The 115,343-nt window shown below is 47.0% G+C and carries 103 protein-coding genes, 1 tRNA gene, 4 pseudogenes and 1 riboswitch (2 of these 109 running past the window's edge); of the genes and pseudogenes, 85 read left to right on the forward strand and 23 right to left on the reverse strand.

The annotated features are described in order from the left end of the window. From NST20_RS03795 to NST20_RS03855, 13 genes are all read left to right on the forward strand, one after another. Positions 1–366, forward strand: the 3' portion of a protein-coding gene (locus NST20_RS03795) for an ABC transporter ATP-binding protein (protein WP_202622427.1). Its footprint begins 333 nt before the window's first position; only the last 366 of its 699 coding nucleotides appear in the window; its start codon lies beyond the left edge, outside the window; the stop codon is at positions 364–366. Positions 367–1,051: 685 nt separating this feature from the next. Next, positions 1,052–1,738 (forward strand): cell division ATP-binding protein FtsE, encoded by a 687-nt coding sequence (gene ftsE, locus NST20_RS03800; protein WP_013858633.1) that lies wholly within the window; start codon positions 1,052–1,054, stop codon positions 1,736–1,738. Next, a complete protein-coding gene (ftsX, locus tag NST20_RS03805; protein WP_013858634.1) occupies positions 1,728–2,612 on the forward strand; it encodes a permease-like cell division protein FtsX in 885 nt (294 codons plus the stop codon). Before ftsE ends, ftsX begins: the two co-directional genes overlap by 11 nt. A 144-nt stretch (positions 2,613–2,756) precedes the next feature. Further along, positions 2,757–4,100 (forward strand): peptidoglycan DD-metalloendopeptidase family protein, encoded by a 1,344-nt coding sequence (locus NST20_RS03810; protein ID WP_342400102.1) that lies wholly within the window; start codon positions 2,757–2,759, stop codon positions 4,098–4,100. A gap of 228 nt (positions 4,101–4,328) precedes the next feature. Further along, entirely contained in the window at positions 4,329–5,774 is a 1,446-nt protein-coding gene (gene cls, locus NST20_RS03815) for a cardiolipin synthase (protein ID WP_342400103.1), read from the forward strand. Between the two features lie 98 nt (positions 5,775–5,872). Further along, a riboswitch (SAM riboswitch) is annotated at positions 5,873–5,980 on the forward strand. 103 nt (positions 5,981–6,083) lie between these two features. Then, a complete protein-coding gene (locus NST20_RS03820) occupies positions 6,084–7,382 on the forward strand; it encodes an O-acetylhomoserine aminocarboxypropyltransferase/cysteine synthase family protein (RefSeq protein WP_029142515.1) in 1,299 nt (432 codons plus the stop codon). A 260-nt stretch (positions 7,383–7,642) separates the two neighbouring features. Next, the gene (locus NST20_RS03825; protein WP_340702388.1) at positions 7,643–8,626 is read left to right on the forward strand and encodes a homoserine dehydrogenase; all 984 of its coding nucleotides are present in this window, start codon (positions 7,643–7,645) and stop codon (positions 8,624–8,626) included. A 451-nt stretch (positions 8,627–9,077) separates the two neighbouring features. Continuing rightward, positions 9,078–10,514: a S41 family peptidase gene (locus NST20_RS03830; protein ID WP_061086702.1), complete on the forward strand. Its 1,437-nt coding sequence runs from the start codon at positions 9,078–9,080 to the stop codon at positions 10,512–10,514. A gap of 279 nt (positions 10,515–10,793) precedes the next feature. Then, the gene (locus NST20_RS03835; RefSeq protein ID WP_342400104.1) at positions 10,794–11,981 is read left to right on the forward strand and encodes a PDZ domain-containing protein; all 1,188 of its coding nucleotides are present in this window, start codon (positions 10,794–10,796) and stop codon (positions 11,979–11,981) included. Between the two features lie 259 nt (positions 11,982–12,240). Beyond that, positions 12,241–13,191, forward strand: a complete 951-nt coding sequence (locus tag NST20_RS03840; RefSeq protein ID WP_342400105.1) for an ABC transporter permease — start codon at positions 12,241–12,243, stop codon at positions 13,189–13,191. Then, entirely contained in the window at positions 13,184–14,134 is a 951-nt protein-coding gene (locus NST20_RS03845; RefSeq protein WP_195850625.1) for an iron chelate uptake ABC transporter family permease subunit, read from the forward strand. Before NST20_RS03840 ends, NST20_RS03845 begins: the two co-directional genes overlap by 8 nt. After that, positions 14,128–14,886 (forward strand): ATP-binding cassette domain-containing protein, encoded by a 759-nt coding sequence (locus NST20_RS03850; protein ID WP_017553920.1) that lies wholly within the window; start codon positions 14,128–14,130, stop codon positions 14,884–14,886. The genes NST20_RS03845 and NST20_RS03850 overlap by 7 nt, the downstream gene beginning before the upstream one ends. 14 nt (positions 14,887–14,900) lie before the next feature. After that, positions 14,901–15,839, forward strand: coding sequence for a siderophore ABC transporter substrate-binding protein (locus NST20_RS03855; RefSeq protein ID WP_342400106.1), 939 nt, complete (start codon positions 14,901–14,903; stop codon positions 15,837–15,839). Between the two features lie 56 nt (positions 15,840–15,895). Here the strand turns inward: NST20_RS03855 and NST20_RS03860 are convergent, their stop codons facing one another. Continuing rightward, positions 15,896–16,132, reverse strand: coding sequence for a 4Fe-4S binding protein (locus tag NST20_RS03860; RefSeq protein WP_026104642.1), 237 nt, complete (start codon positions 16,130–16,132; stop codon positions 15,896–15,898). A gap of 306 nt (positions 16,133–16,438) precedes the next feature. On the opposite strand from NST20_RS03860, the gene NST20_RS03865 reads away from it, so the two are divergent. The 3 genes from NST20_RS03865 to NST20_RS03875 all read left to right on the forward strand — a co-directional run bounded on the left by NST20_RS03865 (position 16,439) and on the right by NST20_RS03875 (position 19,348). After that, positions 16,439–16,777 carry a DUF5316 domain-containing protein gene (locus NST20_RS03865; RefSeq protein WP_328192586.1) on the forward strand — a complete coding sequence of 113 codons (339 nt, stop codon included), beginning with the start codon at positions 16,439–16,441 and terminating at the stop codon, positions 16,775–16,777. Positions 16,778–16,850: 73 nt separating this feature from the next. Then, the gene (locus tag NST20_RS03870; RefSeq protein WP_019721718.1) at positions 16,851–17,543 is read left to right on the forward strand and encodes a response regulator transcription factor; all 693 of its coding nucleotides are present in this window, start codon (positions 16,851–16,853) and stop codon (positions 17,541–17,543) included. Positions 17,544–17,560: 17 nt separating this feature from the next. After that, complete coding sequence (locus tag NST20_RS03875) at positions 17,561–19,348, forward strand: ATP-binding protein (RefSeq protein ID WP_342400107.1); 1,788 nt, start codon at positions 17,561–17,563, stop codon at positions 19,346–19,348. Between the two features lie 209 nt (positions 19,349–19,557). On the opposite strand, the gene hemG is transcribed toward NST20_RS03875, so the two are convergent. Beyond that, positions 19,558–20,970, reverse strand: coding sequence for a protoporphyrinogen oxidase (hemG, locus tag NST20_RS03880; protein ID WP_342400108.1), 1,413 nt, complete (start codon positions 20,968–20,970; stop codon positions 19,558–19,560). A gap of 220 nt (positions 20,971–21,190) precedes the next feature. On the opposite strand from hemG, the gene NST20_RS03885 reads away from it, so the two are divergent. From NST20_RS03885 to NST20_RS04005, 25 genes and pseudogenes are all read left to right on the forward strand, one after another. Then, positions 21,191–22,078, forward strand: coding sequence for a phosphate ABC transporter substrate-binding protein PstS family protein (locus tag NST20_RS03885; RefSeq protein WP_342400109.1), 888 nt, complete (start codon positions 21,191–21,193; stop codon positions 22,076–22,078). Between the two features lie 417 nt (positions 22,079–22,495). Then, on the forward strand, positions 22,496–23,350 hold the full coding sequence (gene pstC, locus NST20_RS03890; protein WP_342400406.1) for a phosphate ABC transporter permease subunit PstC: 855 nt from the start codon (positions 22,496–22,498) through the stop codon (positions 23,348–23,350). Beyond that, entirely contained in the window at positions 23,347–24,231 is an 885-nt protein-coding gene (gene pstA, locus NST20_RS03895; RefSeq protein ID WP_013858664.1) for a phosphate ABC transporter permease PstA, read from the forward strand. The genes pstC and pstA overlap by 4 nt, the downstream gene beginning before the upstream one ends. A gap of 281 nt (positions 24,232–24,512) precedes the next feature. Next, the gene (gene pstB / locus NST20_RS03900) at positions 24,513–25,346 is read left to right on the forward strand and encodes a phosphate ABC transporter ATP-binding protein PstB (RefSeq protein ID WP_342400110.1); all 834 of its coding nucleotides are present in this window, start codon (positions 24,513–24,515) and stop codon (positions 25,344–25,346) included. Between the two features lie 27 nt (positions 25,347–25,373). Continuing rightward, on the forward strand, positions 25,374–26,159 hold the full coding sequence (pstB, locus tag NST20_RS03905) for a phosphate ABC transporter ATP-binding protein PstB (RefSeq protein ID WP_342400111.1): 786 nt from the start codon (positions 25,374–25,376) through the stop codon (positions 26,157–26,159). 305 nt (positions 26,160–26,464) lie between these two features. Further along, entirely contained in the window at positions 26,465–27,412 is a 948-nt protein-coding gene (locus tag NST20_RS03910) for a glycosyltransferase family 2 protein (protein WP_017552696.1), read from the forward strand. After that, positions 27,400–29,214: a DUF6020 family protein gene (locus NST20_RS03915; RefSeq protein ID WP_342400112.1), complete on the forward strand. Its 1,815-nt coding sequence runs from the start codon at positions 27,400–27,402 to the stop codon at positions 29,212–29,214. Before NST20_RS03910 ends, NST20_RS03915 begins: the two co-directional genes overlap by 13 nt. Beyond that, positions 29,207–29,560: a DMT family transporter gene (locus tag NST20_RS03920; protein ID WP_041818818.1), complete on the forward strand. Its 354-nt coding sequence runs from the start codon at positions 29,207–29,209 to the stop codon at positions 29,558–29,560. The genes NST20_RS03915 and NST20_RS03920 overlap by 8 nt, the downstream gene beginning before the upstream one ends. A gap of 19 nt (positions 29,561–29,579) precedes the next feature. Continuing rightward, complete coding sequence (locus NST20_RS03925; RefSeq protein ID WP_230951724.1) at positions 29,580–29,879, forward strand: EamA family transporter; 300 nt, start codon at positions 29,580–29,582, stop codon at positions 29,877–29,879. A gap of 117 nt (positions 29,880–29,996) precedes the next feature. Next, entirely contained in the window at positions 29,997–30,641 is a 645-nt protein-coding gene (locus NST20_RS03930) for an HD domain-containing protein (protein WP_342400113.1), read from the forward strand. A gap of 86 nt (positions 30,642–30,727) precedes the next feature. Continuing rightward, positions 30,728–30,973, forward strand: a complete 246-nt coding sequence (locus NST20_RS03935; RefSeq protein WP_014095840.1) for a CsbA family protein — start codon at positions 30,728–30,730, stop codon at positions 30,971–30,973. A 14-nt stretch (positions 30,974–30,987) separates the two neighbouring features. Beyond that, positions 30,988–31,233, forward strand: a complete 246-nt coding sequence (locus NST20_RS03940; RefSeq protein WP_225620972.1) for a DUF2164 domain-containing protein — start codon at positions 30,988–30,990, stop codon at positions 31,231–31,233. Between the two features lie 182 nt (positions 31,234–31,415). Then, complete coding sequence (gene uvrB / locus NST20_RS03945; RefSeq protein ID WP_342400114.1) at positions 31,416–33,416, forward strand: excinuclease ABC subunit UvrB; 2,001 nt, start codon at positions 31,416–31,418, stop codon at positions 33,414–33,416. Continuing rightward, positions 33,403–36,267, forward strand: coding sequence for an excinuclease ABC subunit UvrA (gene uvrA / locus NST20_RS03950; protein ID WP_133535954.1), 2,865 nt, complete (start codon positions 33,403–33,405; stop codon positions 36,265–36,267). Before uvrB ends, uvrA begins: the two co-directional genes overlap by 14 nt. A 299-nt stretch (positions 36,268–36,566) precedes the next feature. Beyond that, positions 36,567–36,965 (forward strand): glycerol-3-phosphate cytidylyltransferase, encoded by a 399-nt coding sequence (gene tagD, locus NST20_RS03955; protein ID WP_013858674.1) that lies wholly within the window; start codon positions 36,567–36,569, stop codon positions 36,963–36,965. Continuing rightward, a complete protein-coding gene (locus tag NST20_RS03960) occupies positions 36,958–37,569 on the forward strand; it encodes a CDP-glycerol glycerophosphotransferase family protein (protein ID WP_342400115.1) in 612 nt (203 codons plus the stop codon). The genes tagD and NST20_RS03960 overlap by 8 nt, the downstream gene beginning before the upstream one ends. Positions 37,570–37,613: 44 nt before the next feature. Further along, positions 37,614–38,147 (forward strand): CDP-glycerol glycerophosphotransferase family protein, encoded by a 534-nt coding sequence (locus NST20_RS03965; protein ID WP_342400116.1) that lies wholly within the window; start codon positions 37,614–37,616, stop codon positions 38,145–38,147. 261 nt (positions 38,148–38,408) lie between these two features. Next, a complete protein-coding gene (locus NST20_RS03970) occupies positions 38,409–39,386 on the forward strand; it encodes a glycosyltransferase family 2 protein (RefSeq protein ID WP_133535952.1) in 978 nt (325 codons plus the stop codon). A 677-nt stretch (positions 39,387–40,063) separates the two neighbouring features. Continuing rightward, positions 40,064–41,617, forward strand: coding sequence for a hypothetical protein (locus NST20_RS03975; RefSeq protein WP_342400117.1), 1,554 nt, complete (start codon positions 40,064–40,066; stop codon positions 41,615–41,617). A 61-nt stretch (positions 41,618–41,678) separates the two neighbouring features. After that, positions 41,679–41,856, forward strand: a pseudogene (locus NST20_RS03980) (ISLre2 family transposase); the annotation flags it as partial. A gap of 572 nt (positions 41,857–42,428) precedes the next feature. Then, positions 42,429–42,569: pseudogene (locus tag NST20_RS03985) on the forward strand (adenylyltransferase/cytidyltransferase family protein); the annotation flags it as partial. A gap of 19 nt (positions 42,570–42,588) precedes the next feature. Next, positions 42,589–43,200 carry a CDP-glycerol glycerophosphotransferase family protein gene (locus tag NST20_RS03990; protein ID WP_342400115.1) on the forward strand — a complete coding sequence of 204 codons (612 nt, stop codon included), beginning with the start codon at positions 42,589–42,591 and terminating at the stop codon, positions 43,198–43,200. A gap of 44 nt (positions 43,201–43,244) precedes the next feature. Continuing rightward, positions 43,245–43,778, forward strand: a complete 534-nt coding sequence (locus NST20_RS03995) for a CDP-glycerol glycerophosphotransferase family protein (protein WP_342400118.1) — start codon at positions 43,245–43,247, stop codon at positions 43,776–43,778. A gap of 192 nt (positions 43,779–43,970) precedes the next feature. Further along, positions 43,971–45,104 (forward strand): annotated as a pseudogene (locus NST20_RS04000) (CDP-glycerol glycerophosphotransferase family protein); the annotation flags it as partial. Next, positions 45,101–45,907 (forward strand): ABC transporter permease, encoded by an 807-nt coding sequence (locus NST20_RS04005; RefSeq protein WP_013858677.1) that lies wholly within the window; start codon positions 45,101–45,103, stop codon positions 45,905–45,907. The pseudogene NST20_RS04000 and the gene NST20_RS04005, both read left to right, overlap by 4 nt. 110 nt (positions 45,908–46,017) lie before the next feature. Here the strand turns inward: NST20_RS04005 and NST20_RS04010 are convergent, their stop codons facing one another. Further along, entirely contained in the window at positions 46,018–49,614 is a 3,597-nt protein-coding gene (locus tag NST20_RS04010; protein ID WP_342400119.1) for a CDP-glycerol glycerophosphotransferase family protein, read from the reverse strand. A 296-nt stretch (positions 49,615–49,910) separates the two neighbouring features. Between NST20_RS04010 and NST20_RS04015 the strand changes: the two genes are divergently transcribed. The 14 genes from NST20_RS04015 to NST20_RS04080 all read left to right on the forward strand — a co-directional run bounded on the left by NST20_RS04015 (position 49,911) and on the right by NST20_RS04080 (position 64,030). Beyond that, positions 49,911–51,056 (forward strand): DUF4097 domain-containing protein, encoded by a 1,146-nt coding sequence (locus NST20_RS04015; protein WP_326242898.1) that lies wholly within the window; start codon positions 49,911–49,913, stop codon positions 51,054–51,056. Positions 51,057–51,217: 161 nt separating this feature from the next. Beyond that, positions 51,218–52,633 (forward strand): ISLre2 family transposase, encoded by a 1,416-nt coding sequence (locus NST20_RS04020; protein WP_342400120.1) that lies wholly within the window; start codon positions 51,218–51,220, stop codon positions 52,631–52,633. 376 nt (positions 52,634–53,009) lie between these two features. Continuing rightward, positions 53,010–53,354 carry a phage holin family protein gene (locus tag NST20_RS04025; protein ID WP_029141770.1) on the forward strand — a complete coding sequence of 115 codons (345 nt, stop codon included), beginning with the start codon at positions 53,010–53,012 and terminating at the stop codon, positions 53,352–53,354. A gap of 423 nt (positions 53,355–53,777) precedes the next feature. Next, positions 53,778–54,731, forward strand: a complete 954-nt coding sequence (hprK, locus tag NST20_RS04030; RefSeq protein ID WP_340702405.1) for an HPr(Ser) kinase/phosphatase — start codon at positions 53,778–53,780, stop codon at positions 54,729–54,731. 63 nt (positions 54,732–54,794) lie between these two features. Continuing rightward, positions 54,795–55,610 carry a prolipoprotein diacylglyceryl transferase gene (gene lgt / locus NST20_RS04035; protein ID WP_133535943.1) on the forward strand — a complete coding sequence of 272 codons (816 nt, stop codon included), beginning with the start codon at positions 54,795–54,797 and terminating at the stop codon, positions 55,608–55,610. A gap of 100 nt (positions 55,611–55,710) precedes the next feature. Next, positions 55,711–56,364 (forward strand): pyrophosphatase PpaX, encoded by a 654-nt coding sequence (gene ppaX / locus NST20_RS04040; protein ID WP_342400121.1) that lies wholly within the window; start codon positions 55,711–55,713, stop codon positions 56,362–56,364. Beyond that, the gene (locus tag NST20_RS04045) at positions 56,361–56,876 is read left to right on the forward strand and encodes an acyltransferase (protein ID WP_342400122.1); all 516 of its coding nucleotides are present in this window, start codon (positions 56,361–56,363) and stop codon (positions 56,874–56,876) included. Before ppaX ends, NST20_RS04045 begins: the two co-directional genes overlap by 4 nt. Positions 56,877–56,975: 99 nt before the next feature. Further along, complete coding sequence (locus tag NST20_RS04050) at positions 56,976–58,487, forward strand: tetratricopeptide repeat protein (RefSeq protein ID WP_342400123.1); 1,512 nt, start codon at positions 56,976–56,978, stop codon at positions 58,485–58,487. A 182-nt stretch (positions 58,488–58,669) separates the two neighbouring features. Beyond that, entirely contained in the window at positions 58,670–59,617 is a 948-nt protein-coding gene (trxB, locus tag NST20_RS04055) for a thioredoxin-disulfide reductase (RefSeq protein ID WP_013858686.1), read from the forward strand. A 636-nt stretch (positions 59,618–60,253) separates the two neighbouring features. Then, positions 60,254–60,712, forward strand: a complete 459-nt coding sequence (locus NST20_RS04060; protein ID WP_013858688.1) for an 8-oxo-dGTP diphosphatase — start codon at positions 60,254–60,256, stop codon at positions 60,710–60,712. Positions 60,713–60,748: 36 nt separating this feature from the next. Further along, positions 60,749–61,639 carry an RNase adapter RapZ gene (rapZ, locus tag NST20_RS04065; RefSeq protein WP_019721738.1) on the forward strand — a complete coding sequence of 297 codons (891 nt, stop codon included), beginning with the start codon at positions 60,749–60,751 and terminating at the stop codon, positions 61,637–61,639. After that, entirely contained in the window at positions 61,636–62,616 is a 981-nt protein-coding gene (locus NST20_RS04070) for a YvcK family protein (RefSeq protein WP_019721739.1), read from the forward strand. The genes rapZ and NST20_RS04070 overlap by 4 nt, the downstream gene beginning before the upstream one ends. A gap of 80 nt (positions 62,617–62,696) precedes the next feature. Further along, the gene (gene whiA / locus NST20_RS04075) at positions 62,697–63,650 is read left to right on the forward strand and encodes a DNA-binding protein WhiA (RefSeq protein ID WP_013858691.1); all 954 of its coding nucleotides are present in this window, start codon (positions 62,697–62,699) and stop codon (positions 63,648–63,650) included. 110 nt (positions 63,651–63,760) lie between these two features. Beyond that, complete coding sequence (locus NST20_RS04080; protein ID WP_014095819.1) at positions 63,761–64,030, forward strand: HPr family phosphocarrier protein; 270 nt, start codon at positions 63,761–63,763, stop codon at positions 64,028–64,030. Positions 64,031–64,111: 81 nt separating this feature from the next. Here the strand turns inward: NST20_RS04080 and clpP are convergent, their stop codons facing one another. Next, positions 64,112–64,702 (reverse strand): ATP-dependent Clp endopeptidase proteolytic subunit ClpP, encoded by a 591-nt coding sequence (gene clpP / locus NST20_RS04085; RefSeq protein WP_342400124.1) that lies wholly within the window; start codon positions 64,700–64,702, stop codon positions 64,112–64,114. Positions 64,703–64,942: 240 nt separating this feature from the next. On the opposite strand from clpP, the gene NST20_RS04090 reads away from it, so the two are divergent. The 3 genes from NST20_RS04090 (at position 64,943) to fumC (ending at position 68,091) form a co-directional block, all read left to right on the forward strand. Continuing rightward, positions 64,943–65,014: transfer RNA gene (locus NST20_RS04090), tRNA-Arg, on the forward strand. Positions 65,015–65,299: 285 nt separating this feature from the next. Next, positions 65,300–66,214, forward strand: a complete 915-nt coding sequence (locus NST20_RS04095) for a DUF4351 domain-containing protein (protein WP_342400125.1) — start codon at positions 65,300–65,302, stop codon at positions 66,212–66,214. 488 nt (positions 66,215–66,702) lie between these two features. Beyond that, the gene (fumC, locus tag NST20_RS04100) at positions 66,703–68,091 is read left to right on the forward strand and encodes a class II fumarate hydratase (protein WP_029141761.1); all 1,389 of its coding nucleotides are present in this window, start codon (positions 66,703–66,705) and stop codon (positions 68,089–68,091) included. Between the two features lie 54 nt (positions 68,092–68,145). Here fumC and NST20_RS04105 read toward each other — a convergent pair whose 3' ends face one another. The 7 genes from NST20_RS04105 to NST20_RS04135 all read right to left on the reverse strand — a co-directional run bounded on the left by NST20_RS04105 (position 68,146) and on the right by NST20_RS04135 (position 76,360). Further along, positions 68,146–68,352, reverse strand: a complete 207-nt coding sequence (locus NST20_RS04105) for an alpha/beta-type small acid-soluble spore protein (protein ID WP_014095815.1) — start codon at positions 68,350–68,352, stop codon at positions 68,146–68,148. A 348-nt stretch (positions 68,353–68,700) separates the two neighbouring features. After that, on the reverse strand, positions 68,701–69,795 hold the full coding sequence (gene ugpC / locus NST20_RS04110) for a sn-glycerol-3-phosphate ABC transporter ATP-binding protein UgpC (RefSeq protein WP_342400126.1): 1,095 nt from the start codon (positions 69,793–69,795) through the stop codon (positions 68,701–68,703). Positions 69,796–70,119: 324 nt separating this feature from the next. Further along, complete coding sequence (locus NST20_RS04115) at positions 70,120–71,019, reverse strand: helix-turn-helix domain-containing protein (protein ID WP_342400127.1); 900 nt, start codon at positions 71,017–71,019, stop codon at positions 70,120–70,122. A gap of 65 nt (positions 71,020–71,084) precedes the next feature. After that, the gene (locus NST20_RS04120) at positions 71,085–72,266 is read right to left on the reverse strand and encodes a YheC/YheD family protein (protein WP_013858702.1); all 1,182 of its coding nucleotides are present in this window, start codon (positions 72,264–72,266) and stop codon (positions 71,085–71,087) included. Then, positions 72,263–73,624 (reverse strand): YheC/YheD family protein, encoded by a 1,362-nt coding sequence (locus tag NST20_RS04125; RefSeq protein WP_342400128.1) that lies wholly within the window; start codon positions 73,622–73,624, stop codon positions 72,263–72,265. The genes NST20_RS04120 and NST20_RS04125 overlap by 4 nt, the downstream gene beginning before the upstream one ends. Positions 73,625–73,938: 314 nt before the next feature. Continuing rightward, the gene (locus NST20_RS04130) at positions 73,939–75,030 is read right to left on the reverse strand and encodes a YheC/YheD family protein (RefSeq protein ID WP_342400129.1); all 1,092 of its coding nucleotides are present in this window, start codon (positions 75,028–75,030) and stop codon (positions 73,939–73,941) included. Continuing rightward, positions 75,020–76,360, reverse strand: a complete 1,341-nt coding sequence (locus NST20_RS04135; RefSeq protein WP_342400130.1) for a YheC/YheD family protein — start codon at positions 76,358–76,360, stop codon at positions 75,020–75,022. Before NST20_RS04135 ends, NST20_RS04130 begins: the two co-directional genes overlap by 11 nt. Positions 76,361–76,643: 283 nt before the next feature. Here NST20_RS04135 and NST20_RS04140 point away from each other — a divergent pair, with 283 nt between their 5' ends. The 5 genes from NST20_RS04140 (at position 76,644) to NST20_RS04160 (ending at position 80,413) form a co-directional block, all read left to right on the forward strand. Next, on the forward strand, positions 76,644–77,777 hold the full coding sequence (locus tag NST20_RS04140; protein ID WP_061574188.1) for a DUF445 family protein: 1,134 nt from the start codon (positions 76,644–76,646) through the stop codon (positions 77,775–77,777). A 191-nt stretch (positions 77,778–77,968) separates the two neighbouring features. Beyond that, on the forward strand, positions 77,969–78,316 hold the full coding sequence (locus tag NST20_RS04145) for a YlbF family regulator (protein WP_265115540.1): 348 nt from the start codon (positions 77,969–77,971) through the stop codon (positions 78,314–78,316). A gap of 117 nt (positions 78,317–78,433) precedes the next feature. Next, complete coding sequence (locus tag NST20_RS04150; protein ID WP_013858709.1) at positions 78,434–79,300, forward strand: Cof-type HAD-IIB family hydrolase; 867 nt, start codon at positions 78,434–78,436, stop codon at positions 79,298–79,300. Positions 79,301–79,440: 140 nt separating this feature from the next. Beyond that, positions 79,441–80,223, forward strand: coding sequence for an enoyl-CoA hydratase (locus tag NST20_RS04155; RefSeq protein ID WP_342400131.1), 783 nt, complete (start codon positions 79,441–79,443; stop codon positions 80,221–80,223). Positions 80,224–80,227: 4 nt separating this feature from the next. Then, positions 80,228–80,413: a YhzD family protein gene (locus NST20_RS04160; protein ID WP_013858711.1), complete on the forward strand. Its 186-nt coding sequence runs from the start codon at positions 80,228–80,230 to the stop codon at positions 80,411–80,413. Between the two features lie 62 nt (positions 80,414–80,475). Here the strand turns inward: NST20_RS04160 and NST20_RS04165 are convergent, their stop codons facing one another. Beyond that, on the reverse strand, positions 80,476–81,243 hold the full coding sequence (locus tag NST20_RS04165) for a TerC family protein (protein WP_342400132.1): 768 nt from the start codon (positions 81,241–81,243) through the stop codon (positions 80,476–80,478). Positions 81,244–81,474: 231 nt separating this feature from the next. Here NST20_RS04165 and NST20_RS04170 point away from each other — a divergent pair, with 231 nt between their 5' ends. From NST20_RS04170 to NST20_RS04195, 6 genes are all read left to right on the forward strand, one after another. After that, on the forward strand, positions 81,475–82,365 hold the full coding sequence (locus NST20_RS04170) for a permease (RefSeq protein ID WP_174760510.1): 891 nt from the start codon (positions 81,475–81,477) through the stop codon (positions 82,363–82,365). 12 nt (positions 82,366–82,377) lie between these two features. After that, positions 82,378–83,232 carry a TIGR03943 family protein gene (locus NST20_RS04175; RefSeq protein WP_342400133.1) on the forward strand — a complete coding sequence of 285 codons (855 nt, stop codon included), beginning with the start codon at positions 82,378–82,380 and terminating at the stop codon, positions 83,230–83,232. Positions 83,233–83,354: 122 nt separating this feature from the next. Then, entirely contained in the window at positions 83,355–84,626 is a 1,272-nt protein-coding gene (locus tag NST20_RS04180; protein ID WP_342400134.1) for a DNA repair exonuclease, read from the forward strand. Next, positions 84,623–87,610 carry an AAA family ATPase gene (locus tag NST20_RS04185; protein WP_342400135.1) on the forward strand — a complete coding sequence of 996 codons (2,988 nt, stop codon included), beginning with the start codon at positions 84,623–84,625 and terminating at the stop codon, positions 87,608–87,610. The genes NST20_RS04180 and NST20_RS04185 overlap by 4 nt, the downstream gene beginning before the upstream one ends. 144 nt (positions 87,611–87,754) lie before the next feature. Further along, positions 87,755–88,699, forward strand: a complete 945-nt coding sequence (yhaM, locus tag NST20_RS04190) for a 3'-5' exoribonuclease YhaM (RefSeq protein WP_195850381.1) — start codon at positions 87,755–87,757, stop codon at positions 88,697–88,699. A 136-nt stretch (positions 88,700–88,835) separates the two neighbouring features. Next, positions 88,836–89,030, forward strand: coding sequence for a sporulation YhaL family protein (locus NST20_RS04195; RefSeq protein ID WP_013858718.1), 195 nt, complete (start codon positions 88,836–88,838; stop codon positions 89,028–89,030). Positions 89,031–89,079: 49 nt separating this feature from the next. Here NST20_RS04195 and NST20_RS04200 read toward each other — a convergent pair whose 3' ends face one another. Then, positions 89,080–89,952, reverse strand: coding sequence for a peptidylprolyl isomerase (locus NST20_RS04200; protein WP_207368274.1), 873 nt, complete (start codon positions 89,950–89,952; stop codon positions 89,080–89,082). Between the two features lie 299 nt (positions 89,953–90,251). Here NST20_RS04200 and NST20_RS04205 point away from each other — a divergent pair, with 299 nt between their 5' ends. The 3 genes from NST20_RS04205 (at position 90,252) to NST20_RS04215 (ending at position 93,042) form a co-directional block, all read left to right on the forward strand. After that, positions 90,252–90,344, forward strand: a complete 93-nt coding sequence (locus NST20_RS04205) for a YjcZ family sporulation protein (RefSeq protein WP_017550228.1) — start codon at positions 90,252–90,254, stop codon at positions 90,342–90,344. A 260-nt stretch (positions 90,345–90,604) separates the two neighbouring features. Then, positions 90,605–92,020, forward strand: a complete 1,416-nt coding sequence (locus NST20_RS04210) for an ISLre2 family transposase (protein WP_265115626.1) — start codon at positions 90,605–90,607, stop codon at positions 92,018–92,020. 692 nt (positions 92,021–92,712) lie between these two features. Continuing rightward, positions 92,713–93,042 carry a YhaI family protein gene (locus NST20_RS04215; RefSeq protein ID WP_013858722.1) on the forward strand — a complete coding sequence of 110 codons (330 nt, stop codon included), beginning with the start codon at positions 92,713–92,715 and terminating at the stop codon, positions 93,040–93,042. A gap of 14 nt (positions 93,043–93,056) precedes the next feature. On the opposite strand, the gene NST20_RS04220 is transcribed toward NST20_RS04215, so the two are convergent. Then, the gene (locus NST20_RS04220) at positions 93,057–93,623 is read right to left on the reverse strand and encodes an HTH-type transcriptional regulator Hpr (RefSeq protein ID WP_013858723.1); all 567 of its coding nucleotides are present in this window, start codon (positions 93,621–93,623) and stop codon (positions 93,057–93,059) included. 144 nt (positions 93,624–93,767) lie between these two features. Beyond that, complete coding sequence (locus NST20_RS04225; RefSeq protein ID WP_017552759.1) at positions 93,768–94,130, reverse strand: YtxH domain-containing protein; 363 nt, start codon at positions 94,128–94,130, stop codon at positions 93,768–93,770. Positions 94,131–94,391: 261 nt separating this feature from the next. Here NST20_RS04225 and NST20_RS04230 point away from each other — a divergent pair, with 261 nt between their 5' ends. Continuing rightward, complete coding sequence (locus tag NST20_RS04230; protein ID WP_013858725.1) at positions 94,392–94,580, forward strand: hypothetical protein; 189 nt, start codon at positions 94,392–94,394, stop codon at positions 94,578–94,580. Positions 94,581–94,623: 43 nt separating this feature from the next. On the opposite strand, the gene NST20_RS04235 is transcribed toward NST20_RS04230, so the two are convergent. Beyond that, complete coding sequence (locus NST20_RS04235; RefSeq protein ID WP_328014230.1) at positions 94,624–95,148, reverse strand: tryptophan transporter; 525 nt, start codon at positions 95,146–95,148, stop codon at positions 94,624–94,626. A 233-nt stretch (positions 95,149–95,381) separates the two neighbouring features. Beyond that, the gene (locus NST20_RS04240; RefSeq protein ID WP_013858727.1) at positions 95,382–95,795 is read right to left on the reverse strand and encodes an HIT family protein; all 414 of its coding nucleotides are present in this window, start codon (positions 95,793–95,795) and stop codon (positions 95,382–95,384) included. Positions 95,796–96,284: 489 nt separating this feature from the next. On the opposite strand from NST20_RS04240, the gene NST20_RS04245 reads away from it, so the two are divergent. Together NST20_RS04245 and NST20_RS04250 are read left to right on the forward strand one after the other, a co-directional pair. Further along, positions 96,285–97,031, forward strand: coding sequence for an ABC transporter ATP-binding protein (locus NST20_RS04245; protein ID WP_013858728.1), 747 nt, complete (start codon positions 96,285–96,287; stop codon positions 97,029–97,031). After that, a complete protein-coding gene (locus NST20_RS04250; RefSeq protein WP_342400136.1) occupies positions 97,018–98,232 on the forward strand; it encodes an ABC transporter permease in 1,215 nt (404 codons plus the stop codon). Before NST20_RS04245 ends, NST20_RS04250 begins: the two co-directional genes overlap by 14 nt. Before the next feature lie 343 nt (positions 98,233–98,575). Here NST20_RS04250 and NST20_RS04255 read toward each other — a convergent pair whose 3' ends face one another. The 3 genes from NST20_RS04255 to NST20_RS04265 form a co-directional block, all read right to left on the reverse strand. Continuing rightward, the gene (locus NST20_RS04255) at positions 98,576–99,757 is read right to left on the reverse strand and encodes a M20 family metallopeptidase (RefSeq protein WP_342400137.1); all 1,182 of its coding nucleotides are present in this window, start codon (positions 99,755–99,757) and stop codon (positions 98,576–98,578) included. A gap of 245 nt (positions 99,758–100,002) precedes the next feature. After that, the gene (locus NST20_RS04260) at positions 100,003–101,397 is read right to left on the reverse strand and encodes a hypothetical protein (protein ID WP_342400138.1); all 1,395 of its coding nucleotides are present in this window, start codon (positions 101,395–101,397) and stop codon (positions 100,003–100,005) included. A 395-nt stretch (positions 101,398–101,792) separates the two neighbouring features. Beyond that, the gene (locus tag NST20_RS04265) at positions 101,793–102,305 is read right to left on the reverse strand and encodes an antibiotic biosynthesis monooxygenase (protein ID WP_342400139.1); all 513 of its coding nucleotides are present in this window, start codon (positions 102,303–102,305) and stop codon (positions 101,793–101,795) included. A 411-nt stretch (positions 102,306–102,716) separates the two neighbouring features. Between NST20_RS04265 and hemE the strand changes: the two genes are divergently transcribed. The 6 genes from hemE to NST20_RS04295 all read left to right on the forward strand — a co-directional run bounded on the left by hemE (position 102,717) and on the right by NST20_RS04295 (position 110,369). Further along, positions 102,717–103,772 carry a uroporphyrinogen decarboxylase gene (hemE, locus tag NST20_RS04270; protein ID WP_118499056.1) on the forward strand — a complete coding sequence of 352 codons (1,056 nt, stop codon included), beginning with the start codon at positions 102,717–102,719 and terminating at the stop codon, positions 103,770–103,772. Continuing rightward, a complete protein-coding gene (gene hemH, locus NST20_RS04275) occupies positions 103,772–104,722 on the forward strand; it encodes a ferrochelatase (protein WP_019721777.1) in 951 nt (316 codons plus the stop codon). The genes hemE and hemH overlap by 1 nt, the downstream gene beginning before the upstream one ends. Before the next feature lie 68 nt (positions 104,723–104,790). Next, positions 104,791–106,221 carry a protoporphyrinogen oxidase gene (gene hemY, locus NST20_RS04280; RefSeq protein WP_342400140.1) on the forward strand — a complete coding sequence of 477 codons (1,431 nt, stop codon included), beginning with the start codon at positions 104,791–104,793 and terminating at the stop codon, positions 106,219–106,221. A gap of 335 nt (positions 106,222–106,556) precedes the next feature. After that, positions 106,557–107,129, forward strand: coding sequence for a TetR/AcrR family transcriptional regulator (locus tag NST20_RS04285; protein WP_118498070.1), 573 nt, complete (start codon positions 106,557–106,559; stop codon positions 107,127–107,129). A gap of 29 nt (positions 107,130–107,158) precedes the next feature. Further along, on the forward strand, positions 107,159–109,837 hold the full coding sequence (locus tag NST20_RS04290) for a YhgE/Pip domain-containing protein (protein WP_342400141.1): 2,679 nt from the start codon (positions 107,159–107,161) through the stop codon (positions 109,835–109,837). Between the two features lie 10 nt (positions 109,838–109,847). After that, on the forward strand, positions 109,848–110,369 hold the full coding sequence (locus tag NST20_RS04295; RefSeq protein ID WP_342400142.1) for an MFS transporter: 522 nt from the start codon (positions 109,848–109,850) through the stop codon (positions 110,367–110,369). Positions 110,370–110,421: 52 nt separating this feature from the next. Here NST20_RS04295 and NST20_RS04300 read toward each other — a convergent pair whose 3' ends face one another. Continuing rightward, entirely contained in the window at positions 110,422–111,390 is a 969-nt protein-coding gene (locus NST20_RS04300; protein WP_342400143.1) for a DMT family transporter, read from the reverse strand. 301 nt (positions 111,391–111,691) lie between these two features. Between NST20_RS04300 and NST20_RS04305 the strand changes: the two are divergent. Then, positions 111,692–112,059 (forward strand): annotated as a pseudogene (locus tag NST20_RS04305) (aldehyde dehydrogenase family protein); the annotation flags it as partial. A 33-nt stretch (positions 112,060–112,092) separates the two neighbouring features. Here NST20_RS04305 and NST20_RS04310 read toward each other — a convergent pair. Continuing rightward, positions 112,093–112,656, reverse strand: coding sequence for an SCO family protein (locus tag NST20_RS04310; RefSeq protein ID WP_342400144.1), 564 nt, complete (start codon positions 112,654–112,656; stop codon positions 112,093–112,095). A gap of 100 nt (positions 112,657–112,756) precedes the next feature. Between NST20_RS04310 and NST20_RS04315 the strand changes: the two genes are divergently transcribed. Continuing rightward, the gene (locus tag NST20_RS04315) at positions 112,757–113,164 is read left to right on the forward strand and encodes a FixH family protein (RefSeq protein WP_342400145.1); all 408 of its coding nucleotides are present in this window, start codon (positions 112,757–112,759) and stop codon (positions 113,162–113,164) included. A 34-nt stretch (positions 113,165–113,198) separates the two neighbouring features. Here the strand turns inward: NST20_RS04315 and yhfH are convergent, their stop codons facing one another. Beyond that, positions 113,199–113,336 carry a protein YhfH gene (gene yhfH, locus NST20_RS04320; protein WP_014095772.1) on the reverse strand — a complete coding sequence of 46 codons (138 nt, stop codon included), beginning with the start codon at positions 113,334–113,336 and terminating at the stop codon, positions 113,199–113,201. A 193-nt stretch (positions 113,337–113,529) separates the two neighbouring features. Here yhfH and NST20_RS04325 point away from each other — a divergent pair, with 193 nt between their 5' ends. Then, a complete protein-coding gene (locus tag NST20_RS04325; protein WP_118500427.1) occupies positions 113,530–114,516 on the forward strand; it encodes a lipoate--protein ligase in 987 nt (328 codons plus the stop codon). Between the two features lie 122 nt (positions 114,517–114,638). Continuing rightward, positions 114,639–115,343: the start of a fatty acid--CoA ligase family protein gene (locus NST20_RS04330; RefSeq protein WP_342400146.1), read on the forward strand. 843 nt of this gene lie beyond the right edge of the window; only the first 705 of its 1,548 coding nucleotides appear in the window; its start codon is at positions 114,639–114,641; the stop codon falls past the right edge of the window.

Genomic DNA, 115,343 nt, shown 5'->3' on the forward strand with positions numbered 1-115,343 from the left:
GAAAATCTTTCTCTTCCTTTTCTGTATCGTAAAGGAAAAAAAGTACAAAATGCTGAAGAAAAAATTCGTGCGGTTTTAGATGATTTTGGAATACTGGATAAAAAGGATGAGTTGGCTGCTAATTTATCCGGAGGCCAAAGACAGAGAGTCGCAATTGCCCGATCGATTATTAACGATCCGGAAATTATTCTGGCAGATGAACCGACAGCCGCATTAGACTCAAAAAATTCAGAGTATGTATTAAATGTTCTCGACGACTTAAAAGCTTCTGGAAAAACAATCATTTTGGTAACCCATGATATGAGTGTTGCGGGCAGGTGTGACCGTATAATAGAAATGGAAAACGGCGAATTGACCTATCTATGAAAGAAACATTCCACCTCTCATTCTAAACGAGCGTGCGGAAAATGATATAAATAGCTGTGTGATCATCTCCCTATGGAAAAATCCAGGGAGTTTTTTTATGGATATACTTGAAAAACGATAGATGAGCAAATTGCAGACAGCTCAGCTTCATTTTCAGGATCCAGTTTGTCATTACCCCTAAGAATAAATAGCCCCGCCTCTCCGCTTTCAAAGAAGAGACGTAGGGTTTCTGTAAATTTTATTTATCAAGCAGTTGAAATGCAACAGATACTCTGAGATAACCCTGCGACTAGTTGACGCTATATTCGGATGCTTGTCCCGGCCTATATGTTTCATTTCTTCATCTCAGAAACTAAAAAGTTCCAAAAACCCTGAGCTATCAAAAAAGTGTTCACCCCCATTAGGAAATTTGAAACAAAACTGTAATGTCGCTTAAGGCAAGGGATGCTATAATGGTTAATGTGCGAATTTCGAGCAATTATGCGGATTCTCGCGCGTTGAAAAGAGAAAAAAGTCAAATTTTATGCAGAAAGGCTTTTACGCAGCCTTTTCTTACAGCAAATCATCCTGTACGGCTCTTTTACAGGGACGGGTGTGCAGGTATTGCAAAAATTGGCGTTTTTTGCCGGTGCCGTTGACACATTTTTCATTTCGGCACGCTACATTGAAAAAGCCAGGTGAGGAAATGATAGAATTAAAGGACGTCTATAAAAAGTACCCGAACGGCGTCATGGCCGTGAGCGGGTTAAATATAAAAATCAACCAGGGCGAATTTGTTTATATCGTTGGCCCGAGCGGCGCAGGCAAATCCACGCTCGTCAAACTGATTTACCGCGAAGAAAAGCCGACAGCAGGGGATGTCATCGTGAACGGCGTCAATCTTTCAAAGCTCCGGGACAAACGGATTCCTTATTTCCGGCGGCAGATCGGTGTCGTATTCCAGGATTTTAAGTTGCTGCCGACATTGACTGTATATGAAAATATCGCGTTTGCCCTCGAAGTGATCGAGCAGGAACCTTCCTATATCCGGAGCCGCGTTATGGAAGTACTCGACCAGGTCGGGTTGAAAAATAAAGCAAGAATGCTGCCTTCTGAGTTGTCCGGCGGTGAACAGCAGCGGGTTTCCATCGCCCGTTCCATCGTCAACATGCCGAAAGTGGTTATTGCGGACGAGCCGACAGGAAACCTCGATCCGGAAACTTCATGGGACATTATGAAAATCCTCGAAGACATCAACGTAACCGGGACAACGATTGTCATGGCTACCCATAACCGTGATATTGTAAACACAAACAAGCACCGCGTCATCGCCATTGAAGGCGGGAAAGTGGTGCGCGATGAGCAGCTGGGAGGTTACGGTTATGAAGATTAATACGCTCAAACGGCACTTCCGGGAAAGTTTTAAAAGCCTTGGCCGGAATGGCTGGATGATGTTTGCATCGGCAAGTGCCGTAACGATTACCCTGCTTCTGGTCGGCGTATTTTTTGTGATCATCCTGAACATGAATAAATTTGCTTCCGATATTGAAAACGACGTGGAAATTCGCGTCCATATCGATTTAGCGGCAAAGGCTGCCGACAGGGAAAAATTGAAAAGCGAGATTGAGAGTCTGAACGCCGTCAATTCTGTCAAGTTTTCTTCTAAACAACAGGAATTAAAAGAATTGGTTAAAAGAATGGGTGATGATTTTAAACTGTTCCAGCAGGACAACCCATTGTATGATGTATTTATTGTCAAAACAAAGCAGCCGACAGACACGCCGAAAGTTGCAGCGCAAATTCAAAAAATGGACCATGTCGAATCCGTCATTTACGGTAAAGGAAAAGTGGAAAAGCTGTTCCATGTTTTAAGTATCTGCCGCAATGTCGGGGTTGTGTTAATCATTGCCCTGCTGCTTACGGCGATGTTCCTTATCTCGAATACGATTAAAATTACGATTTTTGCCAGAAGAAAAGAAATCGAGATTATGAAACTGGTAGGGGCGACAAACTGGTTTATCCGCTGGCCTTTTCTTCTCGAAGGGCTCTGGCTCGGGATCCTGGGGTCCATTCTGCCGATTGTGCTGATTTCCTTCGGCTATTACTCCGTTTATAAAATCGTGGAGCCGAAGCTTCAAAACAATATTATCCATATGCTTGATATCAGCCCGTTCATTTACGGCGTAGACGGCCTGCTGCTCGTGCTTGGCGTCTGCATCGGAATCTGGGGCAGTTCGATGTCGATCCGCCGTTATTTGAAAGTGTAACGGGAACGGCAGGGGTGTATTCCGGTCGCGTCCGCCTGATTTTTATGCTATACCCTTTTCCGTTCGTTTTAAAACATAGGAAAAACGGGGCGTTGCGTCCCCGGATACATAAAACAAAACCATATTGCTCTGAGGGGGAAAAAGATGAAGAAGCGTTCCATTCTGCCTGCTGCCGTTGTATGCACGCTCAGCTTGGGCGGCCTGTTCGGCTACCAGTCCAATGCGCGTGCGGCAGGAGATTTACAGCAGAAAAAAAGCGAGATTGAGAGTAAACTTTCCAATGTCCAATCCGAAATGGACAAAAAAGAAAACCAGATTTCCGACATTCAAGACAAGCAGGCTTCTCTCGGTGACCAGCTTGACGCCATTGAATCGAAAATTCAATTGGCGAACAAAAAAATCAGCGAGCAGAAACAGAATATCAGCACAACGAAAAGCCAGATTGCTGATCTGAAGAAAAATATCGCCGAAATCAAAAAGCGGATTGAAGACCGAAACGCCATTTTAGAAGACCGCGCCCGCGCAATGCAGAAAAACGGCGGCGGTTCGGTTAATTATTTGGATGTTTTTTTGGAAGCGAAAAGCGTCGGTGATTTTATTGACCGCTTTTCGGCAATGAAGACATTGGTTGAAGCAGACCGGCAAATTTTGGAAGAACAGAAAAAAGATGAACAGGATTTAAAAGACAAACAGGCATCAGTAGAGAAGAAACTGTCCGATTTGGAATCGATGCTGTCTGATTTACAATCATTAAAAGACAGTCTGAAACAGGATGAGAGCGAGAAATCGGCGTTAATCAAACAGCTGGACAAACAAAAAGATAGCCTCAAAGAAGAGAAAATGTCGCTGAGTGAACAAAAGAGCATCCTGGCTGACCAGAAAGCTTCCATTGAAAAAGCGATTGCGTTTGCGAAAAAGCAGGCTGAAGCAAGAAAAGAGGCGGCGGCAAAAGCAGATGCAGCAGCAAAGGCTCAAACGAATACGAATGCAGGATCAACAGGTTCGAAAGCAGGAACAACCAGCGCTGCATCATCGGCCAGCCCAAGTTCTGGGAGCCATTCCGGCGGGCCGCTTCCGGAAGTCTCTTCCGGGGCCTTTACACGTCCGGCATCCGGATATATTTCATCCGGATTCGGCGAGCGCTCCGGCGGGTTCCATCCGGGCGTTGACATTGCCAACAGCATCGGGACACCGGTTGTCGCTGCAGCCGACGGTGTCGTGTTCAGGGCGTACCGCTCTTCTTCATACGGGAATTGCGTCATGATCACCCACTATATTAACGGGAAGTTGTACACGACCGTTTATGCCCACTTGAGCTCGTACAGCGTCAGCACCGGGCAGCACGTTAGCAAAGGGCAGCAGATCGGCGCAATGGGAAATACCGGGGAATCAACAGGGCCCCATCTTCACTTTGAAATTTATAACGGCCGCTGGACACCGCCGCCACATGCCGGTGCCCAAAACCCGAGAAACTACGTTAACTTTTAATAAAGGCGTGAAAAAGAACCGTATCTATTGGTGCGGTTCTTTTTGCATGCAATGGCAGGGAAAGTGCTGTATGATAGGTAAGACGCAAATATTATGGTATGATACAATTGTTATTTTTGCTGCGCAAACATATCCTATATCAATTTCAAAACACTTCACCGTGTTCCCGGATACCGGCCGGGAACAAACCTACAACAGGAACAAAGGGTGTACGAAAAGGAGAACGCAATGATTGTAACGGTACTATTGGTTATCTTGTTTCTTTTGAATTTTATTCTGGCAGGAACCGTTATTTTCCTCGAACGGCGGGATGTCGGCGCAACCTGGGCCTGGCTTTTGGTGCTGCTATTCCTGCCGATTGCCGGCTTTATCCTGTATTTGGTATTCGGGCAAAATTTAAGCCGCCGGAAAATTTTTGACTGGAAGGTACAGGAGAAGATCGGCATTAAGGAAATTTCCCAGCAGCAGATTGAACTGCTGCGCGAAAACCGGTTTCCGTTTCATGATGAGCGGACAGCCCAGTATAAGGATCTCGTTTATATGCTGCTGATGAATGACGGGGCGATCCTTTCCCAGGACAATCACGTCGATATTTTCACAGACGGCAGGAAAAAATTCCAGGCTTTATTTGAAGACATCCGGAATGCAAAAGACAGTATTCATCTTGTATATTATATTTTCCGGAATGACCGTCTCGGCCATGAATTGATTGAACTGCTGTCCCAAAAAGCAAGAGAAGGCGTAAAGGTGCGGCTGCTTTATGATGATATGGGATCGCGGATGCTGTTCCGCCGCAAATTTTTCCGGCCGCTGATTGAAGCCGGAGGGGAAGTGGCGTCCTTTTTTCCTGCCCGTATCCCGCTCATTAATTTGCGCGTCAACTTCAGAAACCATCGGAAATTGGCGATTATCGACGGACGGGTCGGTTATATCGGCGGTTTTAACGTCGGGGATGAGTATCTTGGCCTGAATAAAAAATTTGGTTATTGGCGGGACACGCATTTACGGATTGCCGGGAGCGCTGTTTATGCCATGCAGACCCGCTTTATTTTGGACTGGAATCAGGCGTCACCGCACGATGTAAGAGATGAAGAACGTTATTTCCCGGTCATCCCGCCGCAGGGGGAAACCGATATCCAAATTGTCTCAAGCGGCCCCGATTCCGAATGGGAGCAGATTAAAAACAGCTATATTAAAATGATCAATTCCGCCAAAAAATATATTTATTTGCAAACACCGTATTTTATTCCGGATGACAGCCTCCTGAACGCGCTGACGCTTGCCGCTTTATCCGGAGTGGATGTCCGGATTATGATTCCAAATAAACCGGACCATATGTTTGTCTACTGGGCGACGCTTTCCAACATCGGCCAGCTGTTAAAAACGGGCGTCAAAGTGTACATTTATCAAAATGGGTTCATCCACGCGAAAATGATTGTCGTAGACGGGAAAATTGCTTCCGTCGGCACGGCCAATATTGATGTGCGCAGTTTCCGCCTCAATTTTGAAGTGAACGCCGTGCTGTACGACCGCGAGCTTTCCGGCACACTTGCCGGCATTTTCCGGGACGACATGGCCAAATCAACCGAATTAACGCTCCATGTTTACCAGAACCGGCCGCTTTATGTACGGTTTAAAGAGTCCATTTCCCGGCTGTTATCGCCAATTTTGTAGAAGAAAAAGAAAATTTTTCAAAAAAAGGTTGACGGTTTGCCATTGGTCTTCTATAATCTTAAACAATAAGTCATTCAAAATTGAATTATGAAAAGAAACTCTTATCGAGAGCGGCGGAGGGACTAGGCCCTGCGAAGCCCGGCAACCTTCAGGCATTTGCCTGAAAAGGTGCTAATTCCTACAGACATGCGTCTGAAAGATAAGGGAGGAACTTACATACATTGTAACCCTCTTCCCTTACGAAGAGGGTTTTTCATTTCCTCTTCCATCTTTCGCAGGAAAATTTTAAAAAACCAGGAGGATTTAAAAATGACACAATCATCATTACAACCGGAAACTTTATTGCTGCACGGGGGCCAGGAACCGGACCCGGCGACAGGCTCGCGCGCCGTGCCGGTATACCGGACGACTTCTTACGTTTTTCCGGATACAGAACATGCAGAGGGCGTCTTCAATTTATCAAAAGAAGGTTTCATTTATTCCCGCCTTGGCAATCCGACTGTGGATGTGTTTGAAAAACGCGTTGCCGCACTGGAAGGCGGAACGGCGGCTGTCGGTTTATCATCCGGCGCGGCGGCCATTGCCTTCTCCATTTTGAATATTGTGCGTGCGGGCGACGACATCGTATCCGCCAGCAATCTTTACGGCGGCACATATAATTTGTTTGCCGTGACATTGCCGAAATACGGCATTAACGTCAAGTTTGTGGACGGGTCTGACCCTGAAGCGTTCCGCCAGGCGATCACCCCGAAAACGAAAGCATTGTATGCGGAAATTATCGGCAACCCAAGCCTGCAGGTGCTCGACGTGGAAAAAGTGGCGGAAGTTGCCCATGAAAACGGCATTCCTTTGATTGTCGACAACACGTTTGCTTCTCCGTATGGCTCGAATCCGATCAAATGGGGAGCGGACGTGGTTGTCCATTCGGCGACAAAATGGATCGGCGGACACGGAACGGCGATCGGCGGTGTTGCCGTTGACGGCGGGCATTTTGACTGGAACACAGAGAAATTCCCGGACTTCAGCGAACCGGATCCGAGCTACCACGGCTTGCGCTACGGCGTCGACACGGCACAGGCTGCGTTCGCCACAAAACTTCGCGTTCAGCTTTTGCGCGACTTCGGGCCGGCTTTAAGCCCGGACAACGCCTTTTTATTCCTGCAAGGGCTTGAAACGCTGCATTTGCGCGTGGAAAGGCATAACGAAAATGCGTTGAAAGTCGCGGAATTTCTGAAAAACCATCCGGATGTTGCATGGGTCAATTATCCGGGCCTTGAAGACCATCCGTCCCATGAGCTGGCGCAAAAATATTTAAACGGCGGCTACGGCTCCATTGTTAACTTCGGTGTGAAAGGCGGCCGGGAAACAGGGAGGCGCGTGATCGACAATATCAAGCTGTGGTCGCATGTAGCGAATGTCGGCGACGCGAAATCGCTGATCATCCACCCAGCAACGACTACGCATTCGCAGCTGAGCGATGAAGAACTGGAAAAGTCAGGGGTCACGGGTGATTTGATCCGCTTGTCTGTCGGGCTCGAAGCCGTCGAAGATTTGACAGCCGACCTCGATCAAGCCATTACAAAAGCGACGGCCGTTACAGCCCGGTAAAAGCAGGTAACGGGCCAGGCAGGTTCGTGCGAAGGCCGCCACGGCGAATGCCAACAGGCGATCCGGAAAACTTGCACGGGATCCGTTCCGGGCTGATCCCACTATACAATTTTGTCGGCACGGACGGCCTGCACACCTGTTCCGGATCGGGAGCTTATGGGTGCCGGCTGCACCGGAGACCGCCGGGCCGCTTGATGTTTTAAATGAACAAAACGCTTCAGAGGCGAATAGCGCTATATTGCAGGGAGGTTTTTGGATAAATGAGGGTGATTAAAGCAGCGCTGCTCGGCTTCGGGACGGTCGGCCAGGGCGTGTATGAAGCCGTCCGGACCCACCGGGAGCAGCTGAAAGAAAAGCTGCATGCCGAGGTAGAGATTGCAGCGGTTCTGATCAAAAACCCCCGTAAAAAGCGGAACATTGACAGTTCTGTGCTCGTCACGACGGACTTCCGGGAAATTCTTGCCATTCCCGGCCTTGAAGTCGTGTTTGAAGCGATTGTCGGGGAAGAACCAGGCTTTTCTTACTGTTTACAAGCGATTGAAAAAGGCTGCCACGTCATTACTGCCAATAAAGTCATGTTTGCAAGATATGGGAATGTGCTGCTTGAAAAAGCGAAAGAAAAAGGCGTGTTTGTCGGTTATGAAGCGACAACCGCAGGCGGCATCCCTGTGATTCGGACGATTTCCCAGCAGCTTCAGGTCAATGACATCCAGCGTGTGCAGGCGATTTTAAACGGGACATCCAATTTTATTTTATCGGAAATGCGCGAAAAACATCTTCCGTTTGAAGAAGCGTTGGAAATCGCCAGGCAGCACGGCTATGCAGAAGCTGACCCGGGCAATGATGTGGAAGGGCAGGACGCTTTTTGCAAGCTGATGATCTTAAGCCGGCTCGTATTCGGAACCCAGCCGGACTGGGAGAAAGTAGAAGTTGAAGGTATAGGCGGGCTCTCGCTTGCGGATATTGAAAAAGCGGATCGGAAGGGGTTCCGTTATAAGCATATTGCGGACATATACCGTGACGGCGGCACGCTGAAAGCATCCGTTAAGCCTGTCCTTATTCCTTCCGAACATGCCCTTTATGCGGTGGAAGGCGTCAACAACGCCGTCACCATTTACGGCAGCCTGGTTGGAAAAATTACCCTTACCGGCCCAGGTGCCGGAAAATTTCCGACAGCCAGCGCCATGATTGAAGACTTTGCAGCAGGTTACCGGCCTGTTCCGCAATTGGATGCCGTTTCGTGAACCGGTTATCCGGGCGGATTTAAGTTCCTTTGTGATTCTAAGATAGCATTTCAGCGAGGGGAGAACCCCTCAACCTCTTTTCAGCTTCTTCCGTTTTCGCTTGCTCGGCTTGGCGGGAGAGGCTTCTTTTTTTTACCTGTTTTGAATCCAATTGGCGAGAAAGTGACGGTTTACCCCGTTTTGAATCTAATTGTTTATGGCCTCATCCGCCGTTCGTGCCGTTTCGTGGACAGCATGGCCATGGCCGGATGGCGTATCCCCTAAAGAAACCGGAGCCCGTTTGCAACACCCATTTTTTCGCTTCACGGCAGCCTGTTTTGCACCTTCTGCGGGACTTTCACCGGCTTTTTCCGCTGCCCGGCATATGCCCCCCGGCTTGTACATATATTGAATTATCGAGAGGAAGAGCCCCGCTTTTTGGCGGCGCTTCTTGTACAAGGAGGGCATCACCATGAAACGAAAATGGCTGGCGCTTGCGATTTCGGGATCGCTGCTTGCCGGTGCAGGCGGCGGCTATACGGCGGGCCAATGGTTTTCACAAAAGGACAAGGCAGCCCCCGCCCGCCAGGAAACAACCGGCGGGACAAGCAATATGCCGGATCTCACAAAAATTGCCCAGGCATACCAATTAATTAAAAGTTCCTATGTCCGGAAAGTTGACGAAAAAACACTCGTGGAAGGCGCAATCAAAGGCATGGTCAGTACATTGGACGATCCGTATTCCGTCTATATGGACAAAGAGACAGCTGCGCAATTCAACGACACGCTGGATTCCTCTTTTCAAGGCATCGGCGCTGAAATCACCAAAAAAAACGGAAAAATACTGATTGTTTCTCCTTATAGAAACTCCCCGGCCGAAAAAGCGGGGCTGCGCCCGGAAGATGTAATTACAACAATCAACGGAAAAAGTACGGCAGGCATGGACTTATATGAAGTGACAACACGAATTAGAGGGAAAAAAGGCTCCAATGTAAAGCTGGGCATTTCAAGGGCCGGTTCCGGCAAACAGATGACAGTGACGGTCAAACGTGATGAAATTCCGCTTGACACGGTCTACTCGAAAATGAAAAAGGCAAACGGGAAAAAAATCGGTTATATTGGCATTACCCAGTTTTCAACAGATACGGCAACAGATTTTGCGCAGCAGCTCGAAAAACTTGAAAACCGCGGCATGGAAGGGCTTGTCATTGATGTACGGGGAAATCCGGGCGGCCTTCTTTCCAGTGTTGAAGCGATTCTCAAGCAGTTTGTCACAAGGAACAAGCCGTATTTGCAAATTGAGGAACGGAGCGGGCACCGTGTCCAGTATGTGTCCAAACTGAAGAAAAAAAAGGCTTATCCGGTTGCGGTCCTCGTCGATAAAGGTAGCGCAAGCGCTTCTGAAATTATGGCGGCAGCGCTTCATGAAACGGAAAATTATCCATTAATCGGCGCCAGGACATTTGGCAAAGGGACGGTGCAGGAAGCGGTGCCGATGGAAGATGAGAGCATCATCAAACTGACCATGTTTAAATGGCTTACGCCCGACGGCCACTGGATCCATCATAAAGGCATTGCCCCGACGATTGAAGTGAAACAGCCGGATTATTTCGACGCCCAGGCTTTGCAAATCAGCCGCATGTTGAAAAAGGATATGAACAACGCCCAAATCAAAACCGCCCAGCAAATGCTAAAGAGCCTTGGCTTTTCGCCGGGCAGGGAAGACGGTTATTTCGATATCCAGACGGAAAATGCCGTTAAGGCGTTCCAGTTTGATAAAGGCCTTCCGGTAACCGGCAGCATCAATCAAAAAACGGCTGACGAATTGGAAAAATCGCTGTACAAAATGGCGCGCGCGGAAAAAAATGATTTGCAGCTGCAAGTGGCGTTAAAGGTTGTCAGCAAATAACGCCGCTTCAGCGGGCCGGGCTGCAAGCCAACATTCAGCAAATTTGCTTCTTCCTGCTCTCGCTCCTCATGTTTTTGCCAATTTCTGGCTTGTTTCAGCTTTTTGAATGGCGCGGTGCCGGCATGAGGAAGACTCCCGGAGCAGTTGCATAAGCGGTGATGCCGGTTTGGACAGAAAATCTGTGAGCCTGGAAAAAAACCCGGAATTTCGAAGCGCTTTTCGCCAAAATCTGCTAAAATAATACTACAAGTATGGTACGTGCAGGGGATGGTGTTTCGGTTGGAACAGATTTGGTTCACTGAAGTGTTGAAGGGCATCGGAAGATTTTTTCTCCATCCGGTATTCTATTATGCGCTGTTGCTCGCGCTCGTTTCTGGTGCGGCAAGAGTGAAGCGGGAAAGAAACGATTTTCATATCAGGATTTATAAAGGATCGCTTGAACTGCGGTCTTTATTTCCTGCCGGGCTCGTATGCGGGCTGATCCTTTCCGCTCTCTCAGTGGCGGCAGGGTTTCAAGTGTCATGGCCTGTTCTTGCTGCGGTGGCGGCTGCGACGATTTTATTTTCGCTCGTGGGCCAGTTCCGGTTTCTCTCACCGGCATTTACCGCGGGCATACCGGTACTCCTGTTTTTTGTTTTCACATGGCTGCCGGTTCAACTGCCGGATTGGATGAGCGGCATAACCGATGCGATGGTTGCCGGGCTTTCCATTTTAGCAGGCCTTCTTTTGTTAGCGGAAGGCGTGCTGTTGAGGACAAGCGGCACGAAGCATGTTTCCCCGAAACTGCGGAAAAGCCGGCGCGGTTTGAATGTCGGCGCATTTGTGGCCAAAAAACTCTGGCTTGTGCCGGTCGTTTGTTTTCTGCCCGCAGGCCCGCTTTCGGTCAACGCTTCATGGTGGCCTGTTGTGAACTGGGGTGGGCATACGTTTTCACTGGTGCTTGTCCCGTTTTTAATCGGTTTCCAGCACCAAATCCAGAGCACTTTACCGCAGTCTGCATTGAAGCGGATCGGAACCTGGGTTATTTGGGCGGGCATCATGACGACCGCAATCGGAGCAGCAGGGCTCTATTTTCCTTATTTTCCTGCAGTAGCAGCCGTTTTTGCCATTGTCGCGAGAGCATGGATCTCCATTCACCACCGGATGCGTGAAAACAACGCGCCGTATTATTTTACACAGCAGAACAACGGCATGATCATTTTAGGGATCATACCGGGATCAAAAGCGGAAAAAATGAGGCTTTCCATCGGTGAAGTGATTTCCAAATGCAACGGTGAGCCCGTTCGCAATATGGATGAATTTTACCGTGCCCTGCAAAAAAGCCCGGCTTATTGCAAACTGGAAGTCATCGATACGAACGGGGAGATGCGCTTTGCCCAGGGCGCGCTTTATGAAGGCGAACATCATGAACTCGGCATCCTGACCGTAGAAAACAACCTCAACGGGGAACCGAACCAGGTGGGATGAGAGGAAAATGAAAGCGGTGGAAACTTCCAAAAGGAGGTTCCGCCGTTTTTTTTATGAAAAAAATGGCGTACAGAAACTTTTTCAAGAGGCCGGGTGCATTTTCAATGGCCATGATGCCAACCATTCCGGATACGACGGAAAGCACAATAAAAATATTGGAAATATAATTGACAATGATTCTCACTATCAATATAATTATCATTGATAATGAAAATCAATTACAACGAGCTGACAAAAGGAACGGGGGAGTACGAATGGAATGAAAAAAAGATATTTAGTGCCCCTGCTTGCCGTCCTGTCCATCATTTCAATTTTCATCGGCGCAGAAAATATCAGACCGGCGGATATGCTCCATTTAAGCAAGGAGCAGACGGAAATTTTGCTGGCAAGCCGCCTGCCGCGCCTGATCAGCATTATCATTGCGGGCATGGGCATGAGCATCTGCGGCCTTGTGATGCAGCAGTTGACGAGAAATAAATTTGTCTCCCCGACGACAGCCGGCACGATGGACTGTGCCCGGCTCGGCATTTTGGTTGCGATCATCCTGTTTTCTGCGGCAAGCCCGCTGATCAAAATTGCGGTTGCTTTTTGCTTTGCGCTGGCCGGCACCTTGCTGTTCATGAAAATACTGGGCCGGATTAAATGGAACGATACGATTTTCATCCCGCTTGTCGGGCTGATGTTTGGCAATATCGTAAGCTCTGTATCGACTTTCTTTGCGTATAAATTCGATTTAATCCAGAGCCTTTCCTCATGGCTGCAAGGCGATTTTTCAGGCGTGCTGAAAGGAAAGTACGAGATGCTTTATTTAGCAGTTCCCGCCGTTTTGGTCGCGTATGCGTTCGCAAACCGGTTTACGGTCGCCGGCATGGGGGAAGATTTTGCCAAAAACCTTGGCCTGAATTACAAGCAGGTGGTCAACCTCGGCCTTGTCCTTGTCGCGCTGATTACTTCGGCAACGGTACTGACAGTCGGCACTATCCCGTTTCTGGGCTTAATTATTCCAAACATTGTGTCCATTTACCGTGGCGACCATATGAAAAAAAGCATTACGGTTACGGCGCTGCTTGGGGCGGTGTTCCTGCTGTTTTGCGATATTTTGGGGCGCATTGTCATTTATCCATATGAAGTGCCGATCAGTTTAACAGCCGGCATCATCGGGAGCGGCATTTTTGTATATTTGCTGCTGAGGAGGCACGCTTATGCATAGCCGTTCCAAACTGCTTATGCTTACCGTAATCGCAGCAGGCCTTATTGCAGCATATATTTGCATCGGATCTTACTGGGATTTCAACTATATTATCCCGTCAAGAATCCGGAAAATTTCCGCCATCATCCTGACTGGCTGTGCGATTGCTTTTTCGAGCCTTATTTTTCAGACGATTACGAACAACCGCATTTTAACGCCGAACGTGCTCGGGCTGGATTCCCTTTATCTCATGATCCAGACGGCGGTCGTTTTCGCAATGGGGACCAAAACGCTAACGATAATGCAGAGCCATATCAATTTTGTGGTTTCACTTGTGGCGATGGTGCTGTTTTCTGCCGTTTTGTTCCATTTGATTCTTCGCCGGGGCAGGCAAAATATATATTTTCTGCTTTTGATCGGGATGATTTTTGGCACTTTATTCGGCAGTTTCACCTCTTTTATGCAAATGCTGATTGATCCGAATGAGTTTCAGGTGCTGCAGGATAAAATGTTTGCCAGCTTCAACAATGTGAATGTCCATTTGCTGTGGGTTTCTTTTGTGCTTGTTGTATTGTGCGGGTTGTATTATTTGCGTTTTGCCAAGTTTATGGATGTGATGCTGCTCGGGCGGGATCAGGCGGTCAACCTTGGTGTCGATTATAACCGGGTAGTGCGGCATCTGCTTTTGATTGTCGTCGTCCTTGTCTCCGTCTCGACGGCGCTGGTCGGGCCGATCACATTCCTTGGCCTGCTCGTTGTCAACGTTGCTTATCAATTTTTTGATACATACCGGCATATCATTCTTATACCGGGTGCAATGCTGATCAGCGTTGTCTTCCTCGCAGGAGGGCAGCTGCTTGTGGAAAGAGTCTTCCAGTTCTCTGTTCCGCTCAGCGTCATCATCAATTTTGCCGGGGGCATCTATTTTATTTACTTACTTTTAAAGGAGAGTCGCGCATGGTAAATGTGATGAATGTCTTAAAAAGCTACGGGAGCAAGAAGGTCATTGACCATGTGTCTGTCAAAATTCCAAAGGGAAAAATCACTTCTTTTATCGGGCCGAATGGTGCCGGGAAAAGCACCCTGCTTTCGATCATCAGCCGGCTTGAATTTTCGGATGAAGGGGATGTGTACATAGACGGGGAGGCCGTCAGCCATACAAACAGCAAAAAGCTGGCGAAAAAAATATCCATCCTGAAGCAGTCCAACCATATGAACATCCGGCTGACAGTAAGGGAACTTGTCGCATTCGGGCGTTTCCCGCATTCAGAGGGGCGGCTCACGGATGCAGACCAAAAAATAATTGATAAAGCGATTTGTTATATGGAATTGGAAGAATACGAGAACCGGTACTTGGATGAACTGAGCGGCGGGCAGCGGCAGCGCGCTTACATCGCGATGGTGCTGGCCCAGAACACCGAGTATATTTTGCTTGATGAACCGTTAAATAATCTCGATATGAAACATTCGGTCCAGATTATGAAAGTGTTGCGCAAGCTTGCCGATGAGCTTGGGAAAACCGTTTTAATTGTCATTCACGACATTAATTTTGCATCGTTTTATTCGGATTACATTGTGGCGATGAAAGACGGGAAAATCGTGAAACAGGGAAAAACGGATGACATCATTCGCCCTTCTGTTTTAAAGGAAATTTACGATATGGATATTCAAATTCAGGATTACTGTCAAAATAAGTTTTGCTTATATTACGGATGAAAAGGGGATTCGCGATGAGAAAGCGCTATTTAGCTGGAGTCATGATTTTGTTGTTAGCAGTATTTGCTGCCGGGTGCGGAACGAAAGAAAGCGCCGGGGGCAGCAGTGCCTCATCAAAGAAAATAACGGTAAAGCATGAACTCGGAACCACAAAAGTTCCGGAAAATCCGAAGAAAGTCGTCGTGTTTGACTTCGGCGTGCTGGATTCAATGGATAAGTTGGGCATTAAAGTGACGGGCGTACCGCAGGACAATCTTCCGCCATATTTGAAAAAATACAAAAGCAGCAAGTATGAAAATGTCGGCGGCCTCATGGAACCGGATTTTGACAAGATCAGTGAAATCCATCCGGACCTGATCATCATTTCCGGCAGGCAGCGGGACAACTACAAGGAATTTAAGAAAATTGCCCCGACCGTTTATATGGGGCTGGATACAACGAAGTATATGGATTCCTTTAAACAGAATATGAAAACGCTCGGCAACATTTTCAATAAAGAAAATGCCGTGAAAAAGCAATTGGCCGATATTGATGATTCAATCAACAGCCTGCATGCAAAAGCGGAAAAAGTGAACGGCAAAGCGCTGATTGTCCTGACGACCGGCGGAAAGGTGAGCGCGTTCGGACCGGGTTCACGGTTTGGCCTCATCCACGACGTATTTGGTGTACCGGCTGCGGACAAAAACATTAAAGCATCCATTCACGGGCAGAATGTGTCATTTGAATATATCATGAAAACCAATCCCGACTATTTGTTTGTCATTGACCGCGATGCAGCCATTGGGCAGGGCGGAAACGCAAAGAGCGTCATCGAAAACGACCTTGTCAAGAAAACGAATGCTTACAAGAACAAACATATCGTTTATCTTGACCCGGGTTACTGGTACCTTTCCGGCGGCGGGCTCGTCTCCGTATCCGAAATGGTGAAAGAAGTCCGGAATGCGATTGATTAAGCCGTGCCAACGCCCGGTTTTAAAAATAACCCCCGCATATGGTGCGGGGGTTATTTTTACTCTGAATAAAATTTGCGGGCTTTTTCCAGGAAGGCCATATCCTCTTCTTCCAGTTCTTCTTCATGATAGATGGCTTCTACCGGACAAACTGCCTGGCAAGCGCCGCAATCGATGCAAATATCCGGGTCGATAAAGTACTGGTCTTCCCCCTCGGCAATACAATCCACGGGGCATACATCCACGCATTCGGCCGCTTTTTCGCCGATGCACGGTTGGGTAATTACAAATGCCATTTTCCAGATCACCTTTTTCCTATATGTTAATCATTATCCGTCTAGCGTTGCGTTTATATCCATCCATTTTGCCAGCCGGACATCCCCAGGCCGGCAGGGTGACAATACGCAATATTCGAAGCCGGGCGTCCATGCTTTATCTTTTAACGATCATTTTTAATATAACAAAATGGTAGGAATCTTTCAATCAAAACTCTCTGCGTGTGGGAAGGAGATTTAAAAAACACGCAACAAGAGACGTCTTAAAAGCAGGACATTTTATGACGGAGGCTGAATATAACAATAAAGAAAAGGAGGGGGCAAAAATTGAAGGCATATGCTGTTATAACCGGAATGATCATTGCTGCGGCTGGCATCATTGCAGGGCTGTTTACCAGGGATTTTTCAAAAACCTATTGGATCTGCGGGATAGCGGCAGCAATTGGGATTGTTTTCTCCGGCATCACGATGGGGGCGTTTGTGGGCGGCATGGAGACACGGGCTAACTATTTTTCTGAAACAAAAGAACATCACCAATCAAGATTCAGTCTGACGATGCTTTTTTCCTGTTCGGATTGCCGAATCTTATTGCCGTTCTGGCAGTATTTCTCATCCAAATGTACGCTTAACATTTACATATTTTCCGGTCGCGCGCGGAATGCTTGAAATCCGGCTTTACAATGGAAAAGCAGGCACGATACAATGAAGAAAAACAAGTCGGGGAGCGGGGCTATAACAGATGGCTAAAAAAATTTTGGTTGTGGATGATGAACCATCCATTGTGACCCTTTTAAAATTCAATCTCGAGCAAGCCGGTTTTGAAGTGCTGACTGCCAGTGACGGAAACGAGGGATATGATACAGCGAGGAGAGAAAAACTTGATGTCATTATTCTCGATCTGATGCTTCCGGGCATGGACGGCATGGACGTTTGCAAGCAGCTGCGGCTTGGGAAAATCAATACGCCCATTTTAATGCTGACAGCCAAAAGCGATGAACTGGATAAAATTCTCGGCCTTGAACTCGGGGCAGACGACTATATTACAAAACCGTTCAGCCCGCGGGAAGTGGTGGCCCGCGTGAAAGCGATCCTGCGGCGGGCAGAAACAAAAACAGAAGAAGAAACCGCTGATGCGATTAAAGTGGGCGATCTGCGCATTTTACCGGAACAATTCGAAGCCTATTTTAAAGAGAAAAAACTGGAGCTGACCCCGAAAGAATTTGAACTGCTATTGTATTTGGCAAATCACGCCGGGAAAGTGCTAAGCCGCGACCAGCTGCTGGCTGCCGTTTGGAATTTCGATTTTGCGGGCGATACAAGAATCGTCGACGTGCACATCAGCCACCTCCGCGAAAAAATGGAAGAAGATACGAAACAGCCGCAATATATTAAAACAGTCAGGGGTTTTGGCTATAAAATGGAAGTGATGTAGCGGGAAAGGGCTTTGCGATGAATAAATTATGGATCCGCATTTTTATTGCATTTTTATCGATTTTGGCTGCCGTATTGCTGGCCATCGGCTTTTTCGTTGCCGATATGATTCAACATACATATATGGACATGGTGCGCACGCAGCTTTCCCAGGATGCAGATCTGCTGATGAAAACGATCCGCCCGCAAACGTTAAAAGGCAAGCCGGATATACTGCAAAAAAAAGTTCGGCATTATTATTCCAACCACGAACCGCGTATTACCATAATCGATACAAACGGGAAAGTGCTCGCAGATTCGGACGATGATCCGGCAAATATGGAAAATCACGCAAACCGGCCGGAATTCAGGCAGGTGATAACGCAGCATAAAGCAAGCGGCGAGTCCATCCGCTCAAGCCATACGCTCGGGTACAATATGATGTATGTCGCAAAGCCGGTAAAAGAAAACGGGAAAGTCACCGCAGTGATCCGGACCTCGATTGCGCTTGACCGGATTGATGCCGTGCTTAAAGGACTGTGGTTTAGCCTCGGGCTTGCGATGGCAGTGGCCTTCCTCATTTCCGGCTGGATCAGCTATGTGCTGGCGCGGAAATTCACGCGCCCGATTGAAGCAAGCATTGAGGTCAGCAACCGCCTTATTGAAAAAGATTATGACAGCCGCGTCCATGTAAATGCAAGCGGGGAATTGCAGCAGCTGGCAAAAGCCATTAATAATCTTGCCTATAACTTAAAGCAGCAAATGGACGAGATTGATGAAAACGAGCAGCAGCTGACCGCCGTATTGGAAAATATGGACAGCGGGGTTATGCTTATTCAGACATCGGGGCGGATCATGCTTGTGAACCGGGCAATGGAGGAAATGACGGGTTTGTCGTCCGGCGAATTGATTGGAAAGCGCCATATTGAAGCGGGAAAAAGTTTCGGGCTCAGCCAGCTGATCGACCGTTCCTTAAAAACGGGTGAACGGTTTCGGGACGAGGTACATCTTTATTACCCGAAAGAGCGCATTCTCGATGCCCATATTGCGCCGTATGTCGGGGAGAGCGGAGAGCTGCGCGGCGTTGTCGCGGTCCTGCATGATGTAACAGAAACGAGGCGGCTTGAGCAAATCCGCAGCGAATTTGTTGCAAATGTCTCCCATGAATTGAAAACGCCCGTCACCTCTGTCAAAGGGTTTGCGGAAACGTTACTAGACGGTGCCATGTATGATGAAGCGACACTCAGGGAATTTTTAAAGATCATCTATGACGAGTCCGACCGGCTGCACCGGCTCATTTCCGACATTCTCGATTTGTCCAGGATCGAGCAGCACCGCATTCCGTTGAAAATGGAACAGCTCAATGTGGTCGATGTGATTACAGAGACCGCCCAAACGATGCGGAAGAGAATAGAAAAGAAACAGCTGGAACTTGTCCTGCCACAAAAGCGGCACGTCATGATGGAAGCAGACAAAGACCGTCTCCGCCAAATCCTGTTGAATTTGGTAACGAACGCGATTGCCTATACGCCGGATAAAGGCAGGATTGAAATCAGCCTGATCGAAAGGGAAAATGAACTGGACTTGATCGTAAGCGATACAGGCATTGGCATTTCTGAAAAGGATTTGCCGCGCATCTTTGAACGGTTTTACCGGGTCGATAAAGCCCGGTCAAGGCAGTCCGGCGGCACCGGGCTCGGCCTTGCAATCGTTAAGCATCTTGTTGAATCGTACCATGGCAAGATCCGAGTGGAAAGCGAGGAAGGAAAAGGCAGCACCTTTATAGTCACCCTGCCACGGACGCAAACCAGGCCGGACGCTGTTTAAAAGCGCCCGGCCTGTTGCTTTTTGCGGATATGGGAGGTGTTCATAAGCGGGATGAAAGACAAAAAAGCAAGAGCTGCGGTCCGAAATGTCCTTCATAAGCGGGATGAAAGACAAAAGGAGGCGAACTGCAGGCTGAAACGTCCTTCATAAGCGGGATGAAGGACAAAAGGGGGCGAACTGCAAATTTTGTCCATTCGGCAATACATGATTTACACATTTAAACTGCCCTGCTCCCTTAGTTTTTCCATTACCTTTCCCGCCGTTTCTTTTCCATTCACGATGCAATCGGCGATGCCGACGCCGTAGTAAGAGCAACCGGCGAGCACCACGTCCGGGTCGCTTGCTGATAGCTTTTTGGTTAGCGCTTCTACCCTCTGCCGGTGGTGCAAATCGTACTTCGGCATCTTGCCCAGCCATTTTGTCACTTCCGCTGCCACCGGCTGTGCACTGATCCCGAGCGCCTGCCGGACATCTTTAAGCGCCGTTTCAATCAGCCCCTCCTGATCCATCGCATTCAGCCGGTTAAACAGTGCGGCATCCGCGTCTTTATAAAACAAGCGCAACAGCAGGCGCCCGTTTTTCGACGTGTGCGGCCATTTCCGGCTTGTCCATGTGCAGGCATTGCAAGCGAGCCCGCTTCCGCCGGAAACAATAAAGCCCGTCCCGTCTTTCGGCAAGACTGCATCCGGCACGTCAAAACCAAGATAAACGGTGATCACCGAAGCGGCCTTAAATTGCCCCCATTCCTCATCCAACGCAGGGTCCGCAAGCAGTTTCTTCGCTGCAGCATGTGGTACGGCAAGCACCACCACATCTGCTTCAAGCCTGCGCCCGTCCGACAATACAACAGTATAGCCTTTTTCGTGCCGTTCAAGCACATCTGCTTTTACCCCTTTTATGATGTCAGCGCCCGCTGCCTTTTCCTCGAGCCGGCCAGCCAGTTCGGCCAAACCGTTTTTAAACGATACAAATTTTTTCTTCTCAGGAGACAAGAAAGTTTGCTTATGTTCGGACAAACCTTTCATGATGCTGCCATACTGGTTTTTATAATCAACAAGAAACGGCATCGTTGTTGCCAATGTCAGTTCATACAAATTGCCGGAGTAAACGCCGGACAGCACCGGCGCAATTTGTTTCTTCACCAGTTCTTTGCCGAAAAAAGCCTCCAAAAATTCCCCGGCCGAACTGTCTTTTGTAAAAGAATGGTTTTTCGTAAACAAATCTTTCAGCGCTGCCAGCTTCCCTTTTGTTGAAACAAGTTCGCTGCCAAAAAGCGCATCCAAACTTGCCGGAATGCCAAACACTGCCTCTGCCGGAATCGGTTTTAACCCGTCTTCCCGGTAAAGATACGAGATGCCGGTAGCATTGTGGCGGATCCGGTTTTCAAGCCCGAGTTCTTTCAAAAAGCTGGCTACCCCTTTTTTGCGGGCAACGATTGAATCCGCCCCCGTTTCCATAATAAAGCCCTCTTTCCGGACGGTACAGAGCTTTCCGCCGGCTTCCGGATTTTCTTCCACAAGGGCTAAGGTTGCCTGTGCACCTGTTTTTTGGATCTGTTTATGAAGCTCGTACAATGTGGTAAGACCCGTAATGCCCCCGCCAATAATCACGACCGATTTCAATTTTATACCTCCGTTCAGTCTCTGTTACCTCTATTATAAACAAACCGGTTTCTTCTATTTTTAATGTTTTTGCCTAAAATGTGACAATCACTCTTTAAAATCTTACACCTGGTTCTATCATCTTTACAAACTCTTAACATTCCATTCATATCTGCTTAATACCGCACGATTATCTTTAAAGGAGCAAGGAGCAAACCAATAAAAAACAGGGGGCAAAAAAATGAAGAAAAAGTTTGCAGCGCTATTTGGCTTATTAACGATTTTCGCGGTGATTGCTGCCGGGTGCGGGAATGCAAAAGGGACGGCAACATCCGGCAACGGCACAAAACAGGAAAGCATCACGGCAGTCGGTTCCACCGCGCTCCAGCCGCTCGTGCAGGAAGCTGCGGCACAATATATGAATGATCATCCGGGCGCAACCATTAACGTACAGGGCGGCGGCAGCGGAACCGGATTGAGCAAAGTTGCGGAAGGCGCTGTCCAAATCGGGAATGCTGACGTTTTTGCCGAGGAAAAAGACGGCATTGATGCAAGCAAGATTACAGACCATAAAGTTGCCGTTGTCGGGTTTGCGCCAGTTGCAAATCAGGACATCGGCGTTGATAACCTGACAAAACAGCAGCTGATCGACATCTTCACCGGCAAAATTAAAAACTGGAAAGAAGTCGGCGGAAAAGACCTGAAAATCGTTGTGATTAACCGTGCAGAAGGATCCGGCACACGGGCCGTCTTTGAAAAACAGGCTTTAGACGGCGCTACTGCAGTGAAAGCGCAGGAACAGGACTCTTCGGGTACCGTGCAAAAAATTGTCAACGAAACACCAGGGGCTATCAGCTATCTCGCATTCTCTTATATAAACAATAAAGTCAAAGCTTTAAAAGTGGACGGTGTTGAACCGGCGGAAGAGAATGTCAAAACAAATAAATGGAAAATCTGGGCTTACGAACATATGTATACAAAAGGAAAGGCAACGGGCTTAACGAAAAAATTTATTGATTACATGCTTTCTGATGAAGTACAAAAAAACCTCGTTCCAAAACTCGGGTATATGCCTATTTCTGAAATGCAAGTTGAACGGGATGCCGGCGGAAACGTGACAACAAAATAAAGCGGCACGCACTTAAAACTTTGCGGAGCTGCGAACTGCGAAGCAGCAGAATGATCGCCTGGATGATACGATTTCCAAAGTTGCCGAAATCTTGCCTGTTTTGAAAATGGCAACCGTAAAGAATAAAACAACGTGAACGAACAAGCAGTCGAGCAGGCAGCACAGGCCGCCTGCAAAGCAGAAATGCGTTCGAAAATCAAAGTTGCCGGTCTTGCCTGCTTTTGAAAACTGCACCCGGAAAGGCCTGCAGAGCAGAAATTTTATCCGGAAACTAAAGCGGCAATCTTGCCCGTTTTTAGAAACCTAACCGGAAGGGGATAGAACAACGTGAGTGAAAATGCACTCAAATGGACAGAACAGGTTGTCAAAAATCAAGCAAAACCGCGTTCGAAAATCAAAATAGAACGGCGCGGGAAAATGATGACGTTGATTTGCATTGCTTTGATGGCGGTTGTTGCCGCATCGATTTTTATTTTTGTCGCATCAAAAGGGCTTGCCCTTTTCTTTGAACATCACGCCAGTGTCCTTGAATTTTTCACAGGAAAAGACTGGAACCCGGGCAAAAAGGATGCTGCCGGGACCCCGGTTGCGGGCGCTTTGCCGATGATAACCGGTTCCTTTGCCGTAACATTTCTTGCCGCTATCATTTGTGCGCCGCTTGCAATCGGCGGAGCTGTATTTATGACAGAAATTTCCGCTAAACGGGGGCAAAAAATGTTGCAGCCGGTCATTGAATTGCTTGTCGGCATTCCGTCGGTTGTTTATGGATTTATTGGATTAAGCGTCGTCGTCCCGTTTCTTCGTGAACATGTATCAGGAAGCGGATTTGGCATTGCGGCAGGAACCATTGTGCTTGCGGTCATGATTTTGCCGACTGTGATGAGTTTGTCGGTGGATGCCATCCGCGCTGTACCCGATTCGCTCCGGGAAGCCTCGCTTGCGCTTGGGGCGACGCGCTGGCAAACGACTTACAAAGTAGTGCTGCGGACGGCGCGGCCGGGCCTGTTAACGGCTGTTATTTTCGGGATGGCCCGGGCATTCGGTGAAGCGCTCGCGGTGCAGATGGTAATTGGCAACGCAACGGTGATGCCCCGTTCATTGCTCGAGCCGGCATCCACTTTAACAAGCATTTTAACGATGGGCATGGGCAATACCGTGATGGGAAGCGTGGAAAATAACGCGCTCTGGACGCTGGCGCTCGTTTTGCTCCTCATGTCGCTCGTCTTCATCATCATCGTCCGTTTTATCGGCCGCAGGAGGGATGCAGCATGAAAGCAAAAATAGCAGACCGTATCGCAACATCCGTTTTTTACTTCATTGCCGTGTTTATCGTCGCCATTCTTGCGGGGCTCGTCGGATACATTCTTGTAAAAGGGCTGCCACATATCAGTTGGTCATTCATTTCATCCCCTCCCCAAACATTTAAAGAAGGCGGGGGAATCGGGCCGCAGTTGTTCAATTCTTTTTATTTACTCGTGCTGACAATGGCGATCAGCATGCCAATCGCACTTGGCGCAGGCATTTATATGGCAGAATATGCACGGAAAAACCGGCTGACGGATTTGCTCCGGACGGCGATTGAAGTGCTGTCTTCGCTTCCGTCTATTGTGGTCGGGCTGTTTGGTTTTCTATTCTTTGTCCTGTCGATGGGCTGGGGATTTTCGATTTTGTCCGGCGCGTTTGCATTGGCGCTTTTCAATTTGCCGCTGCTGGTCCGGGTCGTGGAGGATTCACTGCGTGCCATTTCGCCGGCGCAAAGGGAAGCAGGCCTTGCACTTGGGGTGTCACGATGGGAAACGATTCAATCGGTGCTGCTGCCGGCTGCCTTGCCGGGGATCATCACCGGGATCATTTTAGCCTCCGGGCGCGTTTTCGGCGAAGCGGCAGCCCTGATTTATACGGCAGGCATGAGCTCGCCAAATCTTGATTTTTCAAACTGGAACCCGTTCAGCATGAATTCCCCGCTGAATCCGCTCCGCCCGGCTGAAACATTGGCCGTGCACATTTGGAAAATCAACGGGGAAGGCCTTATGCCGGATGCCGCGTCCGTATCAAGCGGCGCGTCCGCAGTGCTGATCCTGTTTGTGCTCATCTTTAATTTTTCAGCAAGGTTTATCGGCAAATGGCTCCATAACCGGATGACTTCGCAATGAAGGCGCCGTATTCATCTGGAAACGCGCCATGCCTACTTTAAATCGGTGCATTTGCAACAGCTTCACAACCGGATGAATGAGGGTGCACGGGAGCTGCGTCTATTTGGCACCATATCTAGCTTTTTTACACTTTATTTTCAGCGGGAATGATCACAACCGGGTAAATAAGGGTGCCCGGAAACAGGGCAGGCGTTTGTATCAAGCCCGTTCTTGCGCGCGCTTCACTTTAACAAGAAAAAAACGGACCCTTACTAATTTCACAATAAAAGGAGGAATGACCCATGGCAGTATCGATGCTGGCACGGAATGAAAAAATGGTGCAGCCCGCGGTTGAAATTCCCGGGCAGATGCCGGAAGCACAGCACATTATCATCGAAACAAAAAATTTAAGTGTTTTTTACGGGGAAAAAGCGGCGATCCAAAATGTTAGCCTCGCGTTTCCCGAACATCAGGTGACGGCATTAATCGGCCCGTCCGGATGCGGAAAATCGACCTTTTTGCGGAGCCTGAACCGCATGAATGATGAAATTGCGGGCTGCAGGATGTCCGGCGGGATTTTTTATAAAGGAGCCGACATCACCCTTTCGTGCGCGGATGTTTTTGAAATCCGGAAGCATATCGGCATGGTGTTCCAGCGCCCGAATCCGTTCGCAAAATCGGTTTTTGAAAATGTCGCGTTCGGCCCGAAGCACCATGGCGTGAAGAAAAAAGCATGGCTGGAAGAAATTGTCGAAGAAAGCTTAAAAAAAGCTGCATTATGGGATGAAGTGAAGGATCGCCTGCATACGTCCGCGCTTGCACTGTCAGGCGGCCAACAGCAGCGGCTTTGTATCGCAAGGGCGCTCGCCATGAACCCGGATGTCCTGCTTCTTGATGAACCAGCATCGGCGCTCGATCCGGTCTCAACTGGTAAAATTGAGGAACTGATTCTCGAACTGAAAAAAGACTATACCGTTGCCATTGTCACGCACAATCTGCAGCAGGCCGCCCGCATTTCTGACAAGACCGCCTTCTTTTTCATGGGCGCGCTGATCGAAGCGGGGGACACGGCGAAAATATTTACCAAACCGGAAAACCAAAAAACAAGGGACTACTTATCCGGCTTTTTCGGCTAAATCCCGGTGGAAAAGGAGAAATGCAAAATGGCAGCAGTATTGGAAAAACGGGCAGACAACCAAACCGCTATCCGTGCCGAGCGTGTAAATGTGTTTTATAAAAACTTCCAGGCCCTTTATGATATTAATCTGGCATTTCCAAAAAAGCATGTGACAGCACTGATCGGCCCGTCTGGATGCGGAAAATCCACGTTTTTGCGCACGTTGAACCGGATGAATGACAACATCCCCGGTTTCCGAATGGAAGGCCATATTACGATTGGAGGCGAACATATTTATGCGCCGAAAACGGATGTTGTCCAATTAAGAAAAAATGCCGGCATGGTCTTCCAACGCCCGAATCCGTTTCCAATGTCCATTTACGATAATGTCGCGTACGGACCGCGCATCCACGGCATTAAAAACCGGCATGTGCTTGATGAAATCGTAGAAAAATGTTTGCTTCAGGCTGCGCTATGGGATGAAGTGAAAGACCGTCTTCATACGTCTGCCGCGGGGCTTTCCGGCGGGCAGCAGCAAAGGCTTGTGCTCGCAAGGGTGCTTGCTGTTGAACCGGGCATTATTTTAATGGACGAACCGGCATCGGCGCTTGATCCGGTATCGGCAGCCAAAATTGAGGAATTGATCCTCGAGTTGAAAGCGCAATACACCATCATCATCGTCACCCATAATATGCAGCAGGCGATGCGCGTGTCCGGACATACCGCTTTCTTTTTGAATGGCAGGGTGGTGGAATTCGCTGAAACAACCAAAATGTTTACGAGTCCGGCATCGAAGCAGACAGAAGACTATATTTCAGGGCGGTTCGGCTAATCCTTTCCGCCGCTTAAAAGGTGAAGGAAAGCCACATTTCTCATTCAAGTTCAGCTGAGAGGGCAGCCGTGCTGCGGGCATTTCTGTTTTCTTGATCCTGAAATGCGCAAAAAAGCACGTTAATGAAACGTGTTCTTTTCGCGTGCCCGATGAGCGGAGGAACCATGGCAGCAAAGTGGGAAAAAATGTCTCGGGAAATCCGGGAAAATCCTGAAACACTCTTTCACTACAATTTCTCCTCGTGCTATAATAGTTCAGTACTGTATGGCGAATGATAAAATCAGTAATGATTTGGAGGAGCAGCAATGAAAACAGCCGTCTTGGTTCCTTGTTATAACGAAGAACTGACGATTGCAAAGGTGATCCGGGACTTTAAGAGAGAATTGCCTGATGCGGACATATATGTTTATGATAATAATTCAACGGATCGTACATATGAAATTGCCAGGGAAAACGGGGCCATTGTAAAAAAAGAACCGCGCCAGGGAAAAGGCAATGTCGTAAGAGCCATGTTCTTTGAAATTGATGCAGATTATTATGTAATGGTAGACGGGGATGATACGTATCCTGCTGAATTTGTACATCAATTGTTAGAGCCTTTAAAAACAGGCGAAGCCGATATGACCATTGGGGACAGGCTGTCAAACGGCACTTACGAAAAAGAAAATAAACGAGCTTTTCATAACCTGGGAAACAATTTGGTAAGAAACTTAATCAACAAACTTTACAAAAGCAATATCCAAGATATTATGACGGGATACCGTGCATTTAACCGCTTGTTTGTACGTTCTTTTCCTGTGGTAAGCAAAGGTTTTGAAATTGAAACAGAGATGAGCATCCATTCGCTCGATAAGGGATTTAAAATCAAAGAAATTCCCATTGATTACCGCGACCGTCCGGAAGGGAGCGAGTCAAAACTCAACACTTTTTCTGACGGCCTGAAGGTCATCAAAACGATTTTTACGCTTTTTAAAGATTACAAACCGATGTTGTTTTTTTCGTTTTGGGCAGTCATTTTGCTTATTCTCGGGCTCGTAGTGGGCGTGCCGGTTATTGTGGAATTTTTTCACACCCATTACATTACAAAAGTACCGTCAGCGATACTGGCAGTCGGCCTTGTCCTGATGGCCATGCTTTCTTTTGCCAGTGCGCTCATTCTGGATACGGTTGTCAGCCACTCCCGTAAGCAATATGAAATGGAGCTTCACACCGTTTACGAAGAATTAAAAAGAGAAAAGGAATGGAGCAGGTAATGTTTGCACATCAAAAGACCATGCATGCGGTACTTAGTTTCGTGATTGGCATCCTGGCAGGGCTCGGTTTTCTGCTTTTTTCTTATTCCTTTAAAAGCGTGCCCGGCTGGTATCCGGTTTTTTTCGCGCTGGCCGGTAGCTTTCTGGCGTACGGTGCCATTTTTTGGAATATTGGCCGGATGAAGCGCCCTTTGAAATGGGGTTCTTTTCTTTTTTCCTTTGTGCTCTCGGTCATTGTCACATTTGCTTTAAAAGGGCCGCAGCAGCATCTGGCGCACCAGCCCTTTTTGATAAACTGCCTTATTTATCTTGCAACTGTTTTGTTTTTACTGTTTGCCATGCTGCTGGCGATCAAAATACTGTATGCTTTAACAGAGAGCCGGGCAGAAGGGGATGTTCCCAGGAGGCATATTCTTTATTTTTCAATCCTGCCTTTATTGATTTCCCTTCTGTACTTCTGGGCTTTTTATCCGGGCATTTTAATGGCTGATTCTGTCAATCAGTGGCAGCAGGCGCACTCCACTTTTTACAATGACTGGCACCCTGTTGTGATGACATGGATGATCAAGCTGGCGGCCCAAATATGGGATACGCCTGCCTCTTATGTGATTTTCCAGTTCGTTCTGGCAGCGCTGATTACCGGATATGTCTTTTATGCATTTGAAAAATTAAGGGTCAAAAAGCCAGTTTTATGGCTGGGATATGCGTTTTTCTGCTTTTTGCCGCTTATCCCGCTTTATTCTGTCGTGATTTGGAAAGATACGTTGTTCAGTTACTTTCTGCTGGCGTTTACGGTCATGCTGATCCAGATCATTGATTCGAACGGCAAATGGCTGCGGTCGTTCCCCCATTTGCTGTTTCTGTACTTTTCCGTTTGCGGTGTCATTTTTTACCGGCATAACGGCTGGCCGGTGCTGCTTGCAACGATTGTCATTTTTCTTTTTTTCCTGCGAAAACGGTATTTGTATATGTATGGCGTTTTCGCGCTTGCGGTCATCACGTTTCTGGTTGTGACAGGCCCGGTTTACAAGCATTATAAAGTGTTTCCGGCTGATGAAACGGAATCTTACTCCATTCCTTACCAGCAGATTGGAAGGATTGTGAAGGAAAACGGGCATATAACGCCTGCGCAAAGAGCCGTGATCAACCAGGTGATGCCAATTCCGGACTGGAAAAAATACTATCATCCGACAGATGTTGATATGATAAAGTTTAGGCCGCACTTTGACCGTGCGTATATTAAATCCCATAAAAAAGCCTTTTTCAGTACGTGGTTCGCGCTATGCCGGCAAAATCCTAAGCTTGCTTTGGAAGCTTTTTACGATCAGGAAAAGCTTTCATGGAAACTGTATATTCCCGGCGAAGATTTGCGCCGCCCGATTTTCCGGAACAAGGATTTTGAGAAGTACCGTCCCGTTTATTTTATGACACAAAAGAATGTGCAAAAATATCATGTCCATTATAAATGGTTTTACTATAAAGATTATGGATCGGATCTGGCGAATACAAAACTTTCGTCGCACATTACGCAAATCAATCAGACTTTTTCACACGGCATTCTCCGCGTGCTTGTGATGCCGGCGTTCTATTTGTATCTCATCCTTTTGTTTTTGTTTACCGCCATTTTAAAAGGAAACTGGCGGCTTGTAATCGCGGCGGTTCCGATGTTTTTAAATCTCGGTTCCATGTTCGCGGCGATTCCGGCCCAGGACATCCGCTACTTTTTTCCGAACTTTTTGCTGGCGGTGCCGTTTTTCTTCCTTGCCACATTAACAAGCAGAAAGCGTGATAGCCATGGGTAATTCTATTTTTCAATCGATCCGTAAAAATAAAACGGGCATTTTGCTGATTGTGCTTGCGGCATTTTCCACCTCTGTCGGACAGATGCTGTGGAAAATGTCCGGCCATTTTTTAGATGCATACTTTGTGACCGGCTTCTTTCTCTATTTTTGCGGCGCATTGCTGATGATAGTTGCGTTTCGTTTCGGGGATCTTTCTGTCCTTCACCCGCTTTTAAGTATGGGGTATATTTTTTCCCTTTTCCTGGGGAGCATTTTTTTAGGAGAACATATGACGCCTTTCAAAATCATCGGCACTTGCATCATTTTTGCAGGGGCAGCGCTGATAGGGGGCGGGGATGCTGATTAAGCTTGTACTTCTTCTATGCATGACGCTGTTAGGGTCATTGGGGGGCTTCTTTTTCAAAAAATGCACTTCCAGAGGATTAAAGCTGAGCGGATTTTTCATTTTGAATCTTGGTATTGGCGGTGTTTTCTATGTATTAGGGGCATTGCTGAATATTCAGTTGCTGAAAATGATGCCGTATACGATTGTGTATCCATTAACATCCATTACATATATTTGGACCTTGATCCTCTCTTCCCTTTTTTTGTCGGAAAAAATGAACAGGAGAAAATGGTTCGGGATTCTGCTCGTCATTACAGGGGCATTTTTCCTTACCATGTAGATTTTAAATCCAGTTGCTTGACGCTGGGTTTATTTTTTTCTAGAATAGTGGAAATATCAAAGAACCAGTCCCAATCCTATAGAGAAAAGAAAATCGGACAGCAAGGAGGGAAGCAGGATGGGGGTTCACCAATATTTTAAAAGTTTGTCTGACCTGGAAAAAATTTACCGCTGCCCGGGCAAGTTTAAATTCCAAGAACACTCGGTGGCAGCCCATTCTTTTAAAGTGGCAAAAATCGCCCAGTTTTTCGGCCATGTGGAAGAGAAAGCCGGCAATAAAGTGGACTGGCGCGCGCTCTACCAAAAGGCGCTGAATCATGATTATCCGGAACTGTTTACAGGCGACATCAAAACGCCGGTCAAATATTCTTCAAAAGAGCTGCATAAGTTGTTCAAACAGGTCGAGGAAGAAATGACGAAAAACTTTATCAACGGCGTATTTCCGGAAGAATACCGGGAAATTTATTTTGATTTGTTCAAAGAAGGCAAGGACGATACGCTGGAAGGAAAAATATTATCCGTTTCCGACAAAGTCGATCTTTTGTATGAATCTTTCGGGGAAATCCAAAAAGGCAATCCGGAGCCGCTGTTTCTGGAAATTTACGAGGAATCGCTGCGGACCATTTTGCGGTTTTCGGGGCTTGCATCTGTCCAATACTTTTTAACGTCCATTTTGCCTGATCTGCTCGCAGAACGATTTATCGAACGGAGCCAGTTGCGCGGCATTACAAATGAAATCATTGAAAATGAATTCAAAAGATAATTCATTTTCAATGATTTTTCTTGTATTTTCGGGTGGAATGTTAAAAAATAGGGATAGCAGAAGTAAGGGCTTGGAGTGGGGTGAGGATGATCGTTCAATTGGTGGTAGCCGCTGTTTTTCCATGCTTTCTCGTCATCTTTTTTTCGCGGGTTACGTTTAACCAAGTGATTGGGCTGATTCTTACGGTTGCGCTCATTGTCGCTTCCGTTTATAAAGGATATACGCGCACGTGGCCGGTATATATCGTGGATGCAGCTTCATTGACAATCGGGTTTTATTTTGCTAATACAATGATACGGAAGGCAAAGATGAAAAAAGGAATGAAAAAATGAAGGCGGAGGCGCCCATGACCGGATTCAAAATGGACCCTGCGGAAAAGCAGCGGGTTCTGCGGGAAATACAGCAATTTGTCTGGGAACAGACAGGTGAAGAAATCGGCGTGATTGCCGCACAGGCGTATTTTGACTTTTTTCAGGAAAAGCTTGCGGCACACTACTATAATAAGGGAATTGAGGATGCGAAGAAAATATGGGAAGGGCAAAATGCACGTCTTGAAGAAGAATGGTACGCCCTGGAAATCCCGGTGAAATAACGGCCATCCGTTCCTGAAAGCGGTAGGGAAAATCCTTACCGTTCTTTCTTATGGAAAGATAGAAAACTTGTTCGCTTTTTGTTGGAGACGGGGCAGGATTTATGTTAAAATAAAAAGACTGAAAGACGAAGAACGGCCTTTTAAGGTTGAAATAGATGATGCCGGTTTAAGGAGGCTCATGGATGGAACAGCATGCTTTTGAACTTGTTTCGAAATACAAGCCGGAGGGGGACCAGCCGGAAGCGATCCGCCAGCTTGTGGACGGCATCCGTGCAGGCAAAAAGATTCAGACATTGCTCGGGGCAACCGGAACGGGAAAAACGTTTACGGTTTCGAATGTGATTAAAGAAGTGAATAAGCCGACGCTTGTCATTGCCCACAACAAAACGCTGGCAGGGCAATTGTACAGCGAGTTTAAGGAATTTTTCCCGAACAATGCAGTAGAGTATTTCGTCAGTTATTACGATTATTACCAGCCGGAAGCGTACGTGCCGCAAACCGATACGTATATTGAAAAAGATGCAAGCATTAACGATGAAATTGACAAACTGCGGCACTCGGCAACGTCTGCCCTGTTTGAGCGCAATGATGTCATTATTATTGCGAGCGTCTCCTGCATTTACGGCTTAGGTTCGCCGGAAGAATACCGCGAGCTTGTCGTCTCGCTCCGGACCGGGATGGAAATCGAGCGGAACCAGTTGTTGCGGCGGCTTGTCGATATCCAGTATGCCCGCAATGATATTGACTTCCAGCGCGGGACGTTCCGTGTGCGCGGCGATGTCGTCGAAATTTTCCCGGCTTCGCGCGATGAACACTGCATCCGTGTCGAATTTTTCGGCGACGAAATTGACCGGATCCGGGAAGTCGACGCGCTGACCGGCGAGATTATCGGTGACCGCGACCATGTCGCGATTTTCCCGGCTTCCCACTTCGTTACGCGCAATGAGAAACTGCAGATTGCGATCCGGAATATTGAAGCGGAACTCGAAGAACGGCTGAAAGAGCTCCGCGATAACGGCAAACTGCTCGAAGCGCAACGGCTCGAACAGCGGACGCGCTATGATCTGGAAATGATGCGGGAAATGGGCTTTTGTTCCGGGATTGAAAACTATTCCCGCCATTTGGCGCTGCGCCCGCCCGGTTCGACGCCGTATACGCTTCTGGACTATTTCCCGAAAGATTTTCTGCTCGTCATTGACGAATCCCATGTTACGCTCCCGCAAATCAGGGGAATGTTTAATGGGGACCAGGCGCGCAAGCAGGTGCTCGTCGACCACGGGTTCCGGCTGCCGTCCGCGCTTGACAACCGGCCGCTCCGGTTTGAGGAATTTGAAAAACATATTTCGCAAATGATTTGCGTATCCGCTACGCCGGGGCCGTATGAACTCGAGCATACGCCGAAAATGGTGGAACAAATTATCCGCCCGACAGGCCTTTTGGATCCGGAAATTGAGGTGCGGCCGATTGAAGGGCAAATCGACGACCTGCTCGGGGAAATTCAGGACAGAATTGAGAAAAATGAGCGCGTGCTTGTCACGACACTGACAAAAAAAATGGCGGAAGATTTGACGGACTACTTGAAAGAAGTGGGCATTAAAGTCCAGTATCTCCACTCTGAAGTAAAAACGCTTGAACGGATTGAAATTATCCGCGACCTCCGTCTCGGCAAATATGATTGTATCGTCGGCATCAACCTGCTCCGGGAAGGGCTGGACATCCCGGAAGTGTCGCTTGTTGCTATTCTTGATGCCGATAAGGAAGGCTTCCTGCGTTCCGAACGGTCACTGATCCAGACGATCGGCCGCGCCGCTCGGAATGCAAACGGCAAAGTGATCATGTACGCTGATAGAATCACGGATTCGATGGAAAAAGCGATCAGCGAAACGAAACGGCGCCGTGCCGTCCAGGAAGCCTATAACAAAAAACATGGCATCACGCCGAAAACGATCCAGAAAGATATTCGCGATACGATCCACGCGACCTATGCGGCGGAAGATGCAACGCCGTATGAAGCGGAAGAAACGAAAAAGCCGCTGACGAAAGAAGAACGCATACGGATGATTGCAGAACTGGAAGAAAAGATGAAAGAAGCGGCAAAAGCGCTTGACTTCGAGCAAGCCGCCCGGTACCGTGATGCCCTTTTAGAACTGAAAGCAGGTGACGACCACAATGGTATTAGATAAAATTGAAGTAAAAGGGGCCCGTGTCCATAATTTAAAAAATATTGATGTAACCTTGCCGCGGGACCAGCTTGTTGTGCTGACGGGATTGTCCGGGTCCGGAAAATCTTCGCTCGCATTTGATACGATTTATGCGGAAGGGCAGCGGCGCTATGTTGAATCGCTGTCCGCCTATGCCCGGCAATTTTTAGGGCAGATGGACAAGCCGGATGTGGATGCGATTGAAGGCCTTTCCCCGGCAATCTCCATCGACCAGAAGACAACGAGCCGCAATCCGCGTTCCACCGTCGGGACGGTAACAGAAATTTATGATTATTTGCGGCTTCTGTATGCCCGCATCGGCCACCCGATCTGCCCGAACCACGGCATTGAAATTGCATCGCAGACGGTCGAACAAATGGTGGACCGGATCATGGCATACCCGGAACGGACACGGCTCCAGGTGCTTGCCCCGGTGGTATCGGGGAAAAAAGGCCGGCATGTAAAACTGCTGGATGATATTAAGAAACAGGGTTTCGTCCGCGTCCGCATTGACGGGGAAATGCTCGACCTCGGCGAAGAAATTGAGCTGGACAAAAACAAAAAACATTCCATTGATATCGTTGTTGACCGCATTGTCATAAAAGACGGAATTGAGCCCCGCTTGGCCGATTCGCTTGAAACCGCGCTGAAATTGGCGGACGGGCGCGTGGTAATTGATGTGATCGGGGAAGAGGAACTGCTGTTCAGCGAGCATCTTGCCTGCCCGATCTGCGGCTTTTCCATCGATAAACTGGAACCGCGCATGTTTTCGTTCAACAGCCCGTTCGGCGCCTGCCCGGAATGTGACGGGCTCGGTGCAAAGCTTGAAGTGGATCCAAGCCTTGTCATTCCGGACGCCTCGCTTACGCTCAATGAAGGCGCGATCGCTCCGTGGGAACCGATCAGCTCACAATATTATCCGCAGCTCTTAAAAGCGGTGTGCGCGCATTTTGGCATTGACATGGACACGCCTGTCAAAGATTTGCCGAAGCATCAGATGGAGATTATTTTATACGGATCCGGCAACGAACGGATTTATTTCCATTATGAAAATGATTTCGGCCAGGTGCGTGACAATATGATCCAATTCGAAGGCGTACTGAACAATATTGAACGCCGTTACCGCGAAACCAGTTCCGACTTTACGCGCGAGCAGATGGAAAGATATATGGCCCAGCAGCCATGCCCGAAATGCAAAGGCTACCGCCTGAAACCGGAAAGCCTTGCTGTGAAAGTGGGCGGGAAACATATCAGTGAAGTGACGGATTACTCGATTGCGGAAGCCCGCTCCTTTTTTGCCCATCTCGAATTGACGGAAAAAGAGCAGGCGATCGCCCGGCTGATCTTGCGCGAAATCGAATCCCGGCTCGGTTTTCTCGTCAATGTCGGCCTCGATTATTTGACGCTGAGCCGTTCTGCCGGCACGCTCTCCGGCGGCGAAGCCCAGCGCATCCGGCTTGCGACGCAGATCGGATCGAGGCTTACAGGCGTTTTATACATTCTTGATGAACCGTCGATCGGCCTCCATCAGCGCGACAATGACCGTCTGATTGCAACGCTCAGGCAAATGGCCGATATCGGCAACACGCTTATTGTTGTCGAACACGACGAAGATACCATGCTTGCCGCAGACTACTTGATTGACATCGGCCCGGGAGCAGGCGTCCATGGCGGAAAGGTTGTTGCTGCCGGCACGCCGCGCGAGGTGATGAAAAATCCGGATTCACTCACCGGCCAGTATTTATCCGGAAAGAAATTTATCCCGCTCCCGCCTGAACGGCGGAAAGGGGACGGCCGTTTTGTTGAAATCAGGGGCGCGAAAGAAAATAATTTAAAAAACATCAATGTAAAATTCCCGCTCGGCCTGTTTATTGCCGTAACCGGCGTCTCCGGCTCCGGAAAGAGCACGCTTGTCAATGAAATTTTGCATAAGGCGCTTGCCCAAAAATTGCAGCGTGCAAAAGCAAAACCGGGCGCTTACAAAGAAATCAAGGGTATTGAACATCTCGACAAAGTCATTGACATCGACCAGTCCCCGATCGGCAGGACGCCGCGGTCCAACCCGGCGACCTATACCGGCGTGTTCGATGATATCCGCGACGTGTTTGCTTCCACGAACGAAGCAAAAATCCGCGGCTATAAAAAGGGGCGGTTCAGCTTTAACGTCAAGGGCGGCCGGTGTGAAGCCTGCCACGGCGACGGGATTATCAAAATTGAAATGCACTTTTTGCCGGATGTGTACGTACCGTGTGAAGTGTGCCACGGCAAACGGTACAACCGCGAAACGCTCGAAGTCCAATACAAAGGCAAAAATATTGCTGATGTACTCGATATGACGGTGGAAGATGCGATCTCCTTTTTCGAAAACATTCCGAAAATCAGGCGGAAACTGCAGACCATTGCGGATGTCGGCCTTGGTTACGTCAAGCTCGGGCAGCCGGCTACAACTCTGTCTGGCGGCGAAGCGCAGCGCGTGAAACTCGCATCCGAACTGCACCGGCGTTCGACCGGGCGATCTTTCTATATTTTGGATGAACCGACAACCGGCCTTCACGTCCATGATATTGCCAAACTTCTCGATGTGCTGCAGCGGCTGGTGGAAAACGGCGATACGGTGCTTGTGATCGAGCATAACCTCGATGTCATCAAAACCGCCGACTATATTATTGACCTCGGCCCGGAAGGCGGGGACGGCGGCGGAACTGTTGTTGCCACTGGCACGCCGGAAAAAGTCGCGGAACATCCAACCTCCTACACCGGAAAATATTTGAAGCCAGTGTTGGAACGCGACCGGGAAAGAATGGAAAAAGAGGTAGAAAAACTGGCGCGCTGAGGCATGTTTACCGTTTTTTTGCCTCCTGCCCCACCGGGTGAATAACAGAATGCGGGCTGTACGGAGTCTTTTGGCAATTTTTTCTATTAAACGGAAAACCGGCGTGCTAACTGTTGGCGTTCCTCCCTGCTTGCGGGAGGGCCACTTGTACATAGGGAAAACCCGGCGCCCGCTTCTTGAAGAAGTATTTGAATTCTGCTTGAAATAGACATATAATGAGTAAAGATTAGGGAAAAATAATGAAAAGTGTCGCATTGTGCAGGAATGTTGCCTATTATATTTAGCAGGGAGAGAACTGTATGAAAAAAGTAATCACATACGGAACATTTGACCTTCTCCATTGGGGGCATATCAATTTACTGAAACGCGCAAGAGCATTAGGCGACTATTTAATCGTCGGCCTTTCATCGGATGAATTTAACGAAATCAAAAATAAAAAATCGTACCACAGCTATGAAAACCGGAAATTAATTCTGGAAGCGATCCGTTACGTTGACCAGGTCATTCCGGAACATTCTTGGGAACAAAAAATAGACGATATCAAAAAATACAATGTCGATGTTTTCGTCATGGGCGATGACTGGAAGGGCAAATTTGATTTCCTGAAGGATTATTGCGAAGTGGTTTACCTGCCGCGGACGGTCGGCATCTCTACGTCAAAAATTAAGAAGGACCTCTTTTCTGTGAAAAATGGTTAGGGAACTGTTCATTTCCTTATACTTACTGCTTTTTCGCGTACTGTTTACATTATGTAAAATTTTTCCTTTAAAAAGGAAAATCACATTTGTCGTCTCATTTGAGCAGAACAGTTTATATGTGTATGAGGAATTGAAAAAGCATCCCGTTTCTTTTCAGACAGTGTTCGTTTGTACTTCTTCCTGCTATCGCCGTGTTGCGGAAACCGTCCGGCAAGAGAAGGTATTTCTGTTTGAAATGAAAAATTTGCAGCATTTTATCCGCAGCCTATACAACATTGCGACATCGAAATTTGTGATTGTTGATAACTATTATGGTTTCCTGGCTGCCGCCCGGTTTAAAAAAGGGGTGGAATGCATCCAGCTCTGGCATGCAGCAGGGGCCGTTAAAACATTCGGCCTTGAAGACAAAACGATCCGCACGAGGGGCAAGCGTGCATTGAAGCGGTTTAAAAAAGTGTATGCCCATTTTGACCGGGTAGTGGTGGGGTCTGAAAAAATGAAGCATATTTTTATGAGGGCTTTCGGGCTTCCTCCTGAAAATTTTCTTTGCACAGGCATACCACGGACCGATCTTTTTTTGACCAAAACAGGATCCGGGACATAAAGAAGAAGCTGTACAAACAGTATCCTGCCTTTCAAAAGAAAAAAGTGATCTTGTATGCCCCGACTTTCAGGGACCCGCATCCGGACCAGTTTGAAGTGCCGCTTGATTGGGACCGGCTTTATGATGAACTGAAGGATGAGTATATTTTTGCGGTGAAATTTCATCCGGCTGTAAACAAAGGGGCAGGGCTGCTGCAGTATCCTGATTTTGTGGTGGACTGCCCCCATGATATGAACATCAACGAATTATTGCTGGTTACAGATTACTTGATCACGGATTATTCTTCTGTCCCTTTTGAGTTTTCCCTGTTAGGCCGCCCGATGATCTTTTATCCGTATGATCTGGAAAGCTATCAGGCCACACGGGGGTTGTGGGAACCGTATGACCAGCTTGTCCCCGGGCCGATTGCCTGTACGACGGCAGAAATGATTGATTTGATTAAAACTGGTTCTTTTGATGCGGGAAGTATAGAAGCATTCTCAAGAACCTGGAATACATACTCTGCCGGCCACTCCAGCCGCGATCTGGTACAGTATTTGCGTGAACAGGACGAAAAAAAGGGAAGAATGTATGGATGAGTTTGCGGGAGTATGAGAAGCGGGCGAATATGGCCGGAGCTCACCTGTTTGGGATATCTGTTTAAACTGGAATTCAGGCCGGGATGTGGCTGAGTTTTTATTTTTTACGTAGAGGGCAGGAATTTCCAGATAAAAGTATCTTTGATATTTTCAATATGGCTTTTGCATGTTTACTATTTTTCTCAATAGGCAACAGAGAGGCAATGTATCTTTCATATTATATAGTTGGAAATTTTGTCTTCACTAATAGGAGTGTAAAGTATGAGTAATAATTTGCCGATGCTAACAATTGTGGTTCCTTGTTATAACGAAGAGCTTGTACTTGAGAAAACAACACAAGAATTAACAAGAGTATTGGATAAATTAGTTGTAAAAAACAAAATAAGCAGTAAAAGTATGATTTTTTATGTTGATGATGGAAGCAAGGATAGCACTTGGGAGATTATTGAAAAATTGACGGGCATAAATTCTTACGTACAAGGGTTAAAGTTAAGCCGAAATTTCGGCCACCAGGGAGCCTTAATAGCAGGATTAGAGACAGCGAGAGATTTTTCGGATTGTGTCATTTCCATCGATGCGGATTTGCAGGATGATGTGGATGCTATCGAAATGTTTATAGACAAGTTTAATGAAGGCTATGAAATTGTATATGGAGTAAGGGATAAAAGGGACACCGACACTTTTTTCAAAAGAAATACAGCCCTTTTTTATTACAAGTTGATGGGGAAATTAGGCGTAAACCTGGTTCCGAACCATGCAGATTACAGGCTTCTGAGCAAGAGAGCTTTGGATGAGTTTGTTAAGTATCAGGAAGAGAATATTTTTATCAGAGGTATCATACCACTTTTAGGGTTTAAGTCGGCAAAGGTTTACTATGATCGTAAAGAAAGATTTGCAGGAGAGTCAAAATATCCATTAAAAAAGATGCTGGCATTCGCATTTGACGGGATTACATCCTTCAGTATCGCACCTGTGCGTTTTGTCACGTTTCTCGGGTTTGTTCTTGTATTTGTTGGGATAGTGATTGCAATTTATACATTATGCGCAAAGATTTTTTCTTATACCATTAGCGGATGGACTTCTCTTATGCTATCTGTCTGGCTTGTTGGAGGTGTCCAACTGCTTGCGATCGGGATTATTGGGGAATATATTGGGAAAATATTCAAGGAAACAAAAAGACGTCCAAGATATACGATTGAAAAAAATACGTATAAAGAAAGGCAAGTAGGAACTTCATAATTTATTTTTTTAATTTGCGCTTGTCCATTTTTATTCCTCCGCTGGTGCCGCGTTCGTTGCGGTATGGATTTCTAATGAATGATTTAAAAATATATGATGGCGTCCATGCTAAAAATACAGCGCTTAATTAGGGCTTGCTGAATAAGCAAAAGTCCTAGACTTGGTAAGGATACTGACAGCTTTGGCCGAACTTTAAATGCAAGGGTTTTATAAAAAATGCAGGAAAAACTTTGCACTCTAAAGCTGATTCAACATACAGAGAGGACAGAATAAAGCATTTTCGCAGATGCATTCTCCTATGATATTGAGGTAGAGCTTGCTGACAAATCAGATACAAGCCATAATCGGATTCGTTCAGCAAGCCCTAATTAGCCATGTTTCTGTGGAAATTTTATGCATGATAGAGACTTTGAAATACGTAGCGCTGTTTGTTTGCTTTTTGGTTATGCTGGTAATCAAGAAATTGCTGCCAAAAAAACATGATTATGTTTGAAAGCTTTCTGGGCGGTATAGGAATAGGAATCTATCAAGGTGCATCATTCGGGATGTTATAATCGTTGCCGGGTCAACAGACTGATGCCTTTATTCCCCCTTGAAAAGGGAACTTACATTTGTTACTCGTAAGTGCGTGTTTATAAAAAAATAATTACCATGTTGCATGAAGGGGCTCGTACTTTATGAAAAGGGAGATTGCGTTTAAAAGAGAAAAATTCTCACTTTATATAGCAGTTTTTTTATTTTTATATGCTTTTGTGCTTATGTTGTTTTTTACTGAGTCTTCCCCTCTTTTTGCGATCAATGAATGGGTAGATGCCAACGCATTTTTTACGGTCGGGAAAGGGATGGCAAACGGGCTGGTGCCGTATCGTGATCTTTTTGAACAAAAAGGCCCTTTATTATACGCTTTGCATGCTATAGCTTACACCATTTCCCACAAAACTTTTTTAGGTGTATATTGTTTGGAAAGCGCCGCAATGTTTATCAATTTGATATTTATCCAAAAAATTTCAAATCTATATTTAAAACGGCTTCCATCTATGCTGGTTGCAGTAATTTTTCCGATTTTTTTCCTCAACTCTAACTCTTTTCGTTTTGGGGATAGCGCAGAAGAGTTTGCAACCCCATTTTTAATTATCTTTTTCTATCTTGTGCTAAATCATTTGAAAAAAGAATCGGATTTTACGTTTTCATGGTTGGTTTATTTAATCAACGGTTTCATGGCAGGGTGTGTTTTTTGGATAAAGTTTACCTTGTTAGGAGCCTGGATTGGCTTTTATTTTGCTTTGTTCATTATTTTTACCGTGCAAAAGAAATGGAAGGATGAAGTACGGGCTGTATTATTCACAATCACAGGGCTATTCCTGTCTTGTGTCCCGTGGCTTTGCTATTTTGGGTTACATCACGCAATCTCAGATTTAATCAATGTTTATTTAAAATTCAACCTTTTTATGTATTCGTCTCAATTGTCTTTTATTGGAAAGTTAATTAACTGTGCAGTATTATTTGGGGAGTTTTTTAACCGAAATTGGGAAATGAAACTTATTATGATGATTGGAATTATTGACTTTTTGCTTACCCGCAAATTTTTTGTTAACAAAATGCAAAAATATTTGCTGGTAAGCATGATTTCATTTCTTATTTTAGGGGTGTATATTGGCGGAAGGAGCTATCCTTATTATTATTTAATCATCGTTCCGGTAATCATGTTTGGGCTGATATCAATCGGTTATTATTTACAATCCGCCTATGAAAAGTCAGATTTTGATATTTTGAATCATGTCAATTGGGATGTAGTATTTGCGACTGCTTTTTTGTCTCTGGTCCTGTGTTTTGGATATAATTCAAATATTAAAGAATCCAAGTTCTTTGTTCGTTTCCCGCCGGCCCAGCAGACCTTTGCGAAAGTGATCAATCAAACGCCTAATCCAACCCTGCTTAATTATGGGGCTTTGGACGGCGGCTTTTACTTGGCAGCAAACATAGTTCCCAATGTGAAATATTTTGAAAAGCAGAATATAGACCCGAAAATTTATCCGGAAAACATGCAAGCACAAAATCGTTATATTATGGAAAAAAAGGTGAAGTTTGTGGTCATAAGGCAGTCACGGTGGAAATCAGGGCCGCCCCATATTCCACTTTTAAAGCAAAACTACAGGTTGGTCAAAAAGCAATTTCAAATGGTAGAGGGAAAACCATATGATTATCTGCTTTATAAACTAAAAAGTGATTGATCCCATTTTTAAATCAAATTTTTTGACGGAAATGCATTTTAAACGGGAAAGACAAGGTTAGAACGTGCCGGAAGGTGAGAAGATGGGAACAAACCAAAGGAATATCTCGTTCAGAATGAAGAAAAGGGGTATGCATTGAAGTGAAGTTGGTGTAGAAGCCATGGCAAAGGTCAAACAAAGCATGTTTAATAAGAAACTTGAGTAACCGTTCAAGAACTACAAGATGGCAACGGAACTTAACACCAGTCATAGTAGTCCGCATATCCGCCAATTGGTGTAAAGCAAAGATCTGTTACCCCCTGTATTTAAGCAGTTCATCGGTAATGGAACATTTAAGCAAAATTATAGAACGACCATTCTAAGCCTGGATAAGTAGAAACTGTTTCCAAAACGATCTTGTGCACAGTTCGTTGGTGAGTGCGAAATTTACGGGACTTCTTCGGGAAAAATCAAGCCAGGAGAACACCGCAGCGAGATAAGAGCGAGAAGACTCGCCATCTGCCCGAAAAAAACGAGTAAATTTTGTGGTGTCAATACGCTCGTTATGCACAGTAATATAACTGGTATTTCGAAACAGCACCTACTTATCGAAAAAAGCAAACGAAGCGTGGTAATTGAAAGTGACAAAGAGAATGTCTCGGGATACCCGATATTTAAACCTTATCGAGAAAACTTGACAAATACCTCATTCAAGAAGTATTTGAATTCTGCTTGAAATAGACATATAATGAGTAAAGATTAGGGAAAAATAATGAAAAGTGTCGCATTGTGCAGGAATGTTGCCTATTACATTTAGCAGGGAGAGAACTGTATGAAAAAAGTAATCACATACGGAACATTTGACCTTCTCCATTGGGGGCATATCAATTTACTGAAACGCGCAAGAGCATTAGGCGACTATTTAATCGTCGGCCTTTCATCGGATGAATTTAACGAAATCAAAAATAAAGAAGGACCTCTTTTCTGTGAAAATGGTTAGGGAACTGTTCATTTCCTTATACTTACTGCTTTTTCGCGTACTGTTTACATTATGTAAAATTTTTCCTTTAAAAAGGAAAATCACATTTGTCGTCTCATTTGAGCAGAACAGTTTATATGTGTATGAGGAATTGAAAAAGCATCCCGTTTCTTTTCAGACAGTGTTCGTTTGTACTTCTTCCTGCTATCGCCGTGTTGCGGAAACCGTCCGGCAAGAGAAGGTATTTCTGTTTGAAATGAAAAATTTGCAGCATTTTATCCGCAGCCTATACAACATTGCGACATCGAAATTTGTGATTGTTGATAACTATTATGGTTTCCTGGCTGCCGCCCGGTTTAAAAAAGGGGTGGAATGCATCCAGCTCTGGCATGCAGCAGGGGCCGTTAAAACATTCGGCCTTGAAGACAAAACGATCCGCACGAGGGGCAAGCGTGCATTGAAGCGGTTTAAAAAAGTGTATGCCCATTTTGACCGGGTAGTGGTGGGGTCTGAAAAAATGAAGCATATTTTTATGAGGGCTTTCGGGCTTCCTCCTGAAAATTTTCTTTGCACAGGCATACCACGGACCGATCTTTTTTTGACCAAAACAGGATCCGGGACATAAAGAAGAAGCTGTACAAACAGTATCCTGCCTTTCAAAAGAAAAAAGTGATCTTGTATGCCCCGACTTTCAGGAACCCGCATCCGGACCAGTTTGAAGTGCCGCTTGATTGGGGCCGGCTTTATGATGAACTGAAGGATGAGTATATTTTTGCGGTGAAATTTCATCCGGCTGTAAACAAAGGGGCAGGGCTGCTGCAGTATCCTGATTTTGTGGTGGACTGCCCCCATGATATGAACATCAACGAATTATTGCTGGTTACAGATTACTTGATCACGGATTATTCTTCTGTCCCTTTTGAGTTTTCCCTGTTAGGCCGCCCGATGATCTTTTATCCGTATGATCTGGAAAGCTATCAGGCCACACGGGGGTTGTGGGAACCGTATGACCAGCTTGTCCCCGGGCCGATTGCCTGTACGACGGCAGAAATTATTGATTTGATTAAAACTGGTTCTTTTGATGCGGGAAGTATAGAAGCATTCTCAAGAACCTGGAATACATACTCTGCCGGCCACTCCAGCCGCGATCTGGTACAGTATTTGCATGAACAGGACGAAAAAAAGGGAAGAATGTATGGATGAGTTTGCGGGAAAACGGAATTCCGGGCAGATTCCGGCATTGTAAGAAAAAGCCGGCACAAATGGGGAACCTGTTTAATTTTACTGTGTTTCAGCCGTTTGAATGCTTTCAATCGTGTCTTGATGTGAGGATGCATTTGTATGAAAAAAATCTTGAAAAGCATAGCACAGCAAATTTACTTTCTGGCCATGCTGGTGATCGGGAAATTGCCCGCCAAAAAGAACGTGATTATGTTTGAGAGCTTTCAGGGCAAGCAGTACAGTGATAATCCGCGGGCGATATATGAATATATCAAAGCGCATTACCCGGGCTATATTTGTTACTGGAGCGCACATAAAAACTTCTTACATAACTTTCAAAATAAAGACGTCCGCTATATAAAAAGGCTGTCTCCTTACTGGGTATATATGATGGCCAGGGCCCGTTACTGGGTGACCAACAGCCGGATGCCTTTATGGATTCCGAAGCCGAAACACACCGTTTATCTTCAAACATGGCACGGGACGCCTTTGAAAAAACTTGCAAATGATATGGAAGAAGTGCATATTCCGGGAACTACGGCTGAACAGTATAAAAAAGATTTTTTGAAAGAGGCGGGGAAGTGGGATTTCTTAATTTCGCCCAATGCCTATTCAACAGCCATTTTCCGGAGCGCTTTTCAATTCCGCCAGGCGATACTTGAAACCGGATATCCGCGCAATGATATTTTAGCCGTTCAAAACAGCCGTGCATCTATTGGGGCATTAAAAAGCAAACTGGGGCTTCCGATTGATAAGAAAGTGATTCTTTATGCCCCTACCTGGCGGGATAACCAAATTCATGAAACCGGGAAATATCGGTTTGAATTGAAACTTGATTTAAATCAGTTACAGCATCATCTAAGCCATGATTATATCTTAATTTTACGGATGCATTATTTGGTTGCGGAACAATTGGATTTAGCACCTTATCAGGGTTTTGCTTATGATTTTTCCAATTATGAAGATATCGCGCAACTTTATTTAATTTCTGATATGCTGATCACGGATTATTCATCCGTATTTTTTGATTATGCCATTTTAAAACGGCCGATGCTTTTCTTCGTATACGATATTGAAGAGTACCGGGACCATTTGCGCGGTTTTTATTTTGATTTTGAAAAAGAGGCACCGGGCCCGCTCGTTACAACGACCGCACAGGTGATTGATGAAGTGAAGAAGATGGATGCCGCGGGATATAAACTGCCGGATTCATTTGATGCTTTTTATCAGAAATTCTGTTATTTAGAATGCGGAGAATCAGCACGGCGCGTTGTTGAAAGGGTATTTGCAGAAAGGAAAGAGTTATGAAATCTGCCATTACTGTCTTAAAAGAGCAAATCAACAGTTTTTATTTAATTATCCGCCTTTCTTTATATGAGGTAAGGAGTGAAAACAGGAATAATTATTTGGGCATCCTTTGGGAAGTCATAAACCCGATGATCCAGCTTGCGATTTACTGGTTTGTTTTCGGTTTTGGTTTAAGAGGCGGGCATCCGCGGCCGGGTTATATTCCATGGCTGTTTGCAGGGTCGTCTATTTGGTTTTTCATCAGCCCGGCTGTTTTGCAAGGATCCCGTTCCATTTACTCCCGGATCCGGATGGTTGCAAAAATGAATTTTCCATTAAGCGCCATTCCGAGTTATGTCATTATGTCAAAATTTTATCAGCACTTGCTGTTACTTGCGATTGTGATCATTATCCTTCAATTTCAAGGTTATCCAGTTTCCGTCTATTACCTTGAACTGCCATATTATTTGGTTTGCACGTTTGTATTTACATTTTCTTTATCTTTGATTACATCTACGCTGGCAACAATTGTACGGGACGTGCAAAACATTGTACAGGCGATTATGCGGATGATGATTTATATTTTGCCTGTTCTTTGGGACCCATCCGCAAGATTGCATGGCCCGATTGAATTGATTTTAAAGTTAAACCCGTACTACTACATTGTCGAAGGGTACCGCTCTGCATTGCTCGGAAATATGGGATGGTATCTAGTTGAGCATTTGCATTACACGATTTATTTCTGGGCTGTTACCTTCCTCGTCTTTATGATTGGCGCGGCTCTGCATATCAAATTTAGAAACAGTTTTGTCGACTTCTTATAAGGGTTTTCCCGAAAAATGGCATTTCCGGTTGACTGCGAAATGGCCCGGATGGCGCGGAACAGACATAAAAAAACCGCACTCCCTGTTGTCAGGGAGTGCGGTTTTTTATCTTATTCATGCAAACATCTGTAGAATGTTTCCATGGCGGCTTTGTTATACGCCTGATAATGAAATTTTTCAAATTCCGGATGCTGGTGGGTGATCATGGCTTCCAACCCTGATTTTAACCCGTTAATGCTGTCTTCCACAAGCAGCCCGTATTTGCCGTCTTCAAGAACAGTACGATTTGCGACAATATCTGTTGCCACGATTTGCATGCCGAGCGTTAGCGCTTCAAGCAGCACCATCGGCTGGCCCTCATAATGTGATGACAGGACAAAGCAATCGCATTTTTTCATAAAAGGAAAAGGATTATCAAGCTGGCCCATTAGGAAAACAGAATCGCTTACGCCAAGTTCCAGAATCAGCGCCTGCAACTCGGTTTCTAAAGGCCCCTGCCCGAGAATATAGAGTTTGCTTTTCGGATGGTTTTTATGAAAATCGGCAAACGCTGAAATTAAATTGGCCTGCGCTTTTTCCGGAGAAAGCCTGCCCATGTTGACAAAATTGTAATGGCTGCTGTCCGGTTCCGGGATATACTGGCCATTTACTTCGTATCCGTAAGCATGCTCTACAAAGACGTTCCGCATGTTGATCCAGCCAATTTCAGGCCCGTCCGCTTGCAGAATGCGGCCATAAGTCCCGGACGGGGTGGTCACTTCCCTGTCTATTGTAAAGGTTGCATCTCCCTGCAGCATATTGGGAAGACCTTTCTTTTCTGCACCTTCCATCCCATATGGTTTGGACCAGATCACCGCATTTTTCTCATCCGGCAATACCCTGGCGATTTTTAAAACTTCAATGTCAGAGACGACAGTTGAGCGTTTCAACGGGCTTAATGCGCTTGTATGAATCCAGCCGATTTTATTGTTTTTTAAATAAATGAGCGCGTAAACGCCCTGTTTTGTTTTTGCCAATTTCTTTACAGTTACAATCGCATCTTTATAGTTTGAAACTTCTTCTATCATCCTGGCCTTATAATTCGGATACGGCTTGTCCCATATCGGTTCATTCGCTGAACCGGCCACTTTATAATATTTAGGCTTGCGGAGGTCAATTAGCCTGCGTGTCCGGCCGTCAAGATGGTTTAAAAATTCTCTTTTACTGTAATTTAACGTTTGAATCAGCTTTCGTAAAACAAATATCTTGAGCTTGCTGAAAATTCCCGTATTCGGTTCAATCGTACAGCTGCTGTAAAATCCAAGTGCTCTTTTGTCAATCCAGCCAATGGCTTCTTTCTTTACAGAGAACCGGTAATAAGTTGAATGCTGTGTTTGTACTGCCTGATCAACAGCTACAATACAGTTTTTAAAGTCGGAACTCAACGAGATCTTTCTTGTTCCAGGCAGATTAAAAGGTTTGCTCCATATAGCATTTCCTCTTGTTTTAACAATCTTTGCCAGCTTATCTACCTTTTCCGATGTGACAACACTATCCGGAAGAAGGGCCACTGCTTTTTCATGAATCCAGCCAATTTCTTTGCCTTCGTAATGGAAGCGGTAATATAATGCGTGTTTTACTGTTGATTTGGCTGTAATCAAAACCTCGGCATCCGCCATATCATTGGACAAAGATACTTGTGTTGCGCCTTCAATGGAAGGGAGCACCCGCCAAACCGGATAATCATTTACATTGCTGAGGAGCGCCCGTGCCATAAACTTGGTAATTTTAGGCTCATCCGATTTTTCTTCTTCTGCATAAAGAATTCTGTCCGGATTAATGGAATTCAGGACGTAATCAAATTGATCATCATTTGCATACCGACTTAAATTTTTCCGGTTGACTTCCATTGTTCCTTTAGAGACGCTGACCAGTTTATCAAATCTGTAGTACAGCGTGAACAAGCCTCTCAGGTTGATTCTGTGCGGGTGTTTTCCGTTGATTTCACGTTCACTGTCTGAAAGCAGGTCGTTATGCATAAAGCAGATTTTTCTTTTCGCATCTGCAACGACCAGATACTTTGCCCAATAGTAACTGTATCCGCTAAAGTCGATAATATAATCAAAATGGCTGTTGCCAAACAATCTCGTATGTTCCCTGATATAAGCACGCTCTGGAAAAATCTTTTTCCCAAGATCCCCCTGTATGCCCCGGTTGTGCGTAAATTTATCCCGGTATACTTCAAACACGCGGTAAAGCGGTACGCCAGGTTTAAAGATCATGCGCACATTTTTATTGATTTTGTAAATATTGTTCAGGACTTCTTTCGATCTTGGTGCGCCGGTAAAACAGCTGACATCGTATTTTTCAAAATCAATGTTGTTCATTAAATTCAGGAAAGAGGAGGTAATCCCGTTATTTCGCATGCCCCCCGGATAAATCAGTATCCGTTCCTTTTTAACCGGCACTGCATTGACAATATGAAGGGGCAAACGAGCTTGGTCGAAAATATACTGTACAATCCTTTCCGTCACTTTTCCATCTTCATGGTTGGTAAAACGGTTGCGGAGGTTTTGGTAATTTAAAGCATATTTTTGGGATACCGTTTCGATGTTTTGAATAGCCTCAATCAATTGCTCGACGCTAAACAAGAGCGGGCCGGGCAAATCTTCATTTTTGAGATATTGTCCTCTTTCCTCGCTGTATACATCATAATCCCATGTATAAAATAATATGGGTTTTCCTGTGACCAGGTAATCGAAAAAGATACTTGAGTAATCCGTGATTAAAAGATCTGTTGCAGCAAGCAGTTCATTCGTGTCCATATAGTCAGGAACAAGCCGGCTTTGCAATTCAGGATATTTGGCTGCCTGCGGGTATAAAAACGGATGGACTTTTACGAGAACATTGTATTCATTTCCTGCCTCTTTTTCGACTCTGTCCATGTCAGAGATGATTTGCATCACATCGTTATTGGCCTTAGAAACACTTTTTCCTTTCCACGTCGGCGCGTAAAGGAGGTTCTTTTTATTGAAATCAACGGTTAATCCGGCGTCTTTTAACGCATTTTTTATGGTATCCGGATTTGTATGGAAGGTTAAATCAATTCTCGGGTACCCTTCTTCGATAATTTTTCCGTCATACAGCCCTTCAAGCTTATAACTGTCCAGATACATTTTGGTCGTATGTTCATTCGGGCTCAACAAATAGTCGGCACTCAGGAAATTTCTTAGCACGTTTTGCGACTGGGCCGGATTGCCCGGAATGTCAAAGCCCATGCTTTTCAATGGCGTGCCGTGCCACGTATTGATATAAACCTGACCTTTTTTCGGAGCGTAAAAAGATTGGAATGTTGAATTATTAATTAAATACGCACATGAGGCCAATTCCTTTAAATATTCCCTGGAATTACGCTGCACAAATTTAACGTTTGGATATTTTTTGTATTTGTCTATAACCGGCTGGAGCGATTGAAAATCCTGGATTGACCAAATATGGTTGTAATGTTGATAAGCGGGATTGTCAACCATATATTTAAAAATCGCATAAGGGCTGTCTGTCATACTTTTTCCGTCGCGGCTTTCGTAAAGAATGGTGTTTGGTTTTATCCGCAACTGGTCATAAAATTTTGCATATTGATTGGCACGCCGGTGGTTATCTTTTATGAGATACTGTATAATCGGTGCACCGATAAATTTCAATCTTCTTTTTAATACCTTTTTATTCAACTGACGGTGTCTCCTTTCAAAAGAGATCTCTATATTGGTAATGATTTACAAGTTTTTTCTGTCATGATCCATCATATTATTTCCTTATCGATAAAAATTGATATGAATTTTGTCAAAAAAGGAATCATATTGTAGGTAGGTTTCCCTAACAAATCTTATCGAAAAAAAGTATATTTGTCTATATGATGGCAGCAAAGGAATCCGGTCTCAGGTTTTTAAAATGAATGATGGAATAATTGAAACTTAATATGCTGTTAAACGTAAGAGAAGTAACGAGCAGAAAAAGGAGGCCCCCCATGGAAAACAAACGAAAACGGATTTTGGATATGGTGAAGGACGGGAAGTTGTCGACGGATGAGGCGCTAACGCTGTTGGAGGCTTTGGACCGGGAAGAGGCGGGCGAAATGGCGCCGAAAGAGGATCCGGCAGAAAGCTGGAAACAGGATGCAAACGGCGGCAGCGGAGAGGCTGGGAGCACATCCGGGCAGAAAAAGTTCCGGGATGCAGACCGGAATATTAATGAAACGAAAGAAAAACTGTTTGATCTTGTCGGCGGCGCGCTGAAAAAAATAAAGGACTTTGATCTTCAGCTGGGCCAGTCTGCCGAAGTCTCCCATGTCTTCCAGCAAAGCCTGCCGGAAACCGATATGATTGAATTGGATATCGCAAACGGGCATTTAACGTTTAAACAATGGGATCAGGAAGATGTGCGGATAGAATGCCAGGCAAAAGTGTACCGCACCAATGACAGGGAAGATGCCCGCAGTTTTCTGCTGAACAATAGCACGTTTTCGGTGGAGGGCGGCAGGCTTGTGTTTTCTACGCAATCCAAATGGATGAAAGTGGATACAGCCGTTTACGTTCCGGCGTCCCGCTACCGGAAAATCACGTTGAGCACTTTCAATGGAAACGTCCAGGTGAAGGACATTCAGGCAGACCAGTTAAAAGTGAAAACACTCCACGGGAAAGTGCTGGTGGAACATGCCGATTTGGAAACGGCGGAAGTCGAAACGGGAAATGGCACCGTTGATTTTGACGGAAATACAATCGGGCAGGTTGAAGCACAGACGATGAACGGGGATATCCGGTGGAACGGTGTTTGCAGGCGGTCAGATTTTGAAGCCTTTAACGGCAATATTACGGTAAAAATGGCCCCGGGCGCCGATTCATTGCATAGCAAGACCGTCTCCGGAAACATTGAAATGACCATCCCGGAAAACATCTCCGTACACGGGGAAGGAAAAACCAACTTCGGCAACTTTGCGATTGACCTTCAAGGCATGGAAAAATATGAAGAACGAAAAGAAATGATTCAGAAAGTGGCCAGATTTAGCAGAAAAGGGACCACCGAGCCCGCATTATATATTTTTGCCGACGCGAAAACGGGGTCCATCACGATTAACGAACAAAAGGCGGAGAAAGAAGAAAGCCCGGAAGCATAATCGCATTTTTGCCGGGGGAGCAGAAATTTCGCGAAAAAAAGATGCGTGCCTGCTGTATGTGTAAAATTTTACTCGAAGGGGCAAATGAGTGGAAAAAAATGGGAAGACACTCTATCATCTAAATGTACACCTTGAATGAACATCTAGAGAGAGGTCTTCCCATGGATATTATATCAATAATTGCTGGATTATTAAAGAATACAAAGAGTCTTATGGAGTTTGAAGAACAGGTTAAAATTCTGATGCAGAAGGTTTTTACACAATGGGTTGGGGATGTATTTGAGGAGTTAGATAAAACAATAAAACAGAAGAAGTTGGAGGAAGGCTGGGAGTACTGCCGGAGTGATAACAGAAGCGTTCAGTTTCTATTTGGAAGTGTGACTTTTAAACGATCATTAATGCGTGATAAGAGAGGGAACTCACATTATCCTTTGGATGAATGCTTGGGGCTGTTACCCCACCAGAGATATAGCCCGTTAGTGGAATTAAAGGTGGCAGAGTTGGCAAGTGAGAACACCTATCGGGAGGCGGCGAATATTTTAAAAGAATGGACAGCCGTGAGTCTTAGTCATACAACTGTAGGGGAAATGGTGAAACGCGTAGGGAAAACGCAGGCGGAAGCCGACAAGGCCCTTGTAGAAGAGATGGAAATAGCTGCTTCACTGCCTGATGGGAAGAAGGTAGACTACCTGTTTTCCGAAGCAGATGGCGTATTCATCCGGGGACTGGAAAAGAAACAGGGTATGGAAGTCCACCATGCCATTCTCTATGAAGGTTGGGAAACCAATGGAAAAAGGGTCTCCCTGCGTCAGCCCATAGTCATCATGACGACGGAAGACATTCAGACATTTTGGGATGAAGTCCAAGCCACAGCTGCCAACACCTATTCCCTCGAAAAAGCGCATGTCATTACAAACAGTGATGGAGGTGCTGGGTACACAGCTGAACGGTTTCAAACAGCATTCTCACAGTCGGAATTCCCGGTGCTCAACCAGCTGGATACCTACCACGTTGCACAAGCCATTGTAAGGACATTTGGGGGCGGAAAGAGCGAGATCAAGGAGCAGATTAGAAAAGCGATTAGAAAGCATGACCTAGACCAATTCACGTTATATTTGGATACGCACGAAAGCACCTTGACGGATAAAAAGGCCCTCAAGAAAATCAAGGAATTCCGTTCGTATATCTTGAAAAACTGGGACCGCATTTTTGACTGGAGAGACAGGGTGAAAAACGTGCCGGAAGGTGCGAGAGGCCTAGGAGCGATGGAATCGAATCAAAGGCATATCTCCTTCAGGATGAAAAAAAGGGGCATGCATTGGAGTGAACTTGGCGCAGAAGCCATGGTGAAAATCAAACAAGGCATACTCAATGGGACATTGAGAGAAGTCTATCTGAAACACCGTTCAAGAAGCGAGAGAAAGCAACGGAACTTGAAACAATCCATCAGGATGTCTCAACTACTCAAGCAGCCTGTACGCCCGTCAGTGGGCGTAAAGCACGGATCAGTTGCCCTGCATTCAAGCAGTTCATCGGCAATGGGACATTTAAGCAAAATATTAGAGCTTTCGTTTTAAGCTTGGCTCAGTGGGGACTGATCGTTGAGGCGCGCGAAATTTACGAGACTCCTGCGGGAAAAGCGAGCCAGGAGAGACCCCGCAGCGAGGTACGAGCGAGGAGGCTCGCCGGCCGCCCGCGGAAAGCGAGTGAATTTCGCGCGCCTCAACATCCCCGTTATCCATCTTTATACGGAAATATTACATCTTTTCCGAAAATTACACCGAGCAAGTGAAGCACGGTAGCCGAAAGTGTACAAAAAGAGTGTCTTGGAATACCCGATATTTAAACCTTGTCGAGAAAAACTTGACACATACGTGCCTGCTGTGCTGCTGGCATCAGCAGCTGTGTCGTTATATACTGTAAAAAGAACCACACAGAAAAGGTTTGATGATCATGCGCTGGTTACTTGGAATCTTGATCAATGCTGTATTATTTATTGCCCTTTCCGGCTATTTTCATGGCTTTTATGTCGAAAATATTGGGGCTGCCGTCATGTCAAGTCTCGTCTTGTCCATTTTAAATATTCTGGTACGGCCAATCCTGATTTTGCTTACATTGCCGATCACGATTCTGACCTTGGGCATCTTTTTGCTCGTCATCAACGCGATTACGCTTGTGCTGACGGATGAACTGATGGGCGCAAGTTTTGAAATTGACAGCTTCGGCATGGCTTTTATCGTAGCGGTCATCATGGCGGTCGTAAACTTGATTTTACAGAAAACCGTATTCCGAAAATAAGATACGCGGCGGCCCGACACCGGAGCTTTGAAAAAACGGCGGCGAATACCCGCCGTTTTTTCATGCCATGGCCCGATAGGCTAAATCATTTTCAAGCAGCCAAACTATTTTTACAATGAAAACGCACCGCCCGGCATTTATTTCAAAGGACTTAAGCATGAAGCATCCATCTTTTTACAACAGGGTGGCGATTTTTCGTTCATTTATAGCGTCCGCCCTTTTGGAAGAGGAGAAAAGCAGCATCCGCTCTAATTTGCCATGCAGGCCCTGAACCGCTTTAACGCAGTTTATACGGCATGGGATGATTTTTGGTTGAAAAGGGTGGAACGGGCCCTTTGGGAAATGATAAAATAATAAGAAGCCTTTGAATCATCAACAAGCCGTTCTGGTGGTTTTCATCCGGACTTAACAGGAGGAATTACAGTGGCAAAGGTGCGCGTAGCAGATATTATTGAACATTTTAATCTGGAATTGATCAGTGGGGAAGAGGGCATCCACCGCCCGATTACCACAAGCGATATTTCACGGCCGGGGCTCGAGATGACGGGATTTTTCGATTATTACCCGGCCGACCGGATCCAGCTGCTCGGGATGACGGAAATCACATTCAGCAACAGGCTCTCGCCGGAAGAACGGAAAAGCAGGATGGACAACTTATGCAGCGATATTACACCGGGCATCGTGATATCACGTAATTTGGAAGTGCCGGGTGAATTAATAGAAGCTTCCGAAGAAAAATCGGTCCCTGTGATGCGGACGCCGATGAAAACAACCCGGTTTTCAAGCCGCTTAACCAATTATTTGGAATTTAAGCTCGCCCCGGCAACAGCCATCCACGGTGTGCTTGTGGATGTGTACGGGGTCGGCGTTCTGATTACTGGCAAAAGCGGTGTCGGCAAAAGCGAAACAGCGCTTGAACTTGTCAAAAGGGGGCACCGCCTTGTCGCGGATGACTGCGTGGAGATTGTCCAGGAAGAAGAAGGGTCTCTGATCGGGCATGCGCCGGAATTGATCGAGCACTTGCTTGAAATCCGCGGCCTTGGCATTATCAATGTCATGACGTTGTTTGGCGCTGGCGCGGTCCGCAGCCATAAAAAAATTACCATGATCGCCAATCTTGAGTTATGGGACGAGCATAAGCAATATGACCGGCTCGGGTTGGATGAGGAAAAAGTCAAAATCCTTGATACCGAAATTACAAAGATGACGGTACCGGTACGGCCGGGGCGGAACCTCGCCATCATCATCGAAGTGGCGGCGATGAATTACCGCCTGAAAAATATGGGCGTCAATGCGGCGCGGCAATTCACGGCCAAGCTCGCAAACGTCATTGAAGAACACGAACAGGGAACAGAAGAAGAAAAGAACGAACCGTAAAAATGGCCGGCTGTATTTTAGGCTGGCCTTTACGGCGCGGAAAAAAAGGAGTGGTTGTGGAAAATGGATTCGAATATAACCCCGCTCGATCCGATTGCATTTCATTTAGGCGGGTTTAGTGTGCACTGGTACGGAATCATTATCGGCTGCGGCATTCTTTTGGGCCTTGCCCTCGCGATGCGGGAAGCTGACCGGCTTTCGGTTGACCAAAATATCATTGCCGATTTATGCATATGGGCGATTCCGGTTTCAATTATTTGCGCCCGTATTTACTATGTCCTGTTTAAATGGAAATATTATGCACAACATACAAGTGAAATCATTAAAATCTGGAATGGCGGCATTGCCATTCACGGCGCGCTGATCGGGGCGGTCGCCACCGCGATTCTTTTTACACGTGCAAAGGGTGTTTCTTTCTGGAAAATTGCAGATATCGTTGCGCCAAGCCTGATTTTAGGGCAGGCGATCGGGCGCTGGGGCAATTTTATGAATCAGGAGGCGCACGGCCGGGCTGTGTCCAGGGCTTTTCTCGAAAACTTGCATCTCCCGGACTGGATCATCAATCAAATGTACATAAACGGCACTTATTACCAGCCAACATTTTTATACGAATCACTTTGGGATCTTGCAGGTTTCGTTTTTTTGCTTTTGTTGAGAAGGCGGGCGGCGATGCACAGGGGCGAGATTTTCCTGACCTATCTTATCTGGTACTCGATCGGCCGGTTCTTTATCGAAGGCTTGCGGACGGACAGCCTGATGTTGACCGCGCATATCCGCATGGCGCAGGTTGTATCTTTCATACTGATTGTTTGCGCGCTCATTCTCTGGTTTTACCGCAGAAAAACAGGCTTATCGGCCAAACGATATGACGAGCAGTGAAGAGGAGTGATTTTTCCGGATAGTTCAGCCCGTTGCTGGCAGAAAAACGGGCTTGACAGCCAAACGTTTTATGAGCCTTGAAAAGAAAGAGGGAAGCAGATTGAAAAACCGGATTACGACATTGCTGTTTGACTTTGACGGTACTTTAATTGACACAAACGAATTGATTATCCAATCCTTTTTATATACGCTCAATGCGTACTATCCGGGCCGTTATAGCCGCGGGGATGTGCTCATTTTTAACGGCCCGCCTTTAATCGACACGTTTGCGTCGATCGATCCGGAACGGGCGGAGGAAATGGCTGCCAAATACCGGGCGTATAATATTCAGCAGCATGATGCGCTTGTCAAGGAATTTCCGGGCGTATATGACACGATTAAAATGCTTAAGGAACACCGCTTTAAACTCGGGATTGTTTCAACAAAAATGAAGGGCACCATCATGAAAGGGCTGAAACTTGCAAGATTGGAACCGTTTTTTGACGTGGTGGTGGCGCTTGATGATGTCAAAAAGGCCAAACCGGATCCGGAGCCTGTCCAAAAAGCGCTCTGCCTTCTCGGTTCGAAGCCGGAAGAGGCGATCATGATCGGAGATAATTATCATGATATCGAAGCGGGGAAAAATGCCGGCACCTTGTCGGCCGGTGTCGCATGGTCGGCAAAAGGGCGCGCTTTTCTTGAGCAATACAACCCGGATTTTATGCTCGAAACGATGCCGGATCTTGCTGAAATTGTCGGGGTCCATGTAAAATGAGAAATACAAAGCGGTATCCGGTTAAAGGATCGAATGCCCTTTGGCAAATTTATAAAACCGTTTCGTTCTGGAAAGTGTTTAAAAATGTGCTTGTCATTGAAATCGCGCGTTTTCTTCCGTTTTTGCGCCTCAAAAATCAAATGTACCGCACCTTTTTGTACATGGAAGTCGGGGACAAGACGGCTTTTGCCTACAAAGCGCTTGTCGATATTCTGTTCCCGGAGATGATCACAGTCGGCAAAAACTGCGTGATCGGCTATCATACGACCATTCTCGCGCATGAATATTTGATTGATGAATACCGGATTGGTGAAGTGGTAATTGGCGATGATGTGATGATTGGCGCGAACACGACCATCCTTCCCGGCGTAACGATCGGAGACGGGGCGGTGGTGGCCGCCGGTTCTGTCGTCCATAAAGATGTGCCGTCCGGTTCCTTTGCCTGCGGGAACCCGCTTCAAATCAGGCATAAAAGCAGCGAAAAGAACGGTCCGAAACAAACAAAACTGTAAAAAAGGGAAGAATTACTTCATCCCAAAAGGTTAAAGGCTTCCCGATTGTATGTTATACTACAAGAAATAATGAATGTTACTTGTTTGTGAGGGAACAACATGAGCAAAGATTCCAAATTAAGGCAGGAGCATGGCAATGTTCTGTCTTTTATACCGACGGGAGAATACTATTTTAATAAAGGTGTCCAGGCTTATGACCGCCGGGATATCAAAAAAGCATTGAAATATATGCAGCGCGCTGCCCAGCTTGACCCGTACGATCCGGTCATCGCCTGCCAGCTTGCGATCATTTATACCTATTGCGAAGAATATCGGAAGGCAATTGACATTTTTCGCCATATCCTGGCAAAACTTGATCCCGGCATGGTCGAATGCCATTATTTTATTGCCAATAATTATGCGGACCTCGGGCTTTTTGATGAAGCTTTATACAATGCACGGAAATATCTTGAACTGGACCCGTTTGGCGAGTACAGGGAGGAAGCGGAAGAACTCATTTATATACTGAACGCCGAAAAAGAGGATGAAACGGGTTCTTTTTCGTATGAACAGGACGAACTCATGGCAAGGCAGGAGGAAGCCAGGCAGTATCTCGAAGCGGGGCATTTCGAAATGGCGCTTTCGGAGCTGAACAAATTGATCAAGAAATATCCTGATTTTTGGTCTGCCTACAACAACATGGCACTTGCGTATTTTTACCTTGGCCAGACGGAAAAAGCGGTTGCGGTGCTGATGGATTTGCTCGAAAAGAACCCCGGCAATCTTCATGCGCTTTGCAATTTAGCGGTCTTTTACTACCATAAACACGATGACGAAAAGCTGGAACAGATTGTACGCGGCCTTGAAAAAGTCCGGCCAGTGTTACTGGACCATCAATATAAACTTGGCGCCACATTTGCGATTGTCGGACGCTATGAAGAGGCGTACCTTTGGCTGAACCGGTTGAGAAAAGCTGGATTTGACGGGGATGCTTCGTTTTACTACTGGCTTTCGCAGGCGGCTTACCATACGGGCCGGCAACAGGCAGCAGAAGCCGCCTGGGAACAGCTCGTGGAACTGAATCCGGAGAAAAAAGGCTGCGAACCATGGAACCGGGAAATGGAAAAGAAAATGAACGAGAAAAATGTCCAATTTGTTTTGGACAGGCTGAACAGTGCGGAGTTGCCCGAGCGGTTTTTCGGGATTTTCATGATCGGGTTGTCCAGCAACCGTTCGGATATTGTCTCGCATCCGGATTTTAAGCCGCTTGATGATTTTACGCTTGCCGAAAAAATTTACCTCGCCCATGTGCTGGAATCGGATATTCGCGAGCCGTTTGACCCGGATGAGGTGTTTGTGCGCGGCCACAATATTGCATGTATTCTCCACAGCCATTACGGGCCGATGTTTCCGGGCTACACCAACTTAATGCTCGCCTGGTTTTCGATCTTTTTAACCGGCCTGAAACGCGGGGAACGGTTTCAAAATGAGGCCGGATTTGCCGCCGCTTTCGATTACTTGTGGCACCGCCAAAAAGGCGACAAAGTGTCCCAGCAGGCGATTGCAAAGGAGTACCGGATTTCCGTCTCCACGTTAAGGAAATACGCAAACCGGATCAAATCGCTCCTTTAAGCACAAGAATGGACGATAAACCAATATTCCTTTACTATAGAGAATGAAAGAAAACCCCACTGCATAAAAGAAAGTGGGGTTTTTTCGAAAAACTCGTATGGAATGGCATCTTTGTGGAACGATGAAAACAGGCGGCCTGCGGCTTCCCGGCCGCGGCCCTTCAATAAGGAGTGGTACAAACGATGAGTGAAGAACAAATTTATGATGTGATTATTATCGGGGCGGGGCCTGCCGGGATGACAGCTGCCGTTTACGCATCGCGGTCAAACTTGAAAACCTTGATGATCGAGCGCGGCGTTCCGGGCGGCCAGATGGTCAACACGGAAGAAGTGGAAAATTATCCGGGTTATGAATCGATTCTCGGCCCGGAGCTGTCAAATAAAATGTTTGAACATGCCAAAAAGTTTGGTGCCGAATATGCATACGGCGATATTAAAGGCATTGACACAGACGGGGATTATAAAATTGTCAAAGCGGGCACAAAAGCATACAAAGCGCTTGCTGTGATTATCGCAACGGGCGCCCAATATAAGAAACTCGGTGTCAAAGGCGAAAACGAACTGGGCGGCCGCGGCGTTTCTTATTGTGCGGTGTGCGACGGCGCTTTCTTCAAAGGAAAAGACCTCGTTGTGGTTGGCGGCGGCGACTCGGCTGTCGAAGAAGGAAATTACCTGACGCGCTTTGCCAATAAAGTGACAATTGTACACCGGCGTGATCAGCTGCGGGCGCAAAAAATCCTGCAGGACCGGGCTTTTAAAAATGAAAAAATTGACTTTATCTGGAATCATACGGTGAAAGAAATCCACGAAGAAAACGGAAAAGTCGGCTCTGTCACGCTCGTTTCGACTGTGGACGGATCGGAAAAACCATTTAAAACGGACGGCGTTTTCATTTATATTGGCATGGTGCCTTTGACCAAGCCTTTTGAAAACCTGGGCATTACCAATGAAGCCGGTTATATTGTGACGAATGAGGAAATGGAAACAAAAATTCCGGGCATTTTTGCAGCCGGTGATGTCCGCGAAAAAACGCTCCGCCAAATTGTCACGGCAACAGGAGACGGCAGCATTGCCGCACAAAACGCCCAGCATTATGTGGAAGAATTGAAAGAAGCTATGAAAGCCGGTTGAGTGCTGGATAAAAAGGCGTGCATCCCCCGGCATTTTGTCGAAACAGGGAAGTTTGAAACGTCAAGTGGTTTTAACGTGTTTGTAACCCGTATGAAATAAACTTGCGGTATGATATAAATATAAATTGACCCCCTTTTTTATATGTTTGAACCAAGAACACTTATGGCTCCGGCTATAAGCGGTTCAAAGACCCTATCTCCCAGGCACAGGAAAACCCTGTGCTCTTTTTTTGTGCAAAACTTGCAGCCGGCGCAGGATATTGCGCTGCTTTTTCCGATTGATAATGCGCTGGTTCTTTGATACGGGAGATGAAAGACATTTAAAGGGGTGGCGTGCGCCCATTTGTCCTTCATCGGCATAATGAAAGACAGAACAAAGCGTGGCTGCCGGCTATTTGTCCTTCATCTGCCCGGTGAAAGACAAAACAAAGTTCGGGAGCCACGGCCTTTCACCCGCGCGATTTTCACGATTGGGGAAAACTTGACACATACGGGGCGGGTGCATTCATTGTTCAACCATTTCATTAATAGTATAATAAAAAAGTACATGGTTTTTACGCACGGGAAAGGTTTATCCATCGGTTGAATAGATGCGGATTTGTCCGCATCATTCCGGTTCAGATATGAGGTGACTCCTTTGCAAAGAATAACAAATTGTGTATTCATCAAGGACGGACAGGTTTTATTGCTGCAAAAGCCGCGGCGCAACTGGTGGGTTGCACCCGGCGGGAAAATGGAACAGGGAGAATCGGTCCGTGAAGCCGTGATTCGCGAATACCGCGAAGAAACTGGCATTTATTTAAAACACCCTGATTTAAAGGGCGTTTTCACGATTGTCATCAAAGACAGGGATAAACCCGTGTCTGAATGGATGATGTTTACGTTTGTCGCAACAGACGGCGACGGCAAAAACTTCGAGCAATCTGCTGAAGGAATTTTGCAGTGGCATGCTATTGATGAAATTAAAAACTTGCCGATGGCGGCGGGAGATACCCATATTTTGGAATATATGGTCCACGGAAGCGGCATCATCTACGGCCAGTTTACGTACACGCCCGACTTTGAATTGCTTTCATACAGGCTCGATCCAAGCTGAAACGCCATGCTAAATTTTCCGTCAGGGGGAAAAAGAATGGGTTTAGAAGGAAATCAAATGCAGTTTGTCATCATTACCGGCATGAGCGGGGCCGGAAAAACGGTTGCGATCCAAAGCCTGGAGGATCTCGGGTTTTTCTGTGTCGATAATTTGCCGCCGACGCTTTTGCCAAAATTTCTGGAACTGATGAAAGATGCCAGTAATAAAATGAATAAAGTCGCGCTTGTAATGGATTTGCGCGGCCGTGAATTCTTTGATGACTTGTTCCGGGCACTGGATGAACTTGACAAGTCTTCGTGGGTTACGCCCACCATTTTATTTTTGGATGCGGATGATTCTGTGCTCGTGCGCAGGTATAAAGAAACGCGCCGGTCCCATCCGCTTTCGCCGGATGGGACGCCGCTCGAAGGGATACAGCAGGAAAGAAAAATCCTCGAGGAGCTGAAAGGGCGCGCGCAGCTTATTCTCAACACATCCAATTTAAAACCGCGCGAACTTCGCGAAAAAATCGTGTTGGAGTTTTCGGCGAATAAGCAGTCGGTTTTCACGGTCAATGTCCTGTCGTTCGGCTTCAAAAACGGCATTCCGATTGACTGCGATCTTGTTTTTGATGTCCGGTTTTTGCCGAATCCGTTCTACATTGAACATATGCGCCAGAAAACCGGACTGGACGAAGAGGTATACACTTACGTTTTAAAATGGAATGAAACGCAAAAATTTCTTGAAAAGCTGACCGATTTGCTTGCTTTTATGCTCCCACATTACAAACGGGAAGGAAAAAGCCAGCTGGTGATCGGCATCGGGTGCACGGGCGGCCAGCACCGTTCTGTCGCGCTTGCCGAGTATATCGGCCATTTTTTTGAAAAAGACTATCATACAACGATTTCCCACCGTGATATCAAAAGAAAGGAGGAGCGTAAGCCATGAGGCATCCGAAAATTGTGCTGATCGGAGGCGGGACAGGGCTCCCGGTGCTTTTGCGGGGGCTGAAAAAATACCCGGTTGAGATCAGTGCCATTGTAACTGTTGCAGATGACGGCGGGAGTTCCGGAAGAATCCGTCATGAAATGGATATGCCTTCCCCGGGGGACATCCGCAATGTGCTCGCAGCTCTATCCGATGTGGAGCCGCTGCTTGAAAAAATGTTCCAGCACCGTTTTGAAACCGGCGATGAACTTTCCGGGCATTCGCTTGGCAATCTGATCATTGCGGCGCTCACTTCGATAACTGGAGATTTTGTACACGCCGTAAAGGAACTGAGCAAAGTCCTGAATGTCCGGGGGCAGGTTTTACCGTCCGCCAACCAAAGTGTTGTGCTGCACGCGGAAATGGAAGACGGATCGATCATTGCCGGGGAATCCAAAATTCCGAAGTCCGGCAAAAAAATCAAAAGGGTGTTTTTGACGCCTGAAGTCATTCAGCCGCTTCCGGAAACATTAACGGCCATTCAGGAAGCTGACTTGATCGTGATCGGCCCGGGCAGCCTTTATACAAGCATTTTGCCGAATTTAATGGTGCCGGGTCTTGGAGAAGCGGTATGCCAGGCACATGCGAAAAAAGTGTATGTATGCAATTTGATGACACAGGCGGGCGAGACGAATCATTATACTGCCGCGGATCACGTGCAGGCGATTTTCAACCATATGGGCAGTGCCTGCATTGATACGATCCTCGTCAATGATGAAGATGTGCCGGAACCGGTTATGAGCCGGTACCGCGAGGAGCTGGCACAGCCTGTTGTATACGACGTGAAGCGTTTAATGGGGCTCGGCCTGGAGGTGGTTTCGGGAAATATTTTAACGTATAAAGGCGGGGTCATCCGCCACGATACGGAAAAAGTTGCCGAAATCCTTTATGATATTTTGAAAAAGCAGCAATGGCTTTCACGCTCCAGTGCCCGGTGAAAGGATAAAGGCGGAACATCCCCTTTTCGTGTGCATTTTTTCGCATAGCTCTAAATTTTGCCAAGGGAGGGGCCTGGAGGATGTCATTTGCATCAGAGATCAAAAAAGAGCTGACCAATTTAGCAGTAAAAGATTGCTGCGTGAGATCCGAATTATCTGCACTGATCCGGATGAACGGATCTTTATCTTTTTCCAACAAGGTGCTGGTTGTCAATGTGCAGACGGAAAATGCCGCCATTGCCCGGCGGATTTACGTCCTTGTAAAAAGATTATATGATGTCCCGGTGGAATTATTAGTCAGGAAAAAAATGCGCCTGAAAAAAAACAATGTCTACATTGTCAGGCTGAAGGCCCGGGCAAAAGAAATATTGGAAGATTTGCATATTCTCGGTGAACATTTTACCTTTACCCGGAACATTTCCCCGGAACTGCTGAAGAAGAAGTGCTGCAAACGCTCCTATTTGCGCGGGGCTTTTCTGGCGGGCGGATCCGTTAACAACCCGGAAACTTCCTCTTATCATTTGGAAATTTCCTCCCAATACAAAGAGCACAACGATGCACTATGCCGCCTGATGAACGGGTTTCATTTAAACAGCAAAACGCTTGAAAGAAAAAAAGGATATATTACGTATTTAAAAGAAGCGGAAAAGATTACGGAATTTCTCAATATTATCGGCGCCCATCATGCCCTGCTCCGGTTTGAAGATGTCCGGATTGTCCGGGATATGCGCAATTCCGTCAACCGGCTCGTCAATTGCGAAACGGCCAATTTGAATAAAACGATCGGGGCGGCTCTCCGCCAAGTGGAAAATATCCGCTATATTGAAGAAACGGTCGGCCTTGACGCACTGCCGGAGAAATTGCGCGAGATTGCAGTATTGCGCGTGAACCATCAGGATGTGACGTTGAAGGAACTCGGCGAAATGGTGTCCGGCGGGCATATCAGCAAATCCGGCATCAATCACCGGCTCCGCAAAATCGATGAAATTGCCGAAAAACTGCGGGCAAACGGGCCTGCCAATAAAAATTCATAATGGGTGCCAAAAATTAATCATGTAAGATGGATAGGTTTAAAAAGTATAAAGACGGGGAGCGTATTGGCAGAAGGCGCCCCTGTCCTGCTACTTGAAAGGAGAGGGTTATCGTGATCGAAAAACAATTGGAAGTGAAATTAAAATCCGGTTTGCAGGCGCGCCCTGCAGCCCAATTTGTCCAGGAAGCCACCCGCTTTTCATCGGAAATTTTTCTTGAAAAAGAAGGAAGAAAGGTAAATGCAAAAAGCATTATGGGGCTGATGACCCTTGCTGCGGGCCACGGGGAAACTGTTACGCTGAGCGTGGACGGGAGCGATGAAGAAGAAGCTTTTGAACACTTGGCAAACTATATTGAAGGGAAAGAAAAACTTCCGTCCTGATGTAAGCGCATGCGGCCGTCAGCCTGCGGGTTTTTCAAACACAGCACAAGGCCGCCCGCTTGCGGACGGCCTTGTTCAATCTTATTTCAATTCTTTTTTTGTCATAATATGGTCAATCAAACCATATTCTTTTGCTTTTTCCGCGCTCATGAAGTTATCGCGGTCTGTATCCCTTTCGATCACTTCAATCGGCTGGCCGGTATGGTCGGACAAAATTTTGTTTAATTTCGCGCGCGTATACAAAATATGTTTTGCCGCGATTTCAATTTCTGTTGCCTGGCCTTGGGCGCCGCCTAATGGTTGGTGAATCATCACTTCGCTGTTCGGCAGGGCATGACGTTTCCCTTTCGTGCCGGCGGTCAACAGCACGGAGCCCATTGATGCAGCCATCCCGACGCAAATCGTTTGCACGTCCGGTTTGATGATCTGCATGGTGTCATAAATGGCAAGGCCCGCAGTGACACTCCCGCCAGGACTGTTAATATAAAGATAAATATCTTTTTCAGGGTTTTCCGCTTCCAGGAACAAAAGCTGGGAAACAATCGAGTTGGAAACATTGTCGTCAATCGCGCTGCCAAGCATAATAATCCGGTCTTTTAACAGGCGGGAATAAATGTCGTATGCGCGTTCCCCGCGGTTTGTTTGTTCAATTACTGTGGGAATTAAATTCATATTGAGTATCCTCCTTCTTCTCTTCGGATGGTCCATCATATGCTATATCATGGATGTTAAAGGAATTATTCTCCATCCTTATGTACTGATCATACAATATTGGTCAATGAAGGTCAAAAGAATTGCCTTCACCTGAACTACAATACCCATCATAACCAAATTCCGATAAAATAAAACCAAAAAGGGACTTGCTTTTTTGTTCATTGTCCTTTATAATCTATTATTGTTGAATCACTTATTGCCCTCGTGGTGCAAAGGATAGCACGTGAGATTCCGGTTCTCAAAATGTGGGTTCGATTCCTGCCGAGGGCGTTTTCTAAAAACTGAACAATTAGCTTAAAATTTTTTAAAACCCTTGATACGACTGCATTTGCAGTCGTTTTTCTTTTTCTCTGAATGTGAAAAAATAATGCAACAATCGATTGAATTTTTCACCGATTTCGCACTACAAATCTCATTCATTGCGCCACCTGCGACATTTCGTTCATAGTGCCATATATTCAGGTTTTGAACAGTTTCTGTATAAATCATGGAACTTGAAAAACGAACGTTTGTCCTTTATAATAAAACTGAAAAATAAGAAAAGGGGTGTTGCCATTGGAACTGGTAATGGAAAAGAAACCCGGTTACAATGTACATGATCGTTTGTTTAAGGAGCTGATCCAAAACTTTTTTCAGGAGTTTATGGAGGCGTTTTTCCCGGATGTGTCAGCGGATCTCGACTACCGCCGGGTGAGGTTTTTGTCGCAGGAACAGTTTACGGACTTTCCGGGCGGTGAACAAAAACGGGTTGATATCCTTGCCGAAACGAAGGTAAAAGGGAAAGACACCGTGATTCTCATCCATGTAGAGCCGCAGTCGTATTACGAGAAACCCTTTCCTGAACGCATGTTTCGTTATTATATGATGATCAGTCTCCGGCACCAGAAACCGGTATTGCCGATTGCCGTTTTCAGTTATGAGGAGAAAACAGAAACCCCTGATACATACACCTTTGCGTTCCACAACATTGAAATTCTTCGTTTTCACTATTTATCCATTCATCTGATGAAACAAAACTGGAGAAATTATATCCGGAGCAACAACCCTGTTGCCGCGGCATTATTAAGCAAAATGGGGTATACAGAAAAAGAACGGGTGCAGGTCAAACTGGAGTTTCTGCGGATGCTGGCACGCATGGAACTCGACCCTGCAAAAATGAGGCTGTTACACGGTTTCTTTGATTATTATTTAAAACTGAACGAAAAAGAGGAGGCGGAAGTGATGGAAAACATTAAGATGCTGGACCCGGACGAAGCAGAGCAAGTATTAAAATTGCCGAATTCCTATTTTGATCGTGGGTATAAGAAGGGGAAAGAGGAAGGCAGAGAAGAAGGTGAAGAAAGGTTAAGAAGATTTATTGTCAACTTGTTAAAAAATCAAGTGGATGTGAAGGTCATTGCCCAAGCATCTGGCTTGAGTGAAGACGAGATCATGAAAATCAAAAGGCAGATAGAGAGGGAAAAGCCTTGAATACGGGTTATGACGAAACAGAACTAGTATTGAAGCTGTCGAATTCTTATTTTGATCCGCGAATATATGAAATAAAATAAGTGCACACCATTGCGAACAGGCTCTCAGGGCGGTAGCAACCCGTAATGCATTGAAAAAACGGCCGGCCTGAGTCAGCAGGGGTGCCGTTCAAGCGGTCGTTAGCGGGGAATGATGTCTGTTACAATCCGGCAAATCCGGAGAGTGGCAGGCATTTTTTCAGGACTGTGACACCGGCAAACGGTAAATGTACGGCATTGGCCGGCTCGTGAACGGATATGCCGCTTTTTTGGTGCAAGATTTCTGAAAATATGTTCTCAAAAAGGAATTGAACAGCGACTCGCGAGGTTGAGGTGTTGCTTTGCGGGAATTTATAGTAAAATAAACTTGCAGCTACATATCGGCAAGTTTTTTAGGCTTGCCGCCGTTTTGCAAAAGCCAAATGTAAGCACATACAGGAGGGGAAGAAAGTGGAGTACCGGATTGAAAAAGACACACTCGGAGAAATGAAAGTGCCGCGGGACAAATATTGGGGGGCACAAACGCAGCGCAGCAAGGAAAACTTCCCGATCGGCGGGGAAAAAATGCCGATGGAAGTGATCCGCGCTTTTGCCCATTTGAAAAAAGCGGCTGCCGTCAGCAACAACCGCCTCGGCAAATTATCGGATGCCAAAATGAAGGCTATTGTCCAGGCTTGTGAAGAAGTGCTGGACGGGAAATTTGACGGGCATTTTCCGCTTGTTGTCTGGCAAACAGGCAGCGGCACCCAGTCAAATATGAATGTGAATGAAGTGGTGGCAAGAAGGGCAAACGAAATCCTTTCCGCCCAAAACAGCGCAGAACACGTCCATCCGAACGATGATGTGAATATGTCGCAAAGCTCGAACGATACGTTCCCGACTGCGATGCATATTGCCGCCTACCATGAACTGCAGACAAGGCTGCTGCCGCCGCTGGAACAGCTGAAAGAAACGCTGCTTGAAAAAGAAAAAGCATACATGAAAATCATCAAAATCGGGCGCACGCATTTGCAGGATGCAACGCCGCTCACACTCGGCCAGGAAATCAGCGGCTGGCGTGCCATGCTGGAAAAAAGCGAACGCATGATCAAAGAAAGCGCAAAACATATTTTGAACCTGGCGATCGGCGGCACGGCTGTCGGCACCGGCATTAATGCGGACCCGACTTTCGGCGGTAAAGTTGCGGAAGAACTGGAAAAACAAACCGGCTACCCGTTTGTTTCTTCTGATAACAAATTCCATGCGCTCACAAGCCATGACGAAATCGTTCATGTCCACGGGGCATTAAAAGGGCTTGCTGCAGATTTAATGAAAATAGCCAATGATGTCAGATGGCTTGCGAGCGGGCCGAGAAGCGGCATCGGTGAGATTTCGATTCCGGCCAATGAACCGGGCAGCTCGATTATGCCTGGCAAAGTCAATCCGACCCAGTGCGAAGCTTTGACGATGGTAGCGGTCCAGGTATTCGGGAATGATGCCGCAATCGGATTTGCCGCAAGCCAAGGCAACTTTGAATTAAATGTATTTAAACCGGTAATTATATATAACTTCCTGCAGTCCGTCCATCTGCTCGGCGATGCGATGAAGTCATTTGATGAAAGATGCGTGCGCGGCATTGAACCGAATGTGGAAACGATCCGGGAAAATGTCAATCGTTCCCTCATGCTGGTGACGGCCCTGAATCCGCATATCGGTTATGAAAAAGCGGCCCAGATCGCGAAACTGGCTTTCAAGGAAGGCACAACGCTGAAAGAAGCCGCCATTAAAACAGGTTATGTAACCGAAGAACAATATGATGAGTGGATCGTGCCGGAAAAAATGGTCAATTTAAATCACTGATAAAAAGGGAGGCGGTTGCCCCCCTTTTTTTAGCCATTTTATTGGTTTGTTATATTACGAATGGAAAGTACCGCCAAGTTGTTGTTCAGCCATTTGCACAAGGCGTTTTGTAATTTCTCCCCCGACAGATCCGTTCGCGCGGGATGTCGTATCTGCGCCGAGGTTTACGCCGAATTCTTGTGCGATTTCGTATTTCATTTGGTCGAGAGCCTGCTCAGCACCGGAAACTAACAATTGGTTTGAATTGCTGTTGTTTGCCATCTGTGTCATCTCCTCGTTGTAAGTTTTTTGGTTGGGCCGGCTGGAATTGCACCAGCAAGCGGGGAATTCCCCGCCACCTGCTTGGTTGAACCCAGCGGAATGTGATCGATGTACTATGTATTATGGAGGGAAAAACTTTAATTATACTGGTCCCCGGCTGGTAACTATTGGCGGCGATTGCGGAGAAAATCAAAAAGCCGGATATAACAGCGAGGCACTGAAAAAGCACCGCAAAAATAGAAAAGACGTTGAGACACTCATGCTGCTTGTGTTTCAACGTCTTTTTGCATTTTATATGTTGGATATACGGATATAAAAAATCACTTTTTCAGTGGCAGGCTTTCTGGTTCACCCAATCCTTAACTCTGTTTCGGCATCAAAGAAATGGGCTTTATTCATATCAAGCCCGAGCGTGATTTCGTCACCCGGTTTGACAACTGTTCTGGAATCGATGCGGGAGATAAACTCCTGCCCGTTGATTTTGGAATAGAGCATCGTTTCAGCGCCATGAAGTTCAGAAACATCAATCGTGGCTTTGATGGCCGAGCCCGGCATTGTTTCAATGAAAACAGGTTCATCGTGGATGTCTTCAGGGCGGACACCAAGAATGACATCCTTGCCGATATGGCTTTTCATATGTTTCATTTTCCCTTCCGGCACATCAAGCTGGACCGATTCGTTTAAGTGAAATTTGCCGTTGTCCAGTTTACCGCGGAAGAAGTTCATCGCTGGCGAGCCGATAAAACCGGCGACGAACAGGTTGGCAGGTAAGTCGTATACTTCGCGCGGCGTTCCGACTTGCTGGATGACACCATCTTTCATGACGACAATCCTTGAAGCCATCGTCATCGCTTCCGTCTGGTCATGTGTCACATAAATGGTCGTCGTTTGCAGCCGCTGGTGAAGCCGGGCAATTTCGGTCCGCATTTGCACCCGCAATTTCGCGTCCAGATTGGATAAAGGTTCGTCCATGAGGAACACTTTTGCATCCCTTACAATCGCGCGGCCGAGGGCAACCCGTTGCCTTTGCCCGCCTGATAAAGCTTTCGGTTTCCGTTTTAAATATTCTTCAAGGCCAAGGATTTTTGCGGCTTCCTGTACCCGCTTGTCAATTTCCGCTTTCGGCACTTTGCGGAGTTTCAGCCCGAATGCCATATTGTCGTATACCGTCATATGCGGATAAAGCGCATAGTTCTGGAATACCATCGCGATATCACGGTCTTTCGGCGCTACATCGTTCACCCGTTTGCCGTCCATGTATAAATCGCCTTTTGAAATTTCTTCAAGCCCGGCAATCATCCTGAGCGTCGTCGATTTCCCGCAGCCGGAAGGACCGACAAATACAATGAATTCCTTGTCATTAATATGTAGATTAAAATCGGATACAGCGGTTACATTATTGTCGTAAATCTTATAAATATGCTCAAGCGCCAGTTCTGTCATCGTAAAAACCCTCCCCTGTCATAAGTTGTCTTTATTATAAGGAAAACCCTTTCGTAAAGGGAACGGCAGGATGCACAAAAAATGCAGGGCGATTTTCGGCACCCTGCCCATCCCGTTTTCCCAGCAGATTGGCGCAGTAAAATCCGGGGGCCGGGATCCTTGGAAATTTGAAAGCGGCTCGTTTTCCAATCTTCCGGTTGCGCGGCATTCATTGCAACATGGGATACGATGCCGGTATGCCGCTCTTGATACAACCGGTTAGCCAACTGGTGCCATTTTGAGTAAAACGGGCTTGTTTCCTTTTCAAGGCAAATAACGCGCGGCTTATCGGCGGGAGTTGCCGTCAAAGGTTTCGAGACAGGCGAAATACGCAAAGATGGCATCTGTAAAATGTTTTAAATCCAAGCCCGTTTTTTCTTCAAATTTTTCAATCCGGTACTGCAAGGAATTGCGGTGGATGAACAATTGTTTTGCCGTCAGGCTGGCATTCGCAAAATTTTCAAGATACCGTTTGATCGTTTGTCCCATTTCCCGGTCTTCTTCAAACAGCCTGCGCAGTGATTGGAAGAGCAGGCCCTTTTCCCCTTCAGGCAAATGGGACAGCAAATAAAGAGGGAGCAGAGCATGAGCCGTGAACAAAGCGGACGTTTTCCGGCGGCTTTTGGCAAATTCGAAAAGCCGGCGTTCGAATTGGAAGCTGCGCTTTAATGCCGCCACTTCCTTAAATTCGCCTAAATACAGCAAAACAGGGGTATAGAAATCCCCTTCAAACGCACGGATGGATGCCTCTAGATCGTCTTCGGCCGCTGCTGTTCCGCTTTTTTCTTCAATCACCATGCCTTCAAGCTGATTGGTCATTATCACCAAGACATCATGCACAAACATGTTTTTGATGGCTTCCTGAACGCCGGATACATCCGGCCCTTCTTTTGCCAGCGCAAACTGTGTAACGCGGTATACGCCGCCACGGGCAGGGGCCTCGGCATCCGGCAAAAACAGGTAGTCATACCATTTGGATGCTTCGCCCGCCGTGCCTGGAGCATTTTCCCGGAATTTGGGGAATAATGTTTTCAACAGCATCGTTTCTTCCGGCGTCAATTCGCCCGAATCAATCCCGAAATACTGTTTTTCTTCTTCCATCCAAAACCATAACAAAGGTTTCGCTGCAATCGGTTCATCTGCAATGCAGGCATTTGGATACCTTGTTTTTAATCTGTCGAGCATGTTTGGATCCCTCGGTTTTTCATTGGATATAATCTATTTTACTCAAATTTTTTAAAGAGAGGGAATCATTTTTCCAAAAAGCCGGTAATGGCATAAAACAAATCGGCAAGTTTCCGGGTTTTTGCTGCTTCAATTTCAGGTTCATCAAAGGACATTGGCTTTGCATTCAGTTCAAACAAATAAAAGCCGCCTTCATTGCCGGGCGCGATGTCAGCGGTAAATTCCCCGAAAAAGCCGTACGATTCCGCTAAAGCATTGCCGCATGCTGAAATGACCGGCGCAATCTTTTTTTTAATCTCCATTTTTTCATTGGAAGATAGTACCAGCGTTTCCCCGCCTTTTGCCGTATGGGTCGTCATTCCGCCGGGGCGGGCAACCCGCACGCCGATGCCGGTTATCCGGTAACCTGTTCCGTTGTAATGGGCGTGGACACGGTAGTCATATTTCCGGCCGTCAAGCAATGCAGTTGGCACGGTTTCCTGGACAATGTACGTTTCTTTTTCTGCAAAGGGGCCAATCTCCTCCCACACATCCGAAAAGCTGGCGGGCAAGTGGGCGGATTGGGGCGTGTAAAATGTCCATGCTTCACAGGGCCCCTGCACAATGCGGCGGATGCCGTATCCTTGCGAACGGGCGGCGGGTTTGATATAGACATCCTTGTGCTTCAGTAAAAAGGCGTGAAAGCTGCTTTTATCGGAAATAAGCGCCGTTTCCGGAAGAAAACCGGCAATCGTCGGATCCTGCTTCAATTTTTCGTACACCTCATATTTATTTAAAAAATGCGGGTTGAAAAAAGGGATCCTTTTTTGCCGGAGAAGCCTGGTAAAGCGACGGAAATCTTCCTCCAATTCTTCCTTTCGCTTCCGGATCCGGTTATAAACCACGTCTGGAAACGGAAACATTGCCCTGTGCCATTTTTCTTGTTTTACATCCCAAAACACGCCGGTAATATGCGCTGAAATATCGGCAAGGCTGAATAAAAAAGACAGGCCGCCCTGTTTTTCCTGTAATGTTTGTTGGATGGCGATAAAAAAATCACGGTCTCCGCTGATGGCTTTCTTTGATTTACTGATGAGTATCCCGATCAGGGGGCCGGCTGATGCCCCTTTTAACATCAGGCGATAAGGCGTTTCCTCTCCGGGTTTCGCGGAGAAAGGAAGCAGTTCCGCTTCTTTTCCCCAAAAAAGCGGGGACGGGACAGTACGCTTAAATATTTTTTCCTTGCGGTCAAACCAGATGGCGGTCATGGGAACATTTCCCCTGGTGACTGCACTTGCCGTTCCGTCAAATAAACGGCAAACGATAAGCTCAGTTTGCGCGTCAATAAATCGCACGCTTTCATGAACGGATTGTTGAAAATGGAGCGCCCGGGCTTCGAATTGGCTTCAAACAGCCATACTTTCCCGTCCGTGCCGATGCCGAGGTCAAACCCGATTTCCCCAATCACTCCTTCGACATGTTCATCGATGGCGCGGGAAAGTTTGAGGGCGGCTGTTTCCAGCGTATGCCGGTACATCTCCTGTTGCTCGGGGTTTTCCGTAAGTTCGGGAAGTGTTTTAATTAACCCGCCGTTTCTCACATGCGTTGTCGGGCTGCCCGGGCCGGCCACTTTTGCCGCGATTGCTGTAACGACCCAGTTTCCGCCCTCGTCTTTATTGGTATGGACCCGGAAATCAACCGGCCGCCCTCCGTCTGTTACGAGAAAAATGCCCTGCTGGACGAGCAGCCGGTTCCATTGCTTTTTAGAAAAAACATGGTTGATCAAGTTTTCAAGGCTGCTGAATTTTAACAATCGGTTGCCGGTGTCCCGGTACCGGCAATAATACGCGCCGGAAGCATGGTGGTAATGGATTTGATGGACGCCAAGGCCAAGGCTGCCGTTCACCGGTTTGATGTAGACCATCCCGTAATCAGACAGCATCCGTTCAATTTGATGAAAAGAGGTGAGCGGGTTCGTTTCCGGCAAATAGGGGCGCGCTTCCGGATCTTGAAACAGCCGCTCGTGAATTTCCAGTTTGTTGAAAAAGCCGGGATTGTACCACGGAATAAAATATTCTTTTTCCAATTTTTCTTTGATTTTCTGCGCATTTACAAGTTTTTCACTTTTCCGGTTCGGGAGCCGGTCGTAAATGGCATTGGGAAACGGGACTTCCTGCTTTTCCCAGCCCGCTTTCCCGTAAAAGTAGCCGGTGATCACACCCTGTTCCCAATCGATATGCTGTTCGCCGAATAAAAACGGCACCACGCAGGCAGCAGACTGGGCGGAAAGAAGTTTTGCAAACCACGCCGACCTTGCGCCGGCCGGGCGGTTTTCAAAGGGGGTGAAGCCGGCCGTAAAAATGCCGACAAGCGGGCCGAGCATCAGGATATCGCTGTTTTGGAAACAGTGAAGAACCGTTAAAAAGGCGGGCATTCTCAGTTCACCGGCAAGCGCGCTTGAGACGGAAAAAACATTGCGGCCATTTGGATGCGGTTCGATTTTTGCGGCAGCGATTTTAGAGCCGAATGCCACTTTGCCGGTGTTTTCAAGTACCGGAAGGCTTTGCGGCGTGTACAGGATCGGGTCGGAGGCATCAAAAAACTCAATTTTATATTTTCTGGCCATTTGTAAAGCACCTCGTTTCATTTAGATGACCTTTTGTTAAACCGGCAGCGGATGAAATGAACCAACCAAATTTTTCCGGCTACTATCGCGGCTCTTTTTCTCGGGTTCCCTTCTGTTTCAAAAGCAATGTGGCAAAAATTCAGGCGCGTTCTATGCGGCCAAAATTGCCCGGTTTCTTATGGGCACTCTGTGTGAAGGAGAGCCGTCGAAAACGGTGCTGTTCCTTAAACACAGGCGCGTTTTATGCGAAAAGGCTGTCGAAAACGCGCTGTTCCTTCACATAGCCGCTAAAGAGCAGTCCCATTTCTTTCATTTTACACATTTCCGGCCTGCACGCGGTTTCCGATTTCCTGTAAATACCGGCAGTAGGCAAGCGGGGCTTCAGCCATTTGCCCGGCTTTTTCCGGATGGAGAAGGCTGACCATTTTTCTGCCCGGTTTTGAATTGATGTCGAGTATCCAGATGGATTGGTCCCCCGCAATAAGCAGATCGATTCCCAACTCAAATAGCGGTTGAAAAGTTTCTTCCAAAACAGCCGGCAAGATGCTGATGATGTCAGAGATTTCCTGGCTGATATAGACATGATTAAAATGCGGCGTTTCGCGTTGCCAGTTCCCGTATGTTGAGAGGCTTGCCCCCGCGCTCAAATTGGTTAAAATGCCGTTTTCCATGCCGGTACGGATGCCCCGCGTCACTTCCTGCCACTCGCCGCGGCTGTCTTTTTGCAAAAAGATGCGCAGATCAAAAGGCCGGTTTTTCCGGTCCATATTGTCAATCCTTGCCTGAATGAGAAAATCATGCTTTCCGAGCAGTGTATTGAGCCACGCTTGAAATTTATCCAAACGGCCGAAGTTCTGCGATATAAGACTGCCGTTTTTCGTCGTTCTTACAAGCAGCCCGCCCGTTTTCTTTTCGAGGGAATACACCGCATATCCATGCGCACCGTTTGCCGGTTTTAAAATAATGGAAAGATATTTGTTCAGTTCCCGCAAAACCGTTTCCGTACTGTCCGCCCTTACTGTCTCCGGCAAATACGGGGAGATTTCCGGAATTTCCTTCAGACGGTCGTAAAGCGCGGTTTTATTCGGCAGCCCGTATCCGAGAAAGGTAAGGTCTTTCCGTTCTTTCAGCCATGCGACGATTTTTTTGGCATCTTTTGATGGCTGGTCTTCGCCGTAAAAGCAGCGGTCATAAAGAAATTCCGGAATCTGGAAAACTTCTTCTTTCCATATGACGCTTGTAGTGTCAAAATGAAGTCCCTTTGCTTTCTGCGTGCCGGGCAGTAAATCAAGGGGGGAGAATGAATAAAGATCGGTCCCATATTGTTTTGATTCATGTGCCATTTGGTCAAAATAATCCTGCCGGGAAGCAGGATCCAGCGTAAGAATGCCTAATTTAGCCGGCATGTTCCATTCCCCTTTCAGTCCATAGAAATAAACCGTAACGGTATAGTGCTTTTACGGATGGGCGAATGCCGCCGCGGGACACGCCAAACGCGGCCTTAGACGGCTTTACGTTTGCTTCAATTACCCACGGTTTTCCATCCCAATCCACCCCTATATCGATCCCGAATTCCGGAAAGTGCCCGTTTCCGGCGGAACAGAGCGTGATGGCGGCGGTTTCCGCCAGCTCATGCATGAGTTCCAGTACGAGCCGGCCTTTTTCCTTTCCAAAATGATGGAAGATAAGCGGCGCCGGTTTTGTCGGAAGCCCTCCTTGTGAGAGGTTTGACACAATCGCATCGTCTGCCGCTGTTCTTGCGAGGGATGACGCGATCTGCCAATCGTTTTTTGCGCCGGTTCTCCAGACAAGGAACCGGAAATCGGTTTGCCTTCCATCTGCCGAAAGCAATGGAATGCCTTGTTGAAGGATATACGGAAGGGTTCCGGTGAGTTGTTCCATTTTTTGAACGGTGTCTTCCACATTTTCTGCAACTTCCGGCAAACGGTTTTCCTGGTGCGTATGGCCAAGGAGGAACCGGCTTTCCTTTTTTTCAATCCGGATGATGCCGCGCCCCTGGCTTCCGTTTTCGGGCTTTGCATACAGGATATTGAATGCCCCAAGTTTTTCCGCTAGGCACGCCGGACCGTACCGGCAAGTTTCCGGTAAATACGGCCGCAAAAATCGGTTTGCATAAAGGCATTCGTAAACTTCCATTTTTGTTAAATACTTGGCATTAAAAAAACCGGTTCCCTTTTCTTTGTACGCTGCTGTTTTCATTCCAAACTGGCGGCTTCTTTCAGCCAGCCTGGAATGAATGCGGTTATAGACAATGTCCGGTTCCGGCACTTCCCCCGTCTTCCAGCCATTGGCGGAAAACGTGCAGCCGGTGCCGGCGCGGGAATCCAAGCCTTCCACAAAAAGGCAGCCGCCTTCTTTTTCGATCAGGTGGTGCAGTTCTTCGCAAAATGGCCGGATGTTTTCAGAAGGGGCACTTCCAGTAAGTTCTGTCAGGACGGCGATCACCGGGCCAAGTTCAAGCACCCCCTGCCGGCAGAAGGCTTTCAACCGGGCGGGCGGGACAGGGAGCTTCAGGTGTTTGTAACCATCCGCAGAGAGCATCATTACCGTTTTGCCGGATGCATCGGTTTCCACTTTTGCTGTGGCTGTTTTTCCGCCGAACCGGATGGTGAGCCCGCCGTTTGAAATGCGCAAAAAGGAAAGGAGCGCCCGTGGAATTGCCGCCGCCGCGCCTTTCGTTTCATCGTCATGCCGGAATGCAATGGTTGATGCCAATCCGTTCCCCTCCCTTCCTCCTGAAAACACGGGCACGAACACGGCTAATTTTTGACTTTATTGGGCTTTTGCTGATATCTTATGATTAGTACAGAAAATCGGTTCAAAAAAAATAGCTGATTTCAGAAATACCCGGCCGCAAAAAAGGGTATTTTTTCATTAAGTTTGCGGTTTTCCGCAGCATAGAACCAAAATCGACCGTTGTGTCCGCATAGCGGGCTGGAAACTTCCCGTGCTTCTTTGGAAAAAATTTCACAACGAAAACAATGAGGGATGATTGTGTATGCATGCATTTTTGGAAATTTTGTTTATGACTGCCGTGGGGGCAGTGATCGGCGGATTCACAAATTATCTGGCCATTAAAATGCTGTTTCGGCCGTACAAGGCGATCTATATTAAAAATTGGCGGCTTCCGTTCACGCCCGGATTGATTCCGAAAAGGCGCGAAGAGATTGCGAAGCAGCTCGGCGAAATGGTGGCGCGCCATCTGGTTACGCCGGAAAGCATCGAAAAAAAGCTGCTGTCGCCCGGGTTCCGGAAAGAGACGGCCCGATGGATGGCGGATACTTTTTTGAAATGGCTGGAGATGAGCTGGACGACCCCGCAAATTGCCGGTTTTTTTAAAGCGGATTTGTCGGCGGAGCGTGTTCAAAACGGGATCAAAGAATTCATCCGCACCCGTTACGGGGAGGCAAAACAACATATCGCACCGCAAACGCTTGAAGCACTGCTGCCGGAAGCCGTGATCAAAAAAGCTGAAGAAAAAATCCCTGTTTTGGCGGATTTGATCATTGCAAGGATTAGCGAATACATTTCAAGCCCTGCAGGCCGCACGAAAATTGAAGGGATGATCAGCCATTTTCTTGATGACCGCGGCATGATCGGCGCGATGGTGAAACGTTTTATCGGAAACACTTCGATTGCCGATAAAATCCAGCCTGAGATCACCCGGGCACTTCAGGAACCCGGAATGAAAGCAACAATGTCGGAAATGCTGGAAAGGGAATGGAACGGCCTGAAAGCAAAACAGGCAGGGGAACTTTTTCCGGATCTACCGGATGAAGAAATTAGCGGATGGCTGGAGAAAAATATTTTATCTGCCCTTCCTGTCGAACGTTTTTTAGACACACCCGTCCAGGCATTTGTTGCCCGGTATCGGAATAAAATTGAAGAAGAATGGATCCCTGTATTGGCGGAAAAAGCGCTGCACTTCATCAGCAAAAACGTGCCTTTGATCATCCGGAAGCTGCAGATGGCGGATCTTGTGCGCCAGGAAGTGGAATCTTTTCCGATTGAGCGCCTGGAAGGGCTGATTCTCGGCATTACCGCCCGCGAATTTTCAATGATTACGTATCTTGGCGCGTTACTGGGCGGCCTGATTGGGATCGTTCAGGGGGTGATCGTGCTGCTTGTATAGAGGAAGCAAGCTTTGGCGCATTGTTGGAATAACGCCGGCCTGGTCCTGCTGCTCGTGCAGGAAAGAGAAAACAGGAAACCCATGCATCCCTGCATTTCTGCGACTGGCTTCAGGCGGCCCGGCTGCTGCTTGTGCAACGAAAGCAAGGCCGGGAAACCATCCGTGATGAATAAAACATAAGGAGGATTTACATGCCATCCCATTTAAATGAATACGCGCACATGCTTGAAAAAGGAATCCGGGAAAGCCATGAATTTGCTGCGTTGAAGCAGGCGTACGAAAATGTCCGGTCTAACGGCCAGGCGAGAGCATTGTTTGACCGTTTCAGGCAGCTTCAACTCAATCTGCAAGATAAACAAATGCAGGGGCTTCCGGTTACAGAAGAAGATGAAAAGCAGGCGCAGGCTGCCATGCAAGCGGTCCAGGCAAATCCCGCCATTATGCAGTTGATCGGCGCTGAACAGCGGCTAAGCGATATGCTCAGCGAAATCAATCAGGTGCTGATGAAGCCTGTCGAAGATTTATACGCCGGAAAGTAGAAGAATGCAGCCGGAAAGTTCTATTTCCCCCTTTTTTCTCATACATCTGTAAAAGAAAGCAGGCTGTGTGAAAAATCAGCCCGGCAGCCGGGAGCATCATGAAGAGGGGGAGCATCCATGATCTATAAAATGCTGGCGTTAAATATTGAGGGAACATTGCTGCAGGATAACGGCCGGCTCGGCAAAACAACGAAAGAAGCGATTGAGTATGCAGGTGCAAAAGGCATTGCGGTGACGCTCATTACGTCAAAAAATTTCGCTTCGGCCCACCGGATTGCCAAATGGCTGAAGCTGCATTCTTCCTTAATCACGCACCAGGGCGCTTATATTGCCAGTGAACTGGATAAACCGATTTTTGTCAGAAGGATCAGCGAAGAGGCCACCCGTGACCTTGTGCGGTTTTTGGAAGGGTTTCAAGCCCAAATCCGCCTTGTTTCCGAGCGGTTTACATTGTCAAACAGGGTGAAGCATCCGAATAAGCTGATGGGAAAAGTCATTTATCAAACGTCCAATCCGTTTTCTTATGCAGAACAATATGTGGACGATTTATCGGCAAAACTGGAACAAACGCCGCTTTCCCCGCCCAAAATCGAAGTGATCTTTTCCGACGGAGAGGACATTCAGGCTGCCAAAAAAGCAATTGCCAATATGTTCCATGAAGTGGATTGCATTGTGTGCGGGAACGGGAAGCTGGATATTGTGCCGGCTGGGATTTCCAAGCTTCGCGGGCTTTTATATGTATGCGACCGGATGAACATCCGCCGTGAGGAAGTGGTCGTCATCGGTTCGGGCCTCGATGATCTCCCGCTTGTCGAGTGGGCAGGGCTCGGCGTTGCGATGGGGAATGCGCATCCCGCTGTCAAAAACGCGTCCGACTGGGTGACCCGTTCCAACAATGAAAACGGAGTGTCTTATATGGTAAAAGAGCATTTCCGGAAACAGCAGCCGATTGACTTTTTGAAAAAAATGAAACTGCTGAAATAAGGATGGAAGGGGCTGTTTGCTTAGGCGGCAGCCTCTTTTTTTGATGAATTTTTTAAAAAGACGCCATTTTGTATTGGAAATTGCCGAATATTTCGCTATCCTAGTAATAGGAAGAATAAAACAAAGGGAGAGGGATTTCGGTGATTTCAACGTATGAAACAATCCAGGTGGAGGAAAAAGACGGGGCAGCCTATTTGTATTTCAACCGCCCGGACGCAATGAATGCGCTGAACCTGGAGATGATTAAGGAACTGGCGGACTCGTTGAAAGCGATTGCGATGAAGGATGACATTCACATTCTCGTATTATCCGGAAACGGCAAAGCATTCTCCGCAGGCGGGGACATCAAAGCCATGCTTGCGATGGAGGAAGAAAAAGGGTTCATCTCTTTTATGGGCCAAATAAATGAAGTCGTTTCCATTCTTGCGGGTATGCCCAAACTCACCATTGCGGCGATTAATGGCGCTGCTGCAGGATTGGGCTTAAGCCTTGCCCTTGCCTGTGATACCATTATCAGCGATTTGGACAGCAAAATCGCGATGAACTTTATCGGGATCGGCCTTGTGCCGGACGGCGGCGGCCACTATTTGCTGCAGCGCCGGATCGGCCAGGAAAAGGCGAAAAAGGTGATTTGGGAAGGAAAAGTCATGTCTGCTGAAGAGGCAGCCGAAACGGGCATTATCGATGAAGTGGTACCCGATCTTGCGCTTGCCGTTGACCAAAAAATTACAGAATGGCAGAAAAAGCCGGTCCTCGCGATGATCAAAACGAAAAAAATCTATACGGAACTGAACCGCCCGGACTTCAATAAATCATTGGAACTGGAAAAACATGCGCAGTGGAAAATGCGCCAGACGAAAGACCACAAGGAAGGCATCCGCGCTTTTGTAGAGAAGAGGGCGCCGCAATTCAAGGGGGAGTGAAAGCATGCGCGACTATAAACTGACTGCCTTTGAACCGACAGGGGAAAAGATTCTCGATGAAGGTTTTGAAGCACAGGATGACACGGAAGCGAAGAAAAAAGGGGAGGCGCTTTTAAAAGAAAAAGGCGTCCATGAGAAAACGCACCGTTGCGTATCCCCTGAAGGAAAACTGATTTTGTTCCACCGGTAAAAAGAACCCGGGCCAATCCAGCCCGGGTTCTTTTAATGGGGAACGGCGTAAGTTCTGCGCCATTAATGGATATGGACATGCTGCTTAACATCCTGTTTTATATCCTGTTTTACTTGCTTAACCTGCTTTGCCGCCGTCCGCCGGTTCGAAAGCCAGCCAAGAAACAAAACCAAAACCGTAAGAAAGCCGCCGATCGTATACGTTAACGGCCCGTGTGATATATCCAGCCATTTCAGGATTTGCTCATCTTTAAAGAGCATTTCCGCCGCTGTCCAGGCGAGGATGCCCGACCCGGCATAGGCAATCCAGCTGTAACGGTTCATCGCTTTTACAATCATCTTTGAACCGAATATCATAACCGGAATACTGATGGCAACGCCGAGGGCAATCATGCCGATATGCCCGTTTGAAGCACCGGCCAGCGCCACCACATTGTCGAGGCTCATAATTGCATCAGTCATGATAATCGTGCCGATCGAAACGAGCAGCCCATTTTTTGCTCTGACTTGGACATTTTCATCTCCGCCGCCGAGCACTTTATATGCGATCCAAAGAAGCAAAAGCCCGCCAATGACATTTACATAAGGAATTTTCAGCAAAGCAACGATCGCCATTGCCAGCAGAATTCTTAAAATCACCGCACCGGCTGTCCCCCAGAAAATCGCTTTGTTTTGCTGTTCGCGTTGCAGTTTCCGGGTCGCCATGGCGATCACAACCGCATTGTCGCCCGATAAAATGATATCGATCATAATGATCTTAAGCAGCGCAACAAAAGCCCCGGCAGAAACAACCAACCCAAAGTCAAATATAGATACCGGCAATTGCTTCATTCCCTTCACGTTCTTAATACTAGTTCATTTGACACTATCATAACACAGTCCGGCCCAAAAAGTAATAGAATCGCATGGGTTTCATCAAATTGGAAATCATTTTTTCACATGGTTTTCCTGCTTGCCTGCCATTTCCCGGTTTTCTTCATTTACGCCAAAGAAGACTTATAGTATCCTAGTTGGGAGAGTTTTTTTGTGAGTGTGATAGAAAAAAGGAGACGATATGCCGTTATGGTCCAGTCCTTATTGCAAATGAATACCATTTTTATCAGCATTATCATCGAGGCGTTGCCTTTTATTGTGCTGGGTGTATTCATTTCAGCGGTGATCCAGATGTTTGTCACTGAGGAAATGATTGCAAAAGTGATGCCGAAAAACCGCTTTTTATCCATTGCATTCGGCACCGGGATGGGCGCGCTTTTTCCGGCCTGCGAATGCGGCATTGTCCCGATTACGGAAAGGCTTGTCCGGAAAAATGTCCCGCTTTCTGCTGCCATCGCGTTTATGCTGACGGGGCCGATTATCAACCCGGTTGTCATTTTTTCTACGTTTGTCGCGTTTGGCGATTCCTGGAAAATGGCACTGCTTCGTTGCGGGCTGGCGATTTTTACTGCTGTTTTAACCGCGATTGCGATTTCTTATTTTTTTTCCGAAAACCAGCTTCGCGAATTTGTGGAGGCCAAATTGCACCACCACCATGGCCGCGAAGTACAGCATGCACCGGGTTTTCTGCAAAAAATCACCGGAACGATCGACCATGCGATTGATGAGTTTTTTTCCGTTGGGAAGTTTCTCGTGTTTGGCGGCCTGATTTCTGCCGCCATGCAGACCTTCTTCCGGACGAGTACGCTGCTGTCGCTCGGACAGACAAAAATGGCGGCGATTCTGATTATGATGCTGCTCGCTTTTATCATGTCGATCTGTTCCGAGGCGGATGCCTTCATTGCCTCGTCTTTCAACGGGATGTTCGGGACGCCGGCCATTCTTGCATTTTTAGTATTTGGCGCCATGGTGGATATTAAAAATCTGCTCATGATGATGCATTCATTTAAAAGAAAGTTTGTCTTTTCGATGATCGGGCTGATTATCGTTTTTGTGTTCACGGGTGCATTCTTAATATAGAAGGTGTTTAAAATGTTGCGATTTATCGTATTGTTCGGCTTCGCGTATTTTTTTATGAAGCTGCACGCGACAGGGGATATTAGCAAATATATCAATATGAAGTATGCGTATTTGTCGTTTTCCATGATTTTTGCAATGGGCTTTTTATGTTTATACCAGCTCGTGAAATGGGTCAGGGCGGGAAACGGGGCGCATGACCATCATCACGGCGCCCACCACGGCCATTCCCATGAAACGGATGAAAATACATGGTACAAAAAAGTGTTTACGTACGGCATGATTTTAATCCCGATTGTAACGGGCATTTTTCTTCCGGTGGCCACCTTGAATTCCACCGTTGTCAAAGCAAAAGGCTTCCACTTTTCGATGATTGACAATGATAAGGACCAGTATGCCAATCACCAGATTTTGCGGCCGAATTCCAGCCTTTACTATGATAAGGACCAGTATACAGAAATGGAAAATTCGGATTTAAAAAAGTACAGCAAATTGCAAAGCATCGTCCTCGATGATGACCATTACTTCCACGGGCTTGAAACGATTTACAATTATCCGGGGGATTTTATCGGCAAAAAGGTGGCGATAAAAGGGTTTGTCTACCGGACGGATGATATTAAAGCGAATCAGCTGTTTGTGCTCCGGTTTGGCATTATCCACTGTATTGCCGATGCCGGCGTATACGGGATGCTCGTTGATTTTCCGGGCAATATGGCAAACGTGAAAGAAAATACATGGATTGAGGTTGAAGGGAAACTGGATACGACGTACTATACGCCGTTTAAAGAGAATATCCCGTATTTAAAAGTAACAAGTTACCATAAAAGCAGCGAGCCGAAAGATCCGTACGTATACCGGCAATACAATTAAACGGGTTTGGCATGTTCAGCCATTTTTTTGTTGCCTGAACGTGCCAAACCTTTTATAATGGAGATAGAACATATATTCTGTGAAATGTGTTTTATTACGAACAGTTTGGATTTCACAATAAAATGGCAAACTGCCGTTTATTTTTTCGCGAAAGAGTGATGGCGTTGAAAAGGATTCGCTTTGTCCATGCGTCCGACCTGCACCTTGACAGCCCGTTTGCGGGGCTACGCAAGCTTCCGCCGGCGCTGTTTGAACGGGTAAAGGAGAGCACTTTCCGGGCATTTGAAAATGTTTGTAACCTTACAATTGAAAAAGAAGCGGATTTCCTGCTGATATGCGGGGATTTATACGACGGGGAAGACCGCAGCCTGAAAGCTCAGGTGAGGCTGAAGAAGCAGTTTGAGCGGCTCAAAGAGGCCGGCATTGCCGTATTTGTGCTGCACGGCAATCACGACCATTTAAGCGGGTCATGGACAAAACTGGACATGCCCGGAAATGTCCGGATATTTTCCGAGCGTGTCGAAACCAAATCCTTTACAGCTAAAAACGGGTCGAAAGTCCATGTGTACGGGTTCAGCTACCCGAAGCGGCACGTGCTGGAGAATAAAACGGATGAATACAGGAAAACGGGGGAGGCAGATTTCCATATTGGCATGCTGCACGGTTATCTTGAAGGCGGGACGAAAATGCACCAGCCTTATGCTCCTTTTGCCTTGCGGGATTTGCTGGAAAAGGGGATGGATTACTGGGCGCTCGGCCATATCCACAAACAGCAGATTTTACATACGGATCCCTATATCATTTATCCCGGGAATATCCAGGGGAGAAATCGGAAAGAAACGGGCCCGAAAGGCTGTATGGTTGCCGAAATGGATCCGCTTGGCACGCATACCGCATTCTATGAGACAGCGGACATTTTATGGGAAAAACGTACTGTTTCCGTAAAAGGAGCAAATGATTTTAATCGTCTGTACACAGTTTGCCGCAATGCCCTTGAAGAAGAAAGAAAAGAGGCGCAGGGCGTATTTTTGCAATTGGATATAAAAGATCCGGATCTGCTCGATGATGAAGCACTTGGAAAAGTGAAAAACGGCGAGCTGATGGAAGTACTGCAGGAAGGCGAAGAAGCAGACCGCAACTTTGTCTGGGTACACCGCATCACACTGCCTGAAAATGCCCTCTTATCCGAACGGGATGACGGTTTTATTTTGCAGGAAATGAAGAAGACGCTGGCGCAATTGGAAGAAACCGCCGTAGATGAAGCGGTCTCCCCGCTGTACAGCCACATGTATGCGGGCCGCTACCTGGACTTGGACGGAGACGAAAAGCAGAGGCTCCTGTTGGAAGCGGAAGCGGCTGTTTTTGAGAAGTTGAAAGGCAGGGGGAAACGATGAAAATACGGGAGGTCCATATATACGGTTTTGGCCGGCTAGTTGATTTTCATATGGAAAACCTTTCAGATCTGCAGGTCATTTACGGGGAAAACGAAGCCGGCAAATCAACCTTCATGGCTTTTATCGAAGCCGTTTTATTCGGGTTTCCTTCAAGGCAGCAAAACGGGCAGCGCTATGAGCCGAAATTTTCATCGGTGTACGGCGGGCGGCTCGTCCTGGAAACAGAAAAAGACGGAAACATAACGGTGGAACGGATAAAAGGAAGGGCAGCCGGAGAAGTGTCCGTCACTTTTGCAAATGGCAGAACAGGCGGCGAAGAGGCGCTTGCACATGTTTTAAACGGGCTGAACCGGCAGATGTTCCAGTCCATTTATTCTTTTAATCTGCAAAGCCTCCAGGAAATCCGCAAATTAACAGGCGATGATATCAGCCGCTATTTATTTGCCGCAGGGACGATCGGGACGGATGCGCTGCTTTCGGCGGAACGGGAACTCGAAAAGGAAATGGAAGCGCGTTTTAAACCGAACGGGCGGAAACCGGTATTGAACGTGCAACTCCGGAAACTTCAGGCTATGGAAAAAGAACTGAATCGCCTGAAAGCGGAAAACGGCCGTTACGGCGAATGGAAAGCCCGGCTGGCAGTGCTTGAAGCAGCACAGGCAGAAGCGGAAGCGGAGCTGGAAGCCTTAAGGGGAACGGTTCAGCAGTATGAACACCTCACAAGCCTTTGGCCGCTCTACGCGGAAAGAAAGCATGTCAAACTGCAGCTTTTGGAAATCGGCCCCGTCCGTTTCCCCGCTGACGGAATCCGGCGCCTCGACGGGCTGATGTCGGAATGGCGCGCTTCTTCCGGGCGCCTGTCAGCCGTTAAAAAACAGAAACAGGTGCTGGTGGAAAAAATGGAAGGAGAGCAGCCGGACCCGCTTTTTGTCAGGCATGAAGGGGAGATCAAAAAGCTGCTTGATGACTGGCCGCAATACCGCGGGTGGCAGGCGGAAACGGAGCGCCTCCAATCTGAATGCGACATCCTGGACAGCCAAATCTCCGAATTAGCGGGAATGCTGCATCTTACGGCATCGCAAGTTGAAAAAGTACCACAGCTTGACTTAAGCATTGCGGCAAAAGAAAGGCTCAGCACCCTCGTAAGGGCGTATGACCGCCACCGTACCCGCAGCGATGCTTTACAGGCACAGCTTGAGGACTTGCGGGCCCGGATGAACGCTGTTGAGCAGGAATGCGCACTTTTGGAAAAAGAGCTCGTATCCGAAGAGGCTTTTCGCGATTTATCGGCAAAGCGGCAGGAAAAGGAAAAAAAATCATTGCTTGAAGCCGATATCAGGCGCGGGAAACAGCAGCTTTCCCGCCTGAAAAAAATGGCGGATGAGGTCCGGAAGCCCCCTTTCCTGTTTTTCGGCCTTGCATTATTGTTTCTGATGACCGGCGTGTGGAGTTTTCTCACAGGGCAATACTTGTTTTTGGGCGTTTTTGTGCTCGGCGCAATCGTGTCAGGCTACCATGCTTTCAAGGGAAACCGGAACCCGTTGGAACAAGAAATCCGCGCGCTCGAACAGGAACTGGGGGAAAAGGAAAAAGAACTGCGGAATTGGAAAGAGGGGGACACGGACTGGCATGAATATGAACGGCAGAAACAGCTGCGCGAAAACTGGAAACAGCTCATTTTGAAACTTGAGGAAGGCGAACAGAACGGCCGGCAAATGCAAAAGCGGAAACAGCGCCTGGAAGCGGAAGAAAGACAGCTGCTGGCAGAAATCAGCCGTTTCAGGCAAACTTTGCAATTGGGTGACGGCTTCCGGCCCAGACAGCTGCCCGATGCATTCCAACTTTTGACGGAATTAAGCGGGAAAATGCGCGAGCGGACGCGTATCGAAAAGAAACTGGCGCAGCTTTCCGCCTCTCAGTCGGCATTTGAAGAAAGGATGGAAAAACTGTGGTCCCGGCTCCATGTCAACTGGCCTTTGCGCCAGGAAGGCATCTTGTTGCTGCAGCAAGCCTGTGCGGAACAACAGGAAAGAAAAATCCGCCGGCAGGAATGGGAAAAGAAATGTGCCGAGCTGGAAGAACAAGTGCAGCTGCTTGAATCGGAAGCGGAAGCAACAGATCATGAGATCAAAAAGCTTTTTGCCCTTGCCGGTGCCGTGAATGAGGAAGATTTCCGGAAAGCCGGCAGCCTTTTTCAGCAATACGAAAAATTGTCCGGCCAGCTGGAAATCATGGATTTACGGATCAGCCGGGAAGACCTGGAACGGCTCGAAACGGTAAAAGATGTTTCTATGTTGGAACAGGAAAAGCAAAAGCTGGAAGAAAAAATCGCGGAAAAGGAAAACGCGCTCCGCAGCATGAGAAAAGAATCGACGGAAATCCGGTTTGAACTGGACAGGTTGGAAAAAGGCGGAACGTTTACCGAAAAACTGCATGAATATTACAGCGCGCTTTCGGAATTCCGGGAAGAAGCTTTTGAATGGGCGCGGTATGCCACGGCAAAACGTTTGCTTTCCGGCATGATGAAGCGGCTCCGGGAAACCCGCTTTCCGCAAGTCCTGCACAAAGCCGAAGCGTATTTGCAATGTTTAACAAACGGATCGTATGTCTCCCTCCATATGGGCGGGGAGGATGGCCGTTTTTATGTTAAACGGCGTGATGATGTGCTGTTTGCCGCAAATGAGCTGAGCCAGGCAACGGCAGAACAGCTGTATATTGCTTTACGTTTTTCCCTTGCGGAGGCGCTCGGCGGGGAATTTCCGTCCCCGGTTGTCATCGATGACGGCTTTGTTAATTTTGATATTTACCGGACAGAGAAAATGGCCAGGCTGCTGGACCAGGTGAGCGAATCGAGGCAGGTGCTGCTTTTTACATGCCAGCAGCCGATGCTCCGGTTTTTTAAAGGCCATGGGGTGAAAACCTTGGGGGCTGTACACGATCAAGGGATGGCGGGATCCGGAAACATCAGCCGCATTCAGCCGTAAAAAAGAGGGGCGGGTCCGAATGCCTGTATTTCAACACGGCAGGGAAACACACAAGCAAAGCCGGTTGAGATAAAAAGCGGATTGCGGCCGGATTATGGTATACTTTAAGACAAATAATCAGGGGTTAGATCGGAGGATTCATGTATGGCAAAAGGGCTACTCTACTATGAGGTGGGCGAGCAGTTTGACGCGTTTCTGCTCATCAAACACGCAACAAAGGGGATCGCGAGCAACGGCAAACCTTTTTTAACACTGATTTTGCAGGACCGGACCGGGGATATCGAAGCGAAGCTCTGGGATGCGACCGAGCAGGACGAACAAACATACAAACCGGAGACGATTGTAAAAGTAACCGGGGACATTTTAAATTACCGCGGGCGGCTGCAGCTGAAGATCCGCCAAATCCATCCGGCACAACCGGGGGACGGCGTCCGGATTGCCGATTTTATCGAAACGGCCCCGGTATCGCAGGAAGAAATGATAGGAAAAATCACCCAGTACATTTTTGATATGAAAAACCCAAATATCCAAAGGCTGACCCGGCATCTGCTGAAAAAATACCAGAAGCGGTTCCTTGTCTATCCGGCTGCAACGAAAAACCACCACGAATTCGTATCGGGGCTGGCGTACCATGTTGTCTCCATGCTCGACCTTGCCAAGGCAATCGCGGGCCTCTATCCGTCACTCGACCGGGATTTGTTGTATGCCGGTGTCATTTTGCATGACTTGGGAAAGGTGCAGGAATTGTCCGGCCCGGTCTCAACAACTTATACGGCTGAAGGGAATTTGCTCGGCCATATCTCGATTATGGTCACAGAAATTGCAAAGGCAGCGGAGGAACTCGGAATCCACGGGGAAGAAGTGATGGTGCTGGAACATATGGTGATCTCCCACCACGGGAAAGCGGAATGGGGAAGCGCCAAGCCCCCGATGATTAAAGAGGCGGAAATTCTCCACTATATTGATAATATTGATGCGAAAATGAATATGCTTGACCGTGCGCTCCGCAATGTCAAACCGGGCGAATTCTCGGACCGGATTTATGCGCTTGATAACCGCTCTTTTTATAAACCGGCGTTTCATCAGTGAGATTCATAGAAATACAAACGTTTGGAAAGCGCCCGTCCGGTGAAAAACTTTTAAAATGCCTTTCAAAATGAAAGGCATTTTTTAATGGATTGCGCCATACATTATAGCAGGGACAAACCGAAGAGGAGGGAAAAACATGGATTTCCCGATCTGGATTTATTTTGTTGTGGCGGGCATCGTCATATGTGCGTTTATGGCGGTGAAAACAGCCAGGGAAGAACACGAACAGGAACAGGAATGGATTGAAAAAGAAGGGGAAGTCTTTATTGAAAGGATGCATAAAGAAAAAGAACTGCGCAGCGGTGAAGCTGAAAAAGCCCATGAAGCATAACGGCCACAAAAAACCGCCCATAATCGGATGGGCGGTTTTTTGTGCAGCATTATTTGCTTGATGAAGTCCCGAGCAGGGAGTCAAAAGTCGTTTTCAAATCTTCATCTTTTACTTTCACGTCAGCCGCTTTTAATTCTTTCTTCAAAGCGGACTGGATTTTTTCCGTTGTTACTTTCGATGCTTTATATTGTTTGACGACGTCTTTTTTCATTTCGCTGTACGGTTTTTTCTTTTTTTCACCGGTCAGTTGAATAATATGGTAGCCGTAAGAAGTCTTAACAGGGCCGCTGATTTCATTGACTTTCAGCTTATATGCAGCATTTTCAAAATCGCTGTCCATTTCGCCTGCACCGAACCAGCCGAGATCTCCGCCTTTAGAAGCTGTTGCGGTGTCGGTTGAATTCTTTTTGGCCAATGTCGCAAAATCGGCGCCTTTATCCAGTTGTTTCTTGATATCTTCTGCTTTCGACTTGCTGGAAACAAGAATATGGCGCGCTCTAATTTCCGGTTTTATATCATTGTTATAATAATTTTTTAATTGTTTTTCCGTTGGATGGATTGTCGCCTCTGCAGCTTTTTGTTCAAGCAGGCTGACTTTCACGCTGTTGCGGAAATCTTTTTCGTTTGCATAACCGTATTGCTGCAGCGCTGTATCAAATGAGCTGCCCAATTGTTTTTTTGCATCGTTTACTTGTTTGTCAACTTCGCTCTTTTTGACAGTGTATTTTTTGGACAGGACTTTTTCAATGGTAAGCTGCTGAAGCACAGTTGAACCATATTTATCCTTCATTGCATTATATAATTCGTCTTTGGTAACATTTCCGGCTTTCGTCTTAACGACGGCGCTGTTGCCGCTGTTGCCGCATGCTGCAAGTCCGAACACGCTGCCTGCCAAAACAAGGGATAGTACCCATTTCTTCATTCAAAAACAACTCCTATTCATTTTGTCGTGCAAGAGAGATTTACAACCACTACTATAACATAAATTGAAAGAGAAAAGAAAGGGATTGCCAGGTTTCTTATGGAATTTTCACACCATGCCAATCTTCTTTTCATATGGGGCAGGCGTTTGCAGAGGGCAGGATGGATGTTTGCAGCATAGGATATGATGTGGAGTTCCATTGCGGATTTGTGAAATTTAGGCCGGCAAATAGACGAGAGCCTTAACCAATACAGGGGCGGATGAATAATATACGTATGAAACAAGAGGAGGTGGATGGAATGAGCGGAGGAGCAGCTTACGGAGGCGGCTTTGCCTTACTGGTTGTGTTGTTCATTTTATTGATCATTATTGGTGCATCCTGGGCTTGGTAAAATTTGGGGCCGGCAGCAGCCGGCCTTTCTTGTTGTGCGCTGTTATGGAATGCCAAGGTAGGAGGAAAACAGTAAAATGGTCATGAGGATGTTGATTGTCCAAAAAAATCCGGGCTGGTGTTCTTCCGGTATTTCTTTTTTTTGTACATAGGTATGTGTAAAATTTTACTCGAAGGGCAGATGAGTGGAAAAAAATGGGAAGACGCTCTATCATTTAAATGTACGCTTGTGGGCGAATACATTTAGAAAGAGGTCTTCCTATGGATATTATATCAATAATTGCTAGATTATTAAAGGATACAAAAAGTCTTATTGAATTTGAAGAACAAGTTAAAATTCTGATCCAGAATGCCTTTACGCAATGGGTTGGGGAAATATTTGAGACGTTAGATAAAACAATTAAGCAAAAAAAGCTGGAGGATGGCTGGGAGTACTGCCGGAGTGATAACAGAAGCATTCAGTTTTTATTTGGAAATGTGACCTTTAAACGTTCACTAATGCATGACCAGAAAGGGAATTCACATTATCCTCTGGATGAATGGTTAGGGCTTTTACCATACCAACGATACAGCCCGTTAGTGGAGTTAAAGGTGGCAGAGTTGGCAAGTGAGAACACCTATCGGGAGGTAGCTGATATTTTAAAAGAATGGACAGCAGTGAGCCTTAGTCACACAACTGTAGGGAACATGGTGAAACACGTAGGGAAAACGCAAGCTGAAGCCGACAAGGCACTTGTAGAAGAGCTAGAAATAGCTGATTCACTACCTGAGGGAAAGAAGGTAGATTACCTGTTTTCCGAAGCTGATGGTATATTCGTCCGGGGACTAGAAAAGAAACAGGGTTTGGAAGTCCACCACGCCATTCTCTATGAAGGATGGGAAACCAATGGCAAAAGAGTCTCTCTACACCATCCCGTTGTTATCATGACGACGAAATCCATCCAGACATTTTGGGATGAAGTCCAAGCTGTAGCAGCCAACACCTATTCCCTAGAAAAAGCTCGTGTCATTACAAATAGTGATGGAGGTGCGGGGTACACAGCTGAACGGTTTCAAACAGCATTCTCACAGTCGGAATTTCCGGTGCTCAACCAGCTGGATACCTACCACGTTGCACAAGCCATCGTAAGGACATTCGGGGGCGGAAAGAGCGAGATCAAAGAGCAAATTAGAAAAGCGATTAGAACGCATGACCTAGACCAATTCACATTGTATTTGGATACGCATGAAAGCACATTGACGGATGAAAAGAGCCTTAAGAAAGTCAAGGAGTTTCGTTCGTACATCCTAAAAAACTGGGACCGCATTTTTGACTGGAGGGACAAGGTAGAGAACGTACCGGAAGGTGCGAGAGGCCTGGGGGCAATGGAATCAAATCAAAGGCATATCTCATTCAGAATGAAGAAAAGGGGGATGCATTGGAGTAAAGCTGGCGCCGAAGCCATGGTAAAGGTGAAACAGGGCATGCTTAACGGGACATTGCAGGAAACCTATCTGAAACACCGTTCAAGAAGCGCGAGAAAGCAACGGAGCTTGCAACAATCCATCAGGATGTCTCAACTATTCAAGCAGCCTGTACGCCCGTCAGTGGGCGTAAAGCACGGATCAGTTGCCCTGCATTCAAGCAGTTCATCGGCAATGGGACATTTAAGCAAAATATTAGAGCTTTCGTTTTAAGCTTGGCTCAGTGGGGACTGATCGTTGAGGCGCGCGAAATTTACGAGACTCCTGCGGGAAAAGCGAGCCAGGAGAGACCCCGCAGCGAGGTACGAGCGAGGAGGCTCGCCGGCCGCCCGCGGAAAGCGAGTGAATTTCGCGCGCCTCAACATCCCCGTTATCCATCTTTATACGGAAATATTACATCTTTTCCGAAAATTACACCGAGCAAGTAAAGCACGGTAGCCGAAAGTGTACAAAAAGAGTGTCTTGGAATACCCGATATTTAAACCTTGTCGAGAAAAACTTGACACATACTTGTACATAGATGGCTTGTCAATACGTTGATAAAGTATAATATAAAGAAAGCGTAACCTGTAAAAAAACAAGCACATACATGCCGGCCGGGCCTCCTCCCGAAAATTTGCAGTAAAATAAAGGCGGAGTGATCCGGTTTTGAACCCTGGATTCGTAACGTTCCGCCTGTCTTTCGGATGGCAAATGTGTGATGCACGCTGATCTTTTCCATGCAAGGTGGATGAACGACTATTCATTTTTAACAGGCACTGCCTTGTACCGCTCGTGGCGGATGCCGCGGGGAAGTTTTTAAGGGCTGGCCGGACAATGGGCCTTGCCGGAAAACAGGCCCTGTCTATAGCCGGGGCCGCGCTGTTCTTAGCTGAACCATAAAAACATATAAACGAGGGAACTGAATGGAATCGATTGAACAAAAGCTGGAAAGACTGGAATTTTATCAAACATTGCTTTTAAAAATGATCGGGACCGGCCAATATCCTTTTTTCAGGCTGATTATGGAAAAACAGCTTTCAAAACAGGACATTGAACAATTTTATGCGTTGTGCGATCGTTTGAGCGATGAGCTGAAAGAACAGAAGGCGGACAAATTTGTATTTTTTTATCCGCTTTTTCAAAAGTTTAAGGATTCCCTGCATGAAAAACTGCAGCCGGCGGAAGTGATTGCCGCCTGTTTGCAGCAGGGGCTGTATCCTGAATTAATGAAGGCATTGAAACGGAATTTGTAGCTGTCCGAAACGGGTCAAAAGCGGTTCAGCGAAGGTTTTTCCAACAGTTCCGTTTCAATGGCGTCATCCAGCTCCCCGTTGAAAATGGAATTTTCCACAATGTCCATAAAATCCTGGCCGTAAATTTGGCGTACGATCGCAGCCAGTTCCATCATATCCGGAAATTTGCCGTAAAGATCGTATAGCGGCATTGTGCCCTGTATGACAGAGCTTTTTTTCGGGTTAAACGCTTCCAGCGATTTCAAAAAAATCTCTCTTCCTTTATGGGTTAATTGAATATACGTGTTCCGCTTGTCGTTTTCCTTTTTTGAGAATTCGAGCAAGCCGCGCTCCTCAAGCTTTTTCGAAAAATTAAAGGCTGTTGATACGTGCATCACCCCGAATTTTGCCACGTCCGAAATCGATGCGCCCTTTAAATGATAGGCTATCCATAAAATATGATGTTCATTGATGTTCAGATCAAAAGGCTTAATCCATTGCTGCCAGTCTTTTTCAATCGTTTTCCAGAGCGCTTTCGACAATTGCGTGACCCTTTTGCAAAATAGAAGATACTCATTGGTCGTCAACATTTGTTCCGTCATATTTTTCCCATCACCCCTTACCCTATATATTATCATTATGCCAGTAAAATAAAAAGTAATAAAAAACAATATACAAAATTTTTTTGAAATGAACAGCAAAGAAAAAACCCGGAAAGCGGCAACCGCTTTCCGGGCAGCGAAAATTCAGGAAGATTTTTTCTCCATTTGTTGTTCCATGTTTTCAATCGTTTTCCGGATGTCCTTGATTTCATTTTGCAGGGCTTCTTTGTTTGGCTCAATGCTTTTTTGCCATTCTTCGATACAATGTTTGATTTCCTCCATTACGTTCGTGGCAACTTTTTTGCCTTCCGTTGAAAACGATTCGACGGATTCTTTTAAGTCTTTCACATTTTCGGCGATTCTTTTGGCTGATTCAATGAAATCACCGGAGTTATTTTTGATGGCTTCCCGTATTCTTTTTCCGGAAGCGGGTGTGGTGAAAAGGACGGAAACAGCGCCTGCTGTTGCACCAACCAGTAATCCGTAAAATAAACTGGACTTGTTCATGGAAAGCACCTCCTGCAATGGTCTTTTATCCTCATGATATAGAATTTCCCAGCCTTTTGCAAAGTTCTCTTTCTTCTTTGCCGCCCTTGCCCAAAGCGATATTCCAAGCCTGGACGCGAACGGTCCTTCATAGGCGGTATGAAGGACAAAAGAGCGGACTTTGCGCGTGCCTTCTGCTTGTTCTTTACCCCTGTCTGGTACATGTTAATCCGCATCAGGGCATATGATGTAATAGTCCAGGCAGAAAAGAGGGGGAGTTCGTTGGGGCGTGTTGCTTTCTGCTTTTTAATGGCCGGCGTTGTCCTGTTTGCCGCGATGGTCCGGCACATGCTGCTGTACCAGAAAAGAAGAATTTATCCGCCGCGGAAAATCATCAGAAAAAGGATCGCATTTTTCGGAACGGCCGGAATGGTTTTCCTGCTTCTTGCCGCTCTGTTTCACTTATTTTAAGCTGCGCAAGCGAAAAAAACCGCCGGAAACCCGGCGGCCATTTTCAAGCTTGCATGCTGTGGGTGGCATTTGTGCGCTTTGCAACGGTTGAGACGATCGGAAAAAGAATAAACATCGCAACTGCATTGAGCGCGGTTGCCGGCAAAACAACGGTGCCAAACAAAATGGCAAAAGGCCCCGGCAACCCGGCAATGAAAAATGCGGATCCTAAGAAAATGATGCCCGAAATCAGTGTGCCGACGGCCGTGAATACAATAAGTGTCGGCAGCTTTTTTGCCAGTTTTCCGGACGCGAGAAGCAAACCGTAAAAAGCAAAAGAAGTGATGCACTTATCGATGATGTTCGGGAAAAAACCGCCCGGGAAGCTGGTGGTCAGGCCGGAAATGATGCCGGTCAGCACACCAAGCAACAGTACGTATTTTTTCTCCCTGAACAAAATAATGCCGATAAACATCATGGTAAGCATCATATCCGGTTTCATCCCGAACACAAAGCCCGGAATCACTGTGTGTAATACCGTGCCGATCCCAACGAGCAACGCCAAGCTGACAAGGGATTTTGTCTTCATCTGTCTCCACTCTCCTGTTCTCATCTCATCTGGTGCTTTCCCGCCGTACCCTCATGGCCGGCGGCAAAAGATTAACCTTATTATAGCATGCAGACGGAAAAAGTGGCGCATGTTTTGAACAAATTGGGCACAACAAAAAAACAGCAGCCCAAATGGCCGCTGAATAAAATAAGCGCGAAACCGGCTGCAAAGACGCAAAAATGGGATTTTTCACCGGTGCTGCCCGGTGCGGCTTATATATTTTGGGAAATCTCCGCGGCGATTTGCCGGAGGTCCTCCTGGCTGTAATCTTTTTCATGTGTTTTCCAGACTGCCCCGAAGCCGTCTCCTTTTCCATATCGCGGGATCAGGTGCATATGATAATGGAATACAGACTGGCCGGCAATCTCGCCATTATTGTTCAGCACGTTGAGCCCTTCCGGCTGGAATGCCGCTTTCAAAGCATTGGCTACGACCGGGACGGATTCAAAGAAATTGCGGGCAATCTCCGGCGTCAGTTCGTAGACATTCTCTTTATGTATTTTCGGGACAATCAGGGTATGGCCCTTTGTCACCTGGCTGATGTCAAGAAAAGCGTATACATGCTCGTTTTCGTACACTTTTGCACTCGGGATTTCACCGTTTATAATCTTGCAAAAAATACACATTTTGATCAACCTTTCCATTTTTTTGATTTCATTATAACGGATGAAAAGGCGAAAGAAAAGGAAACGGGGCGGAAACCTGCGTTTCCGCCCCGTTCTGCAGGGTTTTTCAACTAGCCAAAAGCGCCTTTGATCAACACTTCATTTACGAATGGTATGGTTGATAATGGGCTTCCTTAACTTTTTCCAACGCGATCATCCCCTTATTGGGTAACGTTTAAAGTGCATCGCCTTTAAACAGATTCACCGCCAGCACCTCATTGTAAAAGGTGCCTGGAAGTCGGTTATGGCTAATGTAAAGCATCGTTACTGGTCTTTGACAACCACCCCGATTGCATGTTTCCCCTGCAAGTATAGGATGGGCAAATGGCTGGAATTTATACATGCGTACCGCAAAAATTTTTCAGGCGCGCAGTTGGCATTCAGTCATGAACGCTTTCATGGTACAATAACGGTACAGATCAGAACTTTTGACACAAAGGGGTTCTTTAGATGACATTATTGGAAGTGGCGTCCTTAACAGGCGGATATACGAAAAAACCTGTGATTCAAGATGTTTCATTTACGGTAGAAGCGGGGCAGCTGGTCGGGCTGATCGGCTTAAACGGCGCCGGAAAAAGTACGACCATCCGGCATATTATCGGGTTAATGGAGCCGAAAAAAGGGCGGATCACGATCAACGGCAAAAACTTAAACGCGGATCCGGACGCTTATCGGAAGCAGTTTTCGTACATACCGGAAACCCCGATTTTATATGAGGAACTGACGCTGGAAGAACATTTGAAACTGGCGGCAATGGCATACGGCATCGATGAAAAAACCTATGCGGACAGAACCGCGCCTTTATTAAAGGAATTCCGCCTGCATAAAAAGCTTGGCTGGTTTCCGGCCAATTTTTCAAAAGGCATGAAGCAAAAGGTGATGATTATGTGCGCCTTTTTAGTCGAGCCGAGCCTGTACATTATTGACGAGCCTTTTCTCGGCCTCGACCCGCTCGGCATCCAGTCACTGCTGGATTTGATGGGCACGATGAAAAAAAAGGGGGCGGGAATCCTGATGTCCACCCATATTCTTGCAACGGCAGAACGGTATTGCGACGGATTTATCATTTTGCATAACGGGCGGATCCGCGCGAAAGGAACATTGGAAGAGCTTCAGCAGCAATTTTCGATGCCCGGCGCAACATTGGATGATTTATATATCCAATTGACAAAGGAAGATGACGATGAACGAAATTGACCTTCTTTGGAAAGAAAGGTTTGCTTCCTATTTAAAAAACTTAAGGCGCTATACCCGGTATATTTTTAATGACCATTTGCTGTTTGTGCTGATTTTCGGGCTGGGTGCCGCCGCTTTTTACTATAGCCGCTGGGTGAAGCATCTCAGTCCGGATTTTCCCGTTGCCCTTGTAATGGGCCTTTTGCTCGGGCTGTTTCTGGCGGCGAGCCCGGTGTACACGATGTTAAAAGAAGCGGACCGGGTATTCCTTATCCCGATGGAAATGCGGATGCGCCCGTTTTTTAAAAAAGCGATCCTGTTTTCTTTCAGTATTCAAGCTTATCTGCTTTTGTTTGTGCTTGCCGCTTTGATGCCGATGTATGCGGCTGTTACGGGGCACGGATTCGGCCGTTTTTTTGGCCTGCTGGTCCTGCTTCTCGCGTTAAAAATGTGGAACCTGCTTTTGAGCTGGAATGTGTATAAACTGCCGGAACCGTATGCCCCTGTTTTCGACTGGATCATCCGGTTTGCATTAAGCGCCGCGTTTGTGTTTCTCGTTGTCAATGAGGCAAGCCTCTTTCTTGTGGGCATTCTGGCTGCCGTTATGCTCGGCTTGTTTCTGTATTTTTACCGGCTCGCCCAAAAACGGACACTCAGATGGGATGCGCTCATTGAACGCGAGCAAAGGCGGCTGATGGGCTTTTACCGGTTTGCAAATCTGTTTGCCGACGTGCCGGAACTCAAAGGGCAGGTCAAACGGCGCAAATGGCTCGATCCGCTCCTCGCCGGCATCCGATACGGCCAGGAACATACTTATCAATATTTATTTGCCCGCACGTTCCTCAGGACAAGCCAGTATTTCGGGCTTTTTGTGCGGCTGACCGCAATCGGGGCCGTGCTGTTGTTTTTCAGCCATGAACGGGTGCTCGCGCTCGTTCTAGCCGTCGTGTTTATTTATTTGACAGCTTTCCAAATGATTCCGATGATCGGATCCCACGATTTAAAAATCTGGCTGCGTCTCTATCCGGTGCCCCGCAAGTTAAAAGAAACATCTTTTATCCGGCTGCTTGCAGTCTGCCTGTATGTGCAGACGGCCATTTTTGCAGCGGCAGCCGCATTGAACGGCTTGTGGATGAACGGCCTTTTCGTTCTTGCGGCAGGAGCCGTATTTTCCTGGCTGCTTGTCGCCTGGTATGTTCCCGGAAAAATCCGTCGACAGTAACGCCGGGCCGGAGTGCATGCCCTGTCCGTCAACTTAAAAAAACGGCACAGGCTCCTCATGCAAGCGGCGGGTTCGGTTAAAGCAGGTGGCAACCTGCCCGTAAACATGAAAAACGGCACAAGCCGGAGAGCCTGTGCCGTTTTTTCATGCCCAATCCGTCCGGTGCCGTTTTTAGCAATGCGCCCGTCTATGGCGTTTCAGCCACCGGCCAAAAAGCCGCCCCTTGCATTAGCAATTGCAAGTTTTTGCCGAAAAAACGGACCCTACGCCTGCAGCGGTTTTTCAAAACGCCCGGCTTGCCAGGAAAAAACCGGGCTGGCAACGCTGATGCTTGAGCGCTTTTTCAGGCGTTCTGGTACCGGATGGCTGCTGCGCCCAAAGTTTTGGCGGCAATGAGCATCGCTTTTTCATGAATGTCAAAGCGCGGATGGTGATGCGGATAGGCCGGGTCGGCTTTTTCCGGGTCCGCCCCTGTAAAGAAAAAGGCGCCTTTTACATGCTGTAAGTAATAGGCAAAATCTTCCCCGATCATCGACGGGTCGACTTCTTCCACCTGGGTGACGCCTTCGATTTCTTTTGCGCAGTCCGCCAAAAATGCTGTTTCAGCCTCATGGTTCACAACCGGCGGATATCCGCGGAAATAGTCATAATCATATGTGCAGTCCGCGGCCAGGCATGTGCCTTGGATGATCCTTTCGATTTCTTTTTCCACCCTGTCCCGCACATCTTCGTCAAATGTCCGGACCGTGCCCGTGATTTTCGCCGTATCGGCAATGATATTGAAAGCATCGCCGGAAGAAAAGGGCCCGACCGTTAAAACCGCGGACCGGATCGGATTAATCCGGCGGCTGATGACTTGCTGGAGATTCGTGACAAGTTGCGCCCCGGCCACGACTGCATCTTTCGAAAGATGGGGCTGGGCGCCATGCCCGCCATGGCCCTGGATTGTCACTTCAAACCGGTCGGCAGCCGCCATGAACGGCCCTTTCCGGTACTGGATGTGGCCAACCGGGACCGTTGCCCATAAATGCGTGCCGAAAATGGCGTCCACGCCTTCGAGACAGCCGTCTTCGATCATGGCTTTTGCCCCGCCCGGCGCGTATTCTTCGGCATGTTGATGGATGAAAACATACTCGCCTTCCAATTCGCTTTTCACTTCATGTATGGCTTTGGCGAGCATCAGCAGTGCCGCCGTATGCCCGTCGTGTCCGCATGCGTGCATCACACCCGGCACCTGTGATTGATAGGGCACATCATTTTCTTCCTGAATCGGCAGCGCGTCAAAATCGGCCCGGAGCGCGATCGTTTTTCCCGGCTTTGTGCCTTTTATACGGGCGACGACACCGTTTCCGCCGACATGTTCGCGCGGCCGGATGCCGAGGCTTCTGTAAAAATCAGAAATATAGCGGGCTGTTTCCACTTCTTTAAAGGACAGTTCCGGGTGCATATGGAGATATCTTCTTGTCTCCACCATTTCCGGGTAAAAACCGTCCAGTTTTTTATGTAATTTTTCCAACACTGTCATCTGCGATTCCCCCAACCTGTTATTTTTACTATTATACCATAATTGTGAAAAAGTCTGCTGCTTTATCGCGGTAACAGCTAAAAGGAAGCGGCACCTGCGGATGCAGGCTGCCGCTGTTGGCATATGTGAATGGGCGGGCGCCTTACTCCATCCATTTACAGCACCGTGTCTAAACGGGCCGCTGTTGGCCTGCGCGAATGGAGAGACCATAGCTTCAGCCGCCCCGTTTCCAGCCTGCTCTGCGGTCAGATTAGAAACATCGCGACAATTGTTGTCACAATGAGGCCGGTGATGACAGGGATTAAATTGCGCCTTGCCAGTTCAAACGGGTCGACATTGCAAATGGCAGCAGCCGGAATTAATGCCCACGGAATGATCGTTCCCCCGCCGACAAAAATTGCGGCAATTTGCCCAAGCGCGGTCAGGGTGGCGGCTCCCGAACCGATTGCATGGGCAAACAGCGCTGCAATTGAGCCGGCGAGCGAAATGCCGGAAAATCCCGAACCGTCAAGGCCGGTAATGAAGCCGACTCCGGCTGTTGTCAGTGCGCCGATTTCTTTTGAGACCGGCATAACCGATGCCAGGGCGCTGCCGAGATCATTTACAATCCCCTGTGAAGCGCCCGGCAGATCGGCGCCGATCATCGTATGGAAACCATCGCCGCCAAGATAGAAAAATGCGGCAATCGGAATGACGGGGCCGAACACCTGGAAACCGAACTGCAGGCCGTCTATCAAATATTTTGTCACTTTTTCAAAGCCGCTTTTACGGGAACCGGCCATTGTAATGAGAAGCAAGATCATGATCGAGGTGCCGCCAACGAGTGCGGTTGCCGCATCCCCCTGCAAATGAAAAAGAACCATGGCAACGATGTCAAGGATGAAAAACACAGGAATAAAAAAAGCAAAAAGTTTTTTGTATACCGGCTTGAGCCCGGGGACTTTTGCATCAGGCGGTGCAGTGCTCCCGGCCGGTTTCTCTCCGGCAGCAAGCAAGCCTTTTTTCATATCGCGTTTAAGCAGCAAAAAAGCGGTAACGGTCGTCACCACGCCCATCACAATGACGAGTGGGACGCTTGCTTCTATGACGGACGATACAGGAATGCCGGCGCCGTCAGCCGTCAGTTTCGGCGCCCCTTGGATGACATAGTCGCCGGAGAGGGCGATCCCGTGCCCGAACAAGTTCATGGCAACAGCCACGCCGATCGCCGGCAGCCCGACCCGGATCGCAACCGGCAAAAGCACAGCCCCCATCAGCGCGACAGCAGGGGATGGCCAAAAGAAAGTCGAGATAAACAGCATTAAAAAGCCGATGATCCAAAAAGCAAGATTCGGCCCTTTTATCAGTTTTGCGAACGGGGCCACCATCACATCATTGATTCCGGTATCAAGCATGCTCCTGCTCATCGAGACGATAATGGAAATGACAAGAATGATGGGCAGCAATTCTTTGATCGCAAATACAAAACTCGTAAAAATACCGCTGACAGACGCAGTGAACGATCCGGTTGCAATCCATGCAATGATGAAAATACCGGCAATACATACAAGGGACGTATCCTTTTTCAGGACCATCATCAGGATAATGAAAAGAATAAACATCAAATATACAAAGTGAATGGCAGTCAAATCAATGCCCATTTCCATTGCCCCCTTCTTGATGCAGCATATGGCGGGGGCAAGAAATGGGTGACTGTCACGATAATGCCTGCCACCCTCCGGATCATGCCGCAGGCCATCTGCGGGGCGTGCAGGCACGGTTTTACCTGCCTATCCTGTTCCGGAACCTTTGCAAATCAGTGTACCTAGTTTTTGAATCTCTGTACGGGCCTGCCTTTTTCGCGGCTGATTTGCAGGCCGGGCGCGGAAAGACAGGCTGCGGACTAAATTTTTTTCCCGATTGGCACTCCCACTTTCCCGCTCTGGAATTTTTCCAATCGCCCATTCTTCCGGTTCCTGAAATGGTCCGTGTATATCGCTTAACGGGCGGTTACAGCAACAGATCCCGGCTGCCTGAGCAGGCGGCCGGGATCTGTTTATCCTTCCTCTTCATCTTGCGGAATGACATATTCTTTTGTAAAAGCAGGGGCGTCATACGTGCTCTTGTTTGCGCCAATTTCTGTCAGATCCAGGCTGTGGACGAGCAAATAATCAATGGAACGCTTCCACTTTTCGAAACTCTCTTCGTCTTTCCAGCCGGTAATGGCGATATACGTATCCCCTTTTACCGGGCGGAGGAGCCGGTATGCTGCAAAGCCGGGCTTGCTTTCTATGGTCGGGGTGTTTTTTTTGAAGTGGAATTCGTAAACCGGTTTTCCTTCATCCGGAATCGGAAGATGGGTAAAAATGAAGAATATGCCGTCTTCCAAATTTCCGCTGGAGGCAGCCAGCTGATAACGGCGTGGCGAGGCAAAAACGGTTTTCCCCTCCGTTTCGTGCAACAACAGCGCATGTTCCGGGTTTTGCAACAGCACCATCTTTTCATCGGGATACTTTTCCTTTATTTTTAAGAGAAAAGCATAAGTACCCGTTGTGATATATGCATTCATTTCTATCACCCCTCTTTGCTTCCAGTTTAACGTATATCTTTCCGCTGTTCAATTTGTAAAGTTTTTCAAAATAAAGACGACGGCTGAAAGCGGTTAATAAATAGGGAAGCGGCTCACGCCTTTTCATCTTTTCTGCCTGTGCCGGGGAGGCGCCGGAGGGAAGGATACGGCAAAAAATTAGATAATAATGGAAAAAACCGGGCCGATAGCGGACACAGGCTGAATTTCGCGTACAAACCGGGGAAAAGCAAAATACGGCAAATTTGTGACAGTTGGAAGAGCTGACTGCACAATGCTTTTTGAAACGATTATAGTAAAAAAAGATATTGCCCTCTCAGGATAAAATAGTTTTTATTTGAAAAGAATTATTATAAAATAAATGGTGACTGTGTGGCGTGAGGAGGATAACATTTGAAGAAAAAGATCTTAAACGATTCCCTTTTAAAAGCGGCAAGGGGAGAACAGGCAGGCCGCGTCCCCGTCTGGTATATGCGGCAGGCCGGCAGATCCCAGCCCGAGTACCGTAAACTGAAAGAAAAGTATTCTCTGTTCGACATCACGCATCAGCCGGAACTGTGCGCATATGTGACAAGGCTGCCGGTAGAGCATTATGATGTGGATGCCGCCATTCTTTATAAAGATATCATGACACCGCTCCCCGCCCTCGGTGTGGAAGTTGAAATCCTCAAAGGAGCAGGCCCTGTTATACATAACCCAGTTTCTTCGTTAAAAGATGTGGAAAAATTGGGGGAGTTGTATCCGGAAGAAGATGTTCCCTATGTACTGGAGACGATCCGGCTGTTAACGGAGGAACAATTGGCGGTTCCATTGATCGGATTTTCCGGCGCGCCTTTTACTTTGGCCAGTTATATGATTGAAGGGGGGCCTTCAAAAGATTATCGAAAAACAAAAGCGTTTATGTATACAGAACCAAAAGCGTGGTTTGCACTGATGGAAAAACTGGCAGATATGATCATTGTGTATGTAAAAGCGCAAATCAAAGCCGGTGCGAGCGCCATCCAAATATTTGATTCATGGGTGGGCGCTTTAAATGCAGCGGATTACCGCAATTATATTAAACCTGTGATGGAACGGATATTTACCGCATTGCAAAAAGAGAATGCCCCGTTCATCCTGTTCGGTGTCGGGGCCGGGCATCTGGCGCTGGAATGGAACAGCCTGCCAATTGATGTGGTTGGCCTCGACTGGCGGCTGCCGATCCAAAAAGCGCGCGCGCTCGGCGTGACAAAAGCAATCCAGGGGAATCTTGACCCCGCCGTGCTCTTGGCCCCGTGGGAAGTTATTCAAGAAAAGGCGGCCGCCATACTGGACGAAGGCATGGCGCAGCCGGGTTACATCTTTAACCTCGGGCATGGTGTCACCCCTGATGTCCGTCCGGAAACATTAAAAAGGCTGACAACGTTTATTCATGAATACAGCGAAAGAAAACAACAGGAGGAAGCATAATGGAAAAGAAAAAAATCGGACTGCTCGTGATGGCGTACGGCACGCCGTATAAAGAAGAAGATATTGAGCGTTACTATACCCATATCCGGCACGGGAGAAGGCCCCAGGATGAGTTGCTGGAAGATTTGAAACGCCGGTATAAAGCAATCGGAGGCTTGTCCCCGCTTGCCAAAATAACGGAAAACCAGGCATATGCGCTTGAATCGAGGTTGAATGAACGGCAAGACGGGGCAGAATTTAAAGCTTATATCGGCTTAAAACATATTGAACCTTTTATTGAAGATGCCGTCAAACAAATGCATGATGACGGTATTGAAGAAGCGGTATCGATCGTGCTTGCGCCGCATTACTCGGCTTTCAGCGTGAAATCGTACAATGAAAGGGCGAAAGAAACAGCGGCAAAACTGGGCGGGCCCGCCATCCAATCGGTCGAAAGCTGGTATGATGAACCGAAATTTGTCGATTTTTGGGCACATCAATTGAAGAAAACGTATGCTACAATGAGTGAAGAAGAACGCACGTCTTCCTGCTTGATTGTATCCGCCCACAGCCTTCCGGAGAAAATTCTGCAGTATGGCGATCCGTATCCGGAACAAATCCGGGAAACCGCTGATCTGATTGCGGAGGCAGCGGGCGTGCAGACGTATGCAGTCGGCTGGCAAAGTGCAGGCAATACGCCGGATCCGTGGCTCGGCCCCGATGTGCAAGACCTTACAAGAACGCTGTATGAAAAACATCATTATAAAGCCTTCATTTATGCGCCGGTCGGGTTCGTTGCGGAACATCTGGAAGTTTTATATGATAATGATTATGAGTGCAAGGCAGTTTGCGATTCAGTTGGCGCATCGTATTACCGCCCGGAAATGCCGAATGACAACCCGGCTTTTATTGATTCGCTGGCTGAGGCTGTTTTGAAAAAAACAAAATCAGGGTTGCTGCCGCAAGAATAGGCAGCCGCCTGAGATTTTTTAACGGATTTCCATAAAACATGACATTATTGCCAAAGAAGGTGCTGACCATGGCCGGAAACAGAAAAAAAGTAGCTGTGCTTGGCGGCGGAATCACCGGCTTGACAGCTGCTTATTATTTGCGGCGCCTTGTTGAGGACCAACAGCTGCCGTTTGATGTGATATTGTTGGAAAAAGGGCGCCGGCTTGGCGGAAAAATCCAGACGGTCAGGCGGGACGGATTTGTCATTGAACGCGGGCCGGATTCTTTTCTGGCAAGAAAGCAAAGCGCTTTGCATCTGGCAGAAGATCTCGGGCTGTCGCCTTCCCTCGTATCCAATGCGACAGGCAAATCTTATATTTTATTAAACCAACAGCTCTATCCGGTGCCAAGAGGTTCTGTGATGGGCATTCCGACAAGATTGGCGCCTTTTTTTGCTTCCCCTTTGTTTTCTGTTACCGGCAAAATCCGGGCGCTCTGCGATTTGATCCTGCCCCGGAAAAATACCGGCGAAGACCGGTCAGTCGGGGATTTTGTCCGCTACCGGCTCGGTGAAGAAGTGCTGGAAAACCTTGTCGAACCATTATTGTTCGGGGTGTATGCCGGAGATGTCGACGAGCTGAGCGTGCTGGCAACGCATCCTCAATTTTTCGAGGCTGTCCAAAAACACCGAAGCCTGATCCTCGGCATGAAAAAAGTAGCGGCGGAATTTGCGCAAGACTCCAGGCCAACCCGGAATAAGGGGGCTTTTTTAACCTTTCAAAACGGCCTCGAAACGCTCGTTGAAGCACTTGAGGAAAAAATCGGCGCTGAGGCGGTCATGAAGGGCGTGACAGTGGATACGGTTGAAATGAGTACGGGCGGCGGGGATTACAGGATCACACTGACAAATGGAACACGCATCACAGCGGATTATATTATCTCGGCCCTTCCTCATTTTTCGCTCCCCCATATTTTTTCAAAGTATGCTTTTTTTGCGCCGCTTGAAAAGGTGCCATCCACATCTGTTGCAACAGTCTCGATGGCGTTTCCGGAGAGCGCGGTGAAAAAAGACATTGACGGGACAGGCTTTGTGGTGACGAGAAACAGTGATTATACAATTACCGCCTGCACCTGGACGCATAAAAAATGGCCGCATACAGCACCGGAAGGAAAAGCGTTGCTGCGTTGTTATATCGGCCGGTCGGCGGAAGCCGCGGTCGTCGATCTTGCAGATGACAGGATCCAGAAAATCGTGCTGGAAGATTTGAATAAAATCATGGAAATTACAGCAGAACCGGAGTTTACAGTTGTTTCCCGCTGGAAATATGCGATGCCGCAATATACGGTAGGCCATAAAGAAAGAATCGGGAAAATTGTAGCGGCAGCCAAAAACGAACTGCCGGGCATTTCTTTTGCCGGCAGCTCGTTTAACGGGGTCGGCGTGCCGGACTGCATCTCCCAGGGAAGGGCGGCGGTTGGCGAGATGCTCCGGTACTTCCGGCTTCGGGCTGAATTTTAACAGGTGATGAAGAAAGCGGCATGGTGCATTCGGCTGGCACCTGCCGTTTTTATTGTCACGGAAACGGGAAGCATACATGTGTAAAATCTTTTCCGGCGCGTTGCCATGCAAGTATGGCGCAGCGGCGGGAGATCATTCCCAACGAAGGAATGCTTTTACTTGAAGAAACGAATGAAAAATGCGCCAATGAAAAGCACTGCAGAGACTTGGCCGGAAGCATCACGGTTCCCGGATACAAATACTTGATGTTCAGGAGGAAACGTGGTATATTACTTTTTGTGCGAATATGACCAAAAAACCAAATCAGTCACTCGTTCTAACGGGAGGTGGAAAGCTTGGAAACGGACCGCAGGCTGCAAATATTAAACGCTGCTACAAAATCTTTTGCCCAGTATGGTTATAAAGCGACAACAATGGATTTGATCGCCAAAATGGGCAACGTCGGAAAGGGGACCATTTACAATTTTTTTCGCAATAAAGAAGAATTATTCCATGAAATCATTGCCCGCCTGATTGATGAAATGGAGCAGGTGGCGGAAGCGTCAATGGATCCGGAAGCTTCTTTTTATGCCAATCTGCATTCCGCCCTGTTCAGCATTCTTGAATTCCGCAAAACCCATCAGCTGACGCTTAAATTATTCGAAGAGCAGAAAGAAATGGGAACGCCGGCCGTTAATGACATGGTCGAGAAAATTGAAGAGAAGATCATTGACTACTTGAAAGGAATGCTGGAACGGGCGATACAGGCGGGGAAAATCAAACCGTGCAATCCGGAGTTGACCGCTTTTATCATGTTTAAACTGTATGTCGCCATTATTTTTGACTGGGAAAAACACCATGATTCCCTGTCGAAGGAAGAAATTGCGGAGGCGTTTGAACTGTATTTGTTAAAAGGGCTGCAGAACTGATTTTTCGGCTGGAAAAGGAGGTATTTTAGATGGACAATTTATGGTTCGCGGAAATACGGAGTATTTTACGTTCGCCGAAAAAGCTGATTGAAACGGCAGCCATTATTCTTGTGCCAATTTTATATGCCGGCATGTTTATCTGGTCTCTTTGGGATCCGTACGGGCATATCGAAAAATTGCCGGTTGCCGTTGTAAATAAAGACAAAGGGGCACAAATGGAGGGGGAACATCTCGCCCTCGGGGATAAGCTCGTCAAAAATTTAAAAGAAAAGGACACCTTTAATTTTCACTTTGTCGATCAGCAAACGGCGGAGAAAAAACTGAAAGATAACCAATATTATATGATTATAGAGATCCCTGAAGATTTCTCTAAAAACGCAACCACTTTACTGGATAAAAACCCACAAAAATTGCAGCTGAACTATATTCAAAACCAGGCAATGAACTATATTTCTTCCAAAATTGAAGAATCTGCAATGACAAAAATAAAATCGAGCGTTGCGGAACAGGTGACAAAAACGTATGCGGAAGAAGTATTCGGCAAAGTGAAAGAGATGGCAAACGGCTACCGGTCTGCCGGAAACGGGGCAAAAAGCCTTGCCAAAGGAAGCGGCAAACTAAAAGACGGCGCTGTTGTCTTAAGAAAAGGAACGGAAAATTTGTTGACCGGCGCTACCGCCCTGAATGACGGCATCGGCCGGGTCCATAACGGGGCGGCTGATTTAAACAAGGGCGCTTTGAAACTGTATAACGGTTCACGCACGCTCGGCGAAGGGATCGCCCAGGTTGACAGCGGCGCCGTTTCCTTGAAAAACCATTTGGCCCAATTGGCGGCAAGCTCGGTTACTTTTTCAAACGGGCTGTCGGAGGCAAAATCGGGTGCGGATAAGGTCGCAAACGGTTCAAAATCGTTGGCCTCAGGTATGAACCAGCTTGCCTCGGCAAGCGGCCAGTTGCTTGATGCGTCGAAACAGATTCAAACTGGTACCGACAAGGTGGCAGACGGGAGCGACAAATTAAGTAACGGATTAAATAGAGTAAACAGCCAGCTTCCGGCGTTAACGAGCGGCACCGCCCAAGTGCAAAACGGCGTGAAAGAGCTGCAACAACAGCTGCCTGAAAAGCTTGCAGCGGGCATTACAAGCCAGATGGATGAAAACATGGAGACCAGGCTTACCGGCCTTCAGTCGCAAATCGATGCGATGAGCAGCAGTATGTTTGAACAGCAAAAGACCCAGGCAAAACACCTGCTCAGCCAGTTAGAACAAGTGCTGCCGGCCGAAACATATAAGACGGTTTCCAACCAAATCTTAAGTAATTATACAGATGAAAAGAAACAGAAATTCCAACAAGCATTCCGAGACGAGGTCAAAAATAAGCTTTCGGCCTCGTTAACCAGCGGGTCTGCATCTACGCAAGCCGCTTTGCAAAGCCAAATTCAACAGGCGATTGCTCCGTACTTTTCCCACCTGAACGAAGGGCTTACAAAGGTAAGCAGCGGGCAGCAACAATTGCAAACCGGTATTGGCGAACTCGCCAAAGGCGCCAATCGTTTGAATGCCGGCGCACAGCAACTTGCAAGCGGCCAAAATGCATTCGTCAAAAATGCAACCATTTTTAATGAAAAACTGCAACAAGCTGCATCCGGCGCAAACAGCCTCGAATCCGGGGCAACGGCGGTTGCATCCGGGCTCGAGCAGCTTTCCGGCGGTTCAGGCCAGCTCGTAAACGGAACGAAACAACTGGCAAACGGTTCAAGCGCGCTTGCAGAAGGGACCGGAAAACTGGCAGAAGGTTCAAATGAATTGACGAATGGTACACAATCACTTGCGAACGGCTCAAGCGTGCTCGTAAAAGGCACGTCCCAATTATTAAATGGCGCAGCCCAGTTGCAAAGCGGAAGTAAGCAGTTGAACAACGGTGCGGGCAACCTTGTTTCCGGCACGGGCCAATTAAATGCCGGCGCAGATAAACTGAGCAATAAACTTGGCAAAGCGGCTGACCAGGCCGGGGCCATCAATCCGACCGACGCCACTTATAATATGATGAGCAGCCCGGTCCGGCTGAACCATGATGCTGTGACAAAAGTGCCGAACTATGGTACCGGCCTTGCTCCGTATTTCTTATCGCTCGGGCTTTTTGTCGGCGGGTTATTGCTGACAATTATCTACAATGTAAAAGCCCCGGCAATCATGCCGAAAAACGGGGTAACCTGGTTTCTTGGAAAATTCGGCGTCATGGCACTGATCGGCATCTTACAATCGCTTTTGGCAGATTTCATTCTGCTTGATCTGCTGAAATTGCATGTGCAAAGTGTGCCACTGTTTATCTTTGCAACCATTATGACGAGCCTGACTTATATGGCGATCATCCAATTTTTGGTTGCGGCATTCGCGAACCCGGGCAGGTACATTGCGATCATCATTTTGATTTTGCAACTGACGACAAGCGCAGGCACCTTCCCGCTTGAATTGATTCCAAAGCCGCTTCAGGCTGTCCATGACCTGATGCCGATGACATATTCGCTGAAAATGTTTAAAGCGGTGATTTCAAGCGGCGATTTCAGTTTCATGTGGCAAAATGCCGATAAGCTTTCGGCCTTTTTTGCGGCGTTTATCTTTCTTTCCCTTCTCTACTTTGTTGTGAAATTTAGACGCCTTCATAAGATGGTAGAAAAGGAGGGGGCAGCCTCTCCGATGGAAGCATAAGAGATTTGCTGTGAAAGCGGCAGGACGAAGCCATTTTGGCCGGTCCTGCTGTTTTTTTATGGCTGTATTTGTAAACAGAGCTGCATGCCGGTCTTTGCATCTCAAGCGGCTTGCCGCATGGCTTATTTTGACTTTTACAGGGATGAATTGGTTCTCCCTTTTTGCTTTTGTCATTCTCTGGGGAAGCGCTGCCGGATTTGGCGCCCAGGCATTTTACGGCTTGTGGGCGAGTGAATTGTTCCCGAGACGGTACCGCGCGGGCGCACAGGGGTTTATTTATTTCCTCGTCCGGTTCGGGATTGCCATCTGGTCTTTTCTGCTTCCAACCATTATGGACACGCTCAGTTTTAAAGTAGCGGGAATTGTGATGATCGTATTCCTTGTCATCCACTGTATCATCGGAATCGTTCTCGCGCCGTCTACACAAGGAGAAACGCTGGAAGAAATTGAAAAAGAACGGTTCGGGACCGTCCGGGGCGGGGAAAAACCAGCCGTTTCACCGGCAACCCCGGCGGAACGGCTGAACCAGTAAAACAAAAAAGGCACAAGTGCGGATCACACTTGTGCCTTTTTAAATGAAAAGATTATCTGCTTTTTGCCCGGCTGACCCTGAGTTCGGGCTGTTTGCTTCCAGCCGGCAGCAACGTCATCAGCGAACCTGCGACGATCAGGATAATCCCGGCCGCAACAGCCGGCGTAATCGCTTCTCTGAGAAAAATGAGCGCCAAAACCGGTGCCAGCGCCGGCTTAATAAAGAAAACCATCGAAGCCGTTGAGGCGCTCGTTACATCCATGGCAAGGAAGTAAAACGCAAACCCGAGCCCGGTGACAAAAATGCCGATATAAATCAGGCTTGGCAGCGTATGCCATGCAATTCCGCGGAACACGGGCACATTTGCAAATACGCCGAGGCCAATGGAACGCAGCCAGCCCACAACAAACCCGATTTTTGAAAGCAATACAAGCGCAAGGATTTCCATACTGCCGGTAAAAAAGCTCAGGCAGGTTAAAATGACGCCGTCGCATTTAAATTGCTGGCTGCCCTTTCTGCCGACAACACTGTAAAGCGCAAACGTAACCGCCGAAAGAAGCGCAACAATAATGCCGAAAGGGCTTTGGATTTCAAACGGGTTGACGATAAACAAAATTCCGGCTAGGCTGATGCCCAATGCAACCAGCGTCCGCTTCGAAAGACGCTCTTTTAAAAGAAAATAAGCGAGCGGAATAACAAACAGCGGGTTGCAACTGAACAAAATCGCAACGGTGGAAGCTTTTGTATAAACAATGGCCAATTGGTAAAATGTCATGCTGATCACAACACATAAAAAGCCGGTTACAACAAAAAATAAAAAACTGTCCTTTGTCATGTGAAAATGATATTTTTTCATATGCTGAAACGCCAATGGCGACAATATAACCGCGCCAATAAAAAAGCGAAGCAGGTTCAATTGGATCGGATGAAACGTACCGGCAACCATTTTTATGGCAATTTCCATCGTGCTGAAAAATACAGCAGACAAAACAATGTACAAAATTCCTTTTTTCATGCTCATTACCTCGATCTCATTAAAATGTTTAAATGGTTATCCGGTCATCTGATGATCAACCAAAAAAAGCAGGGCAAATTTCCCCTATTCCAATTTTATTCCATCTCCTATTATAATGCTCTTCCGTTCATAAGGAAAAGGACAACTATGTGAACAATAGAACAAATTGGTGGCTGCCGCTTAAAGAATTCGTTTCCTTCCCCCCCTCTTCTTATTTTTCCTTTGATTTTTGCTGTTTTCCTTATGGATTTGTTTGCGGAGAAACGGGAAAGTCCATTAAGGCTTGAGCCTTCAAAACCAGGCCGAAAGGGACAAAAGCTACTATTATGAGCCGACCGTGCTTGTCAATGTCGATAACACAATGGAAATCATGCGCGAGGAAATTTTCGGGCCGGTTCTCCCGATTGCCACGTTTAAAACGCTTGATGAGGCGATTGAACTGGCAAAGACTATCAATACGGCCTGACTTCCGCCATTTTCACTTCCAATGTAGACACGATGATGCGTGCCAGCAATGAATTAAAATTTGGCGAAACGTATGTGAACCGTGAAAGCTTTGAAGCAATCCAGGGATTCCACGCCGGGTGGAGAAAATCGGGCGTCGGCGGCGCAGACGGCAAACACGGGCTTGAGGAATACTTGCAAACGCATGTTGTATATGTACAGTATAAATAATCAAAAGCGCCGGCCACCAGCCGGCGTTTTTGATTATCGCAGTCTTTCGATTTCTTTCATGATTTTGTCAGCATCAAAGTCCGCGCTCCCGTCAAAGTCTTTTATAAGCTCGCCGTTTTTATTGACGACATAAAAACTCGTGCCGTGGACAACCTGGTCATTTCCGTCCGATTTGGCGACCGGGTTTTTAAAATTTTTCATCGCAAACTTTTCGATTTTTTTCTGCGAATAGCCGGTAAGGAAATGCCACATGGAAAAATCGCTGTGAAATTGGTTGGCAAATTGTTTCAGCTTTTGCGGCGTATCCACTTCGGGGTCGATGCTGAAAGATACAAGCTCCACATCTTTGTAACCTGTTTTTTTGATTTTCTCCTGCAATTCGCTCATATGCATCGTCATCGGGGGGCAAACCGTTTTGCAGCTCGTAAAAATAAAGTCGGCCACCCATACTTTCCCTTTTAAATCGTCCAGACTGAAAGATTTCCCATCCTGGTCCGTAAATTGAAAGTGTTCAACCGGGTCCCCTTTTGGCGCACAGGAGGAAAGCGCCGGAAGCAAAAATGCGAACAACACGAGAAGTGCAATCTTTCTCTTCAAATCAGCCTCCCCCTTTACGGATGTAAGCGTTATTTTGTATGATCATTATAACATGTATTTTCAGTATAAACGGTAAAAACAGAAAAAAGAGGGTGAAGTGGTGAGAAAGTGGATTCTGGCGGGCTTGTTCCTGATGGCCGTATCGCTCTTTGCCGGATGCGGAAAACAAGAGACGGCAGCTGTAAAACCGGCGAAAATGGTAAAAGTGCAGCTCATCGTTCCCAAAACGGCTGACGCCGGCACAAGCATCCCGTTAAAGGCGGTGGTCACACAAGGGAAAGAAAAAGTAGACGATGCAGACGAAGTGAAGTTTGAAATCTGGAAGGAAAATTCGGATAAAAACAGCTCGATGCTGGAAGCGAAGCATGACCAGCACGGCATTTATACCGCAAAAACGGTCATTAAAGAACCCGGCACATATACGGTCCAGGTGCATGTGACAGCGCGGAAAATGCATGTCATGCCTAAAACCGATTTATCCGTAAATTTAAAAAACCGGGCAGCGTGAAGGCGTTTTTTCATGCCTTGCGCTGCCCTTTTCGCTATTCATGGCTTTTCACGTGCAGGCAGTTCGGACATGTATTGCCGTAGCATTCCGACTGCTCATCGATTTTTTCGCCGCATTCTGTGCAATATTTATCAGGCAGGTTTTTGAAAAAGTCTAAAATATTTTGTACCATTTTCACGACTCCTTTGTTATATAACTGTTTATTATGTTTTTAATTGTATTATAACAGTTTTTGAATGTCAATGGCGAAATGGTGAATTTTTTAGAAAAATAGAGAAAAGATCAAAGATTGCCCACGGGCATCCCTTGTTCTATAATGAAAATGAAAGGGATTGCTTTACATTTTGCATAAAGGAGGCGGCACTATGCTGTTTATTGATAACCAGGGCATTACCGACCCGCGCATCAACCTTGCTATCGAAGAGTATGCCTTGAAAAATCTCGATATCAATGAAACTTATTTGCTTTTTTACATAAACCAGCCGTCGATTATTATCGGCCGCAACCAAAACACCATCGAAGAAATCAACACGGATTACGTGGACAAAAACGGTGTCATCGTCGTCCGCAGGCTTTCCGGCGGTGGCGCGGTGTACCATGATCTCGGCAACATCAATTTCAGTTTCATCACAAAAGATGACGGCGAGTCCTTCAGCAATTTCCGCAAATTTACCGACCCGGTTGTGCAGGCATTGCGCAAACTCGGTGTAAACGCAGAATTGAGCGGGCGCAATGACATTCAGGTCGGCAACCGGAAAATTTCGGGGAACGCGCAGTTTTCCACAAACGGGCGCATGTTCAGCCACGGCACCCTGATGCTCAATTCAGAACTTGATAAAGTCGCACAGGCTTTAAAGGTCAAAAAAGAAAAAATCGAATCAAAAGGGATCAAGTCAGTGAGGAGCCGCGTCGCCAACATTTCCGAATTTCTCGACCGCCCGATCTCCATGCCGGCATTCAGGCAATTGCTTTTGGAAAACATTTTCGGCGGCAAGGACATACCGGAATATAAGCTGACCGAAAAGGATTGGGAAAAAATCCGCCAAATTTCAAAAGAGCGGTACCAGACATGGGAATGGAACTATGGAAAATCGCCAAAATTCAATCTCCGCCATTCCCAGCGTTTTCCGGCGGGAACGGTCGATGTGCGCCTTGAAGTGAACAAAGGGATCATCGAAAACTGCAAAATTTACGGCGATTTTTTCGGCATCGGGGAAGTAAAGGATATAGAAGAAAAGCTGGCCGGCTGCCGTTATGAGCGCGCCGGCATTGAAAAAGCGTTGGAAGGCACAGATATCCGGCATTATTTTGGCAACATAACGAAAGAAGACTTTATCAGCCTCATCTATTAAGAACACACAAATTCCCGGGTTCCAATCGGCAATCCGGGAATTTGTATTGAAATATTTTAATTGTTTTTATATAATAAACGGGTAGAATGAATGATTGTTCACTCAGAAAGGGGAGGGAGAAATTGAATTTACCGTCCAGTTTAAAAAAGACGGCGGAAACAAACGCGGACAAAACAGCTTATATTTTTATGGACCAGCCTGTTACGTACAAGGAGCTTGACACGGCCGTTTCAAAGTTTGCGGACGGGCTGAAAAAACTCGGACTCAAAAAAGGGGATCATATGGCTCTTTTGCTTGGCAATTCACCGCAATTTATTATTGCCTTGTACGGGGCGATGCGGGCCGGCGTGACCACGATACCGGTCAACCCGATTTACACGCCGGAGGAAATCCGCTACATATTGGATAACGGCGATGTGAAAGCAGTTGTGGCGCTTGATTTATTTGCACCGTATGTGGATAAGATCGATGCCTGGCTGCCGAAAGTGGAGCATTACATCATTTGTGAAACCGATCCGGCAAAAGCGGGCAAATATACGCACCCAAAATTGAAATCGTTTTCACTAATACTGGCGGAAAGTTCGCCGTCCGTCGATGAAGTGCCGCTTTCTGAAGAGGATACGGCGGTTATTTTGTATACGTCCGGAACGACCGGAAAGCCGAAGGGGGCGATGCTCACACATAAAAATTTATATTCGAATGCGAGCGATATTGGCTCCTATTTGAAAATGAGCGCGGATGACCGGGTCATTACGGCGTTGCCGATGTTTCACGTTTTCTGCCTGACGGTTGCCGTGAATGCGCCGCTCATCAGCGGGGCAACGCTG

The organism is Weizmannia sp. FSL W8-0676 (genome assembly GCF_038593015.1).
GTDB classification, from domain to species: Bacteria; Bacillota; Bacilli; order Bacillales; family Bacillaceae_C; genus Weizmannia; species Weizmannia coagulans.

Coding starts and splice junctions, on each gene's coding strand:
- NST20_RS04235 (WP_328014230.1), bottom strand. CDS start 95,148: ATGAAGACAAAATCCCTTGTCAGCTTGGCGTTGCTCGTTGGGATCGGC.
- NST20_RS04290 (WP_342400141.1), top strand. CDS start 107,159: ATGGACAATTTATGGTTCGCGGAAATACGGAGTATTTTACGTTCGCCG.
- NST20_RS04160 (WP_013858711.1), top strand. CDS start 80,228: ATGCGCGACTATAAACTGACTGCCTTTGAACCGACAGGGGAAAAGATT.
- pstB (WP_342400110.1), top strand. CDS start 24,513: ATGGCAGTATCGATGCTGGCACGGAATGAAAAAATGGTGCAGCCCGCG.
- trxB (WP_013858686.1), top strand. CDS start 58,670: ATGAGTGAAGAACAAATTTATGATGTGATTATTATCGGGGCGGGGCCT.
- NST20_RS03870 (WP_019721718.1), top strand. CDS start 16,851: ATGGCTAAAAAAATTTTGGTTGTGGATGATGAACCATCCATTGTGACC.
- NST20_RS04020 (WP_342400120.1), top strand. CDS start 51,218: ATGGATATTATATCAATAATTGCTGGATTATTAAAGAATACAAAGAGT.
- NST20_RS04300 (WP_342400143.1), bottom strand. CDS start 111,390: ATGAGCATGAAAAAAGGAATTTTGTACATTGTTTTGTCTGCTGTATTT.
- NST20_RS04050 (WP_342400123.1), top strand. CDS start 56,976: ATGAGCAAAGATTCCAAATTAAGGCAGGAGCATGGCAATGTTCTGTCT.
- NST20_RS03940 (WP_225620972.1), top strand. CDS start 30,988: ATGACCGGATTCAAAATGGACCCTGCGGAAAAGCAGCGGGTTCTGCGG.
- NST20_RS04105 (WP_014095815.1), bottom strand. CDS start 68,352: ATGGCAAACAACAGCAATTCAAACCAATTGTTAGTTTCCGGTGCTGAG.
- NST20_RS04210 (WP_265115626.1), top strand. CDS start 90,605: ATGGATATTATATCAATAATTGCTAGATTATTAAAGGATACAAAAAGT.
- yhfH (WP_014095772.1), bottom strand. CDS start 113,336: ATGGTACAAAATATTTTAGACTTTTTCAAAAACCTGCCTGATAAATAT.
- NST20_RS03840 (WP_342400105.1), top strand. CDS start 12,241: ATGAAAAAAAGATATTTAGTGCCCCTGCTTGCCGTCCTGTCCATCATT.
- NST20_RS03930 (WP_342400113.1), top strand. CDS start 29,997: ATGGGGGTTCACCAATATTTTAAAAGTTTGTCTGACCTGGAAAAAATT.
- NST20_RS04215 (WP_013858722.1), top strand. CDS start 92,713: ATGGAATCGATTGAACAAAAGCTGGAAAGACTGGAATTTTATCAAACA.
- tagD (WP_013858674.1), top strand. CDS start 36,567: ATGAAAAAAGTAATCACATACGGAACATTTGACCTTCTCCATTGGGGG.
- NST20_RS04220 (WP_013858723.1), bottom strand. CDS start 93,623: ATGACGGAACAAATGTTGACGACCAATGAGTATCTTCTATTTTGCAAA.
- NST20_RS04120 (WP_013858702.1), bottom strand. CDS start 72,266: ATGACCGCCATCTGGTTTGACCGCAAGGAAAAAATATTTAAGCGTACT.
- NST20_RS04170 (WP_174760510.1), top strand. CDS start 81,475: ATGGTCCAGTCCTTATTGCAAATGAATACCATTTTTATCAGCATTATC.
- NST20_RS03910 (WP_017552696.1), top strand. CDS start 26,465: ATGAAAACAGCCGTCTTGGTTCCTTGTTATAACGAAGAACTGACGATT.
- NST20_RS04180 (WP_342400134.1), top strand. CDS start 83,355: ATGGCAAACTGCCGTTTATTTTTTCGCGAAAGAGTGATGGCGTTGAAA.
- yhaM (WP_195850381.1), top strand. CDS start 87,755: ATGGCAAAAGGGCTACTCTACTATGAGGTGGGCGAGCAGTTTGACGCG.
- NST20_RS04185 (WP_342400135.1), top strand. CDS start 84,623: ATGAAAATACGGGAGGTCCATATATACGGTTTTGGCCGGCTAGTTGAT.
- NST20_RS03875 (WP_342400107.1), top strand. CDS start 17,561: ATGAATAAATTATGGATCCGCATTTTTATTGCATTTTTATCGATTTTG.
- pstA (WP_013858664.1), top strand. CDS start 23,347: ATGAAAGCAAAAATAGCAGACCGTATCGCAACATCCGTTTTTTACTTC.
- NST20_RS04265 (WP_342400139.1), bottom strand. CDS start 102,305: ATGAATGCATATATCACAACGGGTACTTATGCTTTTCTCTTAAAAATA.
- NST20_RS04015 (WP_326242898.1), top strand. CDS start 49,911: ATGGAAAACAAACGAAAACGGATTTTGGATATGGTGAAGGACGGGAAG.
- uvrA (WP_133535954.1), top strand. CDS start 33,403: ATGGTATTAGATAAAATTGAAGTAAAAGGGGCCCGTGTCCATAATTTA.
- NST20_RS03935 (WP_014095840.1), top strand. CDS start 30,728: ATGATCGTTCAATTGGTGGTAGCCGCTGTTTTTCCATGCTTTCTCGTC.
- whiA (WP_013858691.1), top strand. CDS start 62,697: ATGTCATTTGCATCAGAGATCAAAAAAGAGCTGACCAATTTAGCAGTA.
- NST20_RS03825 (WP_340702388.1), top strand. CDS start 7,643: ATGAGGGTGATTAAAGCAGCGCTGCTCGGCTTCGGGACGGTCGGCCAG.
- NST20_RS03960 (WP_342400115.1), top strand. CDS start 36,958: ATGGTTAGGGAACTGTTCATTTCCTTATACTTACTGCTTTTTCGCGTA.
- NST20_RS04250 (WP_342400136.1), top strand. CDS start 97,018: ATGAACGAAATTGACCTTCTTTGGAAAGAAAGGTTTGCTTCCTATTTA.
- NST20_RS04225 (WP_017552759.1), bottom strand. CDS start 94,130: ATGAACAAGTCCAGTTTATTTTACGGATTACTGGTTGGTGCAACAGCA.
- pstB (WP_342400111.1), top strand. CDS start 25,374: ATGGCAGCAGTATTGGAAAAACGGGCAGACAACCAAACCGCTATCCGT.
- NST20_RS04140 (WP_061574188.1), top strand. CDS start 76,644: ATGCATGCATTTTTGGAAATTTTGTTTATGACTGCCGTGGGGGCAGTG.
- NST20_RS04145 (WP_265115540.1), top strand. CDS start 77,969: ATGCCATCCCATTTAAATGAATACGCGCACATGCTTGAAAAAGGAATC.
- NST20_RS03975 (WP_342400117.1), top strand. CDS start 40,064: ATGAAAAGGGAGATTGCGTTTAAAAGAGAAAAATTCTCACTTTATATA.
- NST20_RS03925 (WP_230951724.1), top strand. CDS start 29,580: ATGACGCTGTTAGGGTCATTGGGGGGCTTCTTTTTCAAAAAATGCACT.
- NST20_RS04025 (WP_029141770.1), top strand. CDS start 53,010: ATGCGCTGGTTACTTGGAATCTTGATCAATGCTGTATTATTTATTGCC.
- ftsE (WP_013858633.1), top strand. CDS start 1,052: ATGATAGAATTAAAGGACGTCTATAAAAAGTACCCGAACGGCGTCATG.
- lgt (WP_133535943.1), top strand. CDS start 54,795: ATGGATTCGAATATAACCCCGCTCGATCCGATTGCATTTCATTTAGGC.
- ftsX (WP_013858634.1), top strand. CDS start 1,728: ATGAAGATTAATACGCTCAAACGGCACTTCCGGGAAAGTTTTAAAAGC.
- rapZ (WP_019721738.1), top strand. CDS start 60,749: ATGGGTTTAGAAGGAAATCAAATGCAGTTTGTCATCATTACCGGCATG.
- hemY (WP_342400140.1), top strand. CDS start 104,791: ATGGCCGGAAACAGAAAAAAAGTAGCTGTGCTTGGCGGCGGAATCACC.
- NST20_RS04175 (WP_342400133.1), top strand. CDS start 82,378: ATGTTGCGATTTATCGTATTGTTCGGCTTCGCGTATTTTTTTATGAAG.
- NST20_RS04115 (WP_342400127.1), bottom strand. CDS start 71,019: ATGCTCGACAGATTAAAAACAAGGTATCCAAATGCCTGCATTGCAGAT.
- NST20_RS03850 (WP_017553920.1), top strand. CDS start 14,128: ATGGTAAATGTGATGAATGTCTTAAAAAGCTACGGGAGCAAGAAGGTC.
- NST20_RS03915 (WP_342400112.1), top strand. CDS start 27,400: ATGGAGCAGGTAATGTTTGCACATCAAAAGACCATGCATGCGGTACTT.
- NST20_RS04125 (WP_342400128.1), bottom strand. CDS start 73,624: ATGGCCAGAAAATATAAAATTGAGTTTTTTGATGCCTCCGACCCGATC.
- NST20_RS03855 (WP_342400106.1), top strand. CDS start 14,901: ATGAGAAAGCGCTATTTAGCTGGAGTCATGATTTTGTTGTTAGCAGTA.
- NST20_RS04150 (WP_013858709.1), top strand. CDS start 78,434: ATGATCTATAAAATGCTGGCGTTAAATATTGAGGGAACATTGCTGCAG.
- cls (WP_342400103.1), top strand. CDS start 4,329: ATGATTGTAACGGTACTATTGGTTATCTTGTTTCTTTTGAATTTTATT.
- NST20_RS04195 (WP_013858718.1), top strand. CDS start 88,836: ATGGATTTCCCGATCTGGATTTATTTTGTTGTGGCGGGCATCGTCATA.
- pstC (WP_342400406.1), top strand. CDS start 22,496: ATGATGACGTTGATTTGCATTGCTTTGATGGCGGTTGTTGCCGCATCG.
- NST20_RS04070 (WP_019721739.1), top strand. CDS start 61,636: ATGAGGCATCCGAAAATTGTGCTGATCGGAGGCGGGACAGGGCTCCCG.
- uvrB (WP_342400114.1), top strand. CDS start 31,416: ATGGAACAGCATGCTTTTGAACTTGTTTCGAAATACAAGCCGGAGGGG.
- NST20_RS04130 (WP_342400129.1), bottom strand. CDS start 75,030: ATGCCGGCTAAATTAGGCATTCTTACGCTGGATCCTGCTTCCCGGCAG.
- NST20_RS03820 (WP_029142515.1), top strand. CDS start 6,084: ATGACACAATCATCATTACAACCGGAAACTTTATTGCTGCACGGGGGC.
- NST20_RS03860 (WP_026104642.1), bottom strand. CDS start 16,132: ATGGCATTTGTAATTACCCAACCGTGCATCGGCGAAAAAGCGGCCGAA.
- clpP (WP_342400124.1), bottom strand. CDS start 64,702: ATGAATTTAATTCCCACAGTAATTGAACAAACAAACCGCGGGGAACGC.
- NST20_RS04165 (WP_342400132.1), bottom strand. CDS start 81,243: ATGAAGCAATTGCCGGTATCTATATTTGACTTTGGGTTGGTTGTTTCT.
- NST20_RS04005 (WP_013858677.1), top strand. CDS start 45,101: ATGAAATCTGCCATTACTGTCTTAAAAGAGCAAATCAACAGTTTTTAT.
- NST20_RS04240 (WP_013858727.1), bottom strand. CDS start 95,795: ATGTGTATTTTTTGCAAGATTATAAACGGTGAAATCCCGAGTGCAAAA.
- NST20_RS04325 (WP_118500427.1), top strand. CDS start 113,530: ATGCTGTTTATTGATAACCAGGGCATTACCGACCCGCGCATCAACCTT.
- NST20_RS03990 (WP_342400115.1), top strand. CDS start 42,589: ATGGTTAGGGAACTGTTCATTTCCTTATACTTACTGCTTTTTCGCGTA.
- NST20_RS04260 (WP_342400138.1), bottom strand. CDS start 101,397: ATGGGCATTGATTTGACTGCCATTCACTTTGTATATTTGATGTTTATT.
- NST20_RS04205 (WP_017550228.1), top strand. CDS start 90,252: ATGAGCGGAGGAGCAGCTTACGGAGGCGGCTTTGCCTTACTGGTTGTG.
- hemH (WP_019721777.1), top strand. CDS start 103,772: ATGGAAAAGAAAAAAATCGGACTGCTCGTGATGGCGTACGGCACGCCG.
- NST20_RS03830 (WP_061086702.1), top strand. CDS start 9,078: ATGAAACGAAAATGGCTGGCGCTTGCGATTTCGGGATCGCTGCTTGCC.
- NST20_RS04045 (WP_342400122.1), top strand. CDS start 56,361: ATGAGAAATACAAAGCGGTATCCGGTTAAAGGATCGAATGCCCTTTGG.
- NST20_RS03885 (WP_342400109.1), top strand. CDS start 21,191: ATGAAGAAAAAGTTTGCAGCGCTATTTGGCTTATTAACGATTTTCGCG.
- NST20_RS03845 (WP_195850625.1), top strand. CDS start 13,184: ATGCATAGCCGTTCCAAACTGCTTATGCTTACCGTAATCGCAGCAGGC.
- NST20_RS04200 (WP_207368274.1), bottom strand. CDS start 89,952: ATGAAGAAATGGGTACTATCCCTTGTTTTGGCAGGCAGCGTGTTCGGA.
- NST20_RS03810 (WP_342400102.1), top strand. CDS start 2,757: ATGAAGAAGCGTTCCATTCTGCCTGCTGCCGTTGTATGCACGCTCAGC.
- NST20_RS03970 (WP_133535952.1), top strand. CDS start 38,409: ATGAGTAATAATTTGCCGATGCTAACAATTGTGGTTCCTTGTTATAAC.
- NST20_RS03920 (WP_041818818.1), top strand. CDS start 29,207: ATGGGTAATTCTATTTTTCAATCGATCCGTAAAAATAAAACGGGCATT.
- NST20_RS04255 (WP_342400137.1), bottom strand. CDS start 99,757: ATGACAGTGTTGGAAAAATTACATAAAAAACTGGACGGTTTTTACCCG.
- ugpC (WP_342400126.1), bottom strand. CDS start 69,795: ATGACAGAACTGGCGCTTGAGCATATTTATAAGATTTACGACAATAAT.
- NST20_RS04245 (WP_013858728.1), top strand. CDS start 96,285: ATGACATTATTGGAAGTGGCGTCCTTAACAGGCGGATATACGAAAAAA.